The following is a 115,343-nucleotide window of genomic DNA, read 5'->3' as shown; positions in this document are numbered from 1 at the left end:
TGTCCCCGCGGCGGATGAGCGACTCGGTGTAGAGGTGGCGCACCGAGCGCTTGGCCTCGATGAGGTCGTACATGCGCGGCTGTGTCATCGACGGGTCGTCGCCCTCGTTGTGACCGCGGCGGCGGTAGCAGACCATGTCCACGATGACGTCGCGTCCGAACCGCTCGCGGTACTCGAACGCGAGCCGCGCGGCGCGCACGCACGCCTCCGGGTCGTCGCCGTTCACGTGGAAGATCGGGATCTGGTAGCCCTTGGCGATGTCGGTGCAGTAGCGCGTCGACCGCGAGCTCTCCGGACCGGTGGTGAAGCCCACCTGGTTGTTGATGACCACGTGGACCGTGCCGCCGGTCCTGTAGCCCTTGAGCTGCGCCATGTTGAGGGTCTCGGGGATCACGCCCTGGCCGGCGAAGGCCGCGTCGCCGTGCACGAGCACGGGCAGGACGGGGTAGCCGTCGGTGGCGGGGTCCGCGCCCAGCGCGTCGAGCTTGGCGCGCACGATCCCCTCGAGGACCGGGTCGACCGCCTCGAGGTGCGAGGGGTTGGCCGCGAGGTACACCCGCGTGGTCGCCCCGGACTCGGCCGTGAACGTGCCCTCGGTGCCCAGGTGGTACTTCACGTCGCCCGATCCCTGCACGAGCCCCGGCACCGCGGTGCCCTCGAACTCGGAGAAGATCTGGCCGTACCGCTTGCCCGCGAGGTTCGCGAGCACGTTGAGGCGGCCGCGGTGGGCCATGCCGATGCAGACCTCGTGCACCCCGGCCTCGGCGGCCGCGCTCATGACGGAGTCGAGCAGCGGGATGAGCGACTCGCCGCCCTCGAGCGAGAAGCGCTTCTGGCCCACGTACTTGGTCTGCAGGAAGGCCTCGAACGCCTCCGCCGCGTTGAGGCGGTGGAGGATGCGCAGGTGCTCCTCGCGCGTGGGCTTGGTGTAGCCGTGCTCGAGCCGCTCCTGGAAGAACGCGCGCTGCTCGCGGTCGGCGATGTGCATGTACTCGAGGCCCACGCTGCGGCAGTACGCGTCGCGCAGGCGGCCGAGCACGTCGCGCACGGTCCACGAGTCCTGACCCGCGAAGCCCGCGGTCTGGTAGGTGCGGTCGAGGTCCCACAGCGTGAGGCCGTGGGTCTGCACGTCGAGGTCCGGGTGCTTGCGCGGACGCGAGCTGAGCGGGTCGACGTCCGCCATGAGGTGGCCGCGCGAGCGGTACGCGTGGATGAGCTCGGCGATGCGCGCGGGCTTCGCCGCCTCCGTCGCCGGGTCGGTCGCCGCGTCCTGGAGCCAGCGGACCGGCTCGTAGGGCACCCGGATCGCGGAGAACACGCGGTCGTAGAACCCGTCGAGGCCCAGCAGCTTGCGGTGGACCAGACCCAGGAACTCGCCCGACTGCGCGCCCTGGATGACACGGTGGTCGTACGTCGAGGTGAGGGTCATCACCTTGGACACGCCCAGGCGCGCGACGGTCTCGTCGGACGCGCCCTGCAGCTCCGCGGGGTAGTCCATCGAGCCGACGCCGATGATCGCGCCCTGGCCTTTCATGAGGCGCGGCACCGAGTGGACCGTGCCGAGCGTGCCCGGGTTGGTGAGCGTGATGGTGGTGCCCTGGAAGTCGGCGGCCTGCAGCGCACCGTTGCGCGCGCGCCGGACCACGTCCTCGTAGGCCGCCCAGAACTCCGCGAAGTCCATGCGGTCCGCGCCCTTGATCGAGGGCACGAGCAGCTGGCGCGAGCCGTCGGGCCGCGCGAGGTCGATCGCGAGGCCCAGGTTGACGCCGGCGGGCGTCCGCAGCGCGGGCCTGCCGTCCTCCTCCGTGTACGCGGCGTTCATCGCGGGGAACTCCGCGATGGCCTCGACGATCGCGAAGCCGATCAGGTGCGTGAAGCTCACCTTGCCGCCGCGCGTGCGGGCGAGGTGGTTGTTGACCACCACGCGGTTATCGATGAGGAGCTTGGCCGGGATGCTGCGGACCGAGGTCGCGGTGGGCACCGCGAGGCTCGCCTCCATGTTCTCGACCACCTTGGCGGCGGGTCCACGGAGGCGGGTCACACCCTGCTGGACGTCCTTCGCCGCGAGGGGGGAGTGCTCGGGCCGCTGCAGGTACGCCGCGGTCGGCGCCTGAGCGGTCGCGATCGGCTGCGTGTGCGGGGCGGCATCGGCCACCGCGGGCGCCTCGGGAGCCGCCGGGGACGATGCGTCGGTCGGCGGGGTCGCGGCGGGCGCCGGTGCGGGCGCGGACGCCTGCGCGCTGGGGACGTCGGCGCGCTGCGCGGCAGGCGGCGGGGGCGGCGGCGGGACCGCCGCTGCGGGGCGCGAGGAGGTACGGGGGGTGGGGGACTGCCCGGTGCCAGGGGTCTCCTGGGGCGCGGCGGCGTCGGCCTGCGGTGCATCGGCCCCGTTGGCATCGCCCAGGATGAGCGACGCCACGGACGGGGCACCTGCAGCGCGGGCGACGGAGACACGGTCGGTATCGGGCGCAGAGGTGTCTGGGGACACGGTGGTGGCCGCTCGCTTTCTTGGCGCATCAGCGTCGATGGTGATAGGTGCTCCTATCATCGTCGGAAATCCGGGGCGCCTGGAACCACCCGGCCGTCATTTGGCCAAACTTTTGCCCCTCCGTCAGTCGCTCCTGACGCTTCGCAGAGGGAGAGCAGACTCTCGCCGCGCGCGGCGGCCGCCTGTATCCTTGCGACACCATGGACCCCGACAGTTGCAGCCCCTTATGACCGACTGGATCCTCGTGGGAGCCGGGGTGATCCTCACGCTCGGCACGGCGGTGTTCGTCGCCGCGGAGTTCTCCCTCGTCGCGCTCGATCCCTCGCACATCGACGACGGCCCGCGGAGCCGACGTATCCGCTCCGCGCTCCGCCACCTCTCCACCCAGCTCTCGGGCGCGCAGGTGGGCATCACGCTCACCACGATCCTGCTGGGCTACACCGCGCAGCCCGCCCTGGTGAACCTGCTGTCCGTGCCGCTGTCGAGCAGCGCGCTGTCGCGCGCCGCGGTCGCCGGGCTCGCCGGCACGTTGTCGCTCGTGCTCGTCAACGCGTTCTCCATGATCGTCGGGGAGCTGGTGCCCAAGAACGTGGCGCTCGCGGACGCCATGCGCACCGCGCGCGTCGCGGCGCCGCTCAACATGGCCTTCACCGCCGCGCTGCGTCCCGTCATCGCGACCCTCAACGCCGCGGCCAACGCGATCCTGCGCCTCATGGGGATCGAGCCCAAGGAGGAGCTCGCGGGCGGCCGCTCGCGCCAGGAGCTCGCGGCGCTCGTGAGCCGCAGCGCGGAGGCGGGCACGCTCGCGCCGGGCACGGCGCTGCTGCTCAAGAACTCGATCGAGCTCGACGACCTCGCGGCGATCGACGTCATGACCGACCGCACACGTCTGCACACGCTCGGGCGGGAGGCGACCGCGGCGGACGTCATCGCATCGTCCCGCGCCACCGGCCACTCGCGCTTCCCCATCGTCGGGGAGGGGCCCGACGACGTGCTCGGGATCGTCCACCTGCGCGCCGCGATCGCGGTGCCCGCGCATCGACGCGCCGAGGTGCCGGTGGGCGCCCTCATGGCCGACGCCCCGCGCATCCCCGAGACCCTCGAGATGGGACCCCTGCTGGTCGAGCTGCGGGGCCTGGGCTACCAGTGCGCGATCGTGGTGGACGAGTACGGCGGCACCGCCGGCTTCGTGACGCTCGAGGACGTGGTCGAGGAGCTCGTGGGCGACGTCGCGGACGAGCACGACCGGCGCCGCGCCGCGATCCATCGTGCCCCGGGCGGCGCGTGGATCGTGCCCGGCGACCTGCGCCCCGACGAGGTCGAGGAGCACACGGGGCTCGAGATCCCCGAGTCCCCGGCGTACGAGACGCTCGGCGGGTTCGTGATGGCGCGGCTCGGCCGCGTCGCGGAGGCCGGCGACGTGGTCGACGCGCCCGGCGTGCAGGCGCGCGTCGAGAGGATGGACGGGCGGCGCATCGACCGGGTGCGGCTCACCCCGACCACGGAGGACCAGGCATGAACCCGGGCATGGCGTTCGCGATCGCGGCACTGCTGCTCGCCAACGCGTTCTTCGTGGGCGCCGAGTTCGCGATCATCTCCGCGCGGCGCAGCTCGATCGAGCCGCGCGCCGCGGAGGGCTCGCGTGCCGCGCGCACCGTGCTGTGGGCGATGGAGAACGTGTCGCTCATGCTCGCGACCGCGCAGCTGGGCATCACCGTGTGCTCGGTCGCCCTCGGTGTGGTCGCCGAGCCGGCGCTCGCGCATGCGCTCGAGCCTGTCATCCACGCGATGGGTCTGCCCGAGGACAGCGCGCACGTGGTGGCCGTGGTCATCGCGCTCGTGGTGATCGTGGGCCTGCACGTGGTGGTGGGCGAGATGGTGCCCAAGAACGCCGCCGTCTCGAGCCCCGACCGCGCCGCGATGGTGTTCGGCCCGCCGCTCGTCGCCGTGGCGAAGGTCGCGCGCCCGATCATCGGTGCGCTCAACTGGGTGGCGAACGGCATCGTGCGCCTGCTGGGCTTCGAGCCCAAGGACGAGGTCACCAGCGCGTTCACGGCGGACGAGGTGCAGAGCATCGTCGAGCTGTCGTCGGCGGAGGGGACCATCTCGGATCCCTCGGGGCTGCTGACGACCGCGATCGAGTTCTCGGAGCGCTCCGTGGGCGAGGTCATGGTGCAGGCCGCGACCGTCACCTCGCTCGAGCTGGGGGTCACGGTGGACGAGCTCGAGCGCGTCGCGACGGAGACCGGGTTCTCCCGGTTCCCGGTGGCCGATCACGGACGGTTCGTGGGCTACCTCCACGTCAAGGACGGCCTCTACGCACGCCCGGGGGAGCGCGAGGAGCCCATCCAGGCCTGGCGCGTCCGGGACCTGCCTCCGATCGCCTACGACGCCGAGGTCGAGTCGGCGCTCGCGCTCATGCGGCGCTCGGGAGCGCACGTCGCCGCGGTGGTCCGCGAGGGCGACACCGTGGGCATGGTGTTCCTCGAGGACATCCTCGAGGAGCTGGTCGGCGAGGTGCGCGATTCTTTGGCCCGCCGCGAACGTCGCGCATGACGGCGTTATGCGCTCGCCGATCTGCCAGGCATGTCACCGCTCCCCGTAACAGTGTGATGCACGCCGCACGGGAGGGGGTTGGCCTCGCCGTTACCGTTTGGTAATAATTGGAGCGGCCCCCCGGCTGAGAACGCTCTCCCGGGGTGCCGTCGTATCCGGTTCCGACCCCCCCTGGAGGCCATGGTGAGCATGCGCGGCGCGTTGCACGCACCGCGGTCGACCCACCGTTCGCGCCGGGACCGGCGGATCGAGCACACCCAGGAGATCCAGGTCAGGACGTCGATGCGACGGCGCCGGGTCGCCACGCGGACCGGCGTGCTCGTGGGCTTCCTCGCGGCGATGGTGGTCTACCCGATCATGGGCACCATCGCGCCGTACGCGAACGCGGCCGAGCAGCTGCCCGGCGTGGTCATCGGCGAGGCTCCCACCACGGCGACCGCGATCCTGGGCGCGGCCCCGCAGTTCGAGTCCTCGGACCTTCCGCTGCCGTCGATCGACGACGGCTCGACCGCGATCCTCACGTCGGCGGACGTGCCCGTCGCCTCGAGCCTGCTGCCGGACTGCGACCCGACCTTCGACCCGAACATGGCGAACGGCCGGCTCTCGAGCGACCAGCTGTGCCAGCTGTGGGTCGCGGGTGAGGCGCTGCGGCCCGACGCGGCCCTCGCCTTCGCCGCGCTCAACGAGCAGTTCAAGACGGAGTTCGGCACCGACATCTGCATCGCGGACACGTACCGCGACATCTACAGCCAGTACGCGACCAAGGCGTCGCGCGGCTACCTCGCGGCCACGCCGGGCACCTCGATGCACGGCCTCGGCCTCGCGGTCGACCTGTGCCGCTCCCACGCGAGCGGCGTCTACTACTCGTGGTTCGCGCGCAACGCCTCGACGTACGGCTTCTCGAACCCCGACTGGGCGAAGTCGACCAAGTACGAGCCGTGGCACTGGGAGTACCTGACCGACGGTCAGTACTGACGCCGCAGCCCGTCGCCGGGTGTAGGACTGGAGTCGAGGGCAAGGGGGCCCGCGTCGCCAGGAGGCGCCCGTGATCATCGGAGTTCCGGCCGAGACCAAGAGCGGCGAGACCCGTGTCGCGCTCGCCCCGGCCGGTGTGCACGAGCTCGTGGCACGCGGGCACCGCGTGGTCGTCGAGTCGGGTGCCGGGCGGCGCGCGGGCATCGCGGACGATGCGATGGTCGCCGCGGGCGCACAGGTGGGCACCGCGGGCGAGGCGTGGGCGTGCGACCTGGTCCTCAAGGTCAAGGAGCCCCAGCCCGAGGAGCATGCGCTCCTCCGGGACAACGTGCTGTTCACCTTCCTGCACCTCGCGGCGGGCCCGGCGCTCGCCGACGCGCTGCGCACGGCCGGCACCACGGCGCTGTCCTACGACACGGTGCAGCTCGAGGACGGCACGCTGCCGCTGCTCGCGCCGATGAGCGAGATCGCGGGCCGGCTCGCGGTCCTCGCGGGTGCCCACCACCTGCTGAGCCCTGCGGGAGGGCGCGGCGTCCTGCTCGGTGGGGCGCCCGGGGTCCCGGGCGCGCGCGTGGTCGTGCTCGGTGCCGGCGTCGCGGGCTCGCACGCGGTGGCGCAGGCGGCGGGTCTCGGCGCGGACGTGACCGCGCTCGACGTCTCCCTGAACGCGCTCCGGCGCCTGGACGAGCGCTTCGGGGGGCGGGTCAGGACCGTGGCGTCGACCGCTCATGCCGTCGCGGAGGAGGTGCGGTCGGCGGACCTGGTCATCGGCGCGGTGCTGGTGCCCGGACGGCGGGCGCCGCGGGTCCTCACGCGCGCCATGATCGAGACGATGCCGCGCGGCAGCGTGCTGGTCGACATCGCGGTGGATCAGGGCGGGTGCATCGAGGGGGCGGTGCCCACCACCCACGCCGACCCCGTCCGCCCGCTCGCGGGCTCGCTGCTCTACTCCGTGGCGAACATGCCCGCCGCCGTCGGGGTGACGGCGACGCGCGCGCTCACCAACGCCACGCTGCCGTACGTGCTGGCGCTCGCGGACGGGGTGGAGGCCGCGCTCGACGGCGATGCGGCGCTGCGGCGGGGTGTGAACGTGCGCGACGGCCGCATCGTCCATCCCGAGGTCGCGGCGGCGCTCGGGGAGCGGGCCGGCTCCGCCTAGGCTGGGGCCCATGTCCGAGACCCCCGACGCCGAGCCCACGCCGCGTACCTGGATCCCGTTCGTGGTCGCGCTCTGCGTGGCCGTCCTGGTGGTGGCCGGCGCCTTCGTCGCCGCGGGCCTGCGCTCAGGGATGAGCGCGGCCAAGGCGGCGGGCGTCGAGGCGTGCGAGGCGGCGTACGCCGCCTCCGGGGACGGCGCGACCCTCGCGAGCATCGCGGGAGGCGACGTCTACGGCGCCTCGGAGTGGCGCGACCTGCGCGGCTTCCTTGTCGCGCAAGGCGTGATCGACGACTCCGACGTGGAGCCGGCGGAGGCGGAGGCGCGCGATGACGCGGCGTCCGCTCTCGAGGCGGAGGGGGACGAGCGCGTCGTCGTGGTGTGGTGGCTCGACTCGGAGCAGCACCTCGCGTGCACCGTCGACGTCCGCGACGACGTCGCTCAGGAGGACACCGTGGTGCTGCGCTCCGTCGACTCCCTCGCCGACGTCGCCTGACGTGCGCCGGGGCTACTCGCGGCCCTCGTCGAGCGGGATGAGCATGGTCCTGAACTCGCCGGGCGCCGCCTGGATGTCCCAGATCCTGTCGGCGACCTCCTCCAGCGTGTAGCGGAGCTTGGGGATGGCGCCGGGGATCACGAGCTGCACCACGCGCACGCCCTCGGGCGCGAGCGCCTCGTGCAGCATCTCGCCGTACGCGCTCTCCGCGGGGAACGCCACGGACGTGCCGGAGAAGCCCGCACGTGCCTGCACGGAGGTGCCGCCGTTGATGAGGACGATGCTGCCGTCGCCCGCCGCGCGCATCGCGGGCAGGACCGCGCGGGCCGCGTGGATGAGGCCGAGCGCCGAGAACCGCAGCGCGTCGAGCGCGAGCTCGGGCTCGAGGTCGAGCACGGGGTGCAGGTAGGCGCGCGCGGGGAGCGGGCTGTACTGGAGCGCCGTGACGGGGCCCAGATCGGCGGCGGCGCTCCTCAGCGCCACCTCGAGCTGGGCGCCGTCGCGCACGTCGGCGGCGTACCCGCGCGCGGTGAGGCCCTCGCGCTGGAGCTCCGCGGCGAGCGCGTCCAGCTTGGCCTGCGCGCGGGAGATCAGCGCGATCGCGTAGCCCTCGCGTCCGAACCTGCGGGCGACCGCGGCGCCCAGCCCGGGGCCGGCACCGACGATGGCGAGCGTGGGCATGGTGTTCTCCTTCGCGACGATGCGGGGCGGGGGCTCATCCGACCCTAGCGCGCATGCGCCGGCGGGCATGAAGAAGGGCCCCTCCCGAAGGAAGGGCCCTGGAAGCCGGCGGTACGGCGCTGTGCCGAAGCGCCCCCGACAGGAATCGAACCTGCGACCTACGGTACCGGAAACCGGCGCTCTATCCGCTGAGCTACGGGGGCCCGCCCGGACTGGCCGGGCCGAATGAGGATATCAGCAGGCCGTGGAGCCCGATGCACGCCGCGTTGCCGCAGGATCATCAACGAGATTGGCGACAAAACTTGCGACAATTTCGTATACGACACTAACGTCGCATTTGGGACGCCCGAGGCAACGGCGCCTGGGCCTCCCTCGAAGGAGAGGAATCCCCGTGCTGCACAGCAACGACGCTCCACACGCCCGACCCGCCCCCGCAAGCTCCTCCCGGTCCGCGGTGCTCCGCAGCGCCGTCGCGCTCGGCGCCGCGGCGCTCCTCATCGGTGCCGGCACCGCCGCAAGCGCCCATGGGAGCCCGAAGGGTGCCGATCCTGAGGACCAGGCGCTCCGTTTCGACCCGGACGGCTACACCACGCTGACCGTGGCGGTCGACGGCGAGCCCACCACCGTCCGCTGGTACAAGGAGCTCTGCTACGTCGCCGAGCCCGTGCTCATGTCCGAGGACCAGGTGCGCTTCGGCCAGCCGATCACCATCGACAACCCGGGATGCGGCTACCAGAGCATGAACGTCTACGTCCCCGAGGCCGCGTTCGCGGACGAGGACGCGGCGCTCTACCTCGCCGTCAACAACGCCGGCTGGTTCGCGAGCTACGTGCGCACCTCGGTCACGGACGGAGCGGCCTACGACACCTCCACGAGCAACATCGGGGCGGCGCTCGCCGAGGGCTACGTGGTGATCGACGTCGGCACACGGTCGCGCGAGGTGGTCGGGGCGGACGGCTCGTGGCCCGGCAAGTCCCCGGCGCCGGTGGTCGACGCCAAGGCGGCCGTGAGGTACCTGCGTCTCAACGACGCGGCGATGCCCGGGTCCGCCGAGCGCATCGTGGTCAACGGCACCAGCGGCGGCGGAGGGCTGTCGGCGATCCTCGGCGCCTCCGGCAACAGCCGCGACTACCTGCCCTACCTCGCCGAGATCGGCGCGGCCGGCATCGACGCGAAGGGGCGCTCGACGCTGCGCGACGACGTCCTCGCGATCAACGCCTACTGCCCGATCACGGACCTGGGCAACGCCGACATCGCCTACGAGTGGCTGTACTCGATCCTCGGCACGCGCGCGGCGACCGGGCAGGACCCGTTCCCGGAGACCACGGAGGCGCTCGCCGCCGAGTTCGCGGCGTACGAGAGGAGCCTCAGGCTGCGCAACCCCGACGGCACCAGGCTGACCGCCGACACCATGCTCGAGGCGCTGCACGGCGAGGTGGCGGGCTCCGCCGTCGCGTTCATGCAGGGCGGCGGCGTGATCGAGGGCTACGGCTGGATCACGGTGGACAACGCTGCGGACACCGTGACGTCCATCGACCTCGCCTCCTACCTCGAGTACGTGGTGACCCAGACGACGCTCAAGCCCGCGCCCTCGTTCGACCAGAGCGGCACGCCCGCCCCGGGCACCCTGGGCGGACCCGGGCAGGGCGAGTCGAGCCTGTTCGGGACCTCGGACATGGCGTACTCGAACTTCACGGCGTTCAGCTGGAACACCAACGAGGTGCTCGGCGACGGCACCGGCCTGGACGACACGGGCCTCACGTGGAGCCGGTACGTCCGCAAGCCCGGCACCATCGTCGACGACCAGGTGAGGCTGCTCGACCCGATGGAGTACATCGGCACCAGCGCGGACACCGCGCCGTACTGGTACGTGCGCCACGGCGCGCTCGACCGCGACACCGCGTTCACGGTGTCGATCAACCTCGACCGTGCGCTCGAGGCCGACAGGAGCGTCGAGGACGTCGACTACCGGCTTGCGTGGAACACCAAGCACGCTGGCAACTACGACGTCCCCGAGGCCATGGCGTGGATCGCGGAGGTCCTTGCGGACGCCGACGGAGCGTCGCACCACCGGCGGCGCTGAGCCCTCACGGGGCCTTCGCGGCGCACGCCGCGCGTGGGATGCTGAGGCGTGCGCATCCTCACGTCCGTGGCGGCGGCGGTCCTGGTCCTCGGGCTCGCTGCATGCGAGTCGCGCGGGGACGATGTGCGCGACGCGCGCGACGCCGACGCGGTGGGCACCGTCACCAGCGTCGACGGCGCCGGCGACGCGATCGCCGTCGGCTTCGCCCCCGAGCCCGGCTACGAGTACTTCGAGGGCACCACCTTCTCCTTCGAGCGCGAGGGCGCGCTGCAGACCTCGAACGGCGACGCGGCGACCGTCGAGGACGTCGCGGTGGGCGACCGCATCGAGGTATGGGTCGAGATGTGCGCCGAGTCCTTCCCCGTGCAATGCGCGGACCCGATCGGGCGCATCGTCGGCGAGCCCGCATCGTCCTCCGGCTGACGCCTAGGCTGGGCGCATGGCGGACGGCACCGGCTTCCCACGACGCCTCTACGCGCTCGGGGACGACCCGGACGCGCGCTTCTCCATGGCGAACGAGCGCACCTTCCTCGCCTGGACCCGGACCGCGCTCGCGCTGTTCGCCGCGGGCGTGGGGCTCGAGGCTCTCGACGCTCCCATGAGCCCCGGCCTGAGGCTCGTCACGGCGCTGCTGTTCTGCCTGCTCGGGGCGATCGCCGCGGTGTCGGGCCTGGTGACGTGGTACCGCGCCGAGCGGTCCCTCAGGCTCGGCACGCCGTTGCCCGGGCCCCGCATCGGCGTGGTGCTCACGGTCGGCGTGGTGGTGGGCATGGTGATGGTCGCGTGGGGGCTCGCCGCATGAGCGCGGGACCGGTCGACGACGGGCTCGCCGCCGAGCGGACGCGGCTCGCGTGGGAGCGCACGGCGCTGTCGCTCGCGGTGGCCGGGCTGGTCGGGCTCCAGGTGCTCTCCTCCGCGGGACCCTTGGCCGTCGCGCTCGCGCTGCTGGGACTGGTGACGGCGCTCGTGACCGCGCTCGGCGCGGCCGCGCGGTACCGGCGGGCGAGGGCGCACGCGGCGGTCCGCCACGTGCCTGCCGCCGTGCCCGTGGTCGCGCTGGGCGTGGGTGCGCTCGCGCTCGGCGCGGCGTGCGTCGCGTTCGTGCTGGGCGAGGCGGCGGCCCGGTGAGCGCCGTCGAGATCGCCCTGGTCGGAGGCCCCACCGCGGTGCTCGGATACGCGGGGCTCACGGTCCTGACCGATCCGACCTTCGATCCGCCGGGAGAGTACGGCAACCTCACCAAGCTCGCGGGACCCGCCTTCGGGCCCGCGGAGATCGGTCACGTCCACCTGGTGCTCCTGTCCCACGACGAGCACGCCGACAACCTCGACCATGCGGGCCGCGCGGCGCTCGCGGCCGCCGGGCACGTGATCTCCACCCCGGGGGCGGCCTCGCGCATCCCGGGGATCGTGGGCCTCAAGGCGTGGCACAGCGTCACCGTGTACGGCGCTCACGCGCCGGTGTGCATCACCGCCGTGCCGGCGCAGCACGGCCCCGACGCGCTGGTGGACCGGCTCGCGGAGGTCTCCGGCTTCGTGCTCGAGGCGGCGGGCTGGCCCACGGTCTACTTCTCCGGCGACAACGCGGAGCTGCGCATCGCGGCCGAGGTCGCGCGGCACTTCCCCGAGGTCGACATCGCGGTCGTCTGCGCGGGCGCGGCCCGCGTCGCGCGCCTGGACGATGCTCGGCTCACCGCGGACGCCGCGGTCACCCTGGGGATCGCGGACCTGTGGCCCGCGGCCGCCGTGGTGCCGGTGCACCTCGACGACTGGGCGCACTTCTCGCAGCCGCGCGAGGCGTTCCGCGCCGCGGTCGAGGGCGATCCGGCCCGCGAGCGCATCGTGCTCCTCGACAAGGGGGCCGCCGTGCGCCTCCCGCGCGCGAAAGCGACCCCGCGCCCCGCCTAAGATGGCCTGGTGACCCCCGAAGAGCTCTCCGCGACCATCCGCGCCGCCATCCTCGCCGGCATCGACGACTCCGACTTCCAGCTGTCGCCGTTCGACGTCCCGGAGGCGAGGGTCGAGCGACCCCGCCAGCGCGAGCACGGCGACTGGGCCACCAACGTCGCGATGCAGCTCGCGAAGAAGGCGGGCACCAACCCGCGCGAGTTCGCGCAGACGCTGGTCGAGCGCCTGGGCGACATCGACGGCATCGCGTCCGCCGAGGTCGCGGGCCCGGGCTTCATCAACATCCGCCTCGACGCCGATGCCGCGGGCCTGCTCGCGAAGGGCATCGTCGACTTCGGCGAGGGCTACGGCAGCGGCGAGTCCCTCACCGGTCACACCGTCAACCTCGAGTTCGTGTCCGCGAACCCCACCGGTCCCGTGCACCTGGGCGGCGCCCGTTGGGCGGCCGTGGGCGACTCGCTCGCGCGCCTGCTCGAGTTCCACGGTGCGACGGTGATCCGCGAGTACTACTTCAACGACCACGGCGTGCAGATCGACAACTTCGCCAAGTCCCTGGTCGCGGCCATCCTGGGCGAGGACACCCCCGAGAACGGCTACGGCGGCGACTACATCCAGGAGACCGCGAACCGCGTCCTCATCGAGGCCATGGAGGCGGGCGACAAGGACCCGCTCGAGCTCCCGCGCGAGGAGATGCAGGAGTTCTTCCGGGCGCGCGGCGTGCACCTCATGTTCGACGAGGTCAAGCGGTCGCTCCACGAGTTCGGCGTCGACTTCGACGTCTACTTCCACGAGGACTCGCTGCACAAGTCGGGCAAGGTCGAGAAGGCCGTGACCGAGCTCAAGGAGTCGGGCGTCCTGTACGAGGCCGACGGCGCCTGGTGGCTGCGCTCCACCGAGTACGGCGACGACAAGGACCGCGTGGTCATCAAGTCCGACGGCAACCCCGCGTACATCGCGGGCGACATCGCCTACATCCGCGACAAGCACGAGCGCGGCGCGGACCGGTTCATCTACCTGCTGGGCGCGGACCACCACGGCTACATCGCGCGTCTCAAGGCCGCGGCCGCCGCTCTGGGCTACGACGCCGACTCCGTCGAGGTCATCATCGGCCAGCTGGTCAACCTGGTGAAGGACGGTCAGCCGGTGCGCATGTCCAAGCGCGCGGGCACCGTGGTGACCATGGCGGACCTGGTCGACGCGACCTCGGTCGACGCCGCCCGGTACGCCCTCGCGCGTTCGAGCGCGGACTCGACCATCGACATCGACCTCGACCTGCTCGCCTCCGCGTCGAACGCGAACCCGGTGTTCTACGTGCAGTACGCGCACGCCCGCACCGCCGGCGTCGCGCGCAACGCCGCGGAGTACGGCATCCGTCGCGAGGACGGCTTCGAGCCCTCGCTCCTCACGCACGAGTCCGAGGCGGCCCTGCTGGGCGTCCTGGGCGAGTTCCCGCGCGTGGTGGCGCAGGCCGTGGAGTTCCGCGAGCAGCACCGCATCGCGCGCTACCTCGAGGACGTCGCCGCGGCCTTCAACCAGTGGTACGACCGCACGCGCGTCACGCCGCAGGGCGACGAGGAGGTCACGGACCTCCACCGCACGCGCCTGTGGGTCAACGACGCCACCGGCCAGGTGCTGCGCAACGGCCTGCGCCTGCTGGGCGTCTCCGCACCCGAGAGGATGTGAGCATGAGCGCAGCCGTCTTCTCCCGCACCGTCGCGCGCGGCGACGACGGCGCGCTCTCCGTGGGCGGCGTCGACGTCCGCGAGCTGGCCGGCCAGTACGGCACGCCGCTGTACGTGATCGACGAGGCCGACATGCGGGCTCGCGCCGCCGGGTTCCGGGACGAGTTCACGGCGGCCTTCGGACGCCACGGCGCGAAGGTCGACGTCTACTACGCCTCCAAGGCCTTCCTGTCCTCCAAGGTCGCGCGCTGGATGCGCGCCGAGGACCTCTGCATGGACGTCGCGAGCGGCGGCGAGCTCGAGCTCGCGCTGCGCGGTGGGATGCCCGCGCGGCACATCGGCCTGCACGGGAACAACAAGTCCGATGCGGAGCTGCGGCGCGCGCTCGAGGTGGGCGTGGGGCGGATCATCGTCGACTCGTTCACGGAGATCGAGACGCTCGACGCGATCGCGCGGGAGATGGACACCACCGCTCCCGTGCTGGTGCGCGTCACCACCGGCGTCCACGCGGGCGGGCACGAGTACATCGCGACCTCCCACGAGGACCAGAAGTTCGGCCTGTCGCTCGCCTCGGGCGCGGCGTTCGAGGCGCTGGTCGCGTGCCAGGACGCCCCCGGGCTCGAGCTGCGCGGGATCCACACGCACATCGGCAGCCAGATCCTGTCGCTCGAGGCGTTCCAGGAGAGCGCCGAGCGCATGCTCGGGCTGCGCGCGGCGTTCTTCGCCGAGCTCGGCGTGGACCTCCCGGAGGTCGACCTGGGCGGCGGCTACGCGATCCGCTACACGGCGCACGGGGAGGAGCTGTCCCCGCACGATGCGGCCTACGGCATGGCGCAGGCCGTCGCCGCGGCGGTCGCGAAGGTGGGCGGTACCTGGCCCCACCTCAGCATCGAGCCCGGGCGGGCGATCGCCGGGCCGGCGGGGATGACCCTGTACCGCGTCGGCGTGGTCAAGCGCGTGGGGCTCGACGACGGCGGCGAGCGCCAGTACGTCGCCGTGGACGGCGGCATGAGCGACAACATGCGCACCATCACGTACGGCGCCGAGTACACCGCGACCGTCGCATCGCGCCTCGCGGACGTCGAGCCCGTGCTCAGCCGCGTGGTGGGCAAGCACTGCGAGAGCGGGGACATCGTGGTCCGCGATGTCGAGCTCCCGCACGACGTCGCGCGCGGCGACCTGCTCGCGGTTCCCGCGACGGGCGCCTACGGGCGGGTCATGGCCTCCAACTACAACGCGGTGCTGCGGCCCGCGGTGGTGTCCGTCCGTGACGGGGAGTCGACCGTGCACATCCGGCGCGACACGCTCGAGGACCTCTTCTCCTGGGACGTCGCTCCCGACTGACGTGCCGCGCATCGTCCCGTCTCGCCGCGCGCGCCGCGCGCCCGAGGGGTTGACTGGTGGGGAGCCCCCGGTCAGCGAAGGGAGTCATGATGGCCGACGGCACGCAGGAGACCGCTCACCGGAGCATCTTCGACCCGATCCCTGAGGAGGAGTGGGACGAGCCCGACGACGATCCCGGCGACGTGATCCCGCCGGTCGCCGTCGACATGGAGATCCTCCACCCGGTCGAGCACCACTCGGGCTGAGCGGCGCCATCCCTGGTCGTGCGGCTGTTCGGCCGGGGCTGGGACGCCGTGGCCGTTCCACGGCGTTGACCCAGGAGGACGGCCCGCACGGCCGTCGAGGGAGACGAGGAGGTCCCACCATGAGCGACACGTACGACGACAGCACGGAGATGCTCAAGAAGCTCGCCGAGGAGGTCGAGCAGGAGCGCGACGAGGGACGCTCGGAGTTCGACATCGTCGAGGACGACGACGAGGAGGCCGTCGACGACGAGGCCCCGGCGGACGGCCCGCTCGAGCCGCTCGACCCCGAACCCGCCGAAGGCGGCGCCGCGGCCGAGACGCGCTACCTCTGACACGACGAGGGGGCCCCGGCCACGTGGCCGGGGCCCCCTCGTGCGTGGGCGGGCGGATGCTCAGACGGCTGCGGCCACGGCGTCCGCGAGCGACGTCGCGGGCCGCTCGATGAGGTCCTCGAGCGCGGTGCTGGTGGTGTCGAGCTCCCCCTTGGCGATCGATCCGTCGATCGAGGCCCAGAAGCCCGCGGTGCCGGCGTCCATGCCGACCTCCTGGAACGTCGCCGCGAGCTGGTCGACGGTGACGTCCGACGCCGCCACCGGGGAGCCCGTCGCGGTCGCGACGGCAGAGGCGAGCTCATCGAGGGTGAAGCGGGCGCCGCCCAGCTCGTAGGTGTCGCCCTCCGCGTCCTGGAGCGCGGCGACCGCGGCGGCCTCCGCGTAGTCGGCGCGCGTGGCGGCCGCGATGGTCGCACCGCCGGTGGCGCCGAGGACGGTGCCGGTCGCGGTGTAGGTGCCGATCTGGCCCGTGTAGTTCTCGAGGTACCAGGAGTTGCGCAGGACGGTCGCCGGGATCGGGGAGGCCGCGAGGGCCTGCTCGGTCGCGACATGCTCGGGAGCGAGCGGGTTCGAGGTGGTCGCGGCGCCCAGCAGGGACGTGTAGACGATGCGCGAGACGTCGGCGCGCTCGGCCGCCGCGATCACCGCCTGGTGCTGGGGGACGCGGCGGCCGACCTCGGACGCCGAGACGAGCACGAGGCGGTCGACGCCCACGAGCGCGGAGTCGAGCGAGGCCGCGTCGTCGTAGTCCCCGAAGCGCACGTCGACGCCGCGCTCGGCCAGGTCGGCGGCCTTGGCCGTGGTGCGTGCGATGGCCACGATGTCGGTCGCGGCGACCCCGCGCGCGAGCAGGCTCTCGACGACGAGGCGGCCGAGGTGTCCGCTCGCTCCGGTGACGGCGTAGGTGGTCATGAGGGTTCCTCTCGGTGGGGCCCGGTCGATCCGGGCGCTCACGGGTCACTAACGATAAGTAAGTACTTCCCATTCCGCATGCTTCCCCGCGGCCGCCGTAGAGTGGTCGCCATGGAATCCATCGACGCCGTCGGGCCCGCGCCCGAGCTGGTGAGCGACGTCTTCGCGCGCGCATGCACGTCCCGCGCCGCGTTCGAGGACGTCACCTCACGGTGGTCCTCCCTGGTGCTGCTCGCCCTCGCGGAGGGGCCGCACCGGTTCGGCGAGCTGCGCAGGCGGGTCGAGGGCGTCAGCGAGCGCATGCTCGCGCAGTCGCTGCGCGGGCTCGAGCGCGACGGGCTCGTGTCGCGCGCCGACGCCGGCACCATCCCTCCCCGGGTCGACTACGAGCTCACCGGGCTCGGCGCCCGGGTCGCGGAGGGCCTGCGAGGCCTCGCGGACGTGCTCGAGTCCGCGGTCCCCGAGATCGACCGCGCGCGCCTGGACTACGACGCCCGCTGAGCCCGACGCTCCGCCCGCCGGCGCGTCACGGCGCTCGGCGCATCGTCCGGGAGCCCGTCGAGCACCCCCTCGAGGTGCTTGAGCGCCGCCACGATCACGAAGCTCAGGGACACCAGCAGCGCCCACGAGCCGACCTTGCCGACGTGCACCATGGTCCACCGCAGCAGCTGGTCCGGGTACGCCCACGCTCCCAGCAGCGTGGCGGCGTTCTCCGCGCACCACAGCGCGAGCCCGATCGCCGCGAAGGAGAGCACGAGCGGCATGCGGTAGCGGTGCCCCCGCACCGAGAGGTGGACCAGGGTGCCGCGCAGCTCGAGCAGGAAGCCCGCGGCGATCACCCAGCGCAGGTCGGGGATCCAGTGGTGGGTGAAGAAGTTCGCGTAGGCCGCGATCGCGAGGACGGTCATGGGCCACAGGCGGAAGCCGGTCACGCGCAGGTCGAAGCGCCGCCAGGCCTGCACGATGTACGAGCCGACCGCCGCGTACATGAAGCCCGAGTACAGCGGCACGCCGGCCACCTTGGACCAGGCCTCGTCGGGGTACACCCACGAGCCCACGTGCACCTTGAAGAGCTCGAGCCCCAGCCCGACCAGGTGGAACAGCAGGATCACGCCCACCTCGCGCGTGGTCTCCCAGCCGGTCGCCCAGAGCACGGCGGTGAGCACCAGGGCGAACAGCAGCAACGCGTCGTAGCGCGGGATCGGCAGCTCCACCACGGAGGTGACGGCGAGCGCGGCGAAGATCGCGAGGGCGAACACCAGGGACTGGAGCTCGAGCCACGCGAAGCCCACGGCGAACCGCGCGAGGCGGCGCCACCGCCAGCGCTCGGGATCGAGGACGTCGCGTTCCACCACGCGGACCATCCTGCCCGACATGTGGGATGGAGGCGGCGACCGCTCGGCTAGGCTGGGGGCCGTGTCCAGCCCCCTTGCCTCAGTGAAGGTCGCCGTCCTCGGCCCAGGAACCGTCGGCTCCGAGGTCGTGCGCCTCCTCACCCAGCAGGCCGACGACCTGGCAGCCCGCGTGGGAGCGCCGCTCGAGATCATCGGCGTGTACGTCCGCGACACCTCGAAGGACCGTGGGCCGCACCTGCCGCCCGCGCTCCTGACCTCGGACGCCTCGGCGCTCGTGTCGCAGGCGGATGTGGTGGTCGAGCTCATGGGCGGCATCGAGCCCGCGCGGACGCTCATCCTCGAGGCGATCGCCGGTGGCGCGTCCGTGGTGACCGCGAACAAGGCGCTCGTCGCCGCGCACGGTCCGGAGCTGTACGAGGCCGCCGACGCCGCGAACGTGGACCTCTACTTCGAGGCGGCCGTCGCCGGTGCGATCCCGCTGGTCCGCCCCGTGCGCGAGTCGCTCGCCGGAGACCACATCACGCGGATCCTCGGCATCGTGAACGGCACCACCAACTACATCCTCGACGAGATGACGCGTCGCGGGCTCGACTACGACGTCGCGCTCAAGCAGGCGCAGGACCTCGGCTACGCCGAGGCCGACCCGACGGCGGACGTCGAGGGGCACGATGCGGCGGCGAAGGCCGCGATCCTCGCGTCGCTCGCCTTCCACCAGCGCGTCGCGCTCGACGATGTCTACTGCGAGGGCATCTCCGCGATCACGTCGGACGACGTCATCGCGGCGCGCGAGACCCGTCAGGTCATCAAGCTCCTCGCGATCGCCGAGCGCACCGGGGGCGGCGTGACGGTGCGCGTCCACCCCGCGCTCGTGGGCGAGGACCACCCGCTCGCGGGCGTGCACGGCGCGTTCAACGCGGTGTTCATCGAGGCCGAGTCCGCCGGCGGGCTCATGTTCTACGGCCAGGGTGCCGGCGGCACGCCGACCGCCTCGGCGGTGCTGGGCGACATCGTCTCCGTGGCGCGCCACAAGGCGACCGGAGGCAAGGGCCCGCTCGAGTCCAACTACGCGGTGCACGAGGTGCTGCCGATCGACGCCGCGCTGACGCGCTACTGCATCCGCATGGCGGTCGAGGACCGTCCCGGGGTGCTCGCGTCCGTCGCGGCGGTGTTCGAGAAGCACGGCGTGGGGATCGAGATCGTGCGCCAGGTGCCGGGGCAGACCCACGCCGGCCTGATCCTGTCCACGTACGCGGCGCCCGAGCGCGACCTGCGCGCGACGGTCGAGGGGCTCCGCGCATCGGACGCGGTGGCCGAGGTCAAGTCCGTCCTGAGGATCGAGGGGGAGTAGTGGCGCACGTCTGGCGCGGGATCATCCGCGAGTACCTGGACCGCCTGCCGTTCGAGGAGGGGGACCGCATCGTCTCCCTGGGCGAGGGCGGCACGCCGCTGGTCCACGCCCCCTCGATCTCGTCGGAGGTGGGCGCCGAGGTCTTCGTCAAGGTCGAGGGCATGAACCCGACCGGCTCGTTCAAGGACCGCGGCATGACCTCCGCCGTCACCCAGGTGGTGAAGGAGGGCGCCCACACGATCGTGTGCGCGTCGACCGGCAACACGTCCGCGTCCGCGGCCGCGTACGCGGCGCACGCGGGCCTGCGCTGCGTCGTCATGATCCCGCAGGGCAAGATCGCGGCGGGCAAGATGGCGCAGGCGATCGTGCACGGTGCGGACCTGGTCCAGGTCGACGGCAACTTCGACGAGTGCCTCGACATCGTGCGCGACCTCTCCGAGCAGTATCCGATCGCGCTGGTGAACTCGGTCAACCCGTACCGCCTCCAGGGGCAGAAGACCGCGGCCTTCGAGATCGTCGACCAGTTGGGCGACGCCCCGGACATCCACATGCTCCCCGTCGGCAACGCGGGCAACATCTCCGCCTACTGGATGGGCTTCAAGGAGTCCGTCGAGTCCGGTGCCTCGACCCGCACCCCGCGCGTGTGGGGGGTCCAGGCCGCCGGCGCCGCGCCGTTCGTGGCCGGGCACCCGATCAAGGACCCCGAGACCATCGCCACCGCCATCCGCATCGGCAAGCCCGCGTCGTGGGACCTCGCGATCGCGGCGCGCGACGAGTCCGGCGGCTGGATCCGTGCCGTCTCCGATGCGCAGATCCTCAACGCCCAGGCCCGCCTGGCCGCGGATGTCGGCGTGTTCGTCGAGCCCGCGTCCGCCGCTCCGATCGCCGGGCTGCTCGCCGCCGCCGCGCTCGGCGAGGTGCCCAAGGGCGCGACCATCACGTGCACGGTCACCGGCAACGGGCTCAAGGACACCGCGACCGCGCTGGGCGACCGCACGGTCGAGCCCACCGTGATCCCGGTCGACGTCGAGGCCGCCGCCGCGGCGCTCGGGCTGTAGGGCCCGGCCATGGCGATGCGTCTCGCCGCCGACCACGTCCGCGTCTCGGTGCCCGCGACCGCGGGCAACCTGGGACCGGGCTTCGACGCCCTCGGGATGGCGCTCGGCGTGATCGACGACCTCGAGGTGCGCGCCGTCGCGTCCGCCTCGGTGACGGTCGAGATCGAGGGCGAGGGTGCATCGTCCCTGCCGCGCGACGAGTCGCACCTCGTGGTGCAGGCGCTCCGGGCCGCGCTCGACCATGTGGGCGCGTCGCAGACCGGCCTCGAGATCCGCGCCGTCAACCGCATCCCGCACGGGCGTGGGCTGGGCTCCTCGGCCGCGGCCGTGGTGGCCGGAATCGTCGCCGCGCGTGCGCTCATCGCCGAGCCCGAGGCGCTCGACGCCGCCGAGGCCCTCTACCTCGCCAACGCCTTCGAGGGGCACCCCGACAACGCCGCGCCCGCGATCTACGGCGGCGCCACCGTCGCGTGGAAGGACGCCGAGGGGGCGCACGCGCGACCGCTCGTGGTCGCGTCGGAGATCGAGACCGCGGTGCTGGTGCCGTCCTCGACGCTGCCCACCAAGGAGGCGCGCGCGGTGCTGCCCGCGAAGGTGCCCCACGTCGACGCCGCCTTCAACGTGGGGCGGGCCGCGCTGCTGGTCAACGCGCTCGCCGGACGTCCCGAGGACCTCTTCGCCGCCACCGAGGACAAGCTCCATCAGGGCTACCGCGCCGATGTGCTGGGCCCCGCGACGTCCATGGTGCGCGAGCTCCGCGGTCGCGGGCTCGCGGCGGTGGTCTCGGGAGCGGGTCCGTCGGTGCTGGTGCTCGGCACCGGGCTCGCGGAGGCGGGCCTCGGCACGGGGCGTCTCGCGTGGGCCGACGGCATCGGGGGCGACTCGTGGGCCTGCGTGCACACGGTCGAGCGCGTCCCCGGCGCGACCGGCGTCCGCCTGTAGCGCCGGATCCGGGCTCCTACGCCGTCTCCTGCTCCTCGGTCCCCTCGGGCTCGTCGTCCTCGAGCGAGGCGATCCAGTCCTCCGCCGCCGAGCTCGAGCCCAGGCCGGGGGAGTACTCGTCGATGTAGATCGTCTCGGCCTCGGGCTCTGCCGCATCCGGCAGCTCGTGCGGGGCGGCGGCGGAGATGGCCTCGGGATCCTCGGCGAGCGCCGGCACGGCTCCCAGGCCGGAGACCGCGGCCAGCGCGCCGGTGCCCGGCGCGAGGTCGCCGAGGCCCTCGGGCAGCGTGCCCTCCTTGCGGGCGCGCTTGAAGGCGGTGCGGACCTTGAGCTCGTAGGCGTGCTTGCGAGGCTGGGGGACCCGGGTGTGGAACAGCGGTCCCGTGAGGCGTACGCCGATGGTCGCGACGGTCGCGATCACGGTGGTGACCACCGGATCCACGAACGAGATCAGCGCACCGTAGGTGATGGCGCCCGCGAGGCCGGACACGGCGTTCGGCGGTCCCAGGTACATGATCGACGAGGGCCGTCCCTGGAGGATGTCGGTGAGCATGAGGCCGCCCACGGAAGCGATCATGCCGATCACCACGGCGGGCAGCACCTGCACCCCCGCGAGGAGCGCGGTGTTGACACCGACGCACGCGAACAGCCCGATGATGATCGAGTCGAGCCACCACAGGAACCGGCCCAGCTTGTGGAGGTAGTAGAGGAAGCCCATGCCGATCGCGGCCGCCACGAAGGCCGCCACGAAGTACAACGGATCACGGATCGCTGCGGGCGGGAGGTTGCCCAGCAGCACATCGCGGATGATCCCGCCGCCGAACCCCATCGCCGCCGCAAGCGTGAACACGCCGACGATGTCCGTGTGCTCGTCCTCGCCTGCGCGGATGGTGCCGCCGAGCGCTCCGAAGAACACGGCGAGGAGGTTGATGGCGAGAGGGAGCTCGAGGAGCTCGGGCATGACCGTCACTACACGAGGGTACGTCCGCGGACCTAGGCTCAGCGCATGACGCTGTCACCATCCCGCCTGCTTCCGCCAGGTCGGGCGCTGCGCCTCGCCGCCTTGCTGATCGCGATCCTGCTGGGCGTCGCGGTGGCCGTCGGGCTCGTCATGGGGGTCGGCGCCGGCGTCGGGGCTGCGCTCGGCGGCCTCATGGTGCTCGTGATGGCGCTGCAGCGCGGACCCGTGTGGCATCCGGTGGCGCTCGGCGTGGTGATCGCCGCGCTCGCCGCGGCGGCGACCACGCAGGACGATGCCCCGGTCGCGGTGGGCCTGCTCACCGCGGCCGCGGCGCTCGTCTCGGTCCCGGCGGTGCTGCGCCACGGCCCGGTGGTCGGGATCTCGCCCGTGGTGGTCGCCGCGGCGGGGACGGACGCCGCGACGATCGGGCCGGGCGGCGCCTTCGTCGGGGTCGCGCTGGGGGCCGCCGCGCTTCCCGCGGTCGCCGCCGCGATGGGGCTTGCGAGGCTCGACCCGACCCCGCTCCCCGCCCGGATCGCGTGGCCCTACGTGGCCGCCCTCGCGGCAGGCAGCGGCATCGCGATCGGGGTGGCCCGCGCGCTCGACGTCGCGCACTCGATGTGGGTGGTGATCGCGCTGAGCGCGGTGCTCATCCCCGTGCGCGGCGAGACCACCGCACGAGCCCGCCGGCGCGTGCTGGGCACGGTGGTGGGGACTCTCGCCGGCGCGGTGCTCGCGTCGCTCCTGCCCGGGTGGCTCGGGGGCGCGTGCGCGGTCCTGGCGGCCGTCGTCGGGACCGGCTGGTCCCTCGCGCGGGACGAGGTCCGTGGGGCCGCGTTCACCGCCGCCGCGCTGGTGCTCGTCGCGGGCCTGGCCTCCGCTGCGGGCGCGTGGGACGCCGCGCTCCAGCGCATCGGCCTCACGGTCGTCGGGGTCGTGCTCGCGGTGCTGCTCGCGCTCGGCCTCGCCCGGCTCGAGCGTTGGGGCGAGGGCGCATGATCCGGCCGGCCACCCTCGAGGACCGCGACGCGATCGCGCGCATCTGCCGCCTCACCGGGGCGCAGGGGCGGGATGCGACGGGGGTCTTCGGGGACGACACGGTGCTCGCGGACGTCTATGCGACGCCGTACCTCGACGGTCCTGGCGGCTTCTGCCTCGTGTGGGATCCAGGCGACGGCGCCGTCGGATACGTGCTCGGGACCTCGGACACGCGTGCCTTCCAGCAGTGGTTCGTGGATGCGTGGTGGCCCGCGGTCGCCGCGACGCACCCGCCCCGCACCGCCGGCGACGCATGGCTGGTGCCGTCCGCAGCCGACCCCGCCAGGATGCTCATCCCGGAGCTGGAGGCCTACCCCGCTCATCTGCACATCGACCTGCTGCCCGAGGCGCAGGGCAGGGGTGCGGGACGTGCGCTCATCGACGCGGCATGCGCGCTGCTCGCAGGGCGGGGGGCGCCCGGGGTCCACCTGGTGGCCGAGCGCGCCAACCGCGGTGCGCAGGCCTTCTATCCGCGAGTCGGCTTCGCGGCGGTCGCGGCGGACGATGCGGTGGTGACCTTCGCCCGCAGGCTCCGGCCTCCCGAAGTTGCGGAGTGAGTGCTCACTCACTTAATGTGAGCGGGTGACCACCACGCGCCGCGCGCGCCCCATGCCCGTCGAGGAGCGGCGCGCGCACATCCTCGACGCGGTGATCCCGCTCATCCTCGAGAAGGGCACGGAGGTCACCACCCGCGAGATCGCGGAGGCCGCCGGCATCGCCGAGGGCACCGTGTTCCGCGCGTTCGCGGACAAGGACGCGCTCATCGATGCGGCGATCGCGAAGGTCATGGACCCGAGCGAGATCGTCGGCTTCCTCGAGGGCGTCGACCCGACGCTGAGCCTGGAGGCCAAGATCGAGCTCATCGTGAGCGTGCTCCACAGCCGGGTCTCGGGCGTGGTGCGGTTCATGGCCGCGCTGGGTCCGCGTGAGCACGCGCGGCACGGCGGGCACGGTGGGAAGGGCCGCGGCGCACCGCCGCTGGGCGAGACCACGGGCGTGATCGAGCGCCTGCTCGAACCGGACAAGGACCGGATCCGCGTCCCCGTCGCGACAGCCGTCGATTATCTGCGCATCCTGGTGTTCGGCACCACGATGCCGTTCCTCACCACCGGTGGTGCCTCGGATCCGTCCGAGCTCGCCGACTTCATCCTGCGCGGTATCGCCAAGGAAGGGGACTGATCCCATGCTCTGGAAGCTCCTCGTGAGCTCTGTCCGGCCGTACTGGAGGCTCCTCGTCGGGGTGATCGTCTTCCAGTGCGCGCAGGCCATCGTGAACCTGTACCTGCCGACCCTCAACGCCGACATCATCGACAAGGGCGTCGCCACGGGGGACACCGACTACATCTGGCGCATGGGCGGCTGGATGCTCGCGCTGTCGTTCCTCGGCCTGGTCTGCACCATCACCGCCGTGTACTTCGGTGCGAAGCTCGCGATGCGGGTGGGGCGCGACCTGCGTCGTGACGTCTTCGGGAGGGTCGCGACGTACTCCGAGGCCGAGGTGCAGCACTTCGGGGCGCCGTCGCTCATCACGCGCACCACCAACGACGTCCAGCAGGTCCAGATGCTCGTGGTGATGACGTGCACCATGTTCATGACCACGCCGTTCACGCTGATCGGCGGCATCGCGCTCGCGATCGACCAGGACCCCGAGCTCAGCTGGATCATGGCGGTCGCGATCCCGCTGCTCGTCGTCATCGTGCTGCTCATCGTGTGGCGGATGGTGCCGCACTTCCGCCGCATGCAGGTGCGCATCGACGGCATCAACCGCGTGCTGCGCGAGCAGCTCACCGGCATCCGCGTGGTGCGCGCGTTCGTGCGCGAGCCCGTCGAGGAGGCGCGCTTCGCCGACGCCAACGCGCTCGTCACGGAGTCCGCGCTCAAGGCCGGGCGCCTCATGGCCGCGATGTTCCCCCTGGTGCTGTTCGTGGTGAACGCCGGTTCCGCGGCGGTGATCTGGTTCGGCGGCTACCGCATCGACTCGGGCGAGATGCAGGTGGGCGCGCTCACCGCGTTCCTCAGCTACCTCGCGCAGATCCTCTTCTCGGTGGTCATGGCCACCTTCCTCTTCGTCCTGGTGCCGCGCGCCGCCGTCGCGGCCGACCGCATCGGCGAGGTGCTCGGCACCGAGAGCACGGTCAAGGGGGACGATGCCGCGGCGGAGGTCCCCACCACCGGCGAGGTGGTCTTCGACAAGGTGACGTTCACCTACCCGGGTGCCGAGCAGCCGGTCCTGTCGGACATCTCCTTCACGGCCCGTCGCGGCACCACCACCGCGATCATCGGCTCCACGGGCGCGGGCAAGACCACGCTCATCAGCCTCATCCCGCGCCTGCACGACGTGACGGAGGGCTCGGTGACGGTCGGCGGGCTCGACGTGCGCGAGGCGGGCCTCGAGTCCCTGTGGTCGCGCATCGGGCTGGTGCCGCAGCGTCCCTACCTGTTCGCCGGCACCGTGGGCTCCAACCTCCGCTACGGCCGTGAGGAGGCCACCGACCAGGAGCTGTGGGACGCGCTCGCGATCGCGCAGGGCGAGGACTTCGTGCGCGCCATGCCGGACGGGCTCGACACCCCGGTCGCGCAGGGCGGCACCACCGTCTCGGGAGGGCAGCGTCAACGCCTCAGCATCGCCCGCGCCCTGGTGCGACAGCCCGATGTGCTGATCTTCGACGACTCCTTCAGCGCTCTCGACACCGCGACGGACGCGCGTCTGCGCGCCGCCCTCGCGCGTGACGTGACCGACGTGACCGTCATCGTGGTGGCCCAGCGCGTGTCGAGCATCGTCGAGGCGGACCAGATCCTCGTGATGGAGGACGGACGCATCGTCGACCGCGGCACCCACGCGCAGCTGCTCGAGACGTCGCCCACCTACCAGGAGATCGTGAGTACCCAGCTGCGAGCCGAGGAGGTGGCCGGATGAGCGACAACGCCACCGAGACCAAGCAGGACGCCCCGCGCCCGCCGCAGCGCCAGCACGGACCCGGCGGGCCCGGCATGGGGGCGCCGGGGGAGAAGGCAGGCAACTTCGCCGAGTCGGGCAAGCGCCTCGCGGGGCTGCTGAAGCCCGAGATCGTGCTCGTCGCGGTCGTCGCCCTCCTGGGCACCGGCTCCGTCGCGCTGTCCGTCGTCGGTCCCAAGATCCTCGGCAACGCCACCACCGTGATCTTCGAGGGCTTCCTCGCGGGCGGCGTGGACTTCCCCAAGCTCCACGGGATCCTGCTGTGGGTGGTCCTCATCTACATCGGCTCGACGGTGCTGGGCCTGCTCCAGGGGTTCATCCTCAACGGCGTGACGCAGCGCACGATGTACCGGTTGCGCCAGGAGGTCGAGGACAAGATCCACCGGCTGCCGCTCAGCTACTTCGACCGCCACCAGCGCGGCGACCTGCTCAGCCGTGTCACCAACGACATCGACAACATCGCGCAGACCTTCCAGCAGACGCTGAGCCAGATCTTCACGTCGGTGCTCACGGTGATCGGCATCCTCATCATGATGTTCACCATCTCGTGGGGGCTCGCGCTGCTCGCGCTCATCTCGATCCCGCTCACCACCGTGGTGGTCGCGCTGGTCGCGAAGCGCTCGCAGCCCAAGTTCGTCGCGCAGTGGAAGCACACGGGCGACCTCAACTCGCAGATCGAGGAGGCGTACACGGGGCACACCCTGGTCAAGGTCTTCGGTCGTGGCCGCGAGTCGCGCGAGGAGTTCGCGCGCAAGAACGAGCAGCTCTACGAGGCCAGCTTCGGCGCGCAGTTCATCTCCGGCATCATCATGCCCTCGGCGATGTTCATCGGGAACCTCGTCTACGTCGCGATCGCCGTGGTCGGCGGGCTGCGCGTCGCGAGCGGCACCATGACGCTCGGCGACGTGCAGGCCTTCATCCAGTACTCGCGCCAGTTCCAGCAGCCCGTGAGCCAGCTCGGCTCGATGGCCAACCTGCTGCAGTCGGGTGTCGCGAGCGCGGAGCGCGTGTTCGAGCTGCTCGACGCGGAGGAGCAGGGCGCCGACCCGGAGCCTGCTCAGACCCCCACTGACGATCACGGTCGCCTGGTGTTCGAGGACGTGTCGTTCCGCTACGTCGAGGACAAGCCGCTCATCGACAACCTCGACCTGGTGGTCGAGCCGGGCCGCACGGTCGCGATCGTGGGGCCCACAGGAGCGGGCAAGACCACGCTGGTCAACCTGGTCATGCGGTTCTACGAGCTCACCAGCGGCCGCATCACGCTCGACGGCACGGACACCGCCGCGATGACCCGTCAGGACCTGCGCTCGCGCACCGGCATGGTGCTGCAGGACACGTGGCTGTTCGGGGGCACCATCCGCGACAACATCGCGTACGGGCGGACCGACGCGACGGAGGAGGAGATCCTCGCCGCGGCCAAGGCGGCCTACGTCGACCGGTTCGTGCACTCGCTGCCCGACGGCTACGACACGGTGCTGGACGACGACGCGACCAACCTCTCGGCCGGCGAGCGTCAGCTGGTGACCATCGCGCGTGCATTCGTCGCCCAGCCGCAGGTGCTCATCCTCGACGAGGCGACGTCGTCGGTGGACACCCGTACCGAGCTGCTGGTCCAGCGCGCGATGGCGAAGCTGCGTCAGGACCGCACCGCGTTCGTCATCGCGCACCGGCTGTCGACCATCCGCGACGCGGACCTCATCCTGGTGATGGAGGACGGCAGCATCGTCGAGCAGGGGAACCACGTCGAGCTCCTCAAGGCCAAGGGCGCGTACGCGCGCCTGTACGAGGCCCAGTTCGCGGCGCCCATCGAGGATGTCGAGCCGCCGATCGACCCGGTGGATCCGACCACCGGCGAGCTCGCGACGGTCTTCGACGACCCGTCCGTGCCCCATCCGGAGGCGCCCGCCCACCGGGGCGAGGAGCTGGGCGACGCGGCCGTCGACCGGGCCTGAACCCGTCGGCATCGTCCCTCGGAGGGACGATGCCGACGGTGGTCCCGGGTGCGACGCGCCTACGATGCGGGCATGACCGACGACGCTCTGCGCACCCCTTCCGGCATGACCGCGCTCTGGTACGGAGGCGACTACAACCCCGAGCAGTGGCCCCGCGACGTGTGGGACGACGACATGCGCCTCATGCGCCGCGCGGGCGTGACGGTCGCGACCATCGGCGTGTTCTCATGGGCGCGGCTCGAGCCGCGCGACGGCGAGTACGACTTCGCGTGGCTCGACGACCTCATGGACCTCATGCACGCCAACGGCGTGCGGGCGGACCTCGCGACGGCCACCGCGTCCCCGCCCAAGTGGCTGGTCGACAAGCACCCGGAGATCCTGCCGGTCACCGACGACGGCACGGTCCTCAGCTTCGGTGGACGCCAGCACTACCGGCCCTCGTCCGCCGCGTACCGCACCCACGCGACCAGGCTGGTCCGCGCGCTGGCCGAGCGCTACGGCACGCACCCCGCGCTCGAGGCATGGCACGTGGGCAACGAGTACGGCTGCCACGTGTCGCGCGACTACTCCGACGAGGCCGCGGTCGGTTTCCGGGTCTGGCTCCGCGAGCGCTACGGCGACATCGACACCCTCAACGCCGCGTGGGGCACGTCCTTCTGGTCCCAGCGGTACACGGAGTTCGCCCAGGTCGACCCGCCGCGCGTGACGCCGGCGGGGACCAACCCGACGCAGACCCTCGACTTCGACCGCTACAGCTCCGACGAGCTCCGCGCGTGCCTGCGCGCCGAGATCGCGGTGCTCCGCGAGGTCACGCCGGACATCCCCCTCACCACGAACTTCATGGGGCTCTTCAAGAACATCGACTACTGGACCTGGGCGGACGACCTCGACTTCATCTCGGACGACCTCTACCCGGACCCTGAGGACCCGGAGTCGCCCATGCTCGCGGCGATGGCGCGCGACCTCATGCGCTCGCTGGGCGGGGGCCGGCCCTGGATGCTCATGGAGCAGGCGACCAGCGCGGTCAACTGGCGCGAGTTCAACGCGCCCAAGCCCGCGGGCATGCATCGTCTGCTCTCGCTGCAGTCGGTCGCGCGCGGCGCGGACGGGATCATGCAGTTCCAGTGGCGCGCGTCCCAGGCGGGCTCGGAGAAGTTCCACGCGGCGATGGTCCCCCACGCGGGAGAGGACTCGCGGATCTACCGGGAGACCGAGGCGCTCGGCGCCGAGCTCGCCTCGATCGCGGACATCCGCGGGGCACGCTGCGAGGCGCGGGTCGCGATGGTCGTGGACTGGCCGTCGTGGTGGGCGCTCGAGCAGGGCTCGATGCCGTCGCGGCTGTCGTACGTCGAGCAGCTCACCCGCTGGTACCGCGCGCTGTGGCGGCGCGGCGTGCTGGTCGACATGGTGCACCCGTCGGGCGACCTCGGCGGCTACGACGTGGTGATCGCCGCCGGCGCCATCGCCCTGGACGATGCTGCGCTCGAGAACCTCGCCGGCGTCCCGGCACGCGGCGGCCAGCTGGTGGTCGGGTACCAGACGGCGGTGCTGGACCAGCACGCGCACGCGCGCCTCGGGGGCTACCTGGGCGCCCTTCAGGAGGCGCTCGGCGTGCGGGTCGAGGAGCTGTGGCCGTTGCGGACCGGGCGCATCGCGGGTCTCGCCGCGGGGTCGGTGTCCGAGTGGGGCGAGCTGGTGCGCGTCCGCGACGCGGAGGTGCTCGCGACGTTCGTGGGCTCCGAGGACCTCGACGGACAGCCCGCGATCACCCGGAAGGTGCACGGGGACGGCGCGGCCTTCTACGTCGCGACGGCCCCTGAGCGGCTGGGCGACGCCGTGGAGCGCGTGCTCGAGGACGCCGGCGTGCCGTGGACGGCGCTGCCCCCGGGCGTCGAGGTGGTGACGCGAGGGGACCGTACGTTCGTGCTCAACCACGCCCCCGCATCGTCCACGGTGACGGTGGCCGGCCAGGACGTGCAGGTGGGACCGCGGGACGTGGTGATCCTGCGCGGCTGACGTCCCGCGGCTCCGCCACCTCCGCCGCCTCCGCCGCCTCCGCCACCTCCGCCACCTCCGCCACCTCCGACACTCACAACGGAGCTGGTCCCGGTTCGCAGGCGTGTCGCCCCGTGGTGACGGTCACACGCCGGCGTGTCGCGGCGAGATCCGTTGCGAGTGTCGGGGTGGTCAGGAGCTCGGCGCCTCGAGGTGGTCCGCATCGAACGTGTACGTGGGGACCATCTCGATCTCGATGAGCGAGGTGTCGAGGCCGTCCTGCTCCATCGCGTCGTACACCTTGGCCATGTCCGGCAGGGGAGGCTGGCCCTTGACGATCACGTGGACCTTGCCGCCCTCGCGCGGCGTGATCGACACCAGGTCCCAGCGCGTGCCCTCGGTCGCCTCGTTCACGAAGTTCGTGACGCGTCCCATGCGGGAGCGCGACTCGATGCTCTGAGCGGTAGAGTAGGCGAGCGGCACCGTCACCACCACGAGGAGCACGATCGTCGTGAGGTAGGCGCGGGCACGCCGCCGCCGCTCCGCCTCCTTGTCCTCGGCCATCTCGATGCGCACGTTCGCGAAGCCGTAGATCGCCATCACCACGGAGCCCGTCGCGAGGATCGCGGCGACGTTGGTGAGGAAGAGCAGGAGCGCGCCCGCCGCCTGCGCCCATGCGCCCGACTCCGCGGTGAGGCCCACCACGGTCAGGGGCGGCACCAGCGAGATCGCGATCGCGACGCCGGGAAGCGTGTCGGAGATGTCGGAGCGCAGCAGCGCGATCGAGCCCACCACGCCGGTCGCGAGCGCCGCGAGGAGGTCGACCACGCCCGGGGACACGCGGCCGGCGACCTGGGCGTTGGTCGCCGCCGTGATCGGCTGGATCACCAGCAGCCCGATGACGAACCCGACGCCGATCGCCGCGGTCGCCCCCGCGACCATGATGCCGACGGATCGGACCAGGTTCCGGTGGTCGCCCAGGACGGTCGAGAGCATCGTCCCCTGGATGGGGCGCATGAGCGGCGCGACGATCATCGCGCCGATCACCGTCGCGGTCGAGTCCGCGACCACGCCCGCGGTCGCGATCACCGAGGCGAGGATGAGGAGCAGCCAGAAGCGGGTGTGCTGCGAGCGTGCCGTCCGGCCCTCGAACAGCACCGCGTCGCGCATGTAGTCGACGGAGTTGAGCTTCGCGCCCCAACGCGTCGCGCGGGGCGTGGATGCAGGGGTGCTCACCCCAGGAGCTTCGCCTTGGCCGCCGCGAACTCCGCGTCGGACAGGATGCCCGCCTCCTTCATCTGCGCGAGCTTCTGGAGCTCCGCCATGAGGTCGCTGCCGCCCGCGGCGGGCGCCGCCTCGACCTGGGCGGGTGCCGGCGCGGCCTTCAGCGCGGCGAGCTCGGCCTGCATCGCGGCCATCTGCGCCTGCGACTGCTGCTGCTGGTACGCCTGCTGCTCCACGGCGTACTGCTCCGCCTGCGCCTGCTGCTCCTTGGCAGCCCACCGCTGGTTCTGGCGGCGCGACACGTTGCCGCCCACCGCCTGCGCGGTCCCGGCGATGACCGCCGTCCGCGCCATGGTCCCGATCAGACCCGGTCGTCCCACCCTGCGCATCGTCGCTCTCCTCGCTCTCGCGCCCGAACCCCTACGCCTCGGCGCTGACCGCGTCGAGGACCTCCTGCACCACCGGGCCCGGCACCCGCACGGTGTCGAGCAGCTCGCCGCCGTTCGCGACGATCGCGTCGCGCAACGGCACCACCCACGAGTGCTCGAAGCACAGGATGGCCGCGGTACCGCCCGGCGGGAGGGACTCGACGACGATCTCGGCGTCCTCGTCGTTGAGCAGCCCGTCCATGCGCGCGAGGAGCTCGCTCAGCGCGGCCACATCCTCGTCGTCGGTGACCTCGGCGAGCTCGAGGATCTCGACCCCGCCCTCGACGTCCTTGCGCACGATCACGGCGTCGACGATCGAGATCACCCCGGTCTCGACCAGGCGGCGCAGCTCGGGGAGGATCGAGCCGTCGAAGCGGTCCTCCGGGAAGGCGATGGTGACGATCTCTACCGGTCCGATCACGGCGCAGCTCCTCGGATGTCGATGCTCTCGGGGCGCCTCGCGTGGGCCCTCCCTCTCGCAGGCTAGGCCCGCGGACGATGCGCGGCAACAGGAGCGGTGTGCGCCGACACCCGGGAACACGAGGGGTGATTGTGTCACCGGGGGCCGCGGTGATAGCCTGGCTCCGCTTCCACCGGAAGGCGCACGTCGCCCCGGGGAGCGCAATCCACGTTGCAGGCGTCTGACGATGATGTCTTGGTCAGCCGTACCCACGTGGATGATCTCGCACTTCTGGAGCCACAGGGGCTCGTGCGATGAAGGGAACTTACGTGACTGACACGACCGTGGCGCCCGACCAGACCGCCACCCTCTCCGCGATGAAGCTTGCCCAGCTCCAGGCGCTCGCCGCCGAGCTCGGCGTCTCCGGCACGGCGCGCATGCGCAAGGCCGACCTGGTCGAGGCGATCAAGAACGGCGGCGTGGTGCCGGCCAAGCAGAAGGCCGAGGCCCCCGCCGCGAAGCCGTCCAAGGAGCCGGCCAAGGAGCCCGCGAAGCAGGACTCGCAGCAGGACGCGGGCGAGGCGCCGCAGGGCGAGCGCCGTGCGCGCGGCTCGCGTCGCGCATCGTCCCCCCAGTCCGCACCGCAGGCGCCCGTCGAGGGCGACAAGGCCGAGGACCGTGCGCGGCGCGCCAAGGAGGCCGTGAGCCTCGACCTGCCGCGTGGCGACCGCCAGCCCGAGCCCGCGTCCGAGGCCGCCGAGGACCGCGCGCGACGCGCCAAGGAGGCCGTGAGCCTCGACCTGCCGCGTGGCGACCGCGAGGAGGGCGACGACGAGCAGCGCCAGCAGGGCCCGCGCCAGGCGCAGGGCCAGCAGGCCGACGACGACGAGCGCGGCGGCCGCCGGCGCCGCGGCCGCGGTCGTGGCCGCGGACGGGGGCGCGACCGCGATGTGGTCGAGGTCGCCGGCCAGCCGCAGCACGACGAGGACGACGCCCGCGACGACGAGGAGCTGACCCCGGTCGGCGGCATCGTCGACATCCTCGACAACTACGCGTTCATCCGCACCACCGGCTACCTCCCCGGCAAGTCGGACGTCTACGTGTCGATGAACCAGATCAAGAAGTACGGCCTGCGCAAGGGCGACGCCATCACCGGCACCGTCCGCCCGCCCCGCCCGGGCGAGCGCGGTCAGCGCCAGAAGTTCAATGCCCTCGCCGGCGTCGACAAGGTCAACGGCATGGCGACCGAGGAGGCTCGGAACCGCCCCGCGTTCGGCGACCTCACGCCGCTGTACCCGCAGCACCGTCTCCACCTCGAGACCGAGCCGCGCAACATGACCAACCGCGTCATCGACCTCGTGGCGCCGATCGGCAAGGGTCAGCGCGGCCTCATCGTGTCGCCGCCCAAGGCCGGCAAGACGCTGGTGCTGCAGTCGATCGCCAACGCGATCACCACGAACAACCCCGAGGTCCACCTCATGGTCGTGCTCGTCGATGAGCGCCCCGAGGAGGTCACGGACATGCAGCGCACGGTCAAGGGAGAGGTCATCGCCTCGACCTTCGACCGTCCGGCAGACGACCACACCACCGTCGCCGAGCTCGCGATCGAGCGTGCGAAGCGCCTGGTCGAGATGGGCCACGACGTGGTCGTGCTGCTCGACTCGATCACGCGTCTGGGCCGCGCCTACAACATCTCGGCGCCCGCGTCCGGCCGCATCCTGTCGGGCGGTGTCGACTCGTCGGCGCTGTACCCGCCCAAGCGCTTCTTCGGCGCCGCGCGCAACATCGAGAACGGCGGCTCGCTCACCATCCTCGCGACCGCGCTCGTGGAGACCGGCTCGAAGGCCGACGAGGTGATCTTCGAGGAGTTCAAGGGCACCGGCAACATGGAGCTCAAGCTCTCGCGCACGCTCGCCGACCGCCGCATCTTCCCGGCCGTCGACGTCAACGCGTCGGGTACGCGCCGTGAGGAGATCCTCATGAGCGCCGACGAGCTCAAGATCATGTGGAAGCTGCGCCGCGTCCTCACGGGGCTCGAGCAGCAGCAGGCCATCGAGGTGCTCCTGGGCAAGCTCAAGGAGAACAAGACCAACGCCGAGTTCCTCATGCAGGTCGCCAAGACCACGCCGGGGATGGACGAGGAGAAGTAGCCTCGCCGCTCGCGCGCGTCAGGGCCGGGTCCGCCACAAGGCGGGCCCGGCCTTTTCTTGTGCCGGTGCGGCATCTGCGCGCGAATCGTGCGTGATGCGCAGGACGATGTGCGGTTCACCTTGCGCGCGTCGCAGAACCTTGCCATATGGTGACCATGTGCTCAAAGCGTAGTAATTCATGCGTTTCGGGCATGGCGCCGATGCCGTGGGCCCCATCAGAGCCGCAGGGCGGAGGCGTGCAGCACGGCGGCCGCGTGAGCGCGGCCGCCTTGTATCGCGCTGCATCCGTCATCAGCGGGTGCGGCGTCCCTCAACCCGGGAGGCATACGTGCGCAAGAAACTGTTGGCAACCACCACCCTGATGATCCTCGGCGCGGGCATGGCGGCGGCACCCGCCGCGACCGCGTCGAGCCTCGTCCCTCCGGATGACACGGGCACCGCCGAGGCGGTGCCCTCCGACAACATGCCCAACCCGCTCGACGAGAAGCGCTCGGCGCTGCGCGAGGCGGCGATCACGGGCGTGCTCGACGGAGACCTCACGGTGGAGCAGCGCGGTGGCAGCACCGTCGTCAAGGTCGGCGAGGAGGTCGAGACCGCTCAGGCGAGCGGGAAGAAGGGCTCCACCAAGGGCTCGAAGGGCTCCAAGGGCCATGAGCCCAAGACCAGGGATCAGTACGTCGAGCTGTCGCGCGAGGCGACCGACCGCATCTTCGTGGTGCTGGCGGAGTTCGGCGACACCCCGAACCCGTACGGTGCCGCCGAGGACGCGCAGCGCACCGAGGGCCCGCTCCACAACGAGATCCCCGAGCCCGACCGATCGGTGGACAACAGCACGGTCTGGCAGGCGGACTACTCGTCCGACTACTTCCAGAACCTCTACTTCGGCGACGACGAGTCGTTGCGCGAGTACTACGAGACCCAGTCGTCCGGACGCTACAGCGTGGACGGCGAGGTGACCGACTGGGTCAAGGTCGACTACACGGAGGGCCGCTACGGCACCGACATCTGCGGGGGCAACGTCTGCACGAGCGTCTGGGCGCTCGTGCGCGACGCGGCGAACGTCTGGTACGAGGACCAGCTCGCGCAGGGCCGCTCCGTCGAGGAGGTGAACGCGGACCTGCAGTCGTTCGACCAGTGGGACCGCTACGACTACGACGGCGACGGTGACTTCAACGAGCCCGACGGCTACATCGACCACTTCCAGATCGTGCACGCCGGCGGCGACCAGGCCGACGGCGACCCCATCTACGGCTCCGACGCCATCTGGTCGCACCGCTGGTACGCCTACTACAACTACGCAGGGCAGACGGGCCCCGAGGGCAACCTCCTCGGCGGCACCCAGATCGGCACCTCGGGCGTGTGGATCGGCGACTACACGATGCAGCCGGAGAACGGCGGGCGCAGCGTGTTCTACCACGAGTACGGCCACGACCTCGGTCTGCCCGACGACTACAACGTGCAGTCCGGCGGCGACAACAACAACGAGTACTGGACCCTCATGGCGCAGAGCCGGCTCGGCGCCAAGACCGACGGCGGCATCGGCGAGCGCGGAGGCGACCTGGGCGCGTGGAACAAGCTCATGCTCGGCTGGCTCGACTACGAGTACGTCGAGGCGGGGGACCGTGCGACCGTGAAGCTCGGGCCGTCGGAGTACAACACCAAGAAGCCGCAGGCCCTCATCGTCGGGCTGCCGGAGAAGACGGTGACCACCGATCTCGGGGAGCCGGCGAGCGGGGACTACCAGTGGTACTCCGGTTCCGCGGACGATCTGACCAGCACGCTCACGCGTGAGGTGACGCTGCCCGAGGGCTCCCCGGAGCTCACGTTCCAGACGCGGTACGACATCGAGGAGGGCTACGACTACCTCTACGTCGAGGTCGACAGCGGTGGCGGCTTCGTGCCGATCCCGGGCTCGATCACCACGGTGGACGAACCGGCATCGACGGACGGCACCCAGGCCGACTGGATCGGAGCATCGTACGACCTCAGCGCCTTCGCCGGTCAGACGGTCTCGCTGCGTCTGCGGTACACCACGGACGGCGGCGTCGCGGGCAACGACCAGAATGTCGTGGACGGGGTGTTCCTCGACGACCTCGCGATCGACGGCGTGTTCAGCGACGGCGCGGAGGACGGCGACGGCGGCTGGACGGTCGACGGCTTCACCGCGGTCGGGTCCTCGTCCACGCAGGACTACCCGAACTACTACATCGCGGCCAACCGCTCGTACACGTCGTACGACCGCTACCTCGAGACCGGGCCGTACTTCTTCGGCTACGGGAGCGCCAAGCCGGACTGGGTGGACCACTTCTCCTACCAGGAGGGCCTGCTCATCTCGTACTGGGACCTGTCCTACTCGGACAACGACACCTACGCGCACCCGGGCAGCGGCCGCAACCTCTACATCGACTCCCACCCGAAGCCGATGAAGGACGTCAACGGCAACTACTGGCGCGCGCGCGTCCAGGTCTACGACGCGCCGTTCAGCAAGCGCAGGGCGGACTCGTTCACCCTGCACATCGCCGGGGTCCCCAGCTTCATCAAGGGCTCCGCCGGCAACGCGGTGTTCGACGACACGGACACGTACTGGTACCCCGAGCTGCCGAACCACGGCGTCAAGCTCCCCGCCGCCGGCGTGGAGATCCGCGTGGTCAAGCAGCAGGGCACGTCCATGACGGTCCGCGTGAGCTGACCGCACGATGACGGCGCGGCGGCGCCCGGAGGCCCGGCCTCCGGGCGCCGTCCCGCGTCGCGAGGAGGACCATGGAAGGGTGCGAAGGCTGGCGGTGCCCGTGGTCGCCGTCGCGGTGGCGGCGATGATGGCCGCGTGCGGCCCGGCGTCCCCCGGGGACGATGCGACGGGCGCGGCGACGCCGTCCTCGAGCAGTGCGGCGCCCCTGTCGCCTTCGGAGCTGCCGACGCTCCCGACCCCGACCGCGCCGCCGTCGACGCCCACCGACGTGATCCCGTCCGGCGTCCTCGCCGGACGCGTGACGGCGCTCACGGACGGGTGCACCGAGGTCACTACGGACGACGGTGTCGCCTGGTCGTTGGTCGGCGCGGTGCCCGACGGCCTGGTCGTGGGGGACACGGTGACCGCCAAGGTCGAGGAGCTCGGCACGCACGACGCGCCCTGCGGCGACGGGATGCCCGCGCGCATCGTCTCCCTGCGCATCGTCCAGTAGGCGGCCCCGCACCGCCTCAGCGGGACATGATTGCAGGATCTGGCTCGGATCCGGCCCTCATGTCCCGCTGGGGCGCGCGAGTCGACGTGCCACCACTTCAAGCACACGTTCACGGCACCAGCCGGGTCTGTCGACGATGTCCCGCCATCCGAAGCGCAGCACCACCCAGCCCGCCGCGGCGAGGTCGGTCTGACGCTCACGATCCGCATCGCGTGCCTCGCGCGTCGAGTGGTAGCGGTCGCCGTCGAGCTCGACGATCACGCGTGCCGCCCGGTGCAGCATGTCCACCGTGGCATGGCGCGTCGGCAGGCGTAGCCCTACCTGGCGCTCGAAGCCGCTGAAACGTCGGTCCGCGAATGCCTCGTGACGTGCCCGTACCTCGAGCGGCGTGGTGGCGCCGTCCTCGAACCATCCGAGAACCCGCTGGAGCCGGTGCCGCTCAGGTATCCGAGCGGCACCCTGCTCGGCGCGGGCGAGCTGCCGCCAGGTGCAGACGCGTGCCCACAGCGACTCCCACAGGATGTCGAGGCGCTGCGGTGGCGATGCGAGGCGCCATGCATCGAGCAGAGCGAGCTCGGGCACCACGCATGAGACTCCGGAAGGTGCGCTCGACACAAGGATGCGCTCACCTTGGAGGCACCGCACCCACGGTGGGGTGCGGGGGCGGAAGCCGTTCTGCACGCGGATATGCGCGACCGGCGCGGCTGCGACGGGGACGCCATAGAGGCGGAGCGCGAGCGGCCCGGTCACCAGGCCGGCTGGATGCCAGAGGTTGAGCGCCTCGCCGCGGACGGTCGGCGACCCTGTGTACGTCCGGGCGCAGTAGACGCCGGGTAGGACCCGGCGGGCGTCGCCTGAGCGGACGGCGTTCTCGAGCGCCGCTCTCGACCACCGCGCGCGCAGGTCGGCGCGGGTGAATGCGTGTGCATTGGCGACGAGGAACTCGGGGAGCGGACGGTCGAGCGAGACGAGGTCGGGGAGGAGACGCATGACTCGCATTCGACGCCCCATGGCGCGTCGGGGGAACCCGGTGTGGAGAAGTCGCGGGTCCTGGCGGGACATGGATGCAGGACCCAGCCTGGATCCGACCTTCATGTCCCGCTGGCGTAGGTTGACCGCATGGACCAGGTGATTCTCACGTGCGGGATGGCTGGCTCCGGCAAGTCCACCTACGCGAGAGGGCTCGAGGCCCGGGGCTACGAGGTGCTGTCCTTCGATCGCATCGCGTGGGAGCTCGGGTTCCGCGAGCATCCGTTGGCGGACGATGCCCGCGCGGAGGTGCACGCGCGCGTCCAGGAGTCTCTCCTGGCCGTCGTCGCGCGGGACGAGCGCGCCGTGGTGGACTCGTCGTTCTGGTCGCGCGGGCAGCGCGACGCCTACCGCGAGCTGCTTGCCGCGCACGGCATCGTCCCCGCTGTGCACTACCTGGACACCCCGCGCGAGACGATCCTCGCGAGGCTCGCCGCGCGCGGGAACCGCTCCGCCGACGACATCGCCGTGTCGGCCGCGGCGGCGACCGCCTACCTCGAGGGCTTCGAGGTGCCGACGGAGGAGGAGGGGCCGCTGCGCATCGTCAAGGCGCCCTAGCGGGACATGGATGCAGGATCCAGTCTGGATCCGACCTTCATGTCCCGCGAGCGCGGGGTGGGGCGCGCGGCGCAGCGGCGGATTCGCCCGGGCTTGACACGCGTGGCACAATTGTTCGTTGGCCCCGCCTGCGGACGGGGTCCCAGGTTGCCGGTTCACCTGTGCGAGAGACGTGCGGGACCCGGTGGCGAACTAAGGGAGATCATGAAGAAGGACATCCACCCCGAGTACGTGACCACCACTGTCACGTGCACCTGCGGTAACGCGTTCGAGACCAAGTCCACCGTGACGTCCGGCGCGATCAGCGTCGAGGTCTGCTCGGCCTGCCACCCGTTCTACACGGGCAAGCAGAAGATCATGGACACCGGTGGCCGCGTGGCGCGCTTCGAGCGCCGCTACGGCAACAAGAAGTAACCCGCTTCACCCGCGCGACGACGTGGCCGAAGCCTTCGCAGCCGTCCAGCCGATGCTGGACGAGTACGCCGACATCGAGCAGCAGCTCGCCGACCCCGCGGTTCACGCGGACGGCGGACGGGCGCGCACGCTCGGGCGTCGCTTCGCGGAGCTCGGCCGCGTCGTCGCCGCGCATCGGGCCTGGAGGAGCGCCCAGGACGATCTCGAGGCCGCCCAGGAGCTGGCGGACCTCGACCCCGAGATGGCCGAGGAGATCCCGGCCCTCGAAGGCGCCGTCGAGGAGGCCACCGAGCACCTCCGGCGCATCCTCATCCCGCGCGATCCCGACGATGCGCGCGACGTGATCCTCGAGATCAAGTCGGGTGAGGGCGGCGAGGAGTCCGCGCTGTTCGCGGGCGACCTGCTGAAGATGTACCTCAAGTTCGCGGAGACCAAGGGCTGGAAGGCCGAGGTCCTCGAGGCCGTGCACACCGACATGGGCGGGTACAAGGACGTGTCCGTCGCCGTGAAGGCGCGGGGCTCCGTCGAGCCCGAGGACGGCGTGTGGGCCCAGCTCAAGTACGAGGGCGGCGTGCACCGCGTGCAGCGCGTGCCCGCGACCGAGTCGCAGGGCCGCATCCACACCTCGGCGGCCGGCGTGCTCGTCTACCCGGAGGTCGAGGAGGTCTCCGAGGTCGAGATCGACATGAACGAGGTGCGCGTCGACGTGTACCGCTCGTCGGGCCCCGGCGGCCAGTCGGTCAACACGACCGACTCGGCGGTGCGGCTCACGCACATCCCGACCGGCATCGTGGTGAGCTGCCAGAACGAGAAGAGCCAGCTCCAGAACAAGGAGTCCGCGCTGCGCATCCTGCGCGCACGTCTCCTCGCGGCGCAGAAGGAGGCCGCCGAGGCCGAGGCCCAGGACATGCGCCGGTCGCAGATCCGCACGGTCGACCGCTCCGAGCGCATCCGCACGTACAACTTCCCCGAGAACCGCATCGCGGACCACCGCACGGGGTACAAGGCGTACAACCTCGACCAGGTGCTCGCCGGCGACCTCCAGCCGGTCATCCAGTCCGCGATCGACGCGGACGAGGCCGCCCGGCTCTCCGCGGCCGAGTAGCGTCCGCACCCCGTAGACTCCACCCGTGCCCACCGTAGGCGCGCGCCTGCGCGACACCACCCGACGCCTTGCCGACGCAGGCGTCCCCTCGCCCCACCACGACGCGATCGTGCTGATCGCGCACACGCTGGGGCTCGAGCCCAGCTACATCCGTACCGCCGCCGCGCGCGACGACGAGTGGCCCGACGGCGCCGACCTGGACCTCCTCGAGGCCCGCGTCACGCGCCGGGTCGACCGCGAGCCGCTCCAGCACATCACCGGCAAGGCGTACTTCCGCTCGCTCGAGCTCCAGGTCGGGCCCGGCGTGTTCATCCCGCGGCCCGAGACCGAGGTGGTGGCCGGCGTCGCGATCGCCGCGGCGCGCGATGCGCTCGAGATGCGCGGCACCGTCCGTGTCACCGACCTCTGCGCCGGCTCCGGGGCGATCGGCATCTCGATCGCGACGGAGATCCCCGAGGCGGAGGTCGCGATGGTCGAGGCGAGCGAGGAGGCGCTGGTCTACCTGCGCCTCAACGCGCGCGCCCAGCCCGCGGACGTGCGCACTCGCCTGCGCTCCGTCTACGGCGACGCGCGCAACTGCCTCCGCCAGTTCGACCAGTGCGCCGATGTGGTGGTCACCAACCCTCCGTACGTCCCCACCGCAGCGATCCCGCGCGACCCGGAGGTGGCGCTCCACGATCCGCCGCAGGCGCTGTACGGCCTGGGCGCCGACGGCCTCGCCGTGCCGCGCGCGATCCTCGACGAGGCGCAGCGTCTGCTGCGCGTCGGCGGTGTGCTGGTGATGGAGCACGGGGACGAGCAGGGCCCTGCCCTGCGCGAGTACGCCGAGTCCTCCGAGTGGTGGGGAGATGTCCGCACGCTCACGGATCTCACGGGACGCGACCGCATGCTCGTCGCGACGCGCGTGGGTGTCTGAGAGACTGACCGCGTGATCCTGCCCGTCCACGACCCCAACGCCTGGGGGCCGTCGCTCGATGCCGCCGTCGACGCCGTCAACCGCCAAGCGGTCATCGTCCTGCCCACCGACACCGTCTACGGGGTCGGGGCCGACGCCTTCAGCCCCACCGCGGTCACGGCGCTGCTCGCGGCCAAGGGCCGCGGTCGCCAGATGCCGCCGCCGGTGCTCATCCCCGACGTCCGCACGGTCGACGGCCTCGCACGCGAGGTGGCCGCACCGGCCCGCGCGCTCATGGAGCAGTGCTGGCCGGGTGCCCTCACGGTCATCGTCAAGGCGCAGCCGTCGCTCGCATGGGACCTCGGCGAGACGCGCGGCACCGTCGCGCTGCGCGTGCCCGACCACCCGGCCGCCCTCGCGCTGCTGTCGCGCACCGGCCCGCTCGCGGTGACCAGCGCGAACAGGACGGGCGAGCCTGCCGCGACGACCGCGGCCGACGCGGAGACGCAGCTGGGCGACTCCGTCGCGATCTATCTCGACGCCGGCGACAGCCCGCTCGGCGTCGCCTCCACCATCGTCGACGCGACGGGCGACCGTCTGCGCATCGTCCGTCAGGGCGGGATCTCCCGCGAGCGCATCGTCGAGATCGTGGGGGAGGACGCCGTCGCAGGTGACGCCGGGTGAAGGTCTACCTGACGCTCATGGCTATCGCGGCGCTGGTCGCGTACGTCGCGACCCCCGCGGCACGCCACCTCGCCTTCCGCGTGGGCGCGATCACCGCCGTCCGCGCCCGTGACGTCCACACCACCCCGATCCCGCGGCTCGGCGGGATAGCGATCTTCCTCGGTCTCGCCACGGCGGGCGTGGTCGCATCGGCCATCCCGTTCCTCATGCCCGTGTTCGACGCGGGGCGCGAGGCCTGGGCCGTGCTCGGCGGCGCCGCGATCGTGTGCGCGCTCGGCATGGTCGACGACATCTTCGACCTCGACTGGATGGCCAAGCTCGCGGGACAGTTCCTCGCGGGCGTGGTGGTCGCCTCGGGCGGCGTGCAGCTGGTGACGGTGCCCATCGCGGGCGTCACCATCGGGAGCTCGTACGTCTCGCTCATCGCGACGGTGTTCGTGGTGGTGATCGCGATGAACGCCGTCAACTTCGTCGACGGGCTCGACGGGCTTGCCGCCGGCATGATCGCGATCGGCGGCACGGCCTTCTTCGCGTACACGTACCTGCTCGCGCGCTCCGCGTCGCCGGGGGACTACTCGTCGCTCGCGACCATCGTGGTCGCGCTGCTCGTGGGCGCGTGCCTGGGCTTCCTGCCGCACAACGTGCATCCGGCACGCATCTTCATGGGCGACTCGGGCTCGATGGTGCTGGGGCTCATGCTCGCCGCGGCAGCGATCATCGTGACGGGGCAGATCGACCCCGCCGTGATCTCCGAGCGCGAGCGCGTCCCGGCCTTCATCCCGATCCTCCTGCCGATCATGGTCCTCGCGGTCCCTCTGGTGGACATGACGGCCGCCGTGGTGCGACGCACGCTGCGCGGCGACTCGCCGTTCTCGCCCGACAAGCACCACCTGCACCACCTGCTGCTGCGGCGCGGGCACTCGCACCGCTGGGCCGTCACGGTGCTCTACATCTGGACCGCCGTGCTGTCGTACGGGACCGTGTCGATCGTGTTCCTGCCGCCGGCGGGCGCGATCGCGTTCACGGCGGTCGGCGTGATCGGCGCGGCGGTGGTGACCGCCTCGCCGCGGCTCGCGAGGTTCTTCTCGCGGCAGTGGCGGCGCCTGGGTCACGCGATCTTCGCGCTCCAGCGGGTCACCCCCGAAGGGCGCAAGCGGCACGATGCCCGCCTGGCGGCCCGTGCGGCCGCCGCCCAGGCCGCCGCGTCGTCAGCCATCGCATCGTCCACCCTGACCGAGGAGAAGCCATGACCGCAGAGGCACGGATGTATCGCCGTGCGATCGTCCTCATCGGGATCGTCCTCGGTGCGATCGCCGTGGTCGGCGCCGCGATCGCGTGGGCCGTCGCGGGGCCCGCGGCGGCCGTCGCCGCCCTGGTCGGCGCCGCCGTGGCCGCGCTCGGCGCGATCCCCACGCCGGTCGCGATGCTCGTCGGGCATCGCAAGCCGCCGCATGTCATGGCAGGCATCGTCGCCTTCTCGTGGCTGGGCAAGATGCTGGTCATCATCGTCGCGCTGCTGCTGCTGAAGAACGTCGAATCGTTCCACAAGGTGGCGTTCGCGGCCACCGCCGTCACGGGTATCGTGGCATCGCTCGTGGTCGATGTGGCCACGATGCGCAAAGCGCGCATTCCGTACGTCCAGCCGGGTCCTTAGTCCCGGCTTCGATGCGTTAGGCTAGCGCGCAGTCAACGGCGTCGGACGATGGTCCGCGCCCAAGAAGCCATCGCACAGGAGACTTCGTGGGGAACCTATTGGCAGCGGTCGTCAGCGCTGAGGCTGCCGACTCGGGAGAGTCGAAGAGCTACATCGAACGGATGTTCAGCTCCGACGGCTTCCACGCCCCGTCGATCACCGACTTCTTCCCGCCCGCCCTCTTCGGCGACGGAACGATCTTCGAGTTCAACCGCATCATGATGGTGCGCCTCATCGCGGCGATCGCCCTCATCGTGGTGTTCGCGATCGTGGCGCAGCGCGCGAAGGTGGTCCCCGGCCGCTTCCAGGCCTCGATCGAGTTCCTGCTCGACTTCGTCAAGGACCAGATCGTCGAGCCCGTCATGGGCCACGAGGGCAAGCGCTTCCTGCCGATCCTCACCACGATCTTCCTCGCGATCGTGTTCTTCAACATCACGGGCGTGATCCCGTTCCTCAACATCGCGAGCACGTCGCTGATCGGCCTGCCGATCATCATGGCGCTCTGGGTCTACGTGCTGTACCTGGCGCACGGCGTCAAGAAGCACGGCCTGGGCGGGTACCTCAAGAACTCGCTGTTCCCCCCGGGCGTGCCGAAGGCGATCTACCTGCTGCTCACGCCGATCGAGTTCCTGCAGGTGTTCATCCTGCGACCGGCCACCCTGGCGCTGCGACTCGCGGCGAACATGATCGCGGGCCACCTGCTGCTGGTGCTGTGCTTCTCCGCCACCCAGTACTTCTTCTTCGCCGCTTCGGGGGCGATGAAGGCGACGGGCGCGGTGACCTTCGCCGCGGGCTTCGCCTTCACCCTGTTCGAGGTCTTCGTGGCCCTGCTTCAGGCGTACGTCTTCACCATGCTCGCGGCCGTGTACCTGAACATGGCGCTCGAGGAAGAGCACTAAAACCAAGCCTGCGCGGCCAGAAGCCCTGGCCTCGTCACAACGGAAGGAAACACAAGTGGACGTCACCACTCTTGCTGCGGTCGAGGGCAACCTCGCGACCATCGGTTACGGCCTTGCCGCGATCGGCCCCGGCATCGGTCTGGGCATCCTGATCGGCAAGACCATCGAGGGCATGGCCCGCCAGCCTGAGGTCTCCGGCCAGCTCCGTGCCACGATGTTCATCGGTGTCGCGTTCGTCGAGGTGCTCGCGCTGCTCGGCCTGGTCACCGGCTTCATCTTCTGATGATGCTCGCCCAGACTCTGCTTCTCGCGGAGGAGGCGCACACCTCGGAGGTGGAGGGCGCGGACCTGATCCTGCCCGCGCCTTACGACCTGCTGTGGTCGATCGTGATCTTCGCGATCATCGCTGTGGTCTTCACCAAGGTGATCCTCCCGAAGCTGCAGACCGTGCTCGACGAGCGCGCCGAGCTCATCCAGGGCGGCATCGAGAAGGCGGAGAAGGCTCAGGCCGAGGCCGCCGCCGCTCTCGAGGAGTACACGGCTCAGCTCACCGAGGCTCGTGCCGAGGCCGCGCGTATCCGTGAGGACGCGCGCGTCGAGGCCTCGCAGATCCTCGCCGAGGCGCGTCGTCGTGCCGGCACGGACGCGGAGCGCATCGTCGAGACGGCCCAGCGCCAGATCGACGCCGAGCGTCACCAGGCGGTCATCTCGCTGCGTACGGAGGTCGGCTCGCTCGCGACCGAGCTCGCGTCGCGCATCGTGGGCGAGTCGCTCGCCGACGACGCCCGTCAGCAGCGTGTGATCGACAGCTTCCTCGACGACCTCGAGTCGACGGTCAAGGCGGAGGGCTAAGCGCATGCGTGGAACGAGCCAGGCGTCGCGTGACGCGGTGCTCCAGCAGCTCGCCCCCGTGATGGCGGCGAACCGCAAGGACGGCATCGTCATCGCGGAGCAGCTGTTCGCAGCGGTGGACGCGCTCGACGGGTCGGGCTCGCTCCGCCGTGCCCTCACGGATCCGGCCCGCTCGGCCGAGTCCAAGGGCGAGCTGGTCCGCCAGCTGTTCGCCTCCTTCGACCCGCGCGTGGTGGACGCCCTCGCGGCGTTCGCCGGTGCGCGCTGGTCGGCCGAGGACGACCTCGCCGACGCGATCGACGATGCGGGGGAGCGCGCGATCTTCGCGTACGCCCTCGACGCGGGCACCCTCGACGACGTCGAGGAGCAGCTGTTCCGCGTCGAGCGGGCGGTCTCCGGCGACCGCGACCTCCTCACGGCGCTGGGCAACCGCTCCGCGACCAAGGAGGCGCGTCTGGCGCTGCTCGAGGGCGTGCTCGGCGGCAAGCTGCTGCCGACCACGGATGCCCTGCTGCGCAGGGTCGTGGGCGTGCCGCGTGGCCACCGCCTGCTCCCGGCGCTCGAACGGCTCCTCGAGGACGCCGCCGAGCACCGCGAGAAGGTGCTCGCGCATGTCACCGCCGCGGTCGAGCTCAGCGCGGCGCAGCGCACGCGGCTCGTCTCGCTGCTCACGCAGGCGTACGGCCGCGAGGTCACGATCAACGTCGCTGTGGACCCCGAGGTCCTGGGCGGCATCCGAGTTCAGGTCGGGCACGAGGTCGTGGACGGCACCGTCCTGTCCCGGCTCGACGAAGCACGACGACGACTTGTCGGTTAAGCCCGACGCACCACCGGCCGCCACGGCGGTACTGACAGGAGAGATGGCATGGCAGAGTTGACGATCAGCCCCGACGAGATCCGGGCTGCACTCGACAGCTACGTGAAGTCCTACGAGCCCAAGGGCGCCGTGGTCGACGAGGTGGGTCGCGTGACGCTCGCGGCCGACGGCATCGCGCAGGTCGAGGGGCTTCCGGGCTGCATGGCCAACGAGCTGCTGCGCTTCGAGGACGGCACGCTCGGCCTCGCGCTCAACCTCGACGTCCGCGAGATCGGCGTCGTGGTGCTCGGTGAGTTCACGGGTATCGAGGAGGGCCAGACGGTCCAGCGCACCGGCGAGGTGCTCTCCGTCGCGGTCGGCGACGGCTACCTCGGCCGCGTGGTCGACCCGCTCGGCAACCCGATCGACGGCCTCGGCGACATCGAGACCGAGGCGCGCCGCGCGCTCGAGCTCCAGGCGCCCGGCGTCATGCAGCGCAAGTCGGTGCACGAGCCCCTCCAGACGGGTCTCAAGGCCATCGACGCGATGATCCCGATCGGCCGTGGCCAGCGCCAGCTGATCATCGGCGACCGCCAGACCGGCAAGACCGCGATCGCGATCGACACGATCATCAACCAGAAGGCCAACTGGGAGAGCGGCGACCCGTCCAAGCAGGTCCGCTGCATCTACGTCGCCATCGGTCAGAAGGGCTCGACCATCGCCTCGGTGCGTGGCGCCCTCGAGGAGGCCGGCGCGCTCGAGTACACGACCATCGTCGCGGCCCCCGCGTCCGACCCGGCCGGCTTCAAGTACCTCGCGCCCTACACCGGCTCGGCCATCGGCCAGCACTGGATGTACGACGGCAAGCACGTCCTGATCATCTTCGACGACCTGTCGAAGCAGGCCGAGGCCTACCGTGCCGTGTCGCTGCTCCTGCGTCGCCCGCCGGGCCGCGAGGCGTACCCCGGCGACGTGTTCTACCTGCACAGCCGTCTGCTCGAGCGTTGCGCGAAGCTGTCGGACGAGATGGGCGCGGGCTCGATGACGGGTCTCCCGGTCATCGAGACCAAGGCCAACGACGTCTCGGCCTACATCCCGACCAACGTCATCTCGATCACCGACGGCCAGATCTTCCTCCAGTCGGACCTGTTCAACGCGAACCAGCGCCCCGCGGTCGACGTCGGTATCTCCGTGTCGCGCGTCGGTGGCTCCGCGCAGGTCAAGGCCATGAAGAAGGTCTCCGGCACGCTCAAGCTCGAGCTCGCGCAGTACCGCTCGCTCGAGGCGTTCGCGATGTTCGCGTCCGACCTCGACGCGGCCTCGCGCCAGCAGCTGACCCGTGGTGCACGCCTCATGGAGCTGCTCAAGCAGCCCCAGTACTCGCCGTTCCCGGTCGAGGAGCAGGTCGTGTCCGTGTGGGCCGGCACCAAGGGCAAGCTCGACAAGATCGCCGTGGGCGATGTGCTGCGCTTCGAGCGCGAGCTGCTCGACCACCTGCGTCGCAACACCTCGATCCTGTCCGACATCGCGACCACCGGTCAGCTGTCCGACGACAACGAGGCGGCGCTCCACACGCACGTCGACGACTTCGTCTCGACCTTCCTCGAGGGCGAGAGCGTGGCGCTGACCACGGACTCGACCGTCGACGACGGTGAGGGCGTCTCCGTCGAGCAGGAGCGCATCGTCGCGGAGAAGAAGTAGCCGATGGCCGGACAGCAGCGCGTCTATCGGCAGAAGATCAGGGCGACCAGCTCGCTCAAGAAGATCTTCCGCGCGATGGAGCTCATCGCGGCCTCGCGTATCGGGAAGGCCCGGCTCCGTGTGGAGCAGGCCACCCCGTACACGCGGGCCATCACGCGCGCGATCAGCGCGGTGGCGGCGCACTCGAGCGTCGACCACCCGCTGACGACCGTGCGGACGGACACCGGTCGCGTGGCCGTGCTGGTCATCAGCGCGGACCGTGGCATGGCGGGCGCGTACTCCGCGAACGTCATCCGTGAGGCCGAGCGCCTGCGCGGTCGCCTCCAGGCGGACGGCAAGGAGGTCGTGCAGTTCGCGGCCGGCCGCCGCGCGGTGTCGTACTACTCGTTCCGCCGGCGCGAGCTCGCGGGTCAGTGGACCGGCGCGTCCGACGCCCCGGAGCGCGAGACCGCCCGCGAGATGGCCCGTGCGCTCTTCGAGCGGTTCCAGGCGTCCAAGGAGGACGGCGGCGTCGACGAGATCTACATCGTCGGCACCCGGTTCGTCTCGATGGTGACGCAGCAGGCGATGGTCCTGCGTCTCCTGCCCCTCGAGATCGTCGAGGGCGTGGAGGAGACGGAGGAGGGCGAGATCGAGCCGTTGTACGACTTCGAGCCGTCGCCCGAGCTGGTGCTCGACGCGCTGCTGCCGCGCTACATCGAGTCGCGCATCTTCGCGAGCCTGCTGCACTGCGCGGCCTCCGAGCTCGCGAGCCGTCAGCGTGCGATGAACACCGCCACCTCGAACGCCGAGGACATCATCCGCAACTACACCCGACTCGCCAACCAGGCGCGTCAGGCCGAGATCACCCAGGAAATCAGCGAGATCGTCTCGGGCGCCGATGCGCTCGCGGCCTCGTGACAAGAAGCGAGAGATCATGACCACCACCGCAGAGACCACCCCGGCCAACGCCGCGGACGCGCCCGTCGTCGGTCGCGTCTCGCGAGTCGTCGGCCCGGTCGTCGACATCGAGTTCCCGGCCGACGCGATCCCCGACATCTACAACGCGCTCACGGTCGACATCGACCTGTCCTCGCAGGGCGAGGACGAGGGCGTGCTCCACATGACCCTCGAGGTCGCGCAGCACCTGGGCGACAACCTCGTCCGTGCCATCGCGCTGAAGCCCACGGACGGCCTCGTCCGCGGCGCCCAGGTCCTCGACACGGGCAAGCCGATCTCGGTGCCCGTCGGCGACATCACCAAGGGCCACGTGTTCAACGTGACCGGCGAGGTGCTGAACGCCAAGGAGGGCGAGAAGATCGAGGTCACCGAGACGTGGCCCATCCACCGCAAGGCGCCCGCCTTCGACCAGCTCGAGTCCAAGACCCAGATGTTCGAGACGGGCATCAAGGTCATCGACCTCCTCACCCCGTACGTGCAGGGTGGAAAGATCGGCCTCTTCGGTGGTGCGGGCGTCGGCAAGACCGTCCTCATCCAGGAGATGATCTACCGCGTCGCCAACAACCACAACGGTGTGTCGGTGTTCGCGGGCGTCGGTGAGCGCACCCGTGAGGGCAACGACCTCATCGAGGAGATGACCGAGTCCGGCGTCATCAAGCAGACCGCCCTGGTCTTCGGCCAGATGGACGAGCCGCCGGGCACGCGTCTGCGCGTCGCCCTGTCGGCGCTGACCATGGCGGAGTACTTCCGCGACGTCCAGAAGCAGGACGTGCTGCTGTTCATCGACAACATCTTCCGCTTCACGCAGGCGGGCTCCGAGGTGTCGACGCTGCTCGGCCGCATGCCCTCCGCGGTGGGCTACCAGCCCAACCTCGCGGACGAGATGGGCCAGCTCCAGGAGCGCATCACCTCGACCCGTGGCCACTCGATCACCTCGCTGCAGGCGATCTACGTGCCCGCGGACGACTACACCGACCCGGCGCCGGCCACCACGTTCGCGCACCTCGACGCGACCACGGAGCTGTCGCGTGAGATCGCGTCGCGCGGCCTCTACCCCGCGGTGGACCCGCTGACGTCGACCTCGCGCATCCTCGACCCGCGCTACGTGGGCCGCGACCACTACGAGACCGCGAACGCCGTGAAGTCGATCCTCCAGCGCAACAAGGAGCTGCAGGACATCATCGCGATCCTCGGTGTGGACGAGCTCTCGGAGGAGGACAAGATCATCGTCGCGCGTGCGCGCAAGATCCAGCAGTTCCTCTCGCAGAACACCTACATGGCGACCCAGTTCACGGGCGTCGAGGGTTCGACCGTGCCGCTGTCCGAGACCGTCGAGGCCTTCTCGGGCCTGGTCAACGGCAAGTACGACCACATCTCGGAGCAGGCGTTCTTCAACATCGGTGGTCTCGAGGACCTCGACAAGAACTGGGCGCGCATCCAGAAGGAGATCGGCTGATCATGGCCGGTCCTCTCACCGTCGACGTCGTCGCCCCCGACCGGGTCCTCTGGTCGGGGACGGCGGAGCGGCTCGTCGCGCCCACCGTGGAGGGCGAGATCGGCCTCCTGACCGGGCACGAGCCGGTGCTGTCCGTCCTGCGGGCCGGCACCGTGCGCGTGCGCGGCGGGGCCGACGGCGACGCCGAGTTCCCGATCTCCTCGGGCTTCGTGTCCTTCGACCGTGACGTGGTCACGGTCGTGGTCGAGCCCGTGGCCCCCGCCGAGGCGAAGGCTCCGGCCGCTCACTGATGCGGGTGGTGATCGCGCGCTGCGCGGCCCGGTACACCGGACGGCTGTCAGCGCATCTTCCGCTCGCGACCCGAGCCATCATGGTCAAGGCCGACGGCTCGGTCCTGCTCCATTCGGATGGCGGCTCGTACAAGCCGCTCAACTGGATGAGCCCGCCGTGCACTCTGCGGTCCTCCTCCCTCACGGAGGAGGCCGCGGAGCGCGGCGTCACCGAGGTCTGGGTGGTCCAGCACGACAAGACGGACGACCGCCTCGAGATCGAGCTCCACGAGGTGCTGTCCGACACCGAGCACGAGCTCGGGGTGGACCCGGGGCTCGTCAAGGACGGCGTCGAGGCGCACCTCCAGGAGCTCCTCGCGGCCCAGATCACGCTGCTCGGCGACGGGCACACCCTGGTGCGCCGCGAGTACATGACCGCGATCGGCCCGGTGGACATCCTCGCGCGCGACTCGGCCGGCGCCTCCGTCGCGATCGAGATCAAGCGTCGCGGCGAGATCGACGGCGTCGAGCAGCTCACGCGCTACCTCGAGCTCATGAACCGCGATCCGCTCCTCGCGCCCGTGCAGGGCGTGTTCGCCGCGCAGGAGATCAAGCCCCAGGCCCGCGTGCTCGCGGAGGACCGAGGCATCCGTTGCCTGCTCCTCGACTACGAGGCGATGAAGGGCGACGTGGACCTGAGCGACCGGCTCTTCTAGCTCTCCCACCCCGACAGCAGCAACGGATCCCGCGGGAACGATGCGGCGTGTCGGCCGTTCCTCGGCGCGACACGCCTGCGAACCGGGACCAGCTCCGTTGGCGCTGTCGGGTGAGGGGCTCGGGTCGAATCGTTTCGGCTAGGCTCGCATCCATGATCTTCCCCCAGGACTTCCTCTTCGGCGCGGCCACGGCCGCCTACCAGATCGAGGGCGCGGCCACCGAAGGCGGCCGCGGGCCGTCCATCTGGGACACGTTCTCGCACACGCCCGGCGCGGTGGTCGAGGGCGACACCGGCGACGTCGCGTGCGACCACTACCACCGGTGGGAGCGCGACATCGACATGATGGTCGACCTGGGTCTCCAGGCGTACCGCTTCTCCATCGCGTGGCCCCGCGTGCAGCCCACCGGCACGGGCGAGTTCAACCCCGAGGGCATCGCCTTCTACAGGGGCCTGGTGGCGCGTCTGCGCGAGAAGGGCATCGTGCCCCTCGCGACCCTGTACCACTGGGACCTCCCGCAGCCGCTCGAGGACAAGGGCGGCTGGCTCAGCCGCGACACGGTCGACGCGTTCGTCGCGTACGCGACCCGCATTGCGGAGGAGCTGGGCGCCGACGTCGAGACGTGGGCGACGTTCAACGAGCCGTGGGTGAGCTCGTTCGTGGGCTACGGCTCCGGCGCGCACGCGCCGGGCCATGCGGACGATGTCGAGGGCCTCACCGCCGCGCACCACCTGCTGCTCTCGCATGCACGCGCCTACCGCGCCATGAAGGCCGTGCGGCCCGACCTGCGCATCGGCATCGTCAACAACTCGCACACGCCGCGTCCGTGGGACCCGTCGAACCCCCTCGACCTCGCCGCGAGCGCGCACATCGATGCGCTCGCCAACGGCATGTTCCACCAGCCGTTCGTGGACGGCACGTACCCGGCGATCCTGCGACCCAACACCGAGCACCTCACCGACTGGGCGTTCGTGCAGCAGGGCGACCTCGAGGAGATGAAGGGCGCCGTCGACTGGTTCGGCGTGAACTACTACGCCTCCCACGTGGTGCGCCACAACGCGCACAAGGCCAAGGCCGCATCGGACGTCGCGACGCTCGCGGACGGCCACAAGGCCGGCGCCAACTCGCCGTGGCCGGGCGACGAGCAGATCGAGTTCATGACCCCTCCCGGGAAGATGACCGCGATGGGCTGGAACACGGACCCCGGCGCGCTCCACGCGCACCTCATGAAGATCCACCGGGAGACCGGGAAGCCGCTCTACGTCACCGAGAACGGCGGCGCGTGGGACGACGTGCTGGGTGAGGACGGCCGCATCCGCGACGCGGACCGCGTGAGCTACCTCCACGACCACATCGGCGCGGTGAGGACCGCGATCGAGGAGGGCGCCGACGTCCGCGGCTACATGGCCTGGAGCCTCATGGACAACTTCGAGTGGGCGCAGGGCTACGCCAAGCGCTTCGGGATCGTCCGCGTGGACTACGCGACCCAGGAGCGCCGCTGGAAGGACTCGGCCTACTGGTACCGCGCGACCATCGCGCGCCGCGGACCGCTGCCGCTCGCGGAGCTCGACGCGGCGGTGGAGACGCCCGCGCGCACGTACTGACCTCACGCTCCGCCCGTCCGGCGACGATGCGCCGGGCGGGGGAGCGGGGCACCGTGCGGCCGTAGACTGGACCCCATGCCTTCCGGTCGTCGCTCCTCCAAGCGCCCGTACGGCAGGCCCCACGAGGAGCTCGACGTCGATCGGGTGTGGGGCAACCGCGCGCGCATCGAGCGAGGCCCCCGGGGCGAGGACTTCTACGTCGCCATCCCGCGACCGACGGACCGCACCTTCGTGTGCCCCGGCTGCCATGGTGAGATCTCGGGCGCAGTGCAGCACGTGGTCGCCTGGCCGGTCGAGAGCATCATGGGCGCCGAGGCCGCCGCCGATGCGCGCCGGCACTGGCACACCGGCTGCTGGCAGGGCTTCGGGCGCGCCCGCTGAGGCGCTGAGAGAGGACACGATGACCGAGGACACCGAGAACCTGGTCGAGCTGCGCTCGATGACCGTGCTCCCTGCCGACCGCGAGGAGATCGTGCTGCGCACCGAGGACGGGCTCACGCTCGTGGGCGAGCTCGCGCTTCCCGCGCACGGCCCCGTCACGGGCACGCTCATCACGCTCCACCCTCTGCCGACGCACGGCGGCTTCATGGACTCGCACGTGTACCGCAAGGCCGCCTGGCGGCTTCCTGCGCTCGCCGGGCTCGCGGTGCTGCGCTTCAACACGCGCGGGACGTCCTCGCCGCGGGGGACCTCCGAGGGCCGCTTCGAGGAGGGCATCGGCGAGGCCGCCGATGTGCGCGCCGCGGTCGACTTCGCGGTGAGCCGGGGGCTCCCGCACCGGTGGCTCGTCGGCTGGAGCTTCGGCACGGAGCTCACGCTCATGCACGGCGCCGATCTGGACGTCGAGGGGGCGATCCTGCTGTCCCCGCCCCTGCATCGTGCCACCGAGGAGGACATGCGCCGTTGGGCGGCCACGGGCAAGCCGGTCACCGCGCTGGTCCCGGAGCACGACGACTTCCTCCAGCCGGAGGAGGCGCGCGAGCGCTTCGCACCGCTCACCCAGCTCGAGCTGATCGCCGTGCCCGAGGCGAAGCACCTGTGGGTGGGGGAGCGGTACGTGAGGCTGGTCCACCAGGCGATCGTCGAGCGCGTCGCGCCCGACCGCGCGCCGCTGCCCGACGCGGTGCCCGCGTCCATGGTGGAATGAGGTCAGGCCCGACCTCAAGGAGTCTCCCGTGAGCCTCGTACCCGACGGCACGCCCCTGGTCCTCCTCAACGCCTTCCCTGTCGACAGGTCCCAATGGGACCCGCTGCTGGAGGCGTTGCCCGCGCTCCCCGGCGACATCATCACGTTCGACGTGCCTGGCATCGGCGACATGCCGCTCCCGGACGAGGAGCCGTCGCTCGAGCTCGTCGCGGATGCCGCGGTGCTCGCGATGCGCGAGGTCACGGGGCATCGGAACGCGGTGTGGGTCGGCTGCTCGATGGGCGGCTACATCGCGATGGCCGTCGCCGAGCGTCACCCGGAGGCGGTCGCCGGGATCGGTCTGCTGGGCACCAAGTCGGAGGCCGACACGGACGAGGCGCGCGACGCCCGCCTCGCTCTCGCCGACCAGGTCGACGGCGCCGAGGGTCACCCGGATCCGCGCGGCGCTGCTGAGGGCCTGGTGGGCACGCAGGGCGAGGCGCGCGAGGCGCTTGTCGGGACGGTCGCGGCGAACATCGCGCGCCACGGCGGCGACGGCATCGCATGGGGGCAGCGCGCCATGGCGGCCCGTCCCGACCGCACCGAGGTGCTCTCGTCGCTCGAGGTCCCCGCCTTCGTGGCCGTAGGCGAGCACGATGCGATCGCCGGGCAGCCCGCCGCGCGCGCCATGGCGGCCTCGCTGGGGGTCGAGCCGGTGGTGCTGGAAGGCGTCGGGCACCTGTGCGCGGTCGAGGCGCCGGAGGCCGTCGCAGGGCTGGTCGCCGGCCTGATCGAGCGCGCCGAGACCGCATCCTGAGACGATCAGGCCCCCCGCGTTACCGATATGTGAAATTTGTGCCGCGGGTATGGCGCGCTCACGGTGCCCGTGTCACCATGCTGGTGCGGGGGCACCTCACCACGAGGGGGGCGTGAGGTGCCCCCTCCATCCACGTCCGGGAACCGCTGGTCATCCAGGCGCGATGCGGCGCCGGCGGGTGTCAGCCCCAGGAGTCGCCGCCCGCGAGGCGCTTGTCGAGCGCCTCCTGCAGCGGCAGGGACTCGCCGTCGCGCGCGCCGCGGCCCAGCTCGAGCGGGGGATCGGCGGGAGCGAGCGTCGCACCCCGGAGCCGTTCCATGAGCCCGCCCGGCGTCGACAGCACGTAGAAGCTCCCGTCGGTGCCGACGCCGACCGACCGGTCGCGCTTGAGGTACCACCCCGTCACATGCGTACGGATGCGGGAGCGGCCGTCGTACGTGCGCGCCGTGAGCGTCTCGGGGGCCAGCCCGGCCGCCTCGGCGTCGCGGACGAACGCCTCGATGAGGCCGGCCGCCGCGCGCGACTCCGCCTGCCGGCGCCGCTCGAGGGCGGCCGCCATCTCGAGACGGTCGTCGCGCGCGTCCACGTCAGGCCTCGGTGTGCTCGGCCTCGGCGTCGTGCTCGGCCTGGAGCCGGGTCGCGCGCGCGAGGTTGCCCACCGGGTCGGAGGACAGCAGCCCGCGGAGATCGTCCAGGTAGGTGGTGATGGACTCGCGCTGACGGTTGAGCTCGTCGACCTCGCGGGCGGCCATGGTGCGCTCGCGCTCGGCGTCGCTCACGGCCTCGGAGATGATGGCCTCGGCGTGCTCGCGCGCCTCCGAGACGATCTCGTCGGCGTTGTTGCGCGCGTTGGTGAGCAGGGTCTGCGAGTGGACCTCCGCCTCGCGGCGCACCGCCTCGGCACGCTCGAGGGTCGCGCTGAGGCGGTCCTCCGCCTCAGCGGTGCGGCGCTTCGCGTCCTCGACCATCGCCGCGGTCTCGGCGGTGGCCTCCTCGTGACGCTGCGTGAGCTCGCGCTCGGCCTGCTCGCGCTTGGTGGCGATGTCCAGCTCGAGGTCCTCGCGCGTGCGGCGTGCCTCCTCGTGAGCAGCCTCGGCCTCGGCCTGGGCCTCGTCGCGCAGACGCGTGGACTCGACCGTCGCGACCTGCACCAGGCGCTGCGACTCGGCGGTCGCGTTCGCGACGGCGTCCTTCGCCTCGCGCTCGGAGGAGGCACGCAGGTCGGAGGCCTGCTGCTGCGCCTTGCCCAGCGCGGCCTCGGCCTCGCGGGTGAGGCGCGTGGCGTCGGCATCGGCGGCGGAGCGCAGCTCGGCGAGCTCCGCGTTGACGGTCGCGCGCAGGTCCGCGGTCTCTGACTCGGCGGCCTGACGCAGCTGCAGCGTCTCGGTGGCGACGAGCGCACGCAGGGCGCCGGTCTCCTCGTCCGCCGCGCGGCGGGTGTCAGCGGCCTGACGGCGCGCGTCCTTGAGCTGGGCCTCGGCCTCGGCCCGCAGCTCCTCCGCCTCCGTGGCCGCGCCCTGGCGCAGCTCGGCGAGCTCGGCCGCGACGGCGTCGCGCAGCTCGGCGACCTCCTCGTCCGCGGCCTCGCGAACCTTGGTCGCGTACGCGTCCGCGTCGCGGCGCTGCTGCGCGGCGTAGGCGTCCGCGTCGCGGCGCTGCTGCGCGGCGTAGGCGTCGGCCGCACGGTGCTGCTCGGCGGCGTACGCCTCGGCGCCCTGGCGCTCCTTGGTGGCGTACGCGTCGGCGGCGCGGCGCGTCTCGCCCGCGTACGCATCGGCCTCCCGGCGCGTGTCGGCGTCGTAGGCCTCGGTCTCCTGGCGCTGGGCCGTGACCCAGGTCTCGAGCGCGAGGCGGTCGGCCGCGAGCTCGTCGACCGTGGCCTGGCGCAGGTCCACCTCCCACGTCTCGGTCTCGTGGCGGAGCTCCGCGGCCCAGGCCTCGGTGGCCTGGCGCAGGTCCACATCCCAGGCCTCGGTCTCCTTGCGGAGCGCCGCGACCTCGGCGGCGGCCTCCGCGCGCCATCCGGCGACCTCGGCGGCGGCGCCGTCGCGCAGCGCTGCGACCTCGTCGCCGACCTCCTCGCGCAGCGCGGCGGCCCAGGCATCGGTCTCCTTGCGCAGCCCGGTCGCGTACGCCTCGGCATCGCGGCGCTCGGCGGCGGCCCAGGCATCGGTCTCCTTGCGCAGCCCGGTCGCGTACGCCTCGGCATCGCGGCGCTCGGCCGCCGTGGCGTTCTCGGTCTCCTGGCGCAGGTGCGCGACCCACGCCTCCGTCTCCTGGCGCAGCTCGGCCGCGTACGCCTCGGAGCTGTCGCGCAGCTCGGTCGCCTCGGTCTGGGCGGCGGTGCGCAGCTCGGCGGCCTCGCGGGCCGCGACCGCGCGCAGCTCGGCGGTCTCCTGCTCGGTGTTGTGACGGAGCTGGGCGACATCCTCGGCGGCCGCGTGGCGCACCTCCGCCACGTAGGCATCCGCCTCGCGGCGCTGGTGGCCGGTCTCGCGCTCGGCAAGCGCGCGCAGCTGCGCCGCCTCCTCGCTCGCCAGGCGTCGGAGCTCGGTCGCGGCGGCCTCGGCGGCGTCGCGCGTCTCCTGCGCCTCCTCGGCGGCCTGCGCGAGCGCCGCCTGGGCATCGTTGCGCATCGTCGACGCGTCGCTCTCCGCGGAGATGCGCGTGTCGGAGGCCTCCGCCTCCGCGACCGCGCGCAGGTTCGCCGCCTCGCGCTCCGCCTCGGCGATCGAGTGGCCCGCGGCGGCCTCCGCCGCCTTGCGCGTGGCCGCGGCCTCGTCCCGCGCCTCGGCGACGATGCGCGTGGCATCGGCCTTGAGACGCTCCGTCTCGACCCGCGTCGCCTCGGTGAGCTCGTCGACCTCCGTGTGCGCGGCGGCCAGGAAGGCCGCGGCGTCGTCCCGGAGACGGCTCGACTCCTGATGCGCGTGCGCGAGCTTCTGCTCCGCCTCGGTCCGCGCGGCGTCGACCAGGTCGGCCGCCTCGCGCTGGCTCGTGACGCGCAGCTCGGTGGCCTCGCGCTCGACGGTGGCACGCACGGTGTGCGCCTCGCGCTCGCCGGTCGCGCGCACCTCGGCGGCCTCGGCCTCCGCGGCCGAGCGGATCCGCTCCGCCTCGCGCTGGGCGCGCTCGACGGACTCGCCGGCCTGGCGCTCCGCGGCCTCGCGGACGCCCCCGGCGAGGTGCTCCGCCTGCGTCTTGATCTCATCGGCCTCGCGGCGGCTCTGCGCGAGGATCTCCGCGACCTCGTTGTCCGCGCGTGCCCGCAGCTGCTGGGCGGCGACGTTGGCACGCGCGACCGTGTCCTGCGCATGCGTGTTCGCACGGGCGATGACGTCGGAGGACTGCTCCTCGGCGGAGCGCAGCAGCTGCTCGACCCTCGCGCCGAGGCCCTTGTACGTCGGCTGCTCGGACTCGCGCAGCGCCTTCTGGGCCTCATCGAGCGAGCCGCGGGCCTGCTGCGCCTCGCGGCGTGCCTGCTCCGCAGCGGCCGCCTGCTCGCGTGCGGCGTCCTCGAGCCGCGCGATGTGGGCGGCGACGGCCTCCCGGTCGTAGCCGCGCATCGCAAGCGGGAACGGCAGGTTCTCTTCGGCCATGACTCTCCTCGATCGCGCGGAGGGGGCCGCGCGGGTCTCGCATTCGCCCCTCAGGGTAGTGCCCGTGCAGGGCCCGGAACAAAGTCGCCCCCGACAGCGTTGGCCGCAAGTCTCGTAGAGTGAACAGCGAGACGAACGGAGACACACGTGACTTTGCGCACCACCGCGCTGATCGCGGGCGCGCTCGGGCTGCTCCTCCTCATCGGCGGGCTGATCGCCGATGCGATGCGCCCGGCCGCCTTCGGCACCCCATCTGCCTCGCTCGACACCCCGGTCCTGCTGCTCGGGCCGGAGATGGTCGCGATGGCCCCGGGCGGGACCATCACCGTCGAGGGCACCAGCGAGATCACCGCCTACTCGGGCCGGGTCGAGGACGCCGAGGCGTGGGCCGCGACCCGATCGGCCACGGTCGTGACGGGCGTCCCCACCTGGGAGGAGCTCGCGACCGACAGCTTCGCCGAGGCCTCGCCCGAGCCGTCCGCCTCCGCCACGGCCGACGCCGCAGCGGATCCCTCGGCCTCCGCCTCGGCGCAGCCGAGCGGATCCGCGGAGGCCTCGGCTTCGCCGTCGGCCGAGCCGGGCGCCTCCGCGGCGCCGGTGGAGATCGCGGACATCTGGCGCGACTCGTGGACGGGTGAGGACGGCACGCTCGTGCTCGACACCGACACCCTCCCCGTGGGCCTCGAGATCGTGGTCGAGTCGACGGACGGCTCGCCGCTGTCCGCGGTCTCGATGCGCATCGACCGCGTCGTCAACGACAGCTGGGTCAAGCCGCTCAAGCTGTGGGGCGGGTTCCTCGCGATCGTGGGGCTCATCGCGCTCGTGTTCCTGTTCATCGATCATCGCCACGCGGGCTCCAAGGTCGAGACCGCGGTGGCGAGCCGCAAGCCGGCGGCTCCCGCCACCCCGGGCGGACGCCGCGAGCGTCGGGAGGCGCTCACGGCCTCGGGCGGCATCCCGCTCGTGACGGCGGAGGAGGATCCGACCACCGGCGAGCACCCGCTCGTGGAGGGCACGGAGCACGATGCGCCCAGGGACGGGCACGACGACGAGGAGGACCGCGCATGAGGCGGCAGGCGGCGATCGCGGGAGCGGTCGCGATCGGGCTGGCGACCCTCGCGGGGTGCACCCCTGACGTCCCGCCCGCGGTAGCGGCCCCCGCCGCGCAGGAGACGTCCGCGATCACGCAGACGCAGATCGACCGGATCGTCCCCGAGACCTTCGAGGAGCTCGCGGCGGCGGACGAGAAGCGCAAGGTGTCGCTGCTCGGCGACCGCGTCGGTGGCGCGGTGCCCAACGTCCGCAAGGCGCAGTACGCGATGGTCAAGGCAGGCGACAAGGCCGCGCTCGAGGAGATCCCGTCGACCATGCAGGCGGTGTACGTCTCCGCCGAGGGCGCGTTCCCCCGCATGATGATCGGTGTCTCGGACGCCCCGAAGGACAGCACGCCTGTGGTGCTCCTGTGGCTGCAGGAGGACATCGACTCGGAGTACGTGCTCCAGGACTGGGCTCACATGGTTCCGGGCGCGACGCTGCCCGCGATGCCCGGCACCGCGGTGGGCTCGAGCCAGCTCGCGCTCGACGATGCCACCGTGACGCCTTCTCCCCAGAAGGTGGTCGAGGACTACGTCACGCTGCTGCGCGAGGGCGCCGGCTCCGATCTTGCGGACGAGTTCGCCCCCGACACCTTCCGCGATCGGCTGTTCGCGTCGCGCAAGGTGCTCAACACCGCGGCCAAGAAGGGCGACGGCAAGTACGTCGACACCATCGAGACGCGCGAGGACGACACGTACGCGATCGCGACCGCCGACGGCGGGGCGCTCGTGTTCGCTCCGATCGTCGTGAGGTCCTCGCTGCGGGTCGAGGGCGGCGCGACGGTGTCGATCTCCGACTCGGACAAGGCGCTCGTCGACGGCAAGCTCAAGGACCGGGTCACCCACCGGTACCGCGACATGCTCGTCATCCACATCCCGCCGGCCTCGGACACGGAGGCCAAGCCCGCCGTCGTCGCCGCGGACCACCATCTCATCAGCGTCGCGGCGAAGTAGCCCGACCGGAACGACCGAGGAGACTCATGACCGACATCCCCGGCGCCATGCGCGGCGCCGTCGACCTGGCGGCGCTCGCGGCACGGTCGCGACGTGCCGACTCGGGGCTCGCGACCATCGACGAGGCGGCGTTCCAGGAGCTCGCGCAGCAGTCGCTGCAGCGTCCCGTGGTCATCGCCTTCGTCTCGTCGGCCTCGCCGCAGAGCGAGGAGATCGCGCGCGAGATCGAGAGCGCCGCCGCAGCGGTGGGGGTGACCGCGGCCGCGTGCGACGTCGACGCCCAGCCGGCGATCGCGCAGGCCTTCCAGATCCGCGCCGTGCCGGCAGCCGTCGCGCTCGTCGGCGGCCGGCCGGCGCCGCTGTTCCAGGGCGCGGCGACGCGCGAGCAGATCGACGAGGTGCTGGGCCAGGTGGTCGCGGCCGCACGCCAGATGGGAGCCGCCGAGGGTCTCGGCGAGCCGACCGGTGCGCCTCAGGCCGAGCCGGAGCCGCCGCTGCCGCCGCTGCACCAGGAGGCGTACGACGCGATCGAGCGCGGCGACATGGACGCGGCCGAGGCCGCGTACGACAAGGCGCTGCGGGAGAACCCCAAGGATGCCGACGCGCGCGCGGGTCGCTCGCAGGTGCGCCTGATGGCGCGCTCGCGTCTGGCCGATCCTCAGGCCGTGCGGGCCGCGGCCGCCGCGGCACCGGACGATGTCGACGCCCAGCTCGCGGTCGCGGACCTCGACGTCCTCGGGGGCATGCTCGACGACGCCTTCGGTCGGCTCGTCGACCTGGTGCGCGTCACCTTCGGCGACGACCGTGAGCGCGTGCGTGCGCGCCTGCTCGAGCTGTTCGACGTGGTCGACCCCGCGGATGCGCGCGTCCTGCGCGCACGCCAGGCGCTCGCCTCGGCGCTCTACTGACCCGCCTCCCCGCTGACGGTCGCAACGGGATCGGGGACGGCGCGCCGGGCGACCGGCGCATCGTCCCCGATCCCGCGGCGCGCCGCCGCGAGATCCGTCGGGCTGTCTGGACCGGTGGGTCAGCGTGACGGGCGCAGCACCACCGCGCCCAGCGGGGGCACACGGATCTCCGCGACCGCGGGGAACCCATGCATCTCGCGCTCGCGTGCCTCGATGTGGCCGAGGTTGCCCACGCCGGAGCCGCCGTAGGCCTCGGCATCCGTGTTGAACACCTCGTCCCAGCCGCCCGCGCGGGGCAGCGGCAGCATGTAGCCCTCGTGCGGGACCCCCGCGAAGTTCACGATCACCGCGACGGGGTTGCCTGCATCGTCCATGCGCAGGTACGCCAGGGTGTTGCGGCGCGAGTCGTCGGCGTCGATCCAGCGGAAGCCGCTCGCATCCGAGTCCCGCTCGAACAGCTCGGGCAGGCCCTTGTAGAGGTGGTTGAGGTCGGCGACCATGCGGCGCACGCCCTCGTGCAGGTGGTCCTCGAGATGCCACCAGTCGAGCGAGCGGCCCTCCGACCACTCGGCGTACTGGCCGAACTCGCATCCCATGAAGAGCAGCTGCTTGCCGGGATGCGTCCACTGGTACGCGAGCAGCGCGCGCAGGCCGGCCATCCGCTGCCAGTGGTCGCCAGGGAAGCGGTCGACCAGCGAGCCCTTGCCGTGCACCACCTCGTCGTGCGAGAGCGGCAGCATGAAGTGCTCCGAGAACGCGTACATGAGCGAGAACGTCACGGTGTGGTGGTGGTACGAGCGGTGCACAGGCTCCTCGCTCATGTACCGCAGCGTGTCGTTCATCCAGCCCATGTTCCACTTGAGCCCGAAGCCGAGCCCGCCCTGGCTGGTCGGCGCCGTGACGCCCGGCCACGCGGTCGACTCCTCGGCGATCATGACGATGCCCGGGGCCGTGCGGTAGGCCGTCGCGTTGGTCTCCTGGAGGAACGCGATCGCGTCGAGGTTCTCGCGGCCGCCGTGCACGTTGGGGCGCCACTGGCCGGCCTCGCGCGAGTAGTCGAGGTAGAGCATCGACGCGACGGCGTCGACGCGCAGGCCGTCGGCGTGGAACTCGTGCAGCCAGTAGACGGCGTTCGCGACCAGGAAGTTGCGCACCTCCGCGCGGCCGAAGTCGAAGATGAAGGTGCCCCAGTCGGGCTGCTCGCCGCGCAGCGGGTCCGGGTGCTCGTACAGGGGCGTGCCGTCGAAGCGGCCCAGCGCCCACTCGTCCTTGGGGAAGTGGCCCGGCACCCAGTCGAGGATGACGCCGACGCCTGCCCGGTGCAGGGTGTCGATCAGGAACCGCAGCTCGTCGGGCGAGCCGAAGCGCGCGGTCGGCGCGTAGTAGCCCGAGACCTGGTAGCCCCACGAGCCGCCGAAGGGGTGCTCCATGACGGGCAGGAACTCGACGTGGGTGAAGCCCATCTCGGTGACGTAGGCGGTGAGCTGCTCCGCGAGCTCGACGTAGCCGAGCCCCTGGCGCCAGGATCCGAGGTGGACCTCGTAGACGCTCATGGCGGAGCGGTGGGGCTGGGACGAGGCGCGGTGGGCGAGCCAGTCCTGGTCGCCCCACTCGTACGTGGACTCCTCGACCACCGAGGCGGTGGCGGGCGGGTTCTCGGTGCGGCGCGCCATCGGGTCGGCCTTCTGGCGCCAGTGCCCGTTCTTGTCGAGGATCTCGAACTTGTACTTGGTGCCCGCGGACACGCCGGGGATGAAGAGCTCCCAGATGCCCGAGGAGCCCAGGGTCCGCATCGCGTGCGTCGCGCCCTGCCAGCTGTTGAACTCGCCCACGACCCTGACGGCGCGCGCGTTCGGCGCCCACACCGCGAAGTCGGTGCCCTCGACGTCGCCGAGCACGGACTCGAGCCTCCGGACGTTGGCCCCCAGCGCCTCCCACAGGCGCTCGTGGCGGCCCTCGCGGATGAGGTGGAGGTCGAGCTCGCCCAGCAGCGGCAGGAACCGGTACGGGTCGTCGGAGACCGAGGTGGTCTCGCCGTACGTCGTGTGCACGCGGTAGTCCGGCACGCCGTCGCCGGGCACGAGCACCACCCAGATGCCGTGGTGCTCGTGCTCGGCGGGGAAGCGTCCCGCGAGGGTCTCGATCTCGACGGCGTCGGCCAGCGGCCGGAGCACCCGGATCACCGCGCCGTCCGCGACCGGATGCGGTCCGAGGACGGCGTGCGGGTCGTGATGCGTGCCGCGAGCGATGTCGGCGAGCACGGCAGGGTCCAGGCGTCGAGGCATCAGCACCGTCCAGTCGGGAGGCAGGGAAGGGTCACGGTCGCACCGCCGCCACATGCACGAGCGACACCGCGGGGTCGAGCCGCACGTAGAAGTCACGGCTCCACGTGTAGGTGGCGCCGCCGACCACGTCGTCGACCACCAGCCGGGCATCGTCCGCGAGGCCGAGCGCCGGCATGTCCAGGGTCACCACGCCGGACTGCACGTGGTGGGGGTCGAAGCTCGCGACCACCACCACGGTGTCGGCCTTGCCGGTGGGGGACTCGGCCGCCGGGACGTGGCGCGAGAAGCACAGGATCTCGGGGTTGGTGGTCGGGTGCACGCGCAGCCCGCGCAGGCGCCGCAGCGCGGGGTGCTTGCGACGGGCCTCGTTGAGGCTGCGCAGCAGGGACGCGATCCCGTAGCGGTCGGCGTCGGACCAGTCGCGCGGCTTGAACTCGTACTTCTCGTTGTCGATCTGCTCCTCGACGCCGGGGCGCGGGACGTTCTCCACGAGCTCGTAGCCGGTGTAGATGCCGTACGACGGCGAGCCGGTCGCGGCGAGCGCCGCGCGCATGCGCCACAGCGCGGGCCCGCCGTGCTGCATGTCCGGCGTGAGGATGTCGTGCGTGGTGGGCCAGAAGTTCGGGCGCATGTAGAACGACGAGTCGCCCGAGACCTCCTCGAGGTACTCGCCCATCTCCTCGGCGTTCTGACGCCACGTGAAGTACGTGTAGCTCTGGTGGAAGCCGATCTTCGCGAGCGTGTGCATCATCGCGGGCCGCGTGAACGCCTCCGCGAGGAAGATCACGTCCGGGTGCTCCTGAGCGATCTCGCCGAGCAGCCGCTCCCAGAACGTGAGCGGCTTGGTGTGGGGGTTGTCGACACGGAACAGGGTCACGCCCGCGTCGATCCACACCTCGAGCATGTCCTTGATCGCGTGGTAGATGCCCTCGGGGTCGTTGTCGAAGTTCAGGGGGTAGATGTCCTGATACTTCTTGGGCGGGTTCTCCGCGTACGCGATGGTCCCGTCGAGGCGCTGCGTGAACCACTCCGGGTGCTCCTCGACCCACGGGTGGTCGGGGGAGCACTGGAGCGCGATGTCGAGCGCGACCTCGAGCCCCACGCTCCTGGCGGCCTTGACGAAGGCCCGGAAGCCGCGCATCGTCCCCAGGTCGGGGTGGACGGCGTCGTGGCCCCCTTCCACGCCGCCGATCGCGTACGGGCTGCCCGGGTCGCCGGGCTCCGCCTTGAGCGAGTTGTTGCGGCCCTTGCGGTGCGTGACACCGATGGGGTGGATGGGCGTGAGGTAGACGACGTCGAAGCCCATGTCCGCGATGGCGGGCAGGCGCTTGGCCGCGGTGGTGAAGGTGCCCGAGTGCCACTGGCCCGTGCGCTTGTTGAGGCGTGCGCCCTCGGAGCGCGGGAAGATCTCGTACCAGGCGGACACGAGCGCGCGCTCGCGCTGGACCACGAGCGGGTACTCGCGCGACGACGAGACGTCGTCGCGCAGCGGCGCGGAGGTCATCGCGGCGCGCATCTCGGGCGACGATGCGGGGGCCAGGCGGGCCTCGGGGTCGAGGGAGCCGTCCTGGAGGGAGGCGATCGCCTTCTCGAGCAGCGCCTTGCGCGCGGGGGTGTGGCGGACCTGGTGGAGCGCACGCGTCAGCACGAGCACGCCCTCGTCGAGCATGAGCTGGACGTCGACGCCGGCGTGGATCTTCACCTCGGCTGCGTGGAGCCACGTGGAGAAGGGGTCGGACCACGCCTCGACGCGGAACGAGTGCGCGCCCTCGTGCTTGGGGACGTAGGCGGCGCGGTAGCGGCTGTTGCCCCAGTCGTCGAGCGGCATCGGCAGGCGCTCGTGGCGGCCGTCGGGCTTGGTGATCACCACGGTGGCGCCCTCGGAGTCGTGCCCCTCGCGGAAGATCGTCGCGGTGATCGGCACCGCCTCGCCCACCACGGCGCGGGCGGGCCAGCGCCCTTCCTCGAGCGAGGGCTGCACGCCGACGATGGGGATGCGACCGACAGACGTCTCAGGAGTGCGGGCCATGCCCCGAACCTACTCGTAATGAGGCGTGATGGGTACCGCGAGGGGCTCAGGCGCGCCGCGGCCCGCCCGCGTGGACTTGCGCCCCGGGGAGAACGATGTATCGTGTGGGCCACGGCGAATGTAACCGCTTGCATCCAATGGAGGTTGTGCGCGGTCACAGTTCGATAACGACGGATACCGAATGCATCACAGGCGGGCGTCCGGAGTTGCGCCGGAACCGCCTGTGGATATAGAACTGTGAACGGTCCCAGTCGGGGCGGCCAAAGTTGGCCGCCGAGGTATGAGGCTCCTCCGGGGGCCGCGAGGAGTGTCATGACGGCAGCAGCGAGCTGGCCCAGCGTCGAGGGTGTCGCCTACGGAGGCGACTACAACCCCGAGCAGTGGCCCCGCGAGACGTGGGACGAGGACGTGCGTCTCATGCGCGAGGCGGGCGTCAACCTGGTCTCGGTGGGCATCTTCTCGTGGGCGATGCTCGAGCCCAAGGAGGGCCTCTACGACTTCGCGTGGATGGACGAGCTGCTCGACCTGCTCCACGCCAACGGCATCGCGGCGGACCTCGGCACGCCGAGCGTCTCGCCGCCGGCCTGGTTCTTCCACCAGTACCCGCAGGCGCGCGTGACCGACAAGAACGGCACCGTGATGGGCTTCGGCTCGCGCGGCATGGCGTCGCACGCCTCGCCCGAGTACCGCGAGGCGATCGCCCGCATGGCCGGCGAGCTCGCGAAGCGCTACGCGGACCACCCGGCGGTGGTCCTGTGGCACGTGCACAACGAGTACGGCGTGCCCGTGGGCGAGGACTTCGGCCCCCGCGCGGTGGAGTCCTGGCGCCGCTGGCTGCAGGAGCGCTACAGCACCCTCGAGGGCCTCAACGCCGCATGGGGCACCGCCTTCTGGGGTCAGCGCTACGAGGACTGGGAGCACGTGGTCGCCCCGGCCGCCACGCCGACCATCGCGAACCCCGCCATGAAGCTCGACTGGGCGCGGTTCACCGACGACCAGCTCCGCGAGTGCTTCCGCATCGAGCGCGACGCCATCAAGGCCCACGCGACGCAGCCCGTCACCACCAACTTCATGGCGCACCAGTCGTGGAACACCGACCTGTGGAAGTGGGCGCAGGAGGTCGACGTGGTCTCGGACGACCACTACCTGTGGTCGCCGGACCCCGACGCGCACGTCGGGCTCGCGCTGTCCGCCGACCTCACGCGCTCCGTCGCCGGGGGCAAGCCGTGGATGCTCATGGAGCACTCGACCTCGGCCGTCAACTGGCAGGGCCGCAACATCGCCAAGCGCCCCGGCGAGATGCGCCGCAACGCGCTCACCCACCTGGGACGCGGCGCCGACGCGATCATGTTCTTCCAGTGGCGCGCCTCCCGCTCCGGCGCGGAGAAGTTCCACTCGGCGATGCTTCCCCACGCGGGCGCCTCGTCGCGCGTGTTCCGCGAGGTCGTCGAGCTCGGCGCGCACCTCGAGGACGCCTCCGTGGTCCGGGGCGCCGAGGTCCAGGCCGACGTCGCGGTGCTCTACGACTGGGAGTCCCTGTGGGCCCAGGACCTCGAGTGGCGCCCGTCCGACGACGTGCAGTTCCGTGAGCGGATGCGTGCCTTCTACGAGCGGCTGTGGCGCGACAACGTCACCGTCGACTTCGCGCACCCGTCGCAGGACCTGTCCCGCTACAAGCTCGTGGTGGCGCCGGCCTCCTACCTGCTCACCGCATCCTCCGCCGCCAACCTCACGCGCTACGTCGAGGACGGCGGGACGCTGCTGGTCAACTTCTTCTCCGCCATCGTCGATGAGAACGATGCGGTCCACGAGGGCGGCTTCGTCGCGCCGCTGCGCGACGCCCTGGGCCTCACGGTCGAGGAGTTCCTGCCGCTGCGCGAGGGCGACACCGCGACCGTGCGCTGGACGCGCGGCGCCGAGGTCGAGATCCCCTCGGACGTGTGGCAGGACGACATCGCGCTCGCGGGCGCCGAGGTGGTCGCGGAGCACGGCTCCGGGCCCGGCGCGGGCCGTCCCGCGATCACACGCAACACCCATGGGCAGGGAGTCGGCTGGTACGTCGGCACCCGTCTGTCCGTGGAGGCGCTGAGGACCGTGTTCGACGCGGTCTACGCGGACGCCGGCATCGAGGCCTCGGGGCTGCCCGAGACCCTCGAGGTGGTGACGCGTCACGGCGCGGCTGAGGACTTCGTCATCGCCGTCAACCACGGTGAGGACGCAGCTCGTGTCCCGGTGGCAGGCATCGACCTGCTGACGGGAACCGAGACCGATGGCGAGCTCGAGGTTCCGGGAGGCGGCGTCGCCGTGGTCCGCACCTCGCGCATGTCCGGAGGTAGGGCGGACTGACCGCAGGGGAGGGCCCGGACTGCGCCGGGCCCGAGCCCAGACCGCTCGAACCCAACTGAAGACCTGGTATCCCCGGCCGGGGGCACTGCATCGGAAGTAACCTGTCGCAGAGACGCGATCTCACCAGAGGCGCGCAATGTGGCTCCACTCTGGAAGGAAGTAACCATGCGTAAGACCATCGGAAAGGCCGCCGTCCTGGTGACGTCGGTCGCGCTGCTCGCGGCGTGCTCCACGTCGGGTGATGAGGAGGGCACCGACGAGTCGATGTCGCCCGAGCCCACCACGTCGGCGTCGGAGACCTCGGACGCGATCGACGCGACGGGCCAGACCCTGACCATCTGGACCGACGCGAACCGCAAGCCCGCGATCGAGGCCGCCGCGGCCACGTTCGAGGAGGAGACCGGCGCGACCGTCGAGCTCGTCGAGAAGAACTTCGAGGACATCCGTGCGGACTTCCTCGCCCAGGTCCCCACCGGCGAGGGCCCGGACATCACCATCGGTGCGCACGACTGGCTGGGCGCGCTCGTCACGGACGGCGTGGTCAACACGGTCGACCTCGGCGCGAACGCCTCGAGCTTCTCGCAGGTCGCCGTCGACGCGATGACCTACGACGGCCAGGTCTACGGCATGCCGTACTCGACCGAGGCCGTCGCGCTCATCCAGAACACCGACCTCGTGGGCACCGAGGCCCCGGCCACGTGGGACGACATGATCGCCGCGGGCGAGGAGTCCGGCGCGAAGTACCCGTTCTGCATCAACGTCAACGGCGAGACCGGTGACGGCTACACCATGTACCCGTTCCAGACCTCGTTCGGCGCCCCGGTGTTCGTCCAGGAGGGCGGCTCCTACACCAACGAGGTGGGCATGGGCGGCGACGCCGGCGAGGCCTTCGCGACCTGGCTGTCGGAGAACGGCGAGAAGGGTGCCGGCCACCTGTCGACCACCATCGACTACGCGATCAACAACGAGCTCTTCAACTCGGGCGACTGCGCGTACACCGTGGCGGGCCCGTGGGCGCTCGGCGACTTCGCCGACGTGAACTTCACCGTCAACGCGGTGCCGTCGGCCGGTGGCGAGCCTGCCGCTCCGTTCGTGGGCGTCCAGGGCTTCTACGTCTCGTCGCAGTCGGCGAACGCGCTGCTCGCGAACCAGTTCCTCACCAACTACATCGCGACGCCGGACGCCATGCAGGCGCTCTACGACGCCGACCCGCGCCTCCCCGCGTTCGAGGGCGTCGACACCGCGTCGGCTCCGTTCCCGGACGCGATCGCGGGCTTCCAGGCCTCGGCCGAGCAGGGCGTCCCGATGCCCTCGATCCCGGAGATGGGCTCGGTGTGGGACTTCTGGAACGCCGCTGAGGCGAAGATCATCAAGGGTGCCGACCCGGTCGACACCTGGAACAAGATGATCACGGACCTGACCGCGGCCCTCGCGGGCTAAGGGGTCCACCCACCTCGGTGGGGTGGGGCGCGCGGCGCCCCACCCCACCCCGGCGGACACCGCCGGAGCATCACCACCCAGACGGGAGCAGGAGAACTGATGTCGACGGAGACCACCGCGCCGGCGCCGAGCACGGGCAAGGGCACGGAATCGCACTCGCGGCGCTGGACAGGACTGGGATGGGGCTTCGTCGCGAAGCTCCTGGTCATGATGATCGTGAACGCCTTCGGCGTGAGCGCGATCATGTCGGCCTGGAACGCCCAGGCCTGGGTGATCCTCGGTGCCTCGATCGTCCTGCTCGTCGTGGCGGACTGGGTCTACTTCTCGCGGCGCATGCTGCCGCTCAAGTACATCTACCCCGGGCTCGTGTTCCTCCTGGTCTTCCAGGTCTTCACGATGATCTACACGGCGTATGTGGCGACCACCAACTACGGTGCGGGCCACAACGTCAGCAAGGCGCAGGCGATCGACGCCGCGCTGATCCAGGCCGAGCGCGAGGTCGACGGCTCGCCGTCCTACCCGCTCGCGGTGGTGCGCGACGGCGACACCATCGGCTTCGCGATCAGCGAGGACGGCGTGGTCGAGGTCGGCACGTCCGAGGAGCCCCTCGCCGAGGTCGACGGCTCCGTCGACGACTCGGGCCGTCCCACCGAGGTCGACGGCTGGGAGATCGTCAAGGTCAACGAGCTGCTGTCGGACCAGGCGCTCGCGCAGGAGGTCACCGACCTCCGCGTCCCGGTGTCCGACGAGGCGGACGACGGCTCGCTGCGCACGCGCGAGGGCTCGACCGCCAAGGTCTACCGCTCGTCCCTGGTGTGGGACGAGGAGGCGGACACCCTCACCGATGTGGACTCGGGCGTGGTGTACACGCCCAACGACCGCGGCACGTTCGTGGGTGACGACGGATCGACGCTGCCGGCCGGCTGGTACGTCAACGTCGGCTTCGAGAACTTCACCAAGGCCGTCACCGATCCCGAGTACTCCAAGCCGCTGCTCAAGGTCACGGCCTGGACGTTCGCGTTCGCGATCCTCACCGTCGCGAGCAGCTTCCTGCTCGGGCTGTTCTTCGCGCTGGTCTTCAACGACGACCGCATCCGCGGCAAGAAGACGCTGCGCACGCTCTTCATCCTCCCGTACGCCTTCCCCGCGTTCCTCACGGCGCTGCTGTGGCGAGGCATGCTCAACCCCGAGTTCGGCATCATCAACAAGTGGTTCTTCTTCGGGGCCGACATCAACTGGCTGGGCGACCCGTGGCTCGCGCGGTTCTCGATCCTCTTCGTCAACCTGTGGCTGAGCTACCCGTACTGGTTCCTCGTGTGCACCGGCGCGCTCCAGTCGCTGCCCTCGGAGACCACCGAGGCCGCGAAGATCGACGGCGCGGGGCGCTGGCGCCAGTTCCGGTCGATCACGTTCCCGCTGCTGCTGGTCTCGACCGCGCCGCTCGCGATCGCGTCCTTCGCCTTCAACTTCAACAACTTCACGATCATCTACATGCTCACCAACGGTGGGCCCAGATTCGAGGATACGAGCGTGCCGTTGGGCTCGACGGACATCCTCATCTCCGCGATCTACCAGATCTCCGGAGTCGCCGGTGGTCGCGCCGACTACGGCCTCGCGGCCGCGTTGTCGATCGTCGTGTTCGTCGTGGTGGGCCTCGTCTCCGCGCTCGCCTTCCGCCAGACCAAGAAGCTCGAGGAGTTCTGATGGCCACCACCGCTCCCACCACGGGCACGTCGAACCGGTTCCAGCACACCCGCCGCTCGCGCTGGTGGCTCGAGGTCGGCTGGAAGTACCCGCTCGCCGCGCTCATCATCTTCTACGCGGCGTTCCCGCTCGTCTTCGTGCTCTCCGCCTCGCTCGACGAGCGCGGCAGCCTCGCGGGCACGCAGCGCCTGTTCGGCTCGATCAGCTTCGAGAACTACCAGAACCTCAACGACACGCTGTTCTGGACCTGGGTGGGCAACACGCTGTTCATCGGCCTCTCCGCCGCGATCGGCGCGGTGCTCATGGGCGCGGCCGCCGCGTACGCGTTCTCGCGGTTCCGCTTCCAGGGCCGCCGGTCCTCGCTGACCGGTCTGCTGATCCTGCAGATGTTCCCGCAGACCGTCGCGTTCGTGGCGGTGTTCCTGCTGCTCATCTCGCTGGGCGAGGTGATCCCTGCGCTCGGCATCAACTCCAAGATCGCGCTCATCTGCGTGTACCTGGGCACCGCGCTCGGCTCGAACACGTTCCTCATGTACGGCTTCTTCAACTCGATCCCGCAGGAGATGGACGAGGCCGCCAAGATCGACGGCGCGAGCCACTCCCAGATCTTCTGGGGCATGATCATGCCGCTCGTGCGCCCCGTGCTCGCGGTCGTGGGCCTGCTCGCCTTCGTCTCGGCGTTCGGCGACTTCATCCTCGCGAGGATCATCCTGGTGTCCTCCGAGAACTGGACGCTCGCGGTCGGCATGTACCAGTGGGTGTCCGATCAGCTGACCGCGCGCTGGGGCATCTTCTCGGCCGGCACCGTGATCGCGGCGCTGCCGGTGCTGGTGCTGTTCCTGGCGCTCCAGCGCTACATCGTGGGAGGCCTCACGGCCGGTTCCGTCAAGGGCTGATCCAGGCTCTCCTTCCAGAGAGGGGCCCGGGGTGGGAGACCGCCCCGGGCCTCTCTGCGTCGGCGGGCTCCCCGCATCGGCCGCCTCTCGAGGATCGCCGCGGCGCAGCGGTGGTTGGTGGTCGCACTCGAGACGTCCCCGACCACCAGCAACCACTGTGATGCACCGATCGGCGCAAACCGACAGCGATCTACCACTGCGGTGGGGGAGGGTGCGCTGGGACCGGTAACGGAACGGTCACGATCGTGACGGTGTGTGGTGCGTCACAGATGGTGACGATAACATTGGGACCGCTCACAGCATCCCCAGGGCCGCGCCGACGCGGCACCCACAGATGCGTGCGCCCGGCACCGCAGCTCGGGCGCGTCGGTCCCCGCCGACGGCAGATCAGCGTTGATCTCTCAGGGAAGGAAGCATGAACCGCATTCTCAGTACACCGGTGGCCGCCGCGCTCACGGCGCTGTGCGGCATCGCCATCGTCTCGCCCGCCGCCTCGGCGTCGACCGAGGACGGCCCCATCGAGGCAGGCATCACCGTGCCCAAGGTCGAGGGGCTGGCCGAGGACTTCATCAACGGCGTCGACGCCTCCTCGATCCTCTCGCTCGAGGACAGCGGCGTGACGTTCAAGGACTTCGACGGGCTCGAGGCCGACGTGTTCGACGTCATGGCCGAGGCGGGGGTCAACTACTCGCGCATCCGTGTGTGGAACGACCCGTACGACGCCGACCACCAGGGCTACGGCGGCGGCACCGTCGACGCCGAGCGCGCGACCGAGATCGGCGTGAGGTCGACGGAGGCGGGCATGCGCGTCCTCGTCGACTTCCACTACTCCGACTTCTGGGCGCACCCGGGCCAGCAGTACGCGCCCAAGGCGTGGAGCGGGCTGACGGCGGCGGAGAAGGCCGATGCGCTGTACGACTACACGTTCGACACGCTCACGATGATGGTCGAGGCCGGCGTGGACGTCGGCATGGTGCAGCTGGGCAACGAGACCACGGGCCTCTCGCTCGCCGGCGAGAGCTGGCCCGCGTCCGCGGCGCTGTTCGACGCGGGCTCGGACGCCGTCCGCGACGTGCTGGGCGAGGACGTCAAGATCGCGGTCCACTTCACCAACCCGAACTCGCAGAACTACCTCGGCTACGCGAAGACCCTCGCCGAGTACGACACCGACACGACGACCGAGGGCGTCCAGCCGATCGACTACGACGTGTTCGCCAGCTCGTACTACGCGTACTGGCACGGCACGCTCGAGAACCTCACCGACAAGCTGTCGCAGGTGGCCGACACCTACGGCAAGGAGGTCATGGTCGCGGAGACCTCATGGGCGTACACGCTCGAGGACGGCGACGGCCACGAGAACACGATCCGTCCCGCGACCAACAACGACTCGTACTCGGCGACGCCGCAGGGCCAGGCGCTCGCGGTCCGCGACGTGATGCAGGCCGTGGTCGACACGGGCGACGCGGGCATCGGCGTCTTCTACTGGGAGCCCGCGTGGCTGCCCGTGGGCACGCCCGACGAGCTCGAGGCCAACAAGGTCCTGTGGGAGCGGGACGGCTCCGGCTGGGCCAGCTCGTACGCCGGCGCCTACAACGCGGACGCGGGCACCTACTACGGCGGCTCCGCGTGGGACAACCAGGCGATGTTCGACTTCGAGGGCAACCCGCTCGAGTCCCTGCGCGTGTTCGACTACGCGCGCACCGGATCGATCTCCGAGCGCGAGGTCGACACGATCGGCGCCCCCAAGGTCACGGTGACCGAGGGCGGCACCATCACGCTGCCGTCGACGGTCACCGTCAAGTACACCGACGGCACCTCCGAGGACCAGACCGTCACGTGGTCGGGCTCCACCGCGTGGATCACGGACGCAGGCGTCTACACCTTCGCGGGCACCACGTCCGCCGGGCTCGAGACGAGCGCGTCGGTGGAGGTGCTCGCCGCCGACGTCGACACCACCAACTACGTGGTCAACCCCGGATTCGAGGACGGCGCGACGGGCTGGACCGGCAGCGGCTCCGGCTACACCATCGGCGCTGAGAAGGCCGCGGACGCCTACGACGGCACGCACATGACCACCTTCTGGTCGGGCAGCACGTACTCGTTCTCGATCACGCAGACCATCACGGACGTGCCGGCGGGCGACTACCGCCTGTCCGCCAAGGCCCAGGGTGGCTCGGTCAACGGCAGCGAGACCACGGAGATCTCCGTCGCCTCGGGCATCGCCAACAAGACCGCGGCGTTCGCGCTCGACGGCTACGTCAACTGGCAGTCGCCCGTGACGGACCCGATCACCGTGGTCGAGGGGGCGCCGGTCACCATCACGGCCACCTTCTCCGCCATGCCCGCCGGGGCCTGGGGCACCATCGACGCCTTCGCGCTGGTCGCGGTCCCCGAGGCGATCGACGCCGACACGTCCACGCTCGAGGCGCTCGTGGCACAGGCGGCGGCGCTCGATCCCGGTGAGTACACGGCGGTGTCCTACCTCGCCGTGACGCGCGCGCTCGCCCGCGCCGGGTTCGTGCTCGACGCTCCCACCGCGGGCCAGGGCACCGTCGACGCGGCGTCCGAGGCTCTCCAGGCCGCGCTCGACGGGCTCGAGGAGGGCGACAGCGCCATCCCCGCCCCGACCGTGCGCGACACGGAGGTCGCGGTGGAGGCCGGCGACGCCATCGAGCTGCCCGACACCGTCACGGTGGTGGCGTACGACGACAGCACCACGACCGAGCAGGTGGCGTGGAACGACTCCTACACGTGGATCGACGGTCCGGGTACGTACACCGTGACGGGTCTGACCGCGTCCGGGCTCGTCGCGACGGCCCGCATCGTGGTCACGGCCAAGAACCACGTGTCGAACGGTGGCTTCGAGAACGGGACGGGTTCGGCCTCCCCGTGGGAGATCGACGCCACGCCGTGGCCGTCCGCGGAGGCGGGCACGTTCTGGGTGTCCGACGGGGACAAGCGCTCCGGGGACTACTCCTTCAACCTCTGGAACGGCACCGGCGCCTCCTTCGACGGCTCGGTGACGCAGGAGATCACCGGCCTCGCCCCCGGCAGCTACGCGCTGAGCGCGTGGATCACCGGTGGCGGCACCACGGCGAGCTCCCTCACGGCCACCTCGTCCGCGGACGAGTCCTCCGTGGCGGTCACGCTGCCCGGCTGGGGCACGTGGGCCGAGCTCGCCACCACCGTCACGGTCGGTGAGGACGGCGTCCTCACCCTCGCGTTCGCGGGCACGTTCGACGACGGCTCGTGGGGCTACCTCGACGATGTGACGCTCACCGCGGCCGCCTCGGCGGGCGCGAGCGACACCGTCGCCCTCGAGTCCGCGCTCGCGGCCGCCGCCGGGATCGACCGTGGTCTCTACACGGCCGCCACGCTCGCGGCGCTCGACCTCGCGGTCGAGAAGGCGGGCGTGGTCCTCGCTGCCGAGGTGCCGACGCAGGCCAAGGTGGATGCGGCCGCCGCGCTGATCGAGGAGGCCCTCGCGGCTCTCGAGCTTCTGCCGGTGGCATTCGACCTGGCGCCGAAGCCGACGGTCACGGGCAAGGCGCGTGCGGGTGCGGTGCTCACCGCCGAGGCAGGCACCTGGAGCCCGGCCCCGGCCGAGCTCGACTACCAGTGGCGCCGCAACGGCGTCCTCATCGAGGGCGCGACGGGCACCACCTACACGGTGGGCGAGGAGGACCGTGGCGCGCGGATCTCGGTGCGTGTGACGGCGTCCGCGGACGGCCGTATCTCCACCCAGCGGGTCTCCGCTCCCGTGACCATCGAGAAGGAGTTCGCGGTCGCGGGTGCGCCGACGATCACGGGCAAGCCGGTCGCCGGCAAGGTGCTGCGCGTCACGCTCGGCTCGTGGACGCCATCCGCGACCCGGTACACCTACCAGTGGCGTCGCAACGGCGTGCCCATCGCGGGGGCGACGGAGTCGACCTACACCGTGCGCAAGGCGGACCGCGGCACCCGGCTGTCGGTCGTGGTGGTCGGCCAGCGCGCCGGATACACCGCGCTCTGGGCGAAGTCGGCGCCGGTCGCCGTACCTCGCGTGTTCTCGGTGCCGGCGCGGACCATCCCCACCGGCAAGGCCGCCGTCGGCTCCCAGCTCGTGGCGCCGGTCGACGGCTGGTCGCCGAGCCCGAGGCGGCTCACCTACGTGTGGCTCCGTGACGGGGAGCCCATCTCCGGGGCGACCCACGCCACCTACAAGGTGCGTCGGTCCGACCTCGGGGCCAGGGTCAGCGTCAAGGTGACCGCGCACAAGGGTGGGTATCTCGATGCCACCGTGAGGTCGAAGGCGAGGACGATCGGCTAGCCGCCGTCCGCACGCGAGCGGGGAGGGTGCCCCCTTCCCCGCACGGCGCCTGCCGGGATGCTCCGCCGGCACGGGCCCGACCCGGGGACACCCCCTCCCCGGGTCGGGCCTCTCGCGTCCCACCCCTGAGTCGTCTACCTCCCCGGATGCGGATTCGTCCCTTCTGTGCCAGTCTGAGAGCGGTCACAGGACGCGGGTCCTCCCCGCGCGGTCAAGGACGATCGAAGGGACTGACCATGCTGCGCACCTTCCGCACCGGAGCCACCGCGGTCGCCATCGCCGCGCTTGCGCTGCTCATCGCGGCACCCGCGGGCGCGCATCCGCGCCCGACGGAGCCTGCGGGCCCCGTCGACGCGGGGATCTTCGTCGACAAGGTGGAGAACCTGCCCGAGGGCTTCATGAAGGGTGTCGACGTGTCCTCGGTCATCGCGCTCGAGGACTCGGGGGTGGTGTTCCGCGATGCCAAGGGCAAGCCGCGCGACCTCTTCAGGGTCCTCGCCGATGCGGGGGTCACCGACGTGCGCATCCGGGTGTGGAACGACCCGTTCGACTCCGACGGCAACGGCTACGGCGGTGGCACGGTCGATGCGGCGCGCGCCGTCGAGATCGGCAAGCGCGCCACCAAGGCGGGCCTGGGGGTGACGGTCGACTTCCACTACTCGGACTTCTGGGCCGATCCCGGCAAGCAGCAGGCACCCAAGGAGTGGGCGGGCTACACGGTCGAGCAGACCGCCGCCGCGGTGGGCGAGTACACCGAGGCGACCCTGACCGCGATGCGCAGGGCCAAGGTCGACGTCCGCATGGTGCAGGTGGGCAACGAGACGAACAACGCGGTGGCGGGCGTCAGCGGCTGGGACGGCATGGCGCAGGTCTTCTCGGCGGGCTCCGCGGCGGTGCGGGACGTGTTCCCCGACGCGCTGGTCGCGCTGCACTTCACCAATCCCGAGACCGCAGGGCGGTACGCGGGCTACGCGGCGGCGCTCGACGCGCGCGGCGTCGACTACGACGTGTTCGCGAGCTCGTACTACCCCTTCTGGCACGGCAGCCTCGACAACCTCACGTCGGTGCTGTCCGATGTCGCCGACACCTACGGCAAGCAGGTCGTCGTCGCCGAGACGTCCTGGGCGTACACGCTCGAGGACGGGGACGGCCATCCCAACGTCATCGACCAGCCCGCGGAGGCCACCGCCTACCCGGTGAGCGTCCAGGGTCAGGCCCGCGAGGTCGCCGACGTCATCCAGGCGGTCGCGGACGTCGGCGAGGCCGGCATCGGCGTCTTCTACTGGGAGCCCGCGTGGCTGCCGGTGGGCACGCCCGCGCAGCTGACCCGCAACAAGGTCCTGTGGGAGCGCCACGGTTCCGGCTGGGCGACGAGCTTCGCGGGGGAGTACGACCCCGACGATGCCGGGGTCTGGTACGGCGGCTCGGCATGGGACAACCAGGCGCTGTTCGACTTCGAGGGCAACCCGCTCGAGTCCCTCGACGTGTTCCGGTACGTCGACACCGGCGCCGTGACGGACCTGGCGATGGAAGCCGTCGAGAACCCTGTGCTGACCTTCCAGGACGGTGACCCCATCGTCATGCCGGAGACCGTCGCGGTGAGCTTCAACGACGGCTCCACGGTCGACGAGGCCGTGACGTGGTCCGGCTCCGAGGCCTTCATCTCCGGCCCGGGCGAGTACAGCGTCTCGGGCACGACCGCGAGCGGCTACGCCTCCGTCGCCTCCGTGACGGTCCTGGCCGAGAACCTGGTGGTGGACGGTGACTTCGAGCAGGGCGAGGACATCACGCCGTGGGTCTTCGAGGCCGACCCCTGGCCGTCCACGTTCTGGGTCAAGCATGAGGTCGACTCGCAGAACATGCGGGGGGAGTGGGCGGTCAACGTCTACGACGCCGCCGCCTACGAGCTCGAGATGAAGCAGACCGTCAGCGGGCTCGAGCCCGGCGCGTACCACCTGTCCGCCGCGGCGCATGGCGTCTCCGCGCTGAGCCTCGACCTGTACGCGTGGGCCGACGACTCCCCGGGCGGCAGCGCCGACTTCGCGCTCACCGGGTGGGGCGCATGGGACGAGCCCGGTTTCGATGTCGAGGTGGGCCCCTCCGGCATCCTCAACATCGGGATCTGGGGCTCCGGCGAGGCCGGCGCCTGGGGCTGGATCGACGATGTCACGCTCGTGCGGGCCGTGGCCTCCGACATCGACACCACGGCGCTCGCCGCGCTCGTGGATCGCGCGGACGCGATCGACCGCGACGTCTACACGCCCGAGTCGCTCGCGCTGCTCGACTCCGCGCTCGAGGCCGCGCGCAACGTGCTCGCGTCGTCGCGGCCGGACCAGCCGGACGTCGACGAGGTCACGCTCGCGCTCGAGGCCGCGCTCGACTCGCTCACGCTGCGCGACGATGCGACGCCGCCGGACCCGGTGGTGCGGCCCGTGGCGGTCGACGCCGTGCTGGGCGAGCCGATCGCGCTGCCCGCGGAGGTCACGGTGGTCGCCTACGACGGCGGCACCTCGACCGAGGCCGTCGTGTGGTCGGACGCCGTCGCCTGGATCACCTCGCCCGGCGAGTACCAGGTGAGCGGCACCACCGAGGGCGGCTGGATCGCCTCCGCGACCATCACCGTCACGGATGGTCCGCTGCTCGGCAACGCGGGGTTCGAGGCGGTGGACGCTGCGGGTGCCCCCGACATCGCTCCATGGACGTTCGTGGCGGACCCGTGGCCCACCACGTTCTGGGTGGTCGCCGACGAGTGGAGCGCCGTGGGGGAGCAGGCCGTGAACGTCTGGGACTCGATCCCGTGGGCCTTCTCGGTGGCGCAGGACGTCGCGCTCCCGTCCGGCACCTATCTGCTCAGCGCGGGTGCGCACGGCGAGGACACGGGTGACGCGGACCTCGCCGTCGACGGCGTCGAGCAGGTCGCGCCGTTCGCGTTCTCCGGTTGGGGGGCGTGGGACTACCCGGAGCTCACGCTCGAGGTCGCGGAGGGCGCCGCGGTGACGGTGGGCGCGCAGGGCACGGGCGGCGTCTCCGACTACATCTGGCTCGACGACTTCTCGATCACCCCGGTCGCGGTCGCGGTCGACACCACGGCCCTCGCCGCGCTCGTGTCCGAGGCGGACGGCCTGGATCGCGATGCCTACGGCGCGGAGGAGCTCGCCGCGGTGGACCGGGCCCTCGAGGTCGCGCGCATCGTGCTGGCGGCGTCGCGGCCCACGCAGGAGCAGGTGGACCAGGCTACCTCGCAGCTCGAGGCCGCGCTCGCGCACCTGGGCGAGATCCCGGCGGCGTGCACCGTCACCTACCGGACCGCGGCCACCAGGGACGGCTTCCGCGCGACCCTGCAGATCCGCAACGCCACGGACACCACCATCCGCGGATGGTGGCTCGCGTGGGAGCTCGCCGGGGACGAGCAGCTGACCTCGGCGGTGCCCGGAGACTTCCTGCAGGCCGGCTCGCATGTGGTGCTCGTCGACTCGAGCCGCACCAACGAGCTGCGCCCAGGGCGCACGGTGACCGTCCGCCTCGAGGGCACCACCGAGTCAGGTGCGCTCCCTGTCGAGGCGTTCACGCTCAACGGCAAGGAGTGCGCCGTGGGGTCGGGAGGGACGTTCAGCCCGCGGGGTCGGTGAGGTAGAGCCGCAGCGACAGGGCCTCCATGCTCTGCGTCGCGCCCGGCTCGACCGTCCCCTCGGGGCGCTCGTCGAGCGAGTCCCACGCGCTGTCCCACGCGAGGCGCCACGGCTGGCCCTGGTCCTCGGGGATGGTCACGTCGACCGCGTGCGCGTTGCCGTTGACCACCACCAGCGCATCGGCCTCGGACTCGTCCGAGAGCGAGCGCATGAACTGCACCACGCGGGTCTCGGGGTCCTCCCACCACTCCTCGTCCTCGTGCGCGCCGTCGTGGCGGAACCATGCCGAGTCGGCACGGAACAGCGCGTCGGCAGGGTTGTGGTCGACACCGTCGTAGAAGCGGTCGGGACGGAGCACCGTGTGCTCGCGGCGCAGGCGCAGCAGCTCCGCGACCGACGCGCGGAGGTCGACCTGCCACTGCTCGTGCTCCCAGTCGAGCCATGAGATCTCGTTGTCCTGGCAGTACGCGTTGTTGTTGCCGCCCTGGGTGCGCCCGAACTCGTCGCCGCCCAGGATCATGGGCGTGCCTGCGGAGATCAGCAGGGTCCCCAGCATGTTGCGCACGGAGCGCAGGCGCGCGTGGCGGATCTCCGGATCGTCGGTCGGGCCCTCGACGCCATGGTTGAACGAGCGGTTGTTGTCCGTGCCGTCGCGGTTGTCCTCGCCGTTGGCCTCGTTGTGCTTGTGGTTGTAGGACGTGAGGTCGAGCGCGGTGAAGCCGTCGTGCGCCGTGATGAAGTTGACCGAGGCGATGGGGCCGCGCATCCCGTAGGGCTCCGAGTGCCCGAAGAGGTCGGACGAGCCTGCGATCCGCGTCGCGAGCTCGGGAGCGGTGGGGTGATGGCGCTGGCCGGACGATGCGGCGCCCCATTGGAGCCAGAAGGCGCGCGTGTAGTCGCGGAAACGGTCGTTCCACTCGGACATGGGCTGCGGGAAGTTGCCCACCTGCCAGCCGCCGAGGCCCACGTCCCAGGGCTCGGCGATGAGCTTGAGGCCGCCGAGCACGGGGTCAGTGATGAGCCCCACCAGGAACGGGTGGTCGCTCGAGAAGCCCTGCATGGTGCGCCCGAGCGTCGCGGCGAGGTCGAAGCGGAAGCCGTCGACATGCATCTCCGTCGCCCAGTACCGCAGCGAGTCGAGCGCCATCTTGGACACCAGCGGGTGGCCGAAGTCGAGGGTGTTGCCCGTGCCCGTGGTGTCGTCGTAGTGCTGCGGCGCGTGGACCTGGCTGCGGTAGTAGACGCGGTTGTCGAGCCCCTTCCACGACAGGACGCGGTCCGAGCTCGAGCCTTCGCATGTGTGGTTGTAGACCACGTCGAGGATGACCTCGAGCCCGCCCTGGTGCAGCAGGTCGACCATGCCGCAGAACTCGTCCTGGACCGCCTGCGCACCCGCGGCTCGGGCCGCCTCCGTCGCATAGCCCGCGTGCGGCGCGAAGAAGCCGAGCGTCGAGTAGCCCCAGTACGAGTCGAGCCCGCTGTGCTCGAGGTGCGGTTCCGGCGCGAAGGCGTGCACGGGCAGCAGCTCGACCGCGGTCACGCCCAGCTCGTTGAGGTAGTCGATCGAGGCCGGGTGGGCGAGGCCCGCGTAGGTGCCGCGCAGCTCCTCGGGCACTCCCGGCATCGTCTTGGTGAAGCCCTTGACGTGGGTCTCGTAGAGGACCGTGTCGGTCCAGGGGACCCGCGGGTGGGGCGTCTGCCAGGGGCCCGACGGCTTCTTGGTCACCACCGACCTGGGCATGAGCGGTGCCGAGTCGGTCGCGTCGCGCGAGCTCAGCAGGGCGCGCGCACCCGGGTCCGTCATGGGCGTCATGCGTCCCTCGATGCCGCGACCGTAGGGGTCGAGCAGCAGCTTCGCGGGGTTGTAGCGGTGCCCCTGCTTGGGGTTCCACGGGCCGGTCGCGCGGAAGCCGTAGCGCTGGCCTGCCTCGATCCCGGGGACCAGCCCGTGCCAGATGCCGTTGCGCGGGCCGTGCAGCGCGATGCGGGTCTCCGTGCGGTCGTCGTCCGAGAACAGGCACAGGTGCATCGCGGTCGCATGCGCCGCGTACACCGCGACGGTCGCGCCTCCCTCGACCAGGTGCACGCCCAGGCGATGCGGGTTCGGGGACGGCTCGACTGTCGGGGATGTCATGCTCATATTGTTATCCGACAACTGTGAACGTTCGCAGGACATTCCGCCGGAGGGGGCACGTCGGCGCATCTAGCGGGTGCGTCGTCCACCGCTACGCTGTCCCGTATGCGCATCCTGGTGACGGTGAAGTTCGTCCCCGACCTGCAGTCGCAGCGCTCCTTCACGGAGGGCGCGGTGACCCGCACGGGGGACGACGGGACCATGAACGAGCTCGATGAGAACGCGGTCGAGGCCGCCCTCCAGCTCAAGGAGGCCGCGGGGGAGGGCGAGGTCTACGCCCTCACCGTCGGCGGGGACGATGCCGTCGCGGCGGTGCGCAAGGCGCTCCAGCTGGGTGTCGACCACGCGATCCACGTCTCGGATGCGGCGATCGCGGGCTCCGACGTCTTCGGGACCGCGAAGGTGATCGCCGCCGCGGTGCGCAAGGTCCACGACGAGGCGCCGCTCGACCTGGTGGTGACCGGCATGGCGGCGCTCGACGGCCTCACCTCGATGCTGCCGACCGCGCTCGCGGCAGAGCTCGACTGGTCGCAGCTGACGCTCGCCTCGGGCCTCACGGTCGAGGACGGCGCCGCCACCATCGTCCGTCACCTGCCCGACGCGCACGAGACGGTCGCCGCGCCGCTGCCCGCCGTCGTCTCCGTCACGGACGAGGCGAACAAGCCGCGCTACCCCAACTTCAAGCTCATCATGGCCGCGCGCAGCAAGCCCGTGACCACCTGGACCCTCGCGGACCTGGGCATCCCCGCGGAGGCGGTCGGCGCGGGCGCCGCGCGCACCGTCGTGGTCGACGCCTCGCCGCGGCCGCCGCGCGAGAACCGCGTCAAGGTGACCGACACCGGCGACGCGGGCACCCAGCTCGCCGACTTCCTGATCGAGAGGGGGCTCGCATGAGCACCGTCGCCGTCCTGGTCGAGACCCGCTCCGGCGAGGTCACCCAGCCCACGTTCGAGGCGCTCACGCTCGCGCGCACGCTCGGCACGCCCGTCGCGGTGTGGATCGGAGCCGCGCCGGAGCCTGCCGAGCTCGCGCGGCTCGGCGTCTACGGCGCGGAGGAGGTGCGCGTGGTCCCCGCCGGGGACGATGCCCGCGTGCCGGCCGCGGCGGCCGCGGCCCTGGGCGCGGCCACGCAGGATGCCGCCGTGGTGGTCATGGTGTCGACGTTCGTCAACAAGGAGGTAGCGACGCGGCTCGCGCTCGCCACCGGTGCGGGCGTGGTGGTCGACGCCGCGGGCGCCGAGCTGGTCGACGGCCATGTCGAGACCCTGCAGACCGTGTTCGCGGCCACGTGGAACGTGCGCACGCGCATCGCCGCGGAGCGCGCGATCGTGGCCGTGCGGCCCAACACCACGCAGGCGATCGCGGGGGAGACCCCGGGGGCCGCCACCCTGGTCGAGGTCGGGGCGGAGCTTCCCGAGACGCGGGAGGCGATCGTCGCGATCGAGCCCGTGCCTGCGCCCGAGGGCGTCCCGCTCGCGGAGGCGCCCGTGGTCGTGTCGGGAGGCCGCGGCACCAACGGCGACTACACGCTGGTGCGCGAGCTCGCCGACGTCCTGGGCGGCGCCGTGGGTGCGTCCCGCGACGCGACGGACGAGGGCTGGATCTCCCACGAGCACATGGTCGGTCAGACCGGCACCACGGTGACGCCCGCGCTGTACGTCGCGTGCGGCATCTCCGGTGCGGTGCACCACCGTGGCGGCATGCAGGCCTCGGGCACCGTCGTCGCCGTCAACATCGACCCGGACGCCCCGATCTTCGAGATCGCGGACTTCGGCGTGGTGGGCGACCTGGGCGATGTGCTCCCGCAGGCGATCGCGCGCATCCACGAGCACCGCGCCGGCTAGGCCCGGCCCGCCGTACCGCTCAGCGTCCACCCGGGGCACGGTTCCGTGCCCCGGGTGGACGCTGAGCGTCTGCGGCGTCAGGCGACCGCGTTGAGCAGGTAGCCGGCGCCCACGATCCCGAGGGCGACGACGGCGACGAACATCGCCAAGGACCGCCGGTCCATCACCTTGCGGAGCATGAGCAGCTCGGGTGCGGACAGCCCCGCCACCGCCATGAGCATGGCGATCAGGGCGCCGATCGGCACGCCTGCGGCGGCGAGCGGCGCGATGAGCGGCACCGCGGTGGCCGTGGCCGAGTACAACGGGATCCCGATGAGGACCGCGGCAGGGACGCCCCACCAGTGCCCGCCGATCTCCGCGATGACGTCGGTGGGGACCCAGCCGTGGACCGCGGCGCCGAGCCCGATCGCGAGCAGCACGAAGGGCCACAGCCTGCGCAGCGTGGTGCGGGTCTCCGCGACGCCCGCGCGGAGGCGGTCGTCGAACGACGGGCGGCGCTCGGCGATCGCGAGCGGGAGCATCGTCGGCGCGGGACCGGCCTCCCGTGAGCGTGCGGCCCCGACGAGCGTGCCCGTGCCGATCGCGATCGCGAAGCCGAGCGCGAGGTAGGCGATCGCGATGCCGAGCCCGAGCATCGATGCCAGCAGCGCGAGGGCGATCTCGTTGACGAGCGGGCTCGCCACCAGGAACGTCATCCCGACACCGGCCGGCACCCCGGCGCGCGTGAGGCCCACGTACAGCGGAACGGACGAGCACGAGCAGAACGGCGTGACGGCGCCGAGCCCGGCGGCGAGCACGTGCCCGACGCCGCGCCGACGTCCGGCGAGCAGCCGCTGGACCCTTGCGGGCGTGAGCCACGTGCCCAGGAAGCCGACCGCGAACACGATCACGGCGATCAGCGCGAGAATCTTGCCCGACTCGGCGAGCGCGAACTGCACCGCCGAGCCGAGCGCGGAGTCGAGGTCGAGACCGAGCACGGTGAGCAGGCGTGTCCAGGCCGGCCCGGCGACCGTCATGAGGACTGTCGCCCCGAGCGCGCCGGCCGCCACCGTCGCACGGAGCCTGCGTGCGTCGGCGTGGCGGTCCTGGCCGGCCTCGTCGCCGCAGCAGGACGATGCGGGCGCGGGCGCGGGCGCGGGCGCGGGCGCGGGCGCGGCGGTCGGCGGGCAGCAGGTCTGGGCGGAGGGCGAGGTCATGACGGGTTCCCGAGGAGGGTGAGGGGCAGCGCACGGGAGAGGCGCGCGGCGGCATCCGGCGCGACGCTGTAGTGGACCCATCGCCCGCGCTTGTCGGACACCAGCAGCCCTGCCTCGCGCAGGGTCTTGAGGTGGTAGCTGAGCAGGTTCATCTTCACGGGGAAGGCGGACTGGAGGTCGCACACGCACTGCTCCCCCTGCGCGGCGAGGTAGCGGACGATGCCGTGGCGCAGCGGGTCCGCGACCGCGGCGAGCACCGTGGCGGACTCGGCGGAGAGCTCGGGCGCAGCGTCCCGCGTCGTCATTTCGAGATTCGTTGTATCAACCACATTCGAAATGTAAGGCCGCGCGGCGCGATGCGCAAGGGGGTGGTGCGCACGGGGGTGATGCGCCGCCCGGCCGGCGGGGGGAGGGAGGCTCAGCCGAGCAGCGGGGCGCGATCGCCCACGTAGCCGGGGCGCCCGACCGTCTCGACCTCCGTGCCCTTCGCCGCGTAGCGCTGCGCGAAGATCAGCGTCGCCGGCTGGCCGCGCTCGTGGGCGAGGACCATGACCGCGGTCTCGTCGCCCTCCTTGCTGGTGAGACGCCCGTCCCACACGATCGCGAGACGTTCGGCGGTGCTCGACTCCGCCTTGGTGCGGGCGGCCTTGACCGCCGCCTGCGCGCCCACACCGGTGAAGGTGGTGATGGTGCGGTCGCCAGTGCCGCTCTCCTGCACCAGGGAGACCGCGAGGCCCTGGGGGGTGGTCAGGGAGCGCATGCCATGCTCCATCACGGCGAACACGAGCGCGTGGAGGGCGTCGCCTCCGGGGATGCCGGCCATCGGTCAGTCCTTCCTGTCGATGCTGAGGGAGAGATCCTCCCACCGATCCAGCTCGGCACCCAGCCGGTCCAGCTTGGCCCGGGTCTGCGTGACGGCGTGCCGGCCGCAGATGAGGTGGAGCGGCGGCTCGGGCTCGTCCGCGAGGCGCAGCATCGCCTCCGCGGCGGCGGCCGGGGACCCGGGCTGGTTGCCGGGCAGCGCGTGGATGCGATCCCAGAACGGGCGCATGACGTCCTCGTAGTCGGGGAGGATCTCCTGGTTCTTCGCACCGCTGGGGATCCACAGCGTGCGGATCGGGCCCGGCTCGAGCAGCGTCACCCGGATGCCGAGATGCGCCACCTCGGCGCTCAGCGCCTCCATGAACCCGGAGATCGCGAACTTCGAGGCGCAGTAGTACCCGAGGCCCGCGGAGCCCCGCACGCCGGCGATCGACGAGACGGTGAAGATATGGCCGCCACGCTGCGCGCGCAGGTGGGGAAGCAGCGCGGTGGTGACCTTGGCCGCGCCCCAGAAGTTCGCGTCCATGACCTCATGGGCGTCCTCCGCGCCGGACTCCTCGATGGTCGAGAAGAAGCCGATGCCGGCGTTGTTGACCAGCACGTCGACGCGGCCGAACCGCGCGAGGGCGGCGTCGACCGCGGCCTCGACCGCGGCATCGTCCCTCACCTCGACCGGGAGGGCGAGCACGGTGTCGGGGAAGCGCGCGACCAGGTCCTCGAGAGTCTCGGGGCGCCGCGCGGTCGCGACCACCCGATGGCCCGCCTCCGCGGCCTTCTCCGCGGTCGCGCGGCCGATGCCGGTCGAGCAGCCCGTGATGAACCAGACGGCCATGAGGTCTCCTTCGCTGTCAGGGATCTCCTGCCACGCTAACGCCGAAAGGTCCCGGTCCGCGGCCCGTGGGGGACCCGCCGTCCACCGACTGTTCAAGGCCCGGAAACATAGGATTAACCGCGCCGAAGCACAGTGTGAGGAATCTCTCACTAGCGTGAGGCGGGTGACTATCACACCACGTAGAGGCGCGTATCGCGCCAGCTCCGCAACCGTCCTGGGCGCCCTCGGCGTCTCCGTGCTCGCAGCGCTGCCGGCCTCCGCCGCGGCCCCGAGCGACCTGTTCTTCTCCGAGTACGTCGAGGGGTCGAGCAACAACAAGGCGATCGAGATCTACAACGGCACGGGCGCCGACGTCGACCTCTCCGCCTACTCCGTCGAGCTGTACTCGAACGGCCGCGTCGAGGGCGATGGCCCGACCGCGAACCAGGCGCTCAGCGGCACGCTCGCCGCGGGCGACGTCCTGGTCATCACGCACGCGAGCGCCGGCACGGCGCTCGCGGCGTACTCCGACCTCACCTCGGGAGTCGTGAACTTCAACGGTGACGATGCGCTGGTCCTCAAGCACAGCGGCGTGGTCATCGACTCGTTCGGCCAGGTCGGCGTCGACCCGGGCACCGAATGGCCCGGCGGCGGTCTCGACGACACCCTCACGCGCAACGCGGACATCTGCGCGGGCGACGCGGACCACCTCGACGCGTTCGACGCGTCCCTCGAGTGGACCGCCTCCGCGACCGACACCTTCAGCGGCCTCGGCTCGCACACCGCATCGTGCTCCGACGAGCCGCCGGCGGACGTCGCGCCGACCGTCGCGAGCGTGGTGCCGGCAGACGGCGCGACCAACGTCGCCGTCGACGTCACCCCGGTGGTGACGTTCTCCGAGGACGTCATCGCGAGCGACCCCTTCGAGCTGGTCTGCGACGACGAGGACGTCCCCCTGAGCTACTCCGGCTCCGGTGCGATCTACACCATCACACCTGACGCCGATCTCCCCGAGGCCGCCACGTGCGAGCTCACGGTCGACAGCATCGACGTCGAGGACAAGGACGGCGACGTCGACGTCATGGCGTCGGACTTCGTGTCCACGTTCAGCACGGTGGGCCTGGTGACCCCGATCTCCGAGGTCGAGGGCACCACCGACACGAGCCCGCTCGTGGGTCGGTCCGTCACCGTCGAGGGCGTCGTGGTGGGCGACTACGAGGGTGCGAGCCCGACGCTGCGCGGCTTCTACGTCCAGTCGCGCGACGAGGACCAGGACGGCGACGACGCCACCTCCGAGGCCGTCTTCGTCTACAACGGCTCGAACGACTCCGTCGCGGTCGGCGACGTCGTCTCCGTCACCGGCGTGGTCGCCGAGTACCAGGGCCAGACCCAGCTCGGCTCGGCCGTGATCGAGGTGCTCGACACCGGCGCGAGCGTGACGCCCACCGCGGTGTCGCTGCCGTTCCCGGACGCGGACTACGCCGAGCGCTACGAGGGCATGCTCGTCGAGTTCGCGCAGGAGCTCACGGTCACCGAGACCTACCTGCTCGGCCGCTTCAACGAGGTCATGGTCGCCGGCGACGGCAAGCTCGACCAGCCCAGCGCCGTCGTCGAGCCCGGTCCCGACGCGATCGCCCTGCAGGAGGCGAACAACCTCAACAGGATCAAGGTCGACGACTTCACCAACGCGCAGAACCTCGACCCGATGGGTCTGGGCGGCGGGCTGCTCGACGCGGAGAACCCGCTGCGCAGCGGCAGCACCGTGACCGGCCTGTCCGGCGTCCTCACCTACACGTGGGGCGGAGCCTCGGCCTCGGGCAACACGTGGCGCGTGCGCCCCGTGGACGCCTCCGCGCCGACCCCGGACTTCGTGAACGCGAACCCGCGTCCGACCGAGGCGCCCGAGGTGGGCGGCGACGTCAAGGTCGCGGCCTTCAACGTGCTCAACTACTTCCTCACCACCGAGTCGGGCACCGTGTGCGGCCCCGACGGGTACAAGCAGGAGTGCCGCGGCGCGGACTCCGAGGAGGAGCTGGAGCGCCAGACCGACAAGCTCATCCAGGCGCTCGTCGCTCTCGACGCCGACGTGATCGGGATGGCCGAGCTGGAGAACACCACCGGCGTGGAGCCGCTCGCGGCGCTCGCCGCCGCGATGAACGAGGCGACCGGCAGCGCATCGTGGTCCTACGTGGACACGGGCATCGTCGGCACCGACACCATCCGTGTCGGCTTCCTCTACGACTCCGCCACGGTGTCCGAGGTGGGCGCCTTCGCCGTCCTCGACAACTCGGTGGACGAGAGCTTCGACGACGACAACAACCGTCCCTCGGTGGCGCAGACCTTCGAGGACGCGGACGGCGACACCTTCACGGTGGTCGCCAACCACTGGAAGTCGAAGGGCTCGTGCCCCTCGACCGGCGAGAACGCCGACCAGGGTGACGGCGCGAGCTGCTGGAACGGTGCGCGCACCGCGGCGGCGACGGCGCTCGTCAACTGGCTCGACACGTACCCGACCGGTGTCGAGGACGACGACTACATCATCATGGGCGACCTCAACTCGTACGGTCAGGAGGACCCGATCCAGGTCCTGCGCGAGGCCGGCTACGTCGAGCTCGCCGACGACTACTCGTACGTCTACGACGGCCAGTGGGGCTCGCTCGACTACGCGTTCGCCTCGGCGTCGATGGCCGAGCAGGTCTCGGACGCGGCGCACCTCCACATCAACTCGGATGAGCCGACCGTGATCGACTACAACACCGAGTACAAGACGGAGGAGCAGCTCGAGTCGCTCTACGCGGCGGACATGTACCGCACGTCGGACCACGACCCGGTGCTCATCGGCCTCGAGCTCGGCACCACCCGCGTGCAGGTGCTCGGGACCAACGACTTCCACGGTCGCATCCTCCCGACGCTCAGCAGCGGCCAGGCCGGAGCCGCGGTGATGGCCGGTGCCGTCGCGCAGCTCGAGTCGGAGTACACCAACTCGGTGTTCACCGCCGCGGGCGACCTCATCGGCGCCTCGACGTTCGAGAGCTTCGTCGCCAAGGACAAGCCGACCATCGACGCCCTCAACGCGATGGGCCTCGACGTCTCGGCCGTGGGCAACCACGAGTTCGACCAGGGCTACGAGGACCTGATCAACCGCGTCATGGGCGACTACGACGAGGAGACCAACCCGTACGGCGGCGCGACCTGGGAGTACCTGGGCGCGAACGTCCGCAACGAGGACGGCTCCCCGGCGCTCGAGGAGACCTGGATGGTCTCGTTCGACAACGGCACCGCCTCGACGGATGACGATGTGAAGCTCGGCTTCGTCGGCGTCGTCACCGAGGAGACCCCGTCGCTCGTGTCGCCCGCCGGCATCGAGGGCCTGGAGTTCGAGGACGAGGCCGTCGCGGCGAACCGCGCGGCCGCGGTGCTCGAGGAGGAGGGCGCCGACGCGATCATCCTGCTGGTGCACGAGGGTGCGCCGACCACGGCCTACGCGGACGCGGTCGACACCGGCAACAACTTCGGCAAGATGCTCTCCGAGCTCGACGACAGCATCGACGCCGTGATCTCGGGCCACACGCACCTCGCGTACGCCCACGAGGTCCCGGTGCAGGGCTGGATCGACGAGGGACGCGCCGTCACGGAGCGCCCGGTGGTCTCGGCCGGTCAGTACGGCATGTACCTCGACCAGCTCATCCTCACGTTCGACAACGCGACGGACGAGCTGGTGGGCGTCGACATCGACACGATCAACCTGACCGAGAAGGTCGACCCGGCATGCACCAGCTCCTGCGAGCTCGTGTTCCCGGCCGACCCCGACGTGCAGGCGATCGTGGACGCCGCCGCCGCCAACGCCGCGGTGCTCGGCGCCCAGTCGATCGGCGAGCTCACCGAGCCGCTGTACCGCGCACGCACCGCCGCCAACGGCGAGGCGCGCGGCGGGGAGTCGACGCTGGGCAACGCGGTCGCGACGGTCCAGCTCTGGGCCACCGAGGCCAACGGGGCGCAGATCGCCTTCATGAACCCCGGCGGTCTGCGTGCGGACCTCCTGGGCGACGCCGCGGGCACGGGCGAGTACCCGACCAGCGTGTCGTACAAGCAGGCGAACACCGTGCAGCCGTTCGGGAACACGCTCTCGACGCTCACCCTCACGGGTGCGCAGATCAAGGCGGTGCTCGAGCAGCAGTGGCAGCCCGACGGCTCGTCGCGTCCGTTCCTCAAGCTGGGGACCTCGGACGGCTTCGAGTACACCTACGACCCGACCGCCGCTCGCGGCGAGCGCATCCTCCAGATGTGGCTCGACGGCGTGGCGATCGACCTCGAGGCGGAGTACACCGTCGCTGCCAACGCGTTCCTCGCCGCCGGCGGTGACAACTTCACCGCCTTCCGCGAGGGCACGGACCTCAAGGACAGCGCCCGCGTCGACTTCGACGCGATGGTGGACTACCTTGCGGAGCTCGGCAGCCTCGGCACCGACTACGACCAGCACGCGGTCGGCGTCACCGCCGCCTCGCTCGAGGCGACGGCCGGCGAGGAGCTGTCGTTCGACCTCAGCTCGCTGATGTTCACCGGTCCGTCCGACCTTCACGACGACAACGTCGTGGTGAGCCTCGGCGGCGACGTGCTCGGCACCTTCCCGGTGACCAACGAGGTCGTCACCAGCTCCTACGACGACAACGGCACCGCCTCGGTGACCGTCACCATCCCCGAGGGCCTCGTGGGCGAGCAGCTGCTCGAGATCGAGGGCGACGTGACGGGTACCTCGTTCGCCGTCGCGATCGAGGTGGCGTCCGCGGAGCCGGCGGCGTTCGAGTCGGCACCCAAGCCGGTCATCGAGGGCGAGCCGCGGTTCGGCAGCACGCTGAGCGTCGACCTGGGCGAGTGGGAGCCGACCCCGGCGACCTACACGTACCAGTGGCTGCGCAACGGCGAGCCGATCTCGGGTGCGACCCACCCGACCTACCGCATCCGCAAGTCCGACATGGGCAAGCGCGTCACCGTCAAGGCGACCGCCTCGCTCGAGGGCTACGTCACCACCACGGTCAAGGCGACCCCGGTCAGGGTCCTCAAGGCATGGGACACCCCCGCCCGTCCGCACATCGCGGGCACGGTCAAGCCGCGCCACACCGTCGCGGCCCCGACCGTCGCATGGTCGCCCAAGCCCGACACGGTCACCTACCAGTGGCTGCGCGACGGCAAGCCGATCAAGGGCGCGACGGACAGCACCTACACCCCGCGCTTCTGGGACAAGGGCCACCTCATCAAGGTGCGCATCACCGCGGAGAAGGACGGCTACGTCACCGACTGGGTCAACTCCATGCCTCGGCTGGTGAAGTAGCACCACGGCGCATACGCGACGGGGCCGGGCCGCATGGCCCGGCCCCGTTCGCGTCTCCCCGCCACGAGGCGTTCCTAGACTGGGCGGCGTGACCTACCTCGACCACGCCGCGACCACGGCCCTGCGTCCCGCCGCGCGCGAGGCCTGGCTCGCGGCGGCGGAGGAGACGGGCAACCCGTCCTCGCTCCACGCCGCGGGCCGGCGTGCGAGGGCCGTGGTCGAGGATGCGCGCGAGCGGATCGCCGCGGCGCTCGGCGCGGACGCGCCGGAGGTGATCCTCACCTCGGGCGGCACGGAGGCGGACAACCTCGCCATCAAGGGTCTGCATTGGGGACGCGTCGCGGAGGACGGGGCGAGGCGGCGGCTGGTGGTCTCCGAGGTCGAGCATCATGCGGTGCTGGACCCGGCGCGGTGGCTTGCCGACCGGGGCGACGCGAGCCTGGCCGAGCTCCCGGTGGACCCGGCGGGACGCGTCGACACGACGGTCCTCGCGGACGCGATCACGTCCGAGACCTCGCTGGTGAGCGTCATGTGGGTGAACAACGAGGTCGGGACGGTGCAACCGCTCGCGGAGGTGGTCGCGGCGGCGTCCGCGCTCGGCGTGCCGGTCCACACGGATGCCGTGCAGGCGGTGGCGCACCTCGACGTCCACCTCCACCGCAGCGGGGTCGACGCCCTCACCGTCTCCGCCCACAAGGTGGGCGGCCCGGTGGGCGTGGGCGCGCTGCTCGCGCGCCGCGGGCTCCCGCTCGTGCCGCTCGCGCACGGCGGAGGTCAGCAGCGGTCGGTGCGCTCCGGCACGCTGGACGCACCCGGCGCCGCGGCCTTCGCTGCGGCCCTCGAGGATGCCGTCGCGGAGCGCGTCGCGGAGCGCGCCCGGCTCGAGGCGCTCCGCTCGCGCCTCGTCGAGCGGCTCCGGGCCGTGGCGCCCGAGGCGACCGTCACGGGCCCGCGCGACCCCGCGCATCGTGCCCCCGGCATCGTCCATCTGGTGATCCCCGGGGCGCGGGCCGAGTCCGTGCTGTTCCTGCTCGATGCCGCCGGGATCGCGGCCAGCTCCGGCTCGGCGTGCACCGCCGGGGTGGTGCAGTCGAGCCACGTCGCGATGGCCATGGGATGGTCGGCGGACGATGCCGCGTGCACCCTGCGTCTGAGCCTGGGCCGCACCTCCACCGCGGCGGACGCCGACGCCCTGGTGGCCGCGCTTCCCGACGCGATCGCGCGCGCGAAGGCGGCCGCGAGCCGCTGAGCCGCTCAGCAGGGGTCGCCCACCAGCGTCGGGTGCGCCTCCTGCGTGGGCTCGTCCTGCCTGCTCGTCGCGCCGTGCGGCGCGGGAAGGATCCGATCGAGCCATCGCGGCACCCACCACGCACGGCGGCCGAGCAGGGCCATGAGCGCCGGTACCAGCACCATGCGGATGAGCGTGGCGTCGAGGATGATCGACGCCGCGAGGCCCACCCCGAACACCTTGATCGTGGGGTCCGCGTCGAACGCGAAGCTCGCGAACACCGCGATCATGATGACCGCCGCGATGGTCACCACGCGTCCCGAGCTGCGCATGCCCGCGACGATCGCGCCGGGGGCGTCCCCCGTGCGGTCCCAGTGCTCGCGCATCGCGGTCACCAGGAACACCTCGTAGTCCGTGGAGAGACCGAACAGCACGGCGAACAGGATCATGGGGACGAACGCATCGAGGGCCACGGGGCCGTCGAGGCCCAGCAGGGACGCACCCCAGCCCCACTGGAACACCGCGACCACGACGCCGTACGCCGCAGCCACCGAGACGAGGTTGAGCAGCGCGGCCTTGAGGGGGACCAGCACCGAGCGGAACGCGACCATGAGCACCAGCATCGAGGCGGCGACCACAGCGGCCACCACCCACGGCAGGCGCTGGGCCACGCGGTCCTCGAGGTCGAGGCGCGTCGCGGTCGCGCCGCCCACATGCAGCTCGGATCCCTCGGGCGCCTCGATGGTGCGCAGGTCCTCGATGAGCACGGCGGTCGCATCGTCGTTCGCGTCGCCCGGCGGCGTCACGCGGGCGGTGGCGACCGCGGGGTCGGTCGCGAGCGGGACGAGCGGGGTGGACGACGCGCCGCCCGCGTCCGCGATGGCCGCGGACAGCTCGACCAGCCGCGGGTCGCTCGCCCCCGTGGCAGGCGTATCGAGCCGCACGGCGACGGTGAGGGTCGCGTTGGCGCCGTCGCCGAAGCGGTCGGCGCGAAGGTCGTACGACGTCCGCGACTGCGTCCCCTCGGGGCGGTCGCCGGGGCCGGTCGTGCCGAGCGTGAGGCTCAGTGCCGGCGCGGCCAGCACCGCGAGCGCCGCGAACGCGCCGATGGCGCTCGCCCACGGTCGCGCCACCACCGACCGCGTCACGCGCGCGATCCACCTGCCCTCGTGCGAGCCGCGGCTCGCACGAGGCGTGAGCCGAGGCGCCATCAGCGTGAGGAGCGCCGGCGTGAAGGTGAGCGCGGTCACCACGACGACCGCGACGACGATCGCCGCGGCGTAGCCCAGCCAGCCGATGAACGCGACGCCTGAGAGCGCGAGCGCACAGATGGCGAGCGCGACCGTGGTGCCGGCGAAGGCCGCGGCGGTGCCGGCGCTCCCTGCGGTGGCGATCACCGCGTCGCGCGGCGCCGTGCCGCGCGCGAGCAGCTGGCGCATGCGTGCCACCTGGAAGAGGGCGTAGTCGATGCCGACCCCGAGGCCGATCATGGTCGCGAGCGTCGGCGCGATCTCCGGGATGGAGGCGGAGTGGGAGAGGAGCCCGAGCATCGCGAGTCCGGTCCCTACAGCGACCACGCCGGCGACGACGGGGGCCGCCATCGCCGCGATCGACCCGAGGCCGATGCTGAGCGCGACGATCGCCGCGGCCAGGCCCACGGCCTCGCTGAACCGGGTGTGCGTGAGGTCGAGGGCGCGCGCGAGGTCGCCGGCGGCCGCGACCTGCCACCCGTCGACCGAGCCGCGCTCGAGCACGTCCCGGATGGCGTCCAGCTGGGACTCCGTGAGGTCGTCCGGATCGACGGCGAGCGGGACGCTCACCGCGGTGCCGTCGTGCGAGAGCGAACCGCGCGCCATGGCGCTCGCGGGATCCGCGAGCGGGTCCTCGATCGCCTCGCCGGCAGCCTCGGCGAGCTCCTTGAGCACCGTGTCGAGACGCGCTGCCGCGGCGGGACCCGTGAGCGCGACCGGGGCGGCGACCACGATGCTCGACGTCGCGCCCTCGGGGATCTCCGCGAGCAGCTCGGCTGCCACGGCGGAGTCGGATCCCGGCACCGTGAGCTCGTCGGAGTACGCCGCGCCGACGACGCCCAGGGACACCGCGAGAGCGGCCATGAGCACGGCCCACGCCGCGAGCATGGTGCGCGGCCGGCGCGTGGCCGCGCCGGCCAGGGCGGTGGCGAGATGTGTCATGAGTCCTCCAGCGGGCGGCAGTCGAGGGTGTCGGGGGTGGCGTCGAAGGTGAGCCGGAGGCCGTCGGGCGCGATCGCGACCGCGGCGAGAGCGGTGCCGGGGCAGCGCGCCGCGAGCGGGTCCTCGAGCGTGAGGCTCGTGCGGTCGTCGAGCACGATGTCGGGTGGGATCTGCAGCCCCGCCGCCTCGATCGAGAGCACGGTCGCGACGAGGTTCCCGTCGGTGGCGTCGAGGCCGATCCACACCGTGGCCGGCAGGTCGCGTGCGCCGAGCCCGACGTCGAGCCCGAGGGCGCCCGCGCCCATCCGGACCCCGGTGACCGCGAGCCCGGTCTCCGCGGCGAGGCGCGTCGCGAGCAGGTCCTCGACCTGCGCGGGAGGCACGGTGGCCGTCACCGAGGCATGGCGGGTGACGAGCGCGAGGAGCGCGGACGGGCCGGTGAAGCGGAGGTCCAGGTCCCCGGCGGCCGCCTGGTCGAGGCGTCCGTCGAGCTCGGCGCGCACCATGACCTCCGCGCCGACGGCGAGCAGCAGCACGACGGCGCAGGCCGTGACGGCGGTGAGGAGTCGGGTGGGCATGGCGACCATCCCACCGGGGCGCCCTGATGCGACGCTGACGCCTCCCTGACGGTTCGCTGACGATCAGGACGCGGGAGGCGTCGGCGCGCCGATCGCGGCGGGCAGCCACAGCAGCACGGTGGCGCCGCGATCGGAGTCGAGCACCTCGGCACGTCCGCCATGGGTGCGCGCCGCGGCGCCCACGATCGCGAGCCCCAGCCCCGAGTGGCGCGGGTTCCCCGGTGCGGTCGAGAAGAAGCGGTCGAAGACTCGCGTCCGCAGCTCGCGCGGGATGCCTGGGCCGTCGTCGGCGACCGTGACCGCCGCTCCGCCGTCGACGGCCTCGACGCGCACGTCGATGCGCTCGCCGCCGTGCTGGAGCGCGTTGCCCACGAGGTTGCGCACCGCACGGGTGAGCGCGGCGCGGTCGCCGACCACCGCGGGCACGCCGTCGCCCACGTGGCAGGTGAGCGCCGCGGCCGGTGCGACCACGCCGGCATCCGCGACCACCTCGCGCGCAAGAGCGCCCACATCGATGCGCTCGCGCGACGTTCGGGGAGCGGCATCGAGCCGCGCGAGGAGCCCGAGCTCGTCGACGATCGCGGCGAGCTCCTCCGCCGCGCCGATCACACGCTCGGTCGCATGCCGCCCGCGAGGGTTGTCGGGAGCGGCGCTCAGCGCCACCTCGGCCCACCCCTGGATCTTCGCGACCGGCGTCCGGAGCTCGTGGGAGGCATCGGCGACGAAGTCGCGCACCGCGCGCTCCGCCTCGGTGCGACGGCGCAGCGCATCGTCGACCGAGGCCGCCAGGGCCATGGTCTCGTCGTACGGTCCGCCGTCGGGCATCGGCTCGGCCTCGCCGGTGCGCGCGATGCGTGCGGCGGCGGCGGCGACCTCCTCGACAGGGGCGAGCGAGCGGCGCACGACCGCACGTCCCACGACGGCCAGGGCGGCCGCGCCCAGCAGCGCGACGGCGACCGCGATGAACGAGACGCGGCGCACGGTGGCGCGGTCCGAGGTCACGTCGAGCGCGACCAGCACGCGGGCGACGGGCTCCTCGGGTCCGTCCTCGGTGCGCAGCGTCAACCCCTCAGTCGCGATCGTCTCCGCGACGTAGACCCGATCGCCGAGCGTGAAGCGCAGGCCCTCGCCGGGCTCCGCCTCCACCGGGAGCGCACGCACGTCGAGCGCCTCCGGTGCGATCGCCCTCACCGAGCCGTCCGCGGTCACGAACGCGACCGCGCCGCCGGTGGGCAGCACCCGCGACACGCGCGCCTCGCTCAGCGTCGTGCCTGCGGCGTCGGCACGCTCGACCGTTGCGACCGCGGCGGCGAGCGTCTCCTCGGCCGCTGCCCGGAGGTGCAGCGAGAGCGCGCCGACCACCAGGCCGGCGACCGCGACGAGGCCGATCGCGAGGACCGCTACCACGCGACCCACCAGGGTGGACTCGAGCGACCGGCGGCGGGTCACGCGGGGTCCTTGAGCATGTAGCCGAAGCCGCGCACGGTCCGGATGAGGTCGGGCTCGCCGAGCTTGCGCCGGAGCGTGGAGACGAACCGCTCGACCACCTGGCCGTCGCCGCCGAAGTCGTAGCCCCAGATCTCGTCGAGCAGCTGCGCCTTCGACAGCACGCGGCCCGCGTGGAGCGCCAGGTGCTCGAGCAGGCGGAACTCGGTCGGGGTGAGGTCGAGCGGGGTGCCCGCGCGCGTCGCGCGCACCCCGTCGACGTCGATCTCGAGGTCGGCGATCGCGATGGTCCGCGCCGCCGAGGCAAGAGGGCCGCGGCGGCGCAGCACGGCCTCGACGCGTGCGAGCAGGGTGGACATCCGGAACGGCTTGCCGACCACATCGTCCGCGCCCGCACGCAGGCCGCGCACGTGCTCGTCCTCACGCCCCTCCGCGGTGACGATGATGATCCCCACCTCCGGATGGCGCGCGGCCAGGTGGGCGACCAGCTCGTGCCCGCTGCCGTCCGGCAGCCCCAGGTCGACCAGGACGAGCGCAGGCGGCTCGCGGCGGACGGCCTCGCGGGCCTCGGTGACGGATCCGGCCGTGGTCACCGCGTAGTCGGCCATGCCGAGCACGGTCGCGAGGAGGTCGGCCATGTCCGGGTCGTCGTCGACGACGAGCACGGTGGTCGGGGCCACGGATCCTCCCTGGTGTCGGGATCAGTATGGCCCGATCATGCGGTGCGGATGTGCGTCAGGCGTGGCCGTCGCGCAGGACGATGCGCAGGCGGTCCGAGCGGTAGGCGCGCGTGTGGAACGTGCGCGGCACCTCCGCCGCGTCGAGGTTGACGCCGCTGCGGCGCAGCAGAGGGGCGCCGACCTCGATGTCGAGGAGGGCGGCCTCGCGGCGCGGCGCTGGCACCGCGTCGAAGGCGCGCCAGCCGGGGTGGAGCGCGACCCCGACGACGGCCGCGATGGCGTGCGCGGACCAGGCGCCGTCGAGGTGGGCGGCGGCGCGGTCGGCGCTCATCGGGGTCGCGATCGCGTAGGAGGACAGCATCACCGGGGCCCCCGCGACACGCGCGAGCGTCTCGACCATCAGCCCGCGGTCGGTGCGCAGCTCGGCGCGCGCGTCGCGCATGAACGTGCCTCGGCGCACGTCGAGCACCTCCTCCGTGAAGTCGGTGATCGGTGCGGACCCCGGCGCGGGCCTGCCGGCGCCGTCGACGTCGATCTTCAACGGCGGCGCGCTCACGAAGGTGCCGGCGCCCTGCCGCGCGACCACGCGGCCGACGCGGCGCAGCGAGGAGATCGCCTCGCGCACGGTGAGACGGTTGACGCCGAATCGCGCGGCGAGCTCCGATTCCGCGGGCAGACGGTCGCCGGGACCCCACAGGCCCGCGTCGATGTCGTCGAGCAGCTGCTCCTCCACCTGGATGTGGAGCGGTGTGGCGAGGGCGCGGTCGATCGGCATCTCCCCAGGTTAAGCGGTCTTTCGAGAATTCATCTAGATGAGTGTCGATCGTCACCTCGAGTTCACCGTCGTGTCACCGCGCGTTCGGGCGGGGTCCCTAGGTTCGTGGTCGTCGGAGTCATCTAGACGACCGGCCATGAACTTCTCACCGAAGGCAGGACCATGATCCGCTCCCGCAAGGCCGCCGGCGTCGCCGCCGGCGCCGCGTTCGCCGCAGCCCTTCTCGCAGGCTGCTCGGGCGCCAGCGCCAACGAGACCCCCGACGTGCTCAAGCTCGGCGTCCCTCCGGGCGAGGCCGACGCCGAGTACCTCGAGATGCTCGAGCCGCTCGCCGGCATCATCGAGGAGGCCACCGGCATCCCCGTCGAGCTCACCGAGACGGGCGACTACCTCGGCATCGTCGAGGCCATGCGCTCGGATCTCATCGACATGGCGATCTTCAGCCCCTTCCCGGCCGTGCTCGCACAGAAGGTCGCGGACGTCGAGCTCATCGCGGCCGCGACCGGCGCGCCCTACTCGTCCCTCATCATCTGCTCGACCGCGTCCGGGGTGGAGGAGCTCGCCGACATCACGGCGGACACCACGATCGCCTTCGTCGACCCGGGCTCGACCTCCGGCAACTTCATCCCCAAGCTGGTCCTCAAGGAGGCGGGCGTCGACATCGACGGCCTCACGGAGACGTACGCGGGCGGCCACGACACCGCCGCGCTGGCCGTGATGCAGGGCTCGGCCGACTGCGCGGCCGTGGCCTCGCAGCTGTGGGATTACATGGTCGAGGCGGGCGCGCTCGACGAGACGCTCGTCACCAAGGTCGCGGAGTCCGACCCCATCCCGATCTCGACCGTCGTCGTGGGCCGGGAGGGCCTGTCGGAGGAGATCTACCAGCAGGTCGCGGACGTGTTCGTGGGCTCGACGGAGGCCGACGTGCTCCAGGTGATGGGCGGTGCGACCGAGGTCATCGACCCCGACGACGCGGACTGGACCATCTTCGAGGACGCGGCCAAGGAGCTCGGCGTCAACCTCGAGGACGTCGAATGACCGTCCTCGAGGCCGCGGACGTCACGTTCCGCTACCCCGACGGCACCCAGGCGCTGACGGAGGTGAGCGTCAGGGTGGAGCGTGGCGAGATCGTCGCCGTCCTCGGCCCCTCCGGGGCCGGGAAGTCCACGCTGTTCAAGTGCTTCGCCGGGCTGGAGCGACCGAGCGCGGGAGCGGTCGCGGTCGAGGGCGTCGAGCTCGCGGCGCTCCACGGTCGCGAGCGACGCCTCGCGCAGCACCGCATCGGGCTCGTGTTCCAGGAGTTCCACCTGGTCGGACGCGCGAGCGTGCTGTCGAACGTCCTGGTCGGGCGCCTCGCGACCGCCAACGCATTCACGAGCCTGTTCCACTGGATGAGCCGCGCCGACCGCACGCTCGCGGTCGAGCTGCTCACCCGCGTGGGCCTGGGGGAGCAGGTGCGCAAGCGCGCCGACTCGCTCTCGGGAGGCCAACGCCAGCGCGTCGCGCTCGCTCGCGCGCTGTCCCAGCGCCCCGAGCTGCTGCTCGCCGACGAGCCGGTCGCGAACCTCGACCCGGTGCTCGCCGCCGGCGTGATCGACGACATCGTCCGCATGGTGCGCGAGGAGGGCCTCACCGCCGTCCTCAACCTGCACGACGTCTCGCTGGCGCGCCGCGTGGCCCAGCGCGTCGTCGGCATGCGTGAGGGCCGCATCGTCTTCGACCTCCCCGTCGGCGAGGTCACGGATCCGGTGCTCGCCGACCTGTACGCGAACGAGGAGCTGGCGGCGAACGCCGCCGACCGTGAGGAGGTGGCGGCATGACCGCGACGCTCGAGAAGAAGGGGGAGGCCGCGACGGCCGAACCGCGGACCCAGCCCGGCCGCCGCGAGGAGATCGACCGTCTCGCACGCCTGCGCCGACCCGGCTGGGGCACCGTCGCCGGAGCGCTCGCGGCCGTCGCGGTGCTCGGGTGGTCCTCCACGTCGTCCGGCTTCGACGGCCCCGCGCTCGTCGACGGCCTGCCGCACGTCGCGGACTTCGTGTCGCGCATGTTCCCCCCGAGCTGGGAGGAGCTGCCGGTCGCGATCGAGCTCATGATCGAGACGCTCGGCATCGCGATCACCGGCACCGTGCTCGGCACGCTGCTGTCGATCCCGCTCGCGCTGCTCGCGGCGCGCAACATCTTCCCCCAGCCGTGGATCCGCAGCTCGGCACGCACGTTCATCAACGTGTTCCGCGCGATCCCGGAGCTCATGTGGGCGCTCATGTTCGTGGCCTCGGTGGGTCTGGGGGCGTTCGCGGGAACGCTCGCGATCACGCTCGGAACGTCCGTCGGCATGGCGCGCCTGTTCGCGGACATCTTCGAGACCGCGGACATGCGGGCCTGGGACGCGGCGGCCGCCACCGGCGCACGGAAGTCCCAGCGCGTGGCGTGGGTGCTGCTCCCGCAGCAGATCCCGACCATGGCCAGCTATACCCTGCTGGTGCTGGACGGCAACGTCCGCGCGGCGTCGCTGCTGGGCCTCGTGGGGGCGGGCGGCATCGGGATGGAGCTCAACCAGCAGCTGCGGCTGTTCGAGTACGGCTCGGTCATGACCATCGTGCTGGTCGTGCTCGTGGTGATCATGAGCCTCGACCTGATCTCCTCCACCGTCCGAAAGAGGTTCGTATGACCGCCGAGACCCTGTCCGCCCTCGCCAACGCTCGCGACGTCGCCACCGCGGCGCCCGGTCTGCGCTCGGGCGTGCTGTACCGCTCGGATGCCCCGATGACCGGCGACCGGGCGCCGGCAGGGATCGACGTCTGGCCTCCGGTCACGGTGGTCGACCTGCGCGACGCCCGCGAGTCCCGCGGCGACCACCCGTTCGCGGCGGTGGCCACGGTGCGCGCGTTGCCCGTGCTGGCCGACGCGGCGCTCGACGCCTCGTATGCGGGCATGACGCTGGCGGACCTCTACCGAGGCATGATCGTGGGCCCGCCCGGCCGTGCCGTCGCGAGCGCGGTCGCGGCGATCGCGACCGAGCCCGGACCGGTGCTGGTGCACTGCTCGGCCGGCAAGGACCGTACGGGCGTGTCGATCGCTCTCGCGCTGAGCCTCGTGGGCGTGGCCCGCGAGAGCATCGTCGCGGACTACGTCGCCACCACCGGCAACATGCAGGGCGTCATCGCGCGCATGGCGGTCATCTGGGGCGACCACCGGCCGGAAATGCCGGAGGGCGAGGAGATGGCCGCCATCGCCCGCGAGATGCTCACGGCGCCGGCCCACGCGATCGAGTCCGTGCTCGACGCCTGGGAGGCCTGCGGCGGCCCCGAGGCGTGGTTCCTCGCGCATGGGGGCACCCCCGCCGAGGTCCAGGCGCTCCGGGAGCGGCTGCTCGGCTGAGCTCCGGACGCGAGCCGCCGGATCCGCATCGGATCGGGCCGGGATCCCCGGCTCGCCGCCGGTCTGGTGGCTCGCGTCCGCGCGTCAGGCGAGCGGCGCCCAGTCCCGGGTCTCGACGCCTCCGCGCCACACGCGGTCGACCAGCGCGACCCCCGGCCGGTACGCCAGATGGACGGGATCGGGCGCGGACAGCATCACCAGGTCGGCTCGGGCGCCGACCGCGATCCGGCCCACGTCGGGGCGCCGCAGCGCCTGCGCGCCGCCCAGCGTCGCGGCGCGCACGGCCTCGCCCGGCGTCATCCCCATCTCGCGCACCGCGAGGGCGATGCAGAACGGCATGCTCGTGGTGTAGCTGGACCCCGGGTTGCAGTCCGAGGCGATCGCCCAGGTCGCGCCCGCGTCGCGGAGGCGCTCGATGCGGGGGAACGGCTGGCGCGTCGAGAACTCGGCCCCGGGTACGAAGGTCGCGACGGTGTCCGAGGCGGCGAGCGCGTCCACGTCGGCATCGGACAGGAACGTGCAGTGGTCGATGCTCGCGGCACCCATCTCGACGCCCAGCGCGGCCGCGCCGGACATGGTCAGCTGGTTCGCGTGGAGGCGCAGCCCCAGGCCCGCGTCCCGTCCCGCGTCCAGGATGCGCCGCGTCTCGTCGACGTCGAATGCGCCCTCCTCGCAGAACACGTCGATCCACCGTGCAAGGGGGGCGGCCTCGGTCAGCATCGCGCCCGCGACCAGCTCGACGTACTCCGCGCGGCGGTCCGCCATCTCAGGTGCGACCACGTGGGCTCCCAGGAAGGTGACCTCGTCGGTGAAGCGGGAGGCCACCTCAAGCAGGCGCCTCTCGGTCTCGACGTCGAGGCCGTAGCCGCTCTTGACCTCGGCGGTGGTGGTGCCCGAGCGCAGGGCCTCGGTGAGCAGTCGGTGCGTCCGCGCCGCGAGTTCCTCGGTGGACGATGCGCGGGTGGCCGCGACCGTCGAGCGGATCCCGCCCGCGGTGTACGGAGCGCCCGACATGCGGGCATCGAACTCGGCCGTCCGGTCCCCGCCGAAGACCGCGTGCGTGTGCGAGTCGACGAAGCCGGGGATCATCGCCGCGCCGCCGGCATCCGTCGCGGCGTCGGCGGCCGGGGCCGCGGCGGACGGGCCGACCCACGCGATGCGACCCGCGTCGATCACCACCGCCGCGTCATGGAGGAGGCCCATGGATCCTTCGCCCTCGTGCATCGTCGCAAGCGCGCCGATGCCGCTGATCACCTCACTCGCCACGCGATGCCTCCTCGAACGCCGCCCATGCGCGCTCGCGCAGGGCGGAAGACTCCTGGTACCTGCCGCGCACGACGCTCGCGATCACGTCATCGGCCGCGGCGACGCCCAGCAGCTCGTGCGGGCGGGCGCCCGCGAGGCGGGAGGAGCGCGGCGCGAGGGCGACCAGGTCGATCTCGTCGCCCGGACGGAGACCCGCGGGCATGCCCGGGCGCAGCGACGCATGGCCCGCCGTGGTGGCGGCGTCCCAGAGGGTCGGCAGGGGGAGCACCCCCCGGTGGCCCGAGGCGAGGCGCGCGCCGCCCTCGAGACGGCGGAGCTCGTCGAACGGGTCGATCACCACGTTCTGGTCGGATCCCACGGTGAGCCGCGCACCCGCGGCGTGGAGCTCGCTGGCGTGGCCGAGACCATCGCCCAGGTCCGCCTCGGTGGTGGGGCACATCGACACCGACACCCGCGCAGCGCCCAGCCGTGCGACGTCGGCATCCGTGAGGTGCGTCGCGTGCACCACCGTGGTCCGGGCGGACAGGGCCCCGCTGAGGTCGAGCAGCACGGTGGGGGTCATCCCCGTCGCGGTGACGCAGTCGGCGTTCTCGGCCGGCTGCTCGGACAGGTGCACGTGGAGCGGCGCGTGCGCGGGCAGCCCGCCCACCACCAGCCCCAGGTCCTCCGGCGCGACGGCGCGGACCGAGTGGATCGCCGCGCCCAACGTCACCTCCGGGTGCGCGGTCGCCATGGCGGCGCGCAGCGCGTTCCAGCGGTCGAGCCAGCGCTCGGCCGTGCCGTCGGAGAATCGCAGCTGGACGGGCTCGAGCGGCTTCCCGAAGCCGGCCCGCAGGTACACGGTGTCGAGCAGCGTGAGCCGGATGCCGGCCTGCTCGGCCGCCTCGGCGAGGGCCGTCTCCATCGCGTGCTCCGGATACGGCAGCCCGCCGGGACGGTGGTGGAGGTAGTGGAACTCGCCCACGGCGGTGTAACCCGCCGCGACCATCTCCGAGTACACGGCGGTCGCGACCGCGCGCATGCGGTCAGGGTCCATGGCGCCCGCGACGCGGTACATCGTGTCGCGCCAGCGCCAGAAGTCGCCGCCACCGGCATGCGTGCGCCCGCGCAGCAGGCGGTGGAAGGCATGGCTGTGGGTGTTGGCGAGCCCGGGGATCACCAGGCCGAGCCGGTGGTCCGCGCGGGCGCCCGGGGCGTCGCGCTCGACCGTGACCACGCGTCCCGCATCGTCGAGGTCCACGACCGCGTGGTCGATGACCTCGTCGCGCGTCACCAGCCGCTCGCACGCGACCCTCACGTGCCGCGCTCCGAGGTGAGCGCCCGCAGCGCGTCCGTGAGCGCGTCGACGCCCGTCCGGATGTCCGGCTCCGCGGCGCCCTCGAGCGGGGAGTGGGACACGCCGTCGGGGTTGCGCACGAAGATCATCGCCGTCGGCAGGTGCGCCGCGAGGACGCCGGCGTCGTGACCCGCGCCGGTGGGGATGCGCGGCACGTCGCCCAGGCCGGGCGCGAGCGCGGCGGCGACGCGGTCCGTGAGGTCCTGGTCGAACGCGACGCGCGTCGAGAAGGACTCCTCCTCGACGGTGACCGTGCAGCCCTCGGCCAGGCCCGCCGCCTCGACGTCGGAGACGATGCGCGCGACCAGGTCGCGGACGTCGGCATCGTGCTCCGCGCGCGCGTCGAGCCACAGGCGTACCTCGGAGGCGATCGCGTTGGAGCCGCCGGGGACCACGTGGAGCTTGCCCACGGTCGCGCGGCTCCGGGTCTCGGGTGCGGACCCGAGCGCGTGGCCGCGCGCGGAGCGGATCGCCTCGCCCGCTACCAGCATCGGGTCGTGGCGCGACACCAGCTCGGTGGCGCCGGCATGGTCGCCGCGGCCCGTGAGCGTGAGGCGCCACCGGCCGTGCGCGAGGATGCTCGTCGCGAGGCCCACGGGGTGTCCCAGCGGAGCGAGCTGGCAGCCCTGCTCGACGTGAAGCTCGAGGTAGAGCGCCATCTCCGCGACACGGGCAGCGTCGCGGCCGATGGTGGTGGGGTCGTAGCCCGCGGCCATCATGACCTCGGGGTAGCCCGTTCCGGCGGCATCGGTGAGGCGCCGGACACGCTCCGTGCCGATGTCGCCGGCGAGCAGCTGCGAGCCCAGGCACGGCACGCCGAACCGTGCGCCCTCCTCCTCGGCGAAGTTCGCGACCATGAGCGGCCGCGCGGGCGCGTGCCCCTCCGCGATGAGCCGCGACACGGCGGCGAGCGCCGAGACCACGCCCAGCGGACCGTCGAGGGGGCCTCCGCCGGGGACGGAGTCGAGGTGCGAGCCGGTGGCCACGGCGGGTCCGGTCGCGCCCTCGGGAGCCCAGGTGGCCCACTGGTTCGCGTTCGCGTCCGTCTCGACGGTCAGGCCGAGCGACCCCGCGGTGCGCACGAACCACGCGCGCATGTCGCGGTCGGCGTCGTCGAGCAGATGGCGCGACCAGCCGCCGCGGACCGGGTCCGCCCCGATGGGGGCGAGCTCGGCGAGCGCGGCGACGGGGTCGATCACCGTGACCGTGGCGTCCATCACGCGTCCATCATCGGGATGCGGAGGCCGCGCTCGCGCGCGACGTCCTTCGCGTGCTCGTAGCCCGCGTCGACGTGGCGCATCACGCCGGTGCCGGGGTCGTTGACCAGCACGCGCGCGATCTTCTCCGCGGCCAGCGCGGTGCCGTCGGCGACCGTGACCTGGCCCGCGTGGATCGAGCGGCCGATGCCCACGCCGCCGCCATGGTGCAGCGACACCCAGGTCGCGCCCGAGGCGGTGTTGAGCAGCGCGTTGAGCAGCGGCCAGTCCGCGATCGCGTCGGAGCCGTCCTTCATGGCCTCGGTCTCGCGGTACGGCGACGCGACCGAGCCGGAGTCCAGGTGGTCGCGGCCGATGACGATGGGCGCGGACAGCTCGCCGCTCGCGACCATCTCGTTGAACTTGAGGCCGGCAAGGTGGCGCTCCTTGTACCCGAGCCAGCAGATGCGTGCCGGCAGGCCCTCGTAGTGGACCTTCTCGCCCGCGGCCTTGAGCCAACGGTGGAGGGACTCGTGCTCGGGGAACAGCTCCATGAGCGCGCGGTCCGTCCTCGCGATGTCCTCCGGGTCGCCCGAGAGAGCGGCCCAGCGGAACGGGCCTCGGCCCTCCTCGAACTGCGGGCGGATGTAGGCGGGCACGAAGCCCGGGAAGGCGAAGGCGCGGTCGTAGCCGCCCAGCTGCGCCTCCGCGCGGATGGAGTTGCCGTAGTCGAACACGTCGGCACCGGCGTCCATGAAGCCGACCATCGCCTCGACGTGCCGCGCCATCGAGGCGCGCGCGTCGCGCGTGAAGCCCTCGGGGTCCGCCTCGGCGCGCGCGTGCCACTCCTCGACCGTGTAGCCGAGGGGCAGGTAGCTCAGCGGGTCGTGCGCCGAGGTCTGGTCGGTGACCAGGTCGATCGGCACCCCGCGGCGCAGCAGCTCGGGGAAGACCTCGGCGGCGTTGCCGACCACGCCGACAGAGCGCGCGCGGCCCTCGGTGCGGGCGGCGACGGCCTGAGCCACCGCATCGTCCAGGTCGGAGGCGACCACGTCGAGGTAGCCATGCGCGACGCGGCGCTCGAGGCGGCTCGCGTCGACGTCGACGATGAGGCACGCGCCCTCGTTGAGCGTCACGGCGAGCGGCTGCGCGCCGCCCATGCCGCCGGCGCCGCCGGTGAGGGTCAGGGTGCCCCGGAGCGAGGCGGTGCGCGGGTCGCGGCCCTCGCGCTCGGCGCGCTGGCGTGCCGCGGCGGCGAAGGTCTCGTAGGTGCCCTGCAGGATGCCCTGCGTGCCGATGTAGATCCACGAGCCCGCGGTCATCTGGCCGTACATCATGAGGCCCTGCGCCTCGAGACGGCGGAACTCGGGCCAGGTGGCCCAGTCGCCCACCAGGTTGGAGTTCGCGATGAGCACGCGCGGCGCCCACTCGTGCGTGCGGAACACGCCCACGGGCTTGCCCGACTGGACCAGCAGCGTCTCGTCCGGCTCGAGGTCCTTGAGCGTCGCCACGATCGCGTCGTACGCCTCCCACGAGCGGGCGGCGCGGCCCGTGCCGCCGTAGACCACCAGGTCCTCGGGGCGCTCGGCGACCTCGGGATCGAGGTTGTTCATGAGCATGCGCATGGGCGCCTCGGTCTGCCAGGACTTCGCGGTGATCGTGCTGCCGCGCGCGGCGCGGACGGTGCGGGCGGGGGCGGGGGTCTCGGTCATGAGGAGCTCCTTAGGCGTGGTGGAGGGCGCCGATGCGGTCCTCGACCGCGCGGAGGACCGCGCCGGTGCGGACGGCCGCGACGGCATCGTCGATGTCGGGGGAGAGGAAGCGGTCGGCGCCCGGCTTGGCGGCGTCGACGATGCACGCGGCGGCGGCGCCGGTCGCGTCGGAGGGCGCGAGGGGCGCCCGCAGCGCGATTGCGCGGGAGGCCGTCATGAGCTCGATGCCGAGCACGCGCGCGAGCCCGTCGATCGCGGTGCGGAGCTTCCGCGCCGCGTGCCATCCCATCGAGACGTGGTCCTCCTGCATCGCGGAGGACGGGATGGAGTCGACCGTCGCGGGGGCGGCGAGGCGCTTCATCTCGCTCACCACGCCGGCGGCGGTGTACTGCGCGATCATGAGCCCGGAGTCGACGCCCACCTCATGCGCGAGGAACGGCGGGAGCCCGTGGCTGCGGGCGGGGTCGAGCATGCGGTCGATGCGGCGCTCGGCCATGGAGGCGAGGTCCGCGACGGCGACGCCCAGGAAGTCGAGCACGTAGGCGACCGGGGCGCCGTGGAACGAGCCGTTGGACTCCACGCGGCCGTCGACCGTGATGACCGGGTTGTCGACCGCGGCGGCGAGCTCGCGCTCCGCGACCGTGCGGGCGTGGGCGAGCGTGTCGCGCACCGCGCCGGCCACCTGCGGGGCGCAGCGCAGGGAGTAGGCGTCCTGGACACGCGTGCACTCGGGCGTCTGGTGGCTCGCGACGATGGGCGACCCTGCCAGCACACGACGCATGTTCTCCGCCGCCGCCGCGATGCCGGGGTGGGGCCGGAGCGCCTGGAGGTCCGCGGCGAACGGCGAGTCGGAGCCGAGCAGCGCCTCGACGCTCATCGCGGCCGTGACGTCCGCCGTGCTCACCAGGGTGTCGAGGTCGGCGAGCGCGAGGGCGAGCTGGCCGAGCATCCCATCGGTGCCGTTGATGAGGGCGAGGCCCTCCTTCTCCTCGAGGTGCAGCGGCATGATGTCGGCCGCGGCGAGCGCGTGGCGCGCGTTCATGGGCGTGCCGGCCGCGTCGCGGACGGGGCCCTCGCCGATCGCGGCGAGCGCCACGTGGGACAGCGGCGCAAGATCGCCGCTGCAGCCGAGCGAGCCGTACTCGTGGACGATCGGCGTGATCCCCGCGTTGAGCATCGCCGCGTAGGTCTCCGCCACCAGGGGGCGCGCGCCGGTGCGGCCGGTGAGCAGCGTCGAAAGCCGCAGCAGGGTGAGTGCGCGGACCACCTCGCGCTCGACCTCGGGGCCCGAGCCGGCGGCGTGGGAGCGCACCAGGCTCAGCTGGAGCTGGGCGCGGCGGTCGCGGTCGATGAACGTGGTGGCGAGCGCACCGAAGCCGGTGGAGACGCCGTAGTGCGGCTCGGGGTCTGCCGCGAGGGCCTCGACCACGGCGCGGGACTCGGCCATCGCGGCGAGCGCGTCCGGCGCGATCTCGATGCGCGCATCGTGCCGCGCGACGGCGACCACGTCCGCGAGGGACACGGCCTCGCAGCCGACGCGGACGGTGACGGTGGTGTCGGTGAGGGTCATGCCTCCATGGAACTGCGTGGGCGGGCGCGGCGAGGCGCGAGCCGGGCCAGTCGTGTCTCATATGTGAGACTGGACGCATGGCTGACACACGCGACGCGGGACGTCCGGCGGCGCCGGCGGTGGACCAGGCGCTCGCGCTGCTCACGTTCCTGGCGCGTCAGCGCGGCCCCGTCACCGCCGGCGCGCTCGCGGCCGCGCTCGCGATCCCGCGCGCCTCGCTGTACCGCCAGCTCGCGGCGATGATCGACCACGGCTACGTGGTGCATCTGCCGGAGGAGGGCCGGTACGGGCTCGGGGTCGCGGCGTACGAGCTCAGCTCGGGATTCTCGCGCCAGCAGCCGCTCGCGAGGCTGGGGGCGCCGGTGCTCGCGGCGCTCGTGGACCGGGTGGGGGAGTCCGCGCATCTCGCCGTGCTGAGCGGCCGCGACGTGGTCTACCTGGTGGAGGAGCGCGCCCCACGACGGCCGCCGCTCATCACCGACGTCGGGGTGCGGCTCCCCGCGCTCGCGACCGCCACCGGTCGGGCGCTGCTCGCGGCCCTCCCCGATGCGCAGATCCGTGCGACGTTCCCGGGGCGCGACGCGTTCGCCGGCTCCCCGGCGGGCTCACCGCACAGCTACGGGGCGCTCAAGGCGCTGGTGAAGGCGACGAGGGACCGGGGCCATGCCGAGGAGGACGGCGATGTCACCCCGGGGCTCGCGTCCGTCGCCGTGCCGGTGCGCGACCATGCGGGATGGCCCGTCGCGGCGATCGCGGTGACGTTCCCCGAGGACCGGGTGGACCGGGAGCGGAAGGAACGGCTCGTGGAGGCGGTCGCGCGGGACGCGTCGGAGCTCGAGCGCCGCATCGGCCGCCGCTGACCGCCCCGCCGCGGATCCGCCCCGTCGGACCTCCCCGAGGCGGCGGAGGCGTGTCGGGCAGCGGCTCGTACACTTGACGCGTCCGTCTCCTTGGAGGTCCCCATGCGCGTGCTCGCCGCCCTGTCAGGCGGGGTCGACTCCGCCGTGGCGGCGGCGCGCGCGGTCGACGCCGGGCACGATGTGGTCGGCGTCCACATGGCGCTGTCGCGCAGCCGCGCCGAGCACCGCTCGGGATCGCGCGGCTGCTGCAGCATCGAGGATGCGAACGATGCGCGACGCGCCGCCGACAGGCTGGGCATCCCGTACTACGTGTGGGACCTCAGCGACGAGTTCCATGACACCGTGGTCGCGGACTTCCTCAGCGAGTACGCCGCCGGTCGCACGCCGAACCCGTGCGTGCGCTGCAACGAGCACATCAAGTTCGACACGCTCCTCGAGCGCGGCCTCGCCCTCGGCTTCGACGCCGTGTGCACGGGCCACTACGCACGCATCGACGTGCGGGCGGACGGGGGGCGGGAGCTGCACCGCGCCGCGGACCTCGCGAAGGACCAGTCCTACGTGCTCGCCGTGATGGGCCCCGAGCGGCTCGCCCGGGCGATGTTCCCGCTCGGCGCGACCGCGTCGAAGGCGGAGGTGCGCGCCGAGGCGGTCGCACGCGGCCTGGGCGTGTCGAACAAGCCCGACTCGTACGACATCTGCTTCGTCGCGGACGGCGACACGCAGGGCTTCCTCGCGCGCGAGCTCGGGGAGCGGCCGGGCGAGATCCTCGATGAGACGGGAGCCGTGGTCGGCGCCCACAGCGGCGCCTACGCGTACACCGTGGGCCAGCGCAAGGGTCTGCGTCTGCCGCGTCCCGCCGCGGACGGGGCGCCGCGGTACGTCACCGGCATCGACACCACACGCAACGTGGTGACGGTCGGGCCGGAGACCCTGCTGAGCGTCCGCGAGCTCGTGGGCGACGCCGAGGTGTGGCTCGCGCCGGACGTGCCGGCGACGGAGCCCACGGCGTGCGAGGTGCAGGTGCGGGCGCATGGCGCGCCCGTGGCGGCCACCGTGAAACGTGATCACGGGCGCGTGAACGTCGCTCTCACGGAGCCGATGCGGGGTGTCGCGGCGGGGCAGTCGCTGGTGATCTACCGCGGCTCGCGCGTCCTGGGGCAGGCCACCATCACGCGCTGAGCGTTCTTCCGGACGTCGATGTTCACATCGATGGAAAGGCATATCTACGAGGTATTTCAGTGGCGAGAGGCCACGCGCCGCACCGGAAGGCGACGCGCCGGTCACGGCTTCGTAACGTTTCGGACACGAATGCCGAACCGCGGTCGAAACGGTTTGACAGCCGCTGCGGGGAGCAATACCTTGATGGCGATGCGAGAGAGCGCTCTCACAGCGAGAGCGCTCTCATGCTCACCACACAGCAGTACGGACACAAAGGAGTGAACGTGAGCCTCTCACGACGCAAGACCACCCTCGGGTTCGCCGCGGGAGCCGCGACCCTTGCACTCGCTCTCGCGGGCTGCAGCGACAGCAGCGACCCGGAGAGCTCCAGCACCGCGGGCGGGACCGACGGCGGTTCCACCTCGGAGGAGCAGATCACCCTGACCCTCGCGACCTTCAACCAGTTCGGCTACTCGGGTGAGTCCGAGGGCGGCGACTACCAGTACGACCTCATCGCGGAGTACGAGGAGCTGCACCCGAACGTCGACATCGTCTACAACGTCGCCGACACCTCGAACACGGCCCGTGAGAACTTCTTCACCAAGCTGGGCCCCGGCGGCCTCGCCGACGTCGAGGCGATCGAGGTCGACTGGCTGCCCGAGGCCATGCAGTACTCGGACCTCCTCGCGGACCTGTCGAATTCCGAGCTCGACGGCCGCTGGCTGCAGTGGAAGACCGACGCGGCGACCGACAAGGACGGCCGTCTGATCGGCTACGGCACCGACATCGGCCCCGAGGCGATCTGCTACAACGTCGACGCGATCGACGCGGCCGGCATGGACTCCTCGCCGGAGGCCATGGCTGCAGCGCTCGACGGCGACTGGGACAACTTCATGGCGCTCGGCAAGCAGTACTCCGACGCCACGGGCAAGGGCTTCTTCGAGGAGACCCCCGCGATCCTGCAGGCCATGATCGGCCAGCTCGAGGCGCCGTACGAGAGCCCGGACGACGACTCGATCATCGCGCTCGACAACGCCGACGTGAAGGCGATGTACGACACGCTGACGCAGGCGACCGCTGACGGCATCTCGGCCGGCCTCCAGCAGTGGGGCGACGACTGGGCGGCCGGCATGGCCAACGGCGACTTCGCCGTCATGCCGTGCCCGTCCTGGATGCTCGGTGTCATCGCGGGCAACGCCCCCGACGGCAACTGGGCCATCGCGGACGCCTTCCCGGGCGGCGGCGGCAACTGGGGCGGCTCGTACCTGACCGTCCCCGGCAACGGTGCCAACGTCGAGGCCGCGACCGAGTTCGCCGCCTGGCTGACGGCTCCCGAGCAGCAGGCCAAGGCCTTCGCGAACGTCGGTGCGTTCCCGAGCCAGCCTGAGGCCTCCGAGTCCGACGCGGTCCAGGGGGCCACGAACGACTTCTTCGGTGGTGCGGAGACCGGCAAGATCTTCACCGAGCGTGCCGCTGCGGTGGCGGTCGCCCCGTACAAGGGTGCCCACTACTTCCAGGTCAACGACGCCATGGTGAACGCCCTGCGTCGCGTCGAGGAGGGCACCATGTCCGCCGACGAGTCCTGGGCGCAGTTCGAGTCCGACGTCGAGGCGCTCGGCTAAGACGCCCACGGTGCGGGCCGTCTCCCTCGGGAGGCGGCCCGCACCCTTCGTCGGATCCGTCATCACCACCAGGGGAAGCACCTCATGACCACCACCACCCCCCAGACCCAGGCACCGGCGCCCGGCGGGCACGAGCGCCGCCGCGCGCCGCTCACGTGGCGCCAGCGGCTCGGCCGGCTCGACGTCAAGCTCTCGCCGTACCTCTACATCGCGCCGTTCTGGATCGTCTTCGCGCTCGTCGGGCTCTTCCCGATCGTCTACACCGCGGTCATCTCGTTCCAGGACTGGGACCTCGTGCGCAACACGGGCACCTACACCGGCTTCGAGAACTTCCAGTTCGTGCTGCAGGACCGCGAGTTCTGGCTCTCCCTGCGCAACACCTTCTCGATCTTCCTGCTGTCCTCCGTGCCGCAGATCATCATCGCGACCTTCATCGCGGCCATGCTCGACAAGAACATCCGCGCCAAGACCTTCTGGCGCATGGGCGTCCTGCTGCCCTACGTGGTGGCCCCCGTCGCGGTCGCGCTCATCTTCTCGAACATGTTCGGCGACCGGTACGGCCTCATCAACTCCGTGCTCAACGACTTCGGGATCGACAGCATCCGCTGGCACGTCGACGTGATCCCCAGCCACTTCGCGATCGCGACCATGGTCAACTTCCGCTGGACCGGCTACAACGCCCTCATCCTGCTGGCCGCGATGCAGGCCATCCCGCGCGACCTGTACGAGGCCGCCGCGATCGACGGCGCGGGCACCGTCCGCCGCTTCTTCTCGGTCACGCTTCCCCAGATCCGCCCCACCATGATCTTCGTCATCATCACGTCGACCATCGGCGGCCTCCAGATCTTCGACGAGCCGCGCATGTACGACACGAACGGCCAGGGCGGCTCCAACCACCAGTGGGAGACCATCACGCTGTACCTCTACAACATGGGCTGGGTCGACTTCGACTTCGGCCGTGCCGCAGCGGTCGCATGGATCCTGTTCATCATCATCGTCGCCTTCGGCCTGCTCAACTTCGTGATCACGCAGCGCTTCATCGCGAGCGACACCGGCGCCAAGGCGCCGAAGCGGAAGAAGGTGTCCCAGTGACCGCCATCGCCAACCCCCTCAAGCGCGCCAAGAAGGGCGCGGCCGCCGTCTCGACGATGCGCCCCGGCTGGTTCACGTACGCCGCGCTGGCGATCTTCCTCATCGCCTCGGTGTTCCCGTTCTACTGGTCCTTCCTCATCGCCTCGGGCGACCGCTTCACCATCAACGACCCCAACCTGTCGTGGTGGCCGGGCGGCAACTTCCTCGAGAACGCCTCGACGGTCATGAACAACCCCGCGGTGAACTTCTGGAAGGCGCTGTGGAACTCGATCGTCGTGTCGACGTCGGTCTCGGTCTCCACCGTGGTCCTCTCGACGCTCGCGGGCTACGCCTTCGCGAAGCTGCGATTCAAGGGCTCGGGCCCGCTGCTCATCGCGGTGGTCGCGACCATGGCGGTCCCTGTCCAGCTCGGCATCGTGCCGCTGTACATCCTCATGCAGAAGTTCGGGTGGACCGGCAACGTCGGCGCGGTGATCATCCCGGGCCTGGTGACGGCGTTCGGCGTGTTCTGGATGACGCAGTA

97 protein-coding genes and 1 tRNA gene (2 of these 98 only partly in view) are annotated in these 115,343 nt (G+C 71.8%); 69 read left to right on the top strand and 29 right to left on the bottom strand.

Annotation, left to right across the window (positions count from 1 at the left end; genetic code table 11):
• On the bottom strand, window positions 1-2,419 hold the 5' portion of the coding sequence (locus AOM00_RS01020; RefSeq protein WP_228373364.1) for a multifunctional oxoglutarate decarboxylase/oxoglutarate dehydrogenase thiamine pyrophosphate-binding subunit/dihydrolipoyllysine-residue succinyltransferase subunit. Its footprint begins 1,316 nt before the window's first position; the window shows 2,419 of its 3,735 coding nt (coding positions 1-2,419); its start codon is at window positions 2,417-2,419; the stop codon falls past the left edge of the window.
• Window positions 2,420-2,714: 295 nt separating this feature from the next.
• On the opposite strand from AOM00_RS01020, the gene AOM00_RS01015 reads away from it, so the two are divergent.
• From AOM00_RS01015 to AOM00_RS00995, 5 genes are all read left to right on the top strand, one after another.
• Window positions 2,715-4,007 (top strand): hemolysin family protein, encoded by a 1,293-nt coding sequence (locus tag AOM00_RS01015; protein ID WP_062516008.1) that lies wholly within the window; start codon window positions 2,715-2,717, stop codon window positions 4,005-4,007.
• Window positions 4,004-5,044 carry a hemolysin family protein gene (locus tag AOM00_RS01010; RefSeq protein ID WP_062516007.1) on the top strand — a complete coding sequence of 347 codons (1,041 nt, stop codon included), beginning with the start codon at window positions 4,004-4,006 and terminating at the stop codon, window positions 5,042-5,044. The genes AOM00_RS01015 and AOM00_RS01010 overlap by 4 nt, the downstream gene beginning before the upstream one ends.
• Window positions 5,045-5,224: 180 nt before the next feature.
• A complete protein-coding gene (locus tag AOM00_RS01005) occupies window positions 5,225-6,019 on the top strand; it encodes a M15 family metallopeptidase (protein ID WP_062516006.1) in 795 nt (264 codons plus the stop codon).
• A 70-nt stretch (window positions 6,020-6,089) separates the two neighbouring features.
• On the top strand, window positions 6,090-7,178 hold the full coding sequence (gene ald / locus AOM00_RS01000) for an alanine dehydrogenase (RefSeq protein WP_062516005.1): 1,089 nt from the start codon (window positions 6,090-6,092) through the stop codon (window positions 7,176-7,178).
• 10 nt (window positions 7,179-7,188) lie between these two features.
• Window positions 7,189-7,671 (top strand): hypothetical protein, encoded by a 483-nt coding sequence (locus AOM00_RS00995; protein ID WP_062516004.1) that lies wholly within the window; start codon window positions 7,189-7,191, stop codon window positions 7,669-7,671.
• A 12-nt stretch (window positions 7,672-7,683) separates the two neighbouring features.
• Here AOM00_RS00995 and AOM00_RS00990 read toward each other — a convergent pair whose 3' ends face one another.
• Together AOM00_RS00990 and AOM00_RS00985 are read right to left on the bottom strand one after the other, a co-directional pair.
• Window positions 7,684-8,352, bottom strand: a complete 669-nt coding sequence (locus AOM00_RS00990; protein ID WP_062516003.1) for an SDR family NAD(P)-dependent oxidoreductase — start codon at window positions 8,350-8,352, stop codon at window positions 7,684-7,686.
• Window positions 8,353-8,482: 130 nt separating this feature from the next.
• Window positions 8,483-8,555, bottom strand: a tRNA-Arg gene (locus AOM00_RS00985).
• Window positions 8,556-8,806: 251 nt separating this feature from the next.
• Between AOM00_RS00985 and AOM00_RS00980 the strand changes: the two genes are divergently transcribed.
• The 9 genes from AOM00_RS00980 to AOM00_RS00945 all read left to right on the top strand — a co-directional run bounded on the left by AOM00_RS00980 (window position 8,807) and on the right by AOM00_RS00945 (window position 15,945).
• Window positions 8,807-10,435, top strand: coding sequence for a subtype B tannase (locus AOM00_RS00980; protein ID WP_062516002.1), 1,629 nt, complete (start codon window positions 8,807-8,809; stop codon window positions 10,433-10,435).
• Window positions 10,436-10,483: 48 nt separating this feature from the next.
• Entirely contained in the window at window positions 10,484-10,858 is a 375-nt protein-coding gene (locus AOM00_RS00975; protein WP_062516001.1) for a hypothetical protein, read from the top strand.
• Between the two features lie 16 nt (window positions 10,859-10,874).
• The gene (locus tag AOM00_RS00970) at window positions 10,875-11,237 is read left to right on the top strand and encodes a YidH family protein (RefSeq protein WP_062516000.1); all 363 of its coding nucleotides are present in this window, start codon (window positions 10,875-10,877) and stop codon (window positions 11,235-11,237) included.
• A complete protein-coding gene (locus AOM00_RS00965; RefSeq protein ID WP_062515999.1) occupies window positions 11,234-11,563 on the top strand; it encodes a DUF202 domain-containing protein in 330 nt (109 codons plus the stop codon). The genes AOM00_RS00970 and AOM00_RS00965 overlap by 4 nt, the downstream gene beginning before the upstream one ends.
• Window positions 11,560-12,342, top strand: a complete 783-nt coding sequence (locus AOM00_RS00960) for an MBL fold metallo-hydrolase (RefSeq protein WP_082096387.1) — start codon at window positions 11,560-11,562, stop codon at window positions 12,340-12,342. Before AOM00_RS00965 ends, AOM00_RS00960 begins: the two co-directional genes overlap by 4 nt.
• Window positions 12,343-12,351: 9 nt before the next feature.
• Window positions 12,352-14,025: an arginine--tRNA ligase gene (argS, locus tag AOM00_RS00955; RefSeq protein WP_062515998.1), complete on the top strand. Its 1,674-nt coding sequence runs from the start codon at window positions 12,352-12,354 to the stop codon at window positions 14,023-14,025.
• A 2-nt stretch (window positions 14,026-14,027) separates the two neighbouring features.
• Window positions 14,028-15,368: a diaminopimelate decarboxylase gene (gene lysA / locus AOM00_RS00950; protein WP_062515997.1), complete on the top strand. Its 1,341-nt coding sequence runs from the start codon at window positions 14,028-14,030 to the stop codon at window positions 15,366-15,368.
• An 89-nt stretch (window positions 15,369-15,457) separates the two neighbouring features.
• Window positions 15,458-15,613 (top strand): hypothetical protein, encoded by a 156-nt coding sequence (locus AOM00_RS15315; RefSeq protein WP_156158960.1) that lies wholly within the window; start codon window positions 15,458-15,460, stop codon window positions 15,611-15,613.
• Between the two features lie 119 nt (window positions 15,614-15,732).
• Entirely contained in the window at window positions 15,733-15,945 is a 213-nt protein-coding gene (locus tag AOM00_RS00945; protein WP_062515996.1) for a hypothetical protein, read from the top strand.
• Between the two features lie 60 nt (window positions 15,946-16,005).
• On the opposite strand, the gene AOM00_RS00940 is transcribed toward AOM00_RS00945, so the two are convergent.
• Window positions 16,006-16,857, bottom strand: a complete 852-nt coding sequence (locus AOM00_RS00940; protein ID WP_062515995.1) for an NAD(P)H-binding protein — start codon at window positions 16,855-16,857, stop codon at window positions 16,006-16,008.
• A 111-nt stretch (window positions 16,858-16,968) separates the two neighbouring features.
• Here AOM00_RS00940 and AOM00_RS00935 point away from each other — a divergent pair, with 111 nt between their 5' ends.
• The gene (locus AOM00_RS00935) at window positions 16,969-17,358 is read left to right on the top strand and encodes a winged helix-turn-helix transcriptional regulator (RefSeq protein WP_062515994.1); all 390 of its coding nucleotides are present in this window, start codon (window positions 16,969-16,971) and stop codon (window positions 17,356-17,358) included.
• Here AOM00_RS00935 and AOM00_RS00930 read toward each other — a convergent pair.
• Window positions 17,343-18,212 (bottom strand): DUF817 domain-containing protein, encoded by an 870-nt coding sequence (locus tag AOM00_RS00930; protein WP_228373363.1) that lies wholly within the window; start codon window positions 18,210-18,212, stop codon window positions 17,343-17,345. The two genes, AOM00_RS00935 and AOM00_RS00930, sit on opposite strands and share 16 nt — an antisense overlap.
• Before the next feature lie 19 nt (window positions 18,213-18,231).
• Between AOM00_RS00930 and AOM00_RS00925 the strand changes: the two genes are divergently transcribed.
• The 3 genes from AOM00_RS00925 to thrB are packed head-to-tail and all read left to right on the top strand — an operon-like array spanning window position 18,232 to window position 21,560.
• Window positions 18,232-19,560, top strand: coding sequence for a homoserine dehydrogenase (locus AOM00_RS00925; RefSeq protein WP_082096386.1), 1,329 nt, complete (start codon window positions 18,232-18,234; stop codon window positions 19,558-19,560).
• Window positions 19,560-20,618, top strand: a complete 1,059-nt coding sequence (gene thrC / locus AOM00_RS00920) for a threonine synthase (protein WP_062515992.1) — start codon at window positions 19,560-19,562, stop codon at window positions 20,616-20,618. Before AOM00_RS00925 ends, thrC begins: the two co-directional genes overlap by 1 nt.
• Window positions 20,619-20,627: 9 nt before the next feature.
• Window positions 20,628-21,560 carry a homoserine kinase gene (gene thrB / locus AOM00_RS00915; RefSeq protein WP_062515991.1) on the top strand — a complete coding sequence of 311 codons (933 nt, stop codon included), beginning with the start codon at window positions 20,628-20,630 and terminating at the stop codon, window positions 21,558-21,560.
• A gap of 16 nt (window positions 21,561-21,576) precedes the next feature.
• Here the strand turns inward: thrB and AOM00_RS00910 are convergent, their stop codons facing one another.
• Window positions 21,577-22,521, bottom strand: a complete 945-nt coding sequence (locus tag AOM00_RS00910; protein ID WP_062515990.1) for a trimeric intracellular cation channel family protein — start codon at window positions 22,519-22,521, stop codon at window positions 21,577-21,579.
• A 45-nt stretch (window positions 22,522-22,566) separates the two neighbouring features.
• Between AOM00_RS00910 and AOM00_RS00905 the strand changes: the two genes are divergently transcribed.
• From AOM00_RS00905 to AOM00_RS00880, 6 genes are all read left to right on the top strand, one after another.
• A complete protein-coding gene (locus tag AOM00_RS00905) occupies window positions 22,567-23,520 on the top strand; it encodes an FUSC family protein (RefSeq protein ID WP_062515989.1) in 954 nt (317 codons plus the stop codon).
• Entirely contained in the window at window positions 23,517-24,116 is a 600-nt protein-coding gene (locus AOM00_RS00900) for a GNAT family N-acetyltransferase (protein WP_062515988.1), read from the top strand. The genes AOM00_RS00905 and AOM00_RS00900 overlap by 4 nt, the downstream gene beginning before the upstream one ends.
• Window positions 24,117-24,141: 25 nt before the next feature.
• Window positions 24,142-24,738, top strand: a complete 597-nt coding sequence (locus tag AOM00_RS00895; protein ID WP_062515987.1) for a TetR/AcrR family transcriptional regulator — start codon at window positions 24,142-24,144, stop codon at window positions 24,736-24,738.
• A gap of 4 nt (window positions 24,739-24,742) precedes the next feature.
• Window positions 24,743-26,476: an ABC transporter ATP-binding protein gene (locus AOM00_RS00890; RefSeq protein ID WP_062515986.1), complete on the top strand. Its 1,734-nt coding sequence runs from the start codon at window positions 24,743-24,745 to the stop codon at window positions 26,474-26,476.
• Window positions 26,473-28,467, top strand: a complete 1,995-nt coding sequence (locus AOM00_RS00885; protein WP_082096385.1) for an ABC transporter ATP-binding protein — start codon at window positions 26,473-26,475, stop codon at window positions 28,465-28,467. The genes AOM00_RS00890 and AOM00_RS00885 overlap by 4 nt, the downstream gene beginning before the upstream one ends.
• Window positions 28,468-28,539: 72 nt before the next feature.
• Entirely contained in the window at window positions 28,540-30,483 is a 1,944-nt protein-coding gene (locus AOM00_RS00880; protein ID WP_228373362.1) for a beta-galactosidase, read from the top strand.
• A gap of 171 nt (window positions 30,484-30,654) precedes the next feature.
• Here the strand turns inward: AOM00_RS00880 and AOM00_RS00875 are convergent, their stop codons facing one another.
• Genes AOM00_RS00875 through AOM00_RS00865 form a run of 3 tightly spaced genes read right to left on the bottom strand, consistent with a single transcriptional unit; the run spans window position 30,655 to window position 32,535 of the window.
• Window positions 30,655-31,698: a TIGR00341 family protein gene (locus tag AOM00_RS00875; RefSeq protein WP_062515985.1), complete on the bottom strand. Its 1,044-nt coding sequence runs from the start codon at window positions 31,696-31,698 to the stop codon at window positions 30,655-30,657.
• Complete coding sequence (locus AOM00_RS00870) at window positions 31,695-32,075, bottom strand: SHOCT domain-containing protein (protein WP_062515984.1); 381 nt, start codon at window positions 32,073-32,075, stop codon at window positions 31,695-31,697. The genes AOM00_RS00875 and AOM00_RS00870 overlap by 4 nt, the downstream gene beginning before the upstream one ends.
• A gap of 31 nt (window positions 32,076-32,106) precedes the next feature.
• Window positions 32,107-32,535, bottom strand: a complete 429-nt coding sequence (locus AOM00_RS00865; protein ID WP_062515983.1) for a DUF6325 family protein — start codon at window positions 32,533-32,535, stop codon at window positions 32,107-32,109.
• 308 nt (window positions 32,536-32,843) lie between these two features.
• On the opposite strand from AOM00_RS00865, the gene rho reads away from it, so the two are divergent.
• From rho to AOM00_RS00850, 3 genes are all read left to right on the top strand, one after another.
• Complete coding sequence (rho, locus tag AOM00_RS00860) at window positions 32,844-34,664, top strand: transcription termination factor Rho (protein WP_228373361.1); 1,821 nt, start codon at window positions 32,844-32,846, stop codon at window positions 34,662-34,664.
• 343 nt (window positions 34,665-35,007) lie between these two features.
• On the top strand, window positions 35,008-37,353 hold the full coding sequence (locus AOM00_RS00855) for an immune inhibitor A domain-containing protein (RefSeq protein ID WP_228373360.1): 2,346 nt from the start codon (window positions 35,008-35,010) through the stop codon (window positions 37,351-37,353).
• A 79-nt stretch (window positions 37,354-37,432) separates the two neighbouring features.
• Complete coding sequence (locus AOM00_RS00850; protein ID WP_156158958.1) at window positions 37,433-37,846, top strand: hypothetical protein; 414 nt, start codon at window positions 37,433-37,435, stop codon at window positions 37,844-37,846.
• A 57-nt stretch (window positions 37,847-37,903) separates the two neighbouring features.
• Here AOM00_RS00850 and AOM00_RS00845 read toward each other — a convergent pair whose 3' ends face one another.
• Window positions 37,904-38,836, bottom strand: a complete 933-nt coding sequence (locus tag AOM00_RS00845) for a PDDEXK-like endonuclease domain-containing protein (protein ID WP_062515980.1) — start codon at window positions 38,834-38,836, stop codon at window positions 37,904-37,906.
• Between the two features lie 129 nt (window positions 38,837-38,965).
• Here AOM00_RS00845 and AOM00_RS00840 point away from each other — a divergent pair, with 129 nt between their 5' ends.
• The 20 genes from AOM00_RS00840 (at window position 38,966) to AOM00_RS00745 (ending at window position 55,399) form a co-directional block, all read left to right on the top strand.
• Window positions 38,966-39,433: a P-loop nucleotide/nucleoside kinase family protein gene (locus AOM00_RS00840; RefSeq protein ID WP_062515979.1), complete on the top strand. Its 468-nt coding sequence runs from the start codon at window positions 38,966-38,968 to the stop codon at window positions 39,431-39,433.
• A gap of 204 nt (window positions 39,434-39,637) precedes the next feature.
• Window positions 39,638-39,847 carry a 50S ribosomal protein L31 gene (gene rpmE / locus AOM00_RS00835; RefSeq protein WP_062515978.1) on the top strand — a complete coding sequence of 70 codons (210 nt, stop codon included), beginning with the start codon at window positions 39,638-39,640 and terminating at the stop codon, window positions 39,845-39,847.
• Window positions 39,848-39,869: 22 nt separating this feature from the next.
• Window positions 39,870-40,952 carry a peptide chain release factor 1 gene (gene prfA, locus AOM00_RS00830; protein ID WP_062515977.1) on the top strand — a complete coding sequence of 361 codons (1,083 nt, stop codon included), beginning with the start codon at window positions 39,870-39,872 and terminating at the stop codon, window positions 40,950-40,952.
• A 25-nt stretch (window positions 40,953-40,977) separates the two neighbouring features.
• The gene (prmC, locus tag AOM00_RS00825) at window positions 40,978-41,868 is read left to right on the top strand and encodes a peptide chain release factor N(5)-glutamine methyltransferase (RefSeq protein ID WP_082096383.1); all 891 of its coding nucleotides are present in this window, start codon (window positions 40,978-40,980) and stop codon (window positions 41,866-41,868) included.
• 15 nt (window positions 41,869-41,883) lie between these two features.
• Window positions 41,884-42,531 carry an L-threonylcarbamoyladenylate synthase gene (locus AOM00_RS00820; RefSeq protein WP_062516095.1) on the top strand — a complete coding sequence of 216 codons (648 nt, stop codon included), beginning with the start codon at window positions 41,884-41,886 and terminating at the stop codon, window positions 42,529-42,531.
• On the top strand, window positions 42,528-43,781 hold the full coding sequence (locus tag AOM00_RS00815; protein ID WP_062515976.1) for an MraY family glycosyltransferase: 1,254 nt from the start codon (window positions 42,528-42,530) through the stop codon (window positions 43,779-43,781). The genes AOM00_RS00820 and AOM00_RS00815 overlap by 4 nt, the downstream gene beginning before the upstream one ends.
• Window positions 43,778-44,185 carry a Cg1360 family ATP-synthase-associated protein gene (locus AOM00_RS00810; RefSeq protein ID WP_062515975.1) on the top strand — a complete coding sequence of 136 codons (408 nt, stop codon included), beginning with the start codon at window positions 43,778-43,780 and terminating at the stop codon, window positions 44,183-44,185. Before AOM00_RS00815 ends, AOM00_RS00810 begins: the two co-directional genes overlap by 4 nt.
• A 161-nt stretch (window positions 44,186-44,346) precedes the next feature.
• On the top strand, window positions 44,347-45,123 hold the full coding sequence (atpB, locus tag AOM00_RS00805; RefSeq protein WP_062516094.1) for a F0F1 ATP synthase subunit A: 777 nt from the start codon (window positions 44,347-44,349) through the stop codon (window positions 45,121-45,123).
• 55 nt (window positions 45,124-45,178) lie between these two features.
• A complete protein-coding gene (gene atpE / locus AOM00_RS00800) occupies window positions 45,179-45,406 on the top strand; it encodes an ATP synthase F0 subunit C (protein ID WP_062302550.1) in 228 nt (75 codons plus the stop codon).
• 2 nt (window positions 45,407-45,408) lie between these two features.
• Complete coding sequence (locus AOM00_RS00795) at window positions 45,409-45,975, top strand: F0F1 ATP synthase subunit B (protein ID WP_062516093.1); 567 nt, start codon at window positions 45,409-45,411, stop codon at window positions 45,973-45,975.
• Between the two features lie 4 nt (window positions 45,976-45,979).
• Window positions 45,980-46,792 (top strand): F0F1 ATP synthase subunit delta, encoded by an 813-nt coding sequence (locus AOM00_RS00790; protein WP_062515974.1) that lies wholly within the window; start codon window positions 45,980-45,982, stop codon window positions 46,790-46,792.
• Window positions 46,793-46,840: 48 nt separating this feature from the next.
• Window positions 46,841-48,472, top strand: coding sequence for a F0F1 ATP synthase subunit alpha (gene atpA, locus AOM00_RS00785; RefSeq protein ID WP_062515973.1), 1,632 nt, complete (start codon window positions 46,841-46,843; stop codon window positions 48,470-48,472).
• A 3-nt stretch (window positions 48,473-48,475) separates the two neighbouring features.
• On the top strand, window positions 48,476-49,372 hold the full coding sequence (locus AOM00_RS00780) for a F0F1 ATP synthase subunit gamma (protein ID WP_062515972.1): 897 nt from the start codon (window positions 48,476-48,478) through the stop codon (window positions 49,370-49,372).
• A 16-nt stretch (window positions 49,373-49,388) separates the two neighbouring features.
• Entirely contained in the window at window positions 49,389-50,867 is a 1,479-nt protein-coding gene (atpD, locus tag AOM00_RS00775) for a F0F1 ATP synthase subunit beta (protein ID WP_062302896.1), read from the top strand.
• A 2-nt stretch (window positions 50,868-50,869) separates the two neighbouring features.
• Window positions 50,870-51,157 (top strand): F0F1 ATP synthase subunit epsilon, encoded by a 288-nt coding sequence (locus AOM00_RS00770; protein WP_062302536.1) that lies wholly within the window; start codon window positions 50,870-50,872, stop codon window positions 51,155-51,157.
• Window positions 51,157-51,852 carry an endonuclease NucS gene (gene nucS, locus AOM00_RS00765; protein ID WP_062515971.1) on the top strand — a complete coding sequence of 232 codons (696 nt, stop codon included), beginning with the start codon at window positions 51,157-51,159 and terminating at the stop codon, window positions 51,850-51,852. Before AOM00_RS00770 ends, nucS begins: the two co-directional genes overlap by 1 nt.
• 152 nt (window positions 51,853-52,004) lie before the next feature.
• Complete coding sequence (locus AOM00_RS00760) at window positions 52,005-53,456, top strand: glycoside hydrolase family 1 protein (RefSeq protein WP_062515970.1); 1,452 nt, start codon at window positions 52,005-52,007, stop codon at window positions 53,454-53,456.
• 75 nt (window positions 53,457-53,531) lie between these two features.
• On the top strand, window positions 53,532-53,837 hold the full coding sequence (locus tag AOM00_RS00755) for an Rv1322 family protein (protein ID WP_062515969.1): 306 nt from the start codon (window positions 53,532-53,534) through the stop codon (window positions 53,835-53,837).
• A 19-nt stretch (window positions 53,838-53,856) separates the two neighbouring features.
• Entirely contained in the window at window positions 53,857-54,603 is a 747-nt protein-coding gene (locus AOM00_RS00750; protein WP_062515968.1) for an alpha/beta hydrolase, read from the top strand.
• Window positions 54,604-54,631: 28 nt separating this feature from the next.
• Window positions 54,632-55,399, top strand: a complete 768-nt coding sequence (locus AOM00_RS00745) for an alpha/beta fold hydrolase (protein ID WP_062515967.1) — start codon at window positions 54,632-54,634, stop codon at window positions 55,397-55,399.
• Between the two features lie 181 nt (window positions 55,400-55,580).
• On the opposite strand, the gene AOM00_RS00740 is transcribed toward AOM00_RS00745, so the two are convergent.
• Together AOM00_RS00740 and AOM00_RS00735 are read right to left on the bottom strand one after the other, a co-directional pair.
• Window positions 55,581-55,985 carry a hypothetical protein gene (locus AOM00_RS00740; RefSeq protein WP_228373359.1) on the bottom strand — a complete coding sequence of 135 codons (405 nt, stop codon included), beginning with the start codon at window positions 55,983-55,985 and terminating at the stop codon, window positions 55,581-55,583.
• Between the two features lies 1 nt (window position 55,986).
• The gene (locus AOM00_RS00735; protein ID WP_062515966.1) at window positions 55,987-58,998 is read right to left on the bottom strand and encodes a hypothetical protein; all 3,012 of its coding nucleotides are present in this window, start codon (window positions 58,996-58,998) and stop codon (window positions 55,987-55,989) included.
• A 147-nt stretch (window positions 58,999-59,145) separates the two neighbouring features.
• Between AOM00_RS00735 and AOM00_RS00730 the strand changes: the two genes are divergently transcribed.
• The 3 genes from AOM00_RS00730 to AOM00_RS00720 are packed head-to-tail and all read left to right on the top strand — an operon-like array spanning window position 59,146 to window position 61,954.
• Window positions 59,146-60,066, top strand: coding sequence for a hypothetical protein (locus AOM00_RS00730; RefSeq protein WP_156158956.1), 921 nt, complete (start codon window positions 59,146-59,148; stop codon window positions 60,064-60,066).
• Window positions 60,063-61,046, top strand: coding sequence for a DUF8094 domain-containing protein (locus tag AOM00_RS00725; RefSeq protein WP_062515964.1), 984 nt, complete (start codon window positions 60,063-60,065; stop codon window positions 61,044-61,046). Before AOM00_RS00730 ends, AOM00_RS00725 begins: the two co-directional genes overlap by 4 nt.
• Before the next feature lie 26 nt (window positions 61,047-61,072).
• Entirely contained in the window at window positions 61,073-61,954 is an 882-nt protein-coding gene (locus AOM00_RS00720; protein WP_062515963.1) for a tetratricopeptide repeat protein, read from the top strand.
• A gap of 119 nt (window positions 61,955-62,073) precedes the next feature.
• On the opposite strand, the gene glgB is transcribed toward AOM00_RS00720, so the two are convergent.
• Together glgB and AOM00_RS00710 are read right to left on the bottom strand one after the other, a co-directional pair.
• The gene (gene glgB / locus AOM00_RS00715; protein WP_062515962.1) at window positions 62,074-64,239 is read right to left on the bottom strand and encodes a 1,4-alpha-glucan branching protein GlgB; all 2,166 of its coding nucleotides are present in this window, start codon (window positions 64,237-64,239) and stop codon (window positions 62,074-62,076) included.
• Window positions 64,240-64,270: 31 nt separating this feature from the next.
• Window positions 64,271-66,268, bottom strand: a complete 1,998-nt coding sequence (locus AOM00_RS00710; RefSeq protein WP_062515961.1) for an alpha-1,4-glucan--maltose-1-phosphate maltosyltransferase — start codon at window positions 66,266-66,268, stop codon at window positions 64,271-64,273.
• 312 nt (window positions 66,269-66,580) lie between these two features.
• Here AOM00_RS00710 and AOM00_RS00705 point away from each other — a divergent pair, with 312 nt between their 5' ends.
• The 6 genes from AOM00_RS00705 (at window position 66,581) to AOM00_RS15900 (ending at window position 80,592) form a co-directional block, all read left to right on the top strand.
• Window positions 66,581-68,614 carry a beta-galactosidase gene (locus AOM00_RS00705; RefSeq protein ID WP_062515960.1) on the top strand — a complete coding sequence of 678 codons (2,034 nt, stop codon included), beginning with the start codon at window positions 66,581-66,583 and terminating at the stop codon, window positions 68,612-68,614.
• Window positions 68,615-68,779: 165 nt separating this feature from the next.
• The gene (locus AOM00_RS00700) at window positions 68,780-70,054 is read left to right on the top strand and encodes a sugar ABC transporter substrate-binding protein (RefSeq protein ID WP_062515959.1); all 1,275 of its coding nucleotides are present in this window, start codon (window positions 68,780-68,782) and stop codon (window positions 70,052-70,054) included.
• Between the two features lie 99 nt (window positions 70,055-70,153).
• Window positions 70,154-71,758 (top strand): ABC transporter permease subunit, encoded by a 1,605-nt coding sequence (locus AOM00_RS00695; RefSeq protein WP_062515958.1) that lies wholly within the window; start codon window positions 70,154-70,156, stop codon window positions 71,756-71,758.
• Entirely contained in the window at window positions 71,758-72,654 is an 897-nt protein-coding gene (locus AOM00_RS00690; RefSeq protein ID WP_062515957.1) for a sugar ABC transporter permease, read from the top strand. The genes AOM00_RS00695 and AOM00_RS00690 overlap by 1 nt, the downstream gene beginning before the upstream one ends.
• 415 nt (window positions 72,655-73,069) lie before the next feature.
• Window positions 73,070-76,963 carry a glycosyl hydrolase 53 family protein gene (locus AOM00_RS00685; protein WP_082096380.1) on the top strand — a complete coding sequence of 1,298 codons (3,894 nt, stop codon included), beginning with the start codon at window positions 73,070-73,072 and terminating at the stop codon, window positions 76,961-76,963.
• Between the two features lie 236 nt (window positions 76,964-77,199).
• Window positions 77,200-80,592 carry a glycosyl hydrolase 53 family protein gene (locus AOM00_RS15900; RefSeq protein ID WP_062515955.1) on the top strand — a complete coding sequence of 1,131 codons (3,393 nt, stop codon included), beginning with the start codon at window positions 77,200-77,202 and terminating at the stop codon, window positions 80,590-80,592.
• Here AOM00_RS15900 and glgX read toward each other — a convergent pair.
• Window positions 80,573-82,726 (bottom strand): glycogen debranching protein GlgX, encoded by a 2,154-nt coding sequence (gene glgX, locus AOM00_RS00675; protein WP_062516091.1) that lies wholly within the window; start codon window positions 82,724-82,726, stop codon window positions 80,573-80,575. The two genes, AOM00_RS15900 and glgX, sit on opposite strands and share 20 nt — an antisense overlap.
• Before the next feature lie 105 nt (window positions 82,727-82,831).
• On the opposite strand from glgX, the gene AOM00_RS00670 reads away from it, so the two are divergent.
• Complete coding sequence (locus AOM00_RS00670) at window positions 82,832-83,620, top strand: electron transfer flavoprotein subunit beta/FixA family protein (RefSeq protein WP_062515954.1); 789 nt, start codon at window positions 82,832-82,834, stop codon at window positions 83,618-83,620.
• The gene (locus AOM00_RS00665; RefSeq protein ID WP_062515953.1) at window positions 83,617-84,570 is read left to right on the top strand and encodes an electron transfer flavoprotein subunit alpha/FixB family protein; all 954 of its coding nucleotides are present in this window, start codon (window positions 83,617-83,619) and stop codon (window positions 84,568-84,570) included. The genes AOM00_RS00670 and AOM00_RS00665 overlap by 4 nt, the downstream gene beginning before the upstream one ends.
• A gap of 77 nt (window positions 84,571-84,647) precedes the next feature.
• Here the strand turns inward: AOM00_RS00665 and AOM00_RS00660 are convergent, their stop codons facing one another.
• From AOM00_RS00660 to AOM00_RS00645, 4 genes are all read right to left on the bottom strand, one after another.
• Window positions 84,648-85,766, bottom strand: coding sequence for a permease (locus tag AOM00_RS00660; protein ID WP_062515952.1), 1,119 nt, complete (start codon window positions 85,764-85,766; stop codon window positions 84,648-84,650).
• Complete coding sequence (locus AOM00_RS00655; protein ID WP_062515951.1) at window positions 85,763-86,071, bottom strand: ArsR/SmtB family transcription factor; 309 nt, start codon at window positions 86,069-86,071, stop codon at window positions 85,763-85,765. The genes AOM00_RS00660 and AOM00_RS00655 overlap by 4 nt, the downstream gene beginning before the upstream one ends.
• A gap of 113 nt (window positions 86,072-86,184) precedes the next feature.
• Complete coding sequence (locus tag AOM00_RS00650; RefSeq protein WP_062515950.1) at window positions 86,185-86,589, bottom strand: hypothetical protein; 405 nt, start codon at window positions 86,587-86,589, stop codon at window positions 86,185-86,187.
• A gap of 3 nt (window positions 86,590-86,592) precedes the next feature.
• Window positions 86,593-87,420: an oxidoreductase gene (locus tag AOM00_RS00645; RefSeq protein ID WP_062515949.1), complete on the bottom strand. Its 828-nt coding sequence runs from the start codon at window positions 87,418-87,420 to the stop codon at window positions 86,593-86,595.
• Window positions 87,421-87,583: 163 nt separating this feature from the next.
• Between AOM00_RS00645 and AOM00_RS00640 the strand changes: the two genes are divergently transcribed.
• Complete coding sequence (locus tag AOM00_RS00640; protein ID WP_187329850.1) at window positions 87,584-92,728, top strand: ExeM/NucH family extracellular endonuclease; 5,145 nt, start codon at window positions 87,584-87,586, stop codon at window positions 92,726-92,728.
• Window positions 92,729-92,816: 88 nt separating this feature from the next.
• Window positions 92,817-93,977 carry a cysteine desulfurase family protein gene (locus AOM00_RS00635; protein ID WP_062515947.1) on the top strand — a complete coding sequence of 387 codons (1,161 nt, stop codon included), beginning with the start codon at window positions 92,817-92,819 and terminating at the stop codon, window positions 93,975-93,977.
• 5 nt (window positions 93,978-93,982) lie between these two features.
• Here AOM00_RS00635 and AOM00_RS00630 read toward each other — a convergent pair whose 3' ends face one another.
• The 5 genes from AOM00_RS00630 to AOM00_RS00610 all read right to left on the bottom strand — a co-directional run bounded on the left by AOM00_RS00630 (window position 93,983) and on the right by AOM00_RS00610 (window position 99,627).
• Window positions 93,983-96,148, bottom strand: a complete 2,166-nt coding sequence (locus AOM00_RS00630; protein ID WP_062515946.1) for an MMPL family transporter — start codon at window positions 96,146-96,148, stop codon at window positions 93,983-93,985.
• On the bottom strand, window positions 96,145-96,726 hold the full coding sequence (locus AOM00_RS00625) for a hypothetical protein (RefSeq protein WP_156158955.1): 582 nt from the start codon (window positions 96,724-96,726) through the stop codon (window positions 96,145-96,147). The genes AOM00_RS00630 and AOM00_RS00625 overlap by 4 nt, the downstream gene beginning before the upstream one ends.
• Window positions 96,727-96,789: 63 nt before the next feature.
• Complete coding sequence (locus AOM00_RS00620) at window positions 96,790-98,175, bottom strand: sensor histidine kinase (RefSeq protein WP_062515944.1); 1,386 nt, start codon at window positions 98,173-98,175, stop codon at window positions 96,790-96,792.
• The gene (locus AOM00_RS00615; protein WP_062515943.1) at window positions 98,172-98,852 is read right to left on the bottom strand and encodes a response regulator transcription factor; all 681 of its coding nucleotides are present in this window, start codon (window positions 98,850-98,852) and stop codon (window positions 98,172-98,174) included. Before AOM00_RS00615 ends, AOM00_RS00620 begins: the two co-directional genes overlap by 4 nt.
• Before the next feature lie 55 nt (window positions 98,853-98,907).
• Entirely contained in the window at window positions 98,908-99,627 is a 720-nt protein-coding gene (locus AOM00_RS00610) for a GntR family transcriptional regulator (protein WP_062515942.1), read from the bottom strand.
• A gap of 162 nt (window positions 99,628-99,789) precedes the next feature.
• On the opposite strand from AOM00_RS00610, the gene phnD reads away from it, so the two are divergent.
• The 4 genes from phnD to AOM00_RS00590 are packed head-to-tail and all read left to right on the top strand — an operon-like array spanning window position 99,790 to window position 103,008.
• A complete protein-coding gene (phnD, locus tag AOM00_RS00605) occupies window positions 99,790-100,665 on the top strand; it encodes a phosphate/phosphite/phosphonate ABC transporter substrate-binding protein (protein WP_062515941.1) in 876 nt (291 codons plus the stop codon).
• A complete protein-coding gene (phnC, locus tag AOM00_RS00600; protein WP_062515940.1) occupies window positions 100,662-101,447 on the top strand; it encodes a phosphonate ABC transporter ATP-binding protein in 786 nt (261 codons plus the stop codon). The genes phnD and phnC overlap by 4 nt, the downstream gene beginning before the upstream one ends.
• Entirely contained in the window at window positions 101,444-102,298 is an 855-nt protein-coding gene (gene phnE, locus AOM00_RS00595; protein WP_082096378.1) for a phosphonate ABC transporter, permease protein PhnE, read from the top strand. Before phnC ends, phnE begins: the two co-directional genes overlap by 4 nt.
• Window positions 102,295-103,008: a tyrosine-protein phosphatase gene (locus AOM00_RS00590; protein WP_062515939.1), complete on the top strand. Its 714-nt coding sequence runs from the start codon at window positions 102,295-102,297 to the stop codon at window positions 103,006-103,008. The genes phnE and AOM00_RS00590 overlap by 4 nt, the downstream gene beginning before the upstream one ends.
• An 84-nt stretch (window positions 103,009-103,092) precedes the next feature.
• Here the strand turns inward: AOM00_RS00590 and hutI are convergent, their stop codons facing one another.
• Genes hutI through hutH form a run of 5 tightly spaced genes read right to left on the bottom strand, consistent with a single transcriptional unit; the run spans window position 103,093 to window position 110,088 of the window.
• Window positions 103,093-104,274 (bottom strand): imidazolonepropionase, encoded by a 1,182-nt coding sequence (gene hutI, locus AOM00_RS00585; protein WP_062515938.1) that lies wholly within the window; start codon window positions 104,272-104,274, stop codon window positions 103,093-103,095.
• A complete protein-coding gene (locus tag AOM00_RS00580) occupies window positions 104,264-105,571 on the bottom strand; it encodes a formimidoylglutamate deiminase (RefSeq protein ID WP_062515937.1) in 1,308 nt (435 codons plus the stop codon). The genes hutI and AOM00_RS00580 overlap by 11 nt, the downstream gene beginning before the upstream one ends.
• On the bottom strand, window positions 105,568-106,827 hold the full coding sequence (locus AOM00_RS00575) for an allantoate amidohydrolase (RefSeq protein WP_062515936.1): 1,260 nt from the start codon (window positions 106,825-106,827) through the stop codon (window positions 105,568-105,570). Before AOM00_RS00575 ends, AOM00_RS00580 begins: the two co-directional genes overlap by 4 nt.
• Window positions 106,827-108,518, bottom strand: a complete 1,692-nt coding sequence (gene hutU, locus AOM00_RS00570) for a urocanate hydratase (RefSeq protein WP_062515935.1) — start codon at window positions 108,516-108,518, stop codon at window positions 106,827-106,829. Before hutU ends, AOM00_RS00575 begins: the two co-directional genes overlap by 1 nt.
• Window positions 108,519-108,528: 10 nt before the next feature.
• Window positions 108,529-110,088 (bottom strand): histidine ammonia-lyase, encoded by a 1,560-nt coding sequence (gene hutH / locus AOM00_RS00565; protein ID WP_062515934.1) that lies wholly within the window; start codon window positions 110,086-110,088, stop codon window positions 108,529-108,531.
• Between the two features lie 77 nt (window positions 110,089-110,165).
• Here hutH and AOM00_RS00560 point away from each other — a divergent pair, with 77 nt between their 5' ends.
• The 5 genes from AOM00_RS00560 to AOM00_RS00540 form a co-directional block, all read left to right on the top strand.
• On the top strand, window positions 110,166-110,948 hold the full coding sequence (locus AOM00_RS00560) for an IclR family transcriptional regulator (RefSeq protein WP_062515933.1): 783 nt from the start codon (window positions 110,166-110,168) through the stop codon (window positions 110,946-110,948).
• A gap of 102 nt (window positions 110,949-111,050) precedes the next feature.
• On the top strand, window positions 111,051-112,127 hold the full coding sequence (mnmA, locus tag AOM00_RS00555; protein ID WP_062515932.1) for a tRNA 2-thiouridine(34) synthase MnmA: 1,077 nt from the start codon (window positions 111,051-111,053) through the stop codon (window positions 112,125-112,127).
• 263 nt (window positions 112,128-112,390) lie between these two features.
• Window positions 112,391-113,728 carry an ABC transporter substrate-binding protein gene (locus AOM00_RS00550; protein WP_228373358.1) on the top strand — a complete coding sequence of 446 codons (1,338 nt, stop codon included), beginning with the start codon at window positions 112,391-112,393 and terminating at the stop codon, window positions 113,726-113,728.
• Window positions 113,729-113,812: 84 nt separating this feature from the next.
• A complete protein-coding gene (locus AOM00_RS00545) occupies window positions 113,813-114,820 on the top strand; it encodes a carbohydrate ABC transporter permease (RefSeq protein ID WP_062515930.1) in 1,008 nt (335 codons plus the stop codon).
• 56 nt (window positions 114,821-114,876) lie between these two features.
• Window positions 114,877-115,343: the 5' portion of a carbohydrate ABC transporter permease gene (locus AOM00_RS00540; protein WP_156158969.1), read on the top strand. 352 nt of this gene lie beyond the right edge of the window; 467 of the gene's 819 nt are visible here — the first part of the coding sequence; its start codon is at window positions 114,877-114,879; the stop codon falls past the right edge of the window.

It is taken from the genome of Demequina gelatinilytica, assembly GCF_000971115.1.
Classification (GTDB): Bacteria; Actinomycetota; Actinomycetes; order Actinomycetales; family Demequinaceae; genus Demequina; species Demequina gelatinilytica.
Note: the sequence above shows the minus strand (reverse complement) of the source record. Positions and strands in the feature narration are given on the sequence as shown.

What these genes read in the sequence shown, in the direction of transcription:
- phnE (WP_082096378.1), top strand. Translation starts at nt 101,444, where the DNA reads ATGACCGCGACGCTCGAGAAGAAGGGGGAGGCCGCGACGGCCGAACCG.
- AOM00_RS00810 (WP_062515975.1), top strand. Translation starts at nt 43,778, where the DNA reads ATGACCGCAGAGGCACGGATGTATCGCCGTGCGATCGTCCTCATCGGG.
- AOM00_RS00660 (WP_062515952.1), bottom strand. Translation starts at nt 85,766, where the DNA reads ATGACCTCGCCCTCCGCCCAGACCTGCTGCCCGCCGACCGCCGCGCCC.
- AOM00_RS00770 (WP_062302536.1), top strand. Translation starts at nt 50,870, where the DNA reads ATGGCCGGTCCTCTCACCGTCGACGTCGTCGCCCCCGACCGGGTCCTC.
- AOM00_RS00725 (WP_062515964.1), top strand. Translation starts at nt 60,063, where the DNA reads ATGAGGCGGCAGGCGGCGATCGCGGGAGCGGTCGCGATCGGGCTGGCG.
- AOM00_RS00645 (WP_062515949.1), bottom strand. Translation starts at nt 87,420, where the DNA reads ATGGCCGTCTGGTTCATCACGGGCTGCTCGACCGGCATCGGCCGCGCG.
- phnC (WP_062515940.1), top strand. Translation starts at nt 100,662, where the DNA reads ATGACCGTCCTCGAGGCCGCGGACGTCACGTTCCGCTACCCCGACGGC.
- AOM00_RS00780 (WP_062515972.1), top strand. Translation starts at nt 48,476, where the DNA reads ATGGCCGGACAGCAGCGCGTCTATCGGCAGAAGATCAGGGCGACCAGC.
- hutU (WP_062515935.1), bottom strand. Translation starts at nt 108,518, where the DNA reads ATGACCGAGACCCCCGCCCCCGCCCGCACCGTCCGCGCCGCGCGCGGC.
- hutH (WP_062515934.1), bottom strand. Translation starts at nt 110,088, where the DNA reads ATGACCCTCACCGACACCACCGTCACCGTCCGCGTCGGCTGCGAGGCC.
- AOM00_RS00760 (WP_062515970.1), top strand. Translation starts at nt 52,005, where the DNA reads ATGATCTTCCCCCAGGACTTCCTCTTCGGCGCGGCCACGGCCGCCTAC.
- AOM00_RS00685 (WP_082096380.1), top strand. Translation starts at nt 73,070, where the DNA reads ATGAACCGCATTCTCAGTACACCGGTGGCCGCCGCGCTCACGGCGCTG.
- AOM00_RS00655 (WP_062515951.1), bottom strand. Translation starts at nt 86,071, where the DNA reads ATGACGACGCGGGACGCTGCGCCCGAGCTCTCCGCCGAGTCCGCCACG.
- AOM00_RS15315 (WP_156158960.1), top strand. Translation starts at nt 15,458, where the DNA reads ATGGCCGACGGCACGCAGGAGACCGCTCACCGGAGCATCTTCGACCCG.
- AOM00_RS00795 (WP_062516093.1), top strand. Translation starts at nt 45,409, where the DNA reads ATGCTCGCCCAGACTCTGCTTCTCGCGGAGGAGGCGCACACCTCGGAG.
- lysA (WP_062515997.1), top strand. Translation starts at nt 14,028, where the DNA reads ATGAGCGCAGCCGTCTTCTCCCGCACCGTCGCGCGCGGCGACGACGGC.
- AOM00_RS00890 (WP_062515986.1), top strand. Translation starts at nt 24,743, where the DNA reads ATGCTCTGGAAGCTCCTCGTGAGCTCTGTCCGGCCGTACTGGAGGCTC.
- AOM00_RS00560 (WP_062515933.1), top strand. Translation starts at nt 110,166, where the DNA reads ATGGCTGACACACGCGACGCGGGACGTCCGGCGGCGCCGGCGGTGGAC.
- AOM00_RS00910 (WP_062515990.1), bottom strand. Translation starts at nt 22,521, where the DNA reads ATGCCCGAGCTCCTCGAGCTCCCTCTCGCCATCAACCTCCTCGCCGTG.
- AOM00_RS00625 (WP_156158955.1), bottom strand. Translation starts at nt 96,726, where the DNA reads ATGCCCACCCGACTCCTCACCGCCGTCACGGCCTGCGCCGTCGTGCTG.
- AOM00_RS00925 (WP_082096386.1), top strand. Translation starts at nt 18,232, where the DNA reads ATGTGGGATGGAGGCGGCGACCGCTCGGCTAGGCTGGGGGCCGTGTCC.
- AOM00_RS00885 (WP_082096385.1), top strand. Translation starts at nt 26,473, where the DNA reads ATGAGCGACAACGCCACCGAGACCAAGCAGGACGCCCCGCGCCCGCCG.
- AOM00_RS00995 (WP_062516004.1), top strand. Translation starts at nt 7,189, where the DNA reads ATGTCCGAGACCCCCGACGCCGAGCCCACGCCGCGTACCTGGATCCCG.
- AOM00_RS00755 (WP_062515969.1), top strand. Translation starts at nt 53,532, where the DNA reads ATGCCTTCCGGTCGTCGCTCCTCCAAGCGCCCGTACGGCAGGCCCCAC.
- AOM00_RS00670 (WP_062515954.1), top strand. Translation starts at nt 82,832, where the DNA reads ATGCGCATCCTGGTGACGGTGAAGTTCGTCCCCGACCTGCAGTCGCAG.
- AOM00_RS00610 (WP_062515942.1), bottom strand. Translation starts at nt 99,627, where the DNA reads ATGCCGATCGACCGCGCCCTCGCCACACCGCTCCACATCCAGGTGGAG.
- AOM00_RS01005 (WP_062516006.1), top strand. Translation starts at nt 5,225, where the DNA reads ATGGTGAGCATGCGCGGCGCGTTGCACGCACCGCGGTCGACCCACCGT.
- AOM00_RS00710 (WP_062515961.1), bottom strand. Translation starts at nt 66,268, where the DNA reads ATGGCCCGCACTCCTGAGACGTCTGTCGGTCGCATCCCCATCGTCGGC.
- AOM00_RS15900 (WP_062515955.1), top strand. Translation starts at nt 77,200, where the DNA reads ATGCTGCGCACCTTCCGCACCGGAGCCACCGCGGTCGCCATCGCCGCG.
- AOM00_RS00905 (WP_062515989.1), top strand. Translation starts at nt 22,567, where the DNA reads ATGACGCTGTCACCATCCCGCCTGCTTCCGCCAGGTCGGGCGCTGCGC.
- glgX (WP_062516091.1), bottom strand. Translation starts at nt 82,726, where the DNA reads ATGACATCCCCGACAGTCGAGCCGTCCCCGAACCCGCATCGCCTGGGC.
- AOM00_RS00575 (WP_062515936.1), bottom strand. Translation starts at nt 106,827, where the DNA reads ATGGACGCCACGGTCACGGTGATCGACCCCGTCGCCGCGCTCGCCGAG.
- AOM00_RS00870 (WP_062515984.1), bottom strand. Translation starts at nt 32,075, where the DNA reads ATGCGCAGGGTGGGACGACCGGGTCTGATCGGGACCATGGCGCGGACG.
- AOM00_RS00845 (WP_062515980.1), bottom strand. Translation starts at nt 38,836, where the DNA reads ATGCGTCTCCTCCCCGACCTCGTCTCGCTCGACCGTCCGCTCCCCGAG.
- AOM00_RS00705 (WP_062515960.1), top strand. Translation starts at nt 66,581, where the DNA reads ATGACGGCAGCAGCGAGCTGGCCCAGCGTCGAGGGTGTCGCCTACGGA.
- atpA (WP_062515973.1), top strand. Translation starts at nt 46,841, where the DNA reads ATGGCAGAGTTGACGATCAGCCCCGACGAGATCCGGGCTGCACTCGAC.
- AOM00_RS01015 (WP_062516008.1), top strand. Translation starts at nt 2,715, where the DNA reads ATGACCGACTGGATCCTCGTGGGAGCCGGGGTGATCCTCACGCTCGGC.
- AOM00_RS00880 (WP_228373362.1), top strand. Translation starts at nt 28,540, where the DNA reads ATGACCGACGACGCTCTGCGCACCCCTTCCGGCATGACCGCGCTCTGG.
- atpB (WP_062516094.1), top strand. Translation starts at nt 44,347, where the DNA reads ATGTTCAGCTCCGACGGCTTCCACGCCCCGTCGATCACCGACTTCTTC.
- AOM00_RS00630 (WP_062515946.1), bottom strand. Translation starts at nt 96,148, where the DNA reads ATGACACATCTCGCCACCGCCCTGGCCGGCGCGGCCACGCGCCGGCCG.
- AOM00_RS00900 (WP_062515988.1), top strand. Translation starts at nt 23,517, where the DNA reads ATGATCCGGCCGGCCACCCTCGAGGACCGCGACGCGATCGCGCGCATC.
- nucS (WP_062515971.1), top strand. Translation starts at nt 51,157, where the DNA reads ATGCGGGTGGTGATCGCGCGCTGCGCGGCCCGGTACACCGGACGGCTG.
- AOM00_RS00590 (WP_062515939.1), top strand. Translation starts at nt 102,295, where the DNA reads ATGACCGCCGAGACCCTGTCCGCCCTCGCCAACGCTCGCGACGTCGCC.
- AOM00_RS00650 (WP_062515950.1), bottom strand. Translation starts at nt 86,589, where the DNA reads ATGGCCGGCATCCCCGGAGGCGACGCCCTCCACGCGCTCGTGTTCGCC.
- atpD (WP_062302896.1), top strand. Translation starts at nt 49,389, where the DNA reads ATGACCACCACCGCAGAGACCACCCCGGCCAACGCCGCGGACGCGCCC.
- AOM00_RS00945 (WP_062515996.1), top strand. Translation starts at nt 15,733, where the DNA reads ATGAGCGACACGTACGACGACAGCACGGAGATGCTCAAGAAGCTCGCC.
- rpmE (WP_062515978.1), top strand. Translation starts at nt 39,638, where the DNA reads ATGAAGAAGGACATCCACCCCGAGTACGTGACCACCACTGTCACGTGC.
- AOM00_RS00965 (WP_062515999.1), top strand. Translation starts at nt 11,234, where the DNA reads ATGAGCGCGGGACCGGTCGACGACGGGCTCGCCGCCGAGCGGACGCGG.
- AOM00_RS00545 (WP_062515930.1), top strand. Translation starts at nt 113,813, where the DNA reads ATGACCACCACCACCCCCCAGACCCAGGCACCGGCGCCCGGCGGGCAC.
- AOM00_RS00840 (WP_062515979.1), top strand. Translation starts at nt 38,966, where the DNA reads ATGGACCAGGTGATTCTCACGTGCGGGATGGCTGGCTCCGGCAAGTCC.
- AOM00_RS00690 (WP_062515957.1), top strand. Translation starts at nt 71,758, where the DNA reads ATGGCCACCACCGCTCCCACCACGGGCACGTCGAACCGGTTCCAGCAC.
- phnD (WP_062515941.1), top strand. Translation starts at nt 99,790, where the DNA reads ATGATCCGCTCCCGCAAGGCCGCCGGCGTCGCCGCCGGCGCCGCGTTC.
- mnmA (WP_062515932.1), top strand. Translation starts at nt 111,051, where the DNA reads ATGCGCGTGCTCGCCGCCCTGTCAGGCGGGGTCGACTCCGCCGTGGCG.
- AOM00_RS00700 (WP_062515959.1), top strand. Translation starts at nt 68,780, where the DNA reads ATGCGTAAGACCATCGGAAAGGCCGCCGTCCTGGTGACGTCGGTCGCG.
- AOM00_RS00970 (WP_062516000.1), top strand. Translation starts at nt 10,875, where the DNA reads ATGGCGGACGGCACCGGCTTCCCACGACGCCTCTACGCGCTCGGGGAC.
- thrB (WP_062515991.1), top strand. Translation starts at nt 20,628, where the DNA reads ATGGCGATGCGTCTCGCCGCCGACCACGTCCGCGTCTCGGTGCCCGCG.
- AOM00_RS00750 (WP_062515968.1), top strand. Translation starts at nt 53,857, where the DNA reads ATGACCGAGGACACCGAGAACCTGGTCGAGCTGCGCTCGATGACCGTG.
- AOM00_RS00790 (WP_062515974.1), top strand. Translation starts at nt 45,980, where the DNA reads ATGCGTGGAACGAGCCAGGCGTCGCGTGACGCGGTGCTCCAGCAGCTC.
- glgB (WP_062515962.1), bottom strand. Translation starts at nt 64,239, where the DNA reads ATGCCTCGACGCCTGGACCCTGCCGTGCTCGCCGACATCGCTCGCGGC.
- AOM00_RS01010 (WP_062516007.1), top strand. Translation starts at nt 4,004, where the DNA reads ATGAACCCGGGCATGGCGTTCGCGATCGCGGCACTGCTGCTCGCCAAC.
- AOM00_RS00720 (WP_062515963.1), top strand. Translation starts at nt 61,073, where the DNA reads ATGACCGACATCCCCGGCGCCATGCGCGGCGCCGTCGACCTGGCGGCG.
- AOM00_RS00665 (WP_062515953.1), top strand. Translation starts at nt 83,617, where the DNA reads ATGAGCACCGTCGCCGTCCTGGTCGAGACCCGCTCCGGCGAGGTCACC.
- AOM00_RS00940 (WP_062515995.1), bottom strand. Translation starts at nt 16,857, where the DNA reads ATGACCACCTACGCCGTCACCGGAGCGAGCGGACACCTCGGCCGCCTC.
- AOM00_RS00935 (WP_062515994.1), top strand. Translation starts at nt 16,969, where the DNA reads ATGGAATCCATCGACGCCGTCGGGCCCGCGCCCGAGCTGGTGAGCGAC.
- AOM00_RS00695 (WP_062515958.1), top strand. Translation starts at nt 70,154, where the DNA reads ATGTCGACGGAGACCACCGCGCCGGCGCCGAGCACGGGCAAGGGCACG.
- AOM00_RS00735 (WP_062515966.1), bottom strand. Translation starts at nt 58,998, where the DNA reads ATGGCCGAAGAGAACCTGCCGTTCCCGCTTGCGATGCGCGGCTACGAC.
- AOM00_RS00990 (WP_062516003.1), bottom strand. Translation starts at nt 8,352, where the DNA reads ATGCCCACGCTCGCCATCGTCGGTGCCGGCCCCGGGCTGGGCGCCGCG.